This is a genomic window from Micromonospora sp. NBC_01796, assembly GCF_035917455.1.
GTDB lineage: Bacteria > Actinomycetota > Actinomycetes > Mycobacteriales > Micromonosporaceae > Micromonospora_G.
Window position 1 is genome coordinate 686,823 of record NZ_CP109078.1, and the last position, 115,343, is coordinate 802,165.

At 67.9% G+C, this 115,343-nt stretch carries 98 protein-coding genes, 3 tRNA genes and 2 pseudogenes (2 of these 103 cut by a window edge); 55 read left to right on the forward strand and 48 right to left on the reverse strand.

Annotated features, from left to right (window positions below):
* Positions 1 to 138, reverse strand: the beginning of a protein-coding gene (locus OIE47_RS03120) for a ThuA domain-containing protein (protein ID WP_326559958.1). 564 nt of this gene lie to the left of the window's left edge; only the first 138 of its 702 coding nucleotides appear in the window; it begins with the start codon at positions 136 to 138; the stop codon falls past the left edge of the window.
* A 178-nt stretch (positions 139 to 316) separates the two neighbouring features.
* Positions 317 to 883, reverse strand: a complete 567-nt coding sequence (locus tag OIE47_RS03125; RefSeq protein WP_326559959.1) for a TetR family transcriptional regulator — start codon at positions 881 to 883, stop codon at positions 317 to 319.
* A 101-nt stretch (positions 884 to 984) separates the two neighbouring features.
* Between OIE47_RS03125 and OIE47_RS03130 the strand changes: the two genes are divergently transcribed.
* The 3 genes from OIE47_RS03130 (at position 985) to OIE47_RS03140 (ending at position 2,987) form a co-directional block, all read left to right on the forward strand.
* Positions 985 to 1,905: an SDR family oxidoreductase gene (locus OIE47_RS03130; RefSeq protein ID WP_326559960.1), complete on the forward strand. Its 921-nt coding sequence runs from the start codon at positions 985 to 987 to the stop codon at positions 1,903 to 1,905.
* Positions 1,905 to 2,693, forward strand: coding sequence for an SIR2 family NAD-dependent protein deacylase (locus tag OIE47_RS03135; RefSeq protein ID WP_326559961.1), 789 nt, complete (start codon positions 1,905 to 1,907; stop codon positions 2,691 to 2,693). The genes OIE47_RS03130 and OIE47_RS03135 overlap by 1 nt, the downstream gene beginning before the upstream one ends.
* Before the next feature lie 66 nt (positions 2,694 to 2,759).
* Positions 2,760 to 2,987, forward strand: a complete 228-nt coding sequence (locus OIE47_RS03140; RefSeq protein WP_326559962.1) for a hypothetical protein — start codon at positions 2,760 to 2,762, stop codon at positions 2,985 to 2,987.
* A 16-nt stretch (positions 2,988 to 3,003) separates the two neighbouring features.
* Here the strand turns inward: OIE47_RS03140 and OIE47_RS03145 are convergent, their stop codons facing one another.
* A complete protein-coding gene (locus tag OIE47_RS03145; protein WP_326559963.1) occupies positions 3,004 to 3,471 on the reverse strand; it encodes a MarR family winged helix-turn-helix transcriptional regulator in 468 nt (155 codons plus the stop codon).
* A gap of 412 nt (positions 3,472 to 3,883) precedes the next feature.
* Here OIE47_RS03145 and OIE47_RS03150 point away from each other — a divergent pair, with 412 nt between their 5' ends.
* From OIE47_RS03150 to OIE47_RS03160, 3 genes are read left to right on the forward strand one after another with little or no spacing between them, the layout of a single operon-like run.
* Positions 3,884 to 4,486 carry a DUF4956 domain-containing protein gene (locus OIE47_RS03150; protein WP_326559964.1) on the forward strand — a complete coding sequence of 201 codons (603 nt, stop codon included), beginning with the start codon at positions 3,884 to 3,886 and terminating at the stop codon, positions 4,484 to 4,486.
* The gene (locus OIE47_RS03155) at positions 4,483 to 5,313 is read left to right on the forward strand and encodes a polyphosphate polymerase domain-containing protein (RefSeq protein ID WP_326559965.1); all 831 of its coding nucleotides are present in this window, start codon (positions 4,483 to 4,485) and stop codon (positions 5,311 to 5,313) included. Before OIE47_RS03150 ends, OIE47_RS03155 begins: the two co-directional genes overlap by 4 nt.
* Complete coding sequence (locus OIE47_RS03160; RefSeq protein WP_326559966.1) at positions 5,304 to 7,445, forward strand: CotH kinase family protein; 2,142 nt, start codon at positions 5,304 to 5,306, stop codon at positions 7,443 to 7,445. Before OIE47_RS03155 ends, OIE47_RS03160 begins: the two co-directional genes overlap by 10 nt.
* A gap of 108 nt (positions 7,446 to 7,553) precedes the next feature.
* On the opposite strand, the gene OIE47_RS03165 is transcribed toward OIE47_RS03160, so the two are convergent.
* From OIE47_RS03165 to OIE47_RS03185, 5 genes are all read right to left on the reverse strand, one after another.
* Entirely contained in the window at positions 7,554 to 8,303 is a 750-nt protein-coding gene (locus OIE47_RS03165; RefSeq protein WP_326559967.1) for a DUF7003 family protein, read from the reverse strand.
* A 39-nt stretch (positions 8,304 to 8,342) separates the two neighbouring features.
* The gene (locus OIE47_RS03170) at positions 8,343 to 8,852 is read right to left on the reverse strand and encodes a hypothetical protein (protein WP_326559968.1); all 510 of its coding nucleotides are present in this window, start codon (positions 8,850 to 8,852) and stop codon (positions 8,343 to 8,345) included.
* Positions 8,853 to 8,942: 90 nt separating this feature from the next.
* Positions 8,943 to 9,671 carry an HAD family hydrolase gene (locus tag OIE47_RS03175; RefSeq protein WP_326559969.1) on the reverse strand — a complete coding sequence of 243 codons (729 nt, stop codon included), beginning with the start codon at positions 9,669 to 9,671 and terminating at the stop codon, positions 8,943 to 8,945.
* Between the two features lie 11 nt (positions 9,672 to 9,682).
* Complete coding sequence (locus OIE47_RS03180) at positions 9,683 to 11,746, reverse strand: amylo-alpha-1,6-glucosidase (protein ID WP_326559970.1); 2,064 nt, start codon at positions 11,744 to 11,746, stop codon at positions 9,683 to 9,685.
* Positions 11,736 to 12,116 carry an SCP2 sterol-binding domain-containing protein gene (locus tag OIE47_RS03185; RefSeq protein ID WP_326559971.1) on the reverse strand — a complete coding sequence of 127 codons (381 nt, stop codon included), beginning with the start codon at positions 12,114 to 12,116 and terminating at the stop codon, positions 11,736 to 11,738. Before OIE47_RS03185 ends, OIE47_RS03180 begins: the two co-directional genes overlap by 11 nt.
* A gap of 239 nt (positions 12,117 to 12,355) precedes the next feature.
* On the opposite strand from OIE47_RS03185, the gene OIE47_RS03190 reads away from it, so the two are divergent.
* A complete protein-coding gene (locus OIE47_RS03190) occupies positions 12,356 to 13,591 on the forward strand; it encodes a hypothetical protein (RefSeq protein ID WP_326559972.1) in 1,236 nt (411 codons plus the stop codon).
* Positions 13,592 to 13,744: 153 nt separating this feature from the next.
* Positions 13,745 to 14,026 (forward strand): hypothetical protein, encoded by a 282-nt coding sequence (locus OIE47_RS03195; RefSeq protein WP_326559973.1) that lies wholly within the window; start codon positions 13,745 to 13,747, stop codon positions 14,024 to 14,026.
* Positions 14,027 to 14,090: 64 nt separating this feature from the next.
* On the opposite strand, the gene OIE47_RS03200 is transcribed toward OIE47_RS03195, so the two are convergent.
* Positions 14,091 to 15,197: a hypothetical protein gene (locus tag OIE47_RS03200; RefSeq protein ID WP_326559974.1), complete on the reverse strand. Its 1,107-nt coding sequence runs from the start codon at positions 15,195 to 15,197 to the stop codon at positions 14,091 to 14,093.
* Between the two features lie 293 nt (positions 15,198 to 15,490).
* Here OIE47_RS03200 and OIE47_RS03205 point away from each other — a divergent pair, with 293 nt between their 5' ends.
* On the forward strand, positions 15,491 to 17,353 hold the full coding sequence (locus OIE47_RS03205) for a caspase family protein (RefSeq protein WP_326559975.1): 1,863 nt from the start codon (positions 15,491 to 15,493) through the stop codon (positions 17,351 to 17,353).
* 36 nt (positions 17,354 to 17,389) lie between these two features.
* Here the strand turns inward: OIE47_RS03205 and OIE47_RS03210 are convergent, their stop codons facing one another.
* Complete coding sequence (locus tag OIE47_RS03210) at positions 17,390 to 17,851, reverse strand: heme-degrading domain-containing protein (protein WP_326559976.1); 462 nt, start codon at positions 17,849 to 17,851, stop codon at positions 17,390 to 17,392.
* Positions 17,852 to 18,021: 170 nt separating this feature from the next.
* Between OIE47_RS03210 and OIE47_RS03215 the strand changes: the two genes are divergently transcribed.
* From OIE47_RS03215 to OIE47_RS03255, 9 genes are all read left to right on the forward strand, one after another.
* On the forward strand, positions 18,022 to 19,359 hold the full coding sequence (locus OIE47_RS03215; RefSeq protein ID WP_326559977.1) for an FAD-dependent oxidoreductase: 1,338 nt from the start codon (positions 18,022 to 18,024) through the stop codon (positions 19,357 to 19,359).
* 117 nt (positions 19,360 to 19,476) lie between these two features.
* Positions 19,477 to 20,364 (forward strand): (3R)-3-[(carboxymethyl)amino]fatty acid oxygenase/decarboxylase, encoded by an 888-nt coding sequence (scoE, locus tag OIE47_RS03220; RefSeq protein WP_442792044.1) that lies wholly within the window; start codon positions 19,477 to 19,479, stop codon positions 20,362 to 20,364.
* Positions 20,361 to 20,939, forward strand: coding sequence for an FcoT family thioesterase (locus OIE47_RS03225; RefSeq protein ID WP_326559979.1), 579 nt, complete (start codon positions 20,361 to 20,363; stop codon positions 20,937 to 20,939). The genes scoE and OIE47_RS03225 overlap by 4 nt, the downstream gene beginning before the upstream one ends.
* Positions 20,936 to 21,427: an acyl carrier protein gene (locus OIE47_RS03230; RefSeq protein ID WP_326559980.1), complete on the forward strand. Its 492-nt coding sequence runs from the start codon at positions 20,936 to 20,938 to the stop codon at positions 21,425 to 21,427. Before OIE47_RS03225 ends, OIE47_RS03230 begins: the two co-directional genes overlap by 4 nt.
* Positions 21,428 to 21,436: 9 nt before the next feature.
* A complete protein-coding gene (locus tag OIE47_RS03235; protein ID WP_326559981.1) occupies positions 21,437 to 26,848 on the forward strand; it encodes a type I polyketide synthase in 5,412 nt (1,803 codons plus the stop codon).
* Complete coding sequence (locus OIE47_RS03240; RefSeq protein WP_326559982.1) at positions 26,845 to 28,299, forward strand: beta-ketoacyl [acyl carrier protein] synthase domain-containing protein; 1,455 nt, start codon at positions 26,845 to 26,847, stop codon at positions 28,297 to 28,299. The genes OIE47_RS03235 and OIE47_RS03240 overlap by 4 nt, the downstream gene beginning before the upstream one ends.
* 19 nt (positions 28,300 to 28,318) lie before the next feature.
* A complete protein-coding gene (locus OIE47_RS03245; protein WP_326559983.1) occupies positions 28,319 to 29,893 on the forward strand; it encodes a long-chain-fatty-acid--CoA ligase in 1,575 nt (524 codons plus the stop codon).
* 11 nt (positions 29,894 to 29,904) lie between these two features.
* Positions 29,905 to 31,200 carry a cytochrome P450 gene (locus OIE47_RS03250; protein ID WP_326559984.1) on the forward strand — a complete coding sequence of 432 codons (1,296 nt, stop codon included), beginning with the start codon at positions 29,905 to 29,907 and terminating at the stop codon, positions 31,198 to 31,200.
* A gap of 2 nt (positions 31,201 to 31,202) precedes the next feature.
* Positions 31,203 to 31,946 carry an acetoacetate decarboxylase gene (locus tag OIE47_RS03255; RefSeq protein WP_326559985.1) on the forward strand — a complete coding sequence of 248 codons (744 nt, stop codon included), beginning with the start codon at positions 31,203 to 31,205 and terminating at the stop codon, positions 31,944 to 31,946.
* A gap of 5 nt (positions 31,947 to 31,951) precedes the next feature.
* Here the strand turns inward: OIE47_RS03255 and OIE47_RS03260 are convergent, their stop codons facing one another.
* From OIE47_RS03260 to OIE47_RS03285, 6 genes are all read right to left on the reverse strand, one after another.
* On the reverse strand, positions 31,952 to 35,224 hold the full coding sequence (locus OIE47_RS03260; RefSeq protein ID WP_326559986.1) for a hypothetical protein: 3,273 nt from the start codon (positions 35,222 to 35,224) through the stop codon (positions 31,952 to 31,954).
* Positions 35,225 to 35,314: 90 nt separating this feature from the next.
* Positions 35,315 to 35,983, reverse strand: coding sequence for a hypothetical protein (locus tag OIE47_RS03265; RefSeq protein WP_326559987.1), 669 nt, complete (start codon positions 35,981 to 35,983; stop codon positions 35,315 to 35,317).
* Between the two features lie 81 nt (positions 35,984 to 36,064).
* Positions 36,065 to 36,523 carry an SRPBCC family protein gene (locus OIE47_RS03270; RefSeq protein ID WP_326559988.1) on the reverse strand — a complete coding sequence of 153 codons (459 nt, stop codon included), beginning with the start codon at positions 36,521 to 36,523 and terminating at the stop codon, positions 36,065 to 36,067.
* Positions 36,524 to 36,578: 55 nt separating this feature from the next.
* The gene (locus OIE47_RS03275; protein ID WP_326559989.1) at positions 36,579 to 37,070 is read right to left on the reverse strand and encodes a MarR family winged helix-turn-helix transcriptional regulator; all 492 of its coding nucleotides are present in this window, start codon (positions 37,068 to 37,070) and stop codon (positions 36,579 to 36,581) included.
* Between the two features lie 259 nt (positions 37,071 to 37,329).
* On the reverse strand, positions 37,330 to 37,743 hold the full coding sequence (locus tag OIE47_RS03280) for a VOC family protein (protein WP_326559990.1): 414 nt from the start codon (positions 37,741 to 37,743) through the stop codon (positions 37,330 to 37,332).
* Positions 37,740 to 38,102 (reverse strand): DUF1801 domain-containing protein, encoded by a 363-nt coding sequence (locus OIE47_RS03285; RefSeq protein ID WP_326559991.1) that lies wholly within the window; start codon positions 38,100 to 38,102, stop codon positions 37,740 to 37,742. Before OIE47_RS03285 ends, OIE47_RS03280 begins: the two co-directional genes overlap by 4 nt.
* Positions 38,103 to 38,261: 159 nt before the next feature.
* On the opposite strand from OIE47_RS03285, the gene OIE47_RS03290 reads away from it, so the two are divergent.
* Complete coding sequence (locus tag OIE47_RS03290; protein WP_326559992.1) at positions 38,262 to 39,191, forward strand: LysR family transcriptional regulator; 930 nt, start codon at positions 38,262 to 38,264, stop codon at positions 39,189 to 39,191.
* Between the two features lie 26 nt (positions 39,192 to 39,217).
* On the opposite strand, the gene OIE47_RS03295 is transcribed toward OIE47_RS03290, so the two are convergent.
* From OIE47_RS03295 to OIE47_RS03310, 4 genes are all read right to left on the reverse strand, one after another.
* A complete protein-coding gene (locus OIE47_RS03295; RefSeq protein ID WP_326559993.1) occupies positions 39,218 to 41,539 on the reverse strand; it encodes a CATRA conflict system CASPASE/TPR repeat-associated protein in 2,322 nt (773 codons plus the stop codon).
* Positions 41,517 to 41,876: a CATRA system-associated protein gene (locus tag OIE47_RS03300; protein WP_326559994.1), complete on the reverse strand. Its 360-nt coding sequence runs from the start codon at positions 41,874 to 41,876 to the stop codon at positions 41,517 to 41,519. Before OIE47_RS03300 ends, OIE47_RS03295 begins: the two co-directional genes overlap by 23 nt.
* A gap of 200 nt (positions 41,877 to 42,076) precedes the next feature.
* Positions 42,077 to 45,094, reverse strand: coding sequence for a CHAT domain-containing tetratricopeptide repeat protein (locus OIE47_RS03305; RefSeq protein WP_326559995.1), 3,018 nt, complete (start codon positions 45,092 to 45,094; stop codon positions 42,077 to 42,079).
* 273 nt (positions 45,095 to 45,367) lie between these two features.
* Complete coding sequence (locus OIE47_RS03310) at positions 45,368 to 45,850, reverse strand: hypothetical protein (RefSeq protein ID WP_326559996.1); 483 nt, start codon at positions 45,848 to 45,850, stop codon at positions 45,368 to 45,370.
* Between the two features lie 486 nt (positions 45,851 to 46,336).
* Between OIE47_RS03310 and OIE47_RS03315 the strand changes: the two genes are divergently transcribed.
* From OIE47_RS03315 to OIE47_RS03350, 8 genes are all read left to right on the forward strand, one after another.
* Positions 46,337 to 49,015 carry an AAA family ATPase gene (locus tag OIE47_RS03315; protein ID WP_326559997.1) on the forward strand — a complete coding sequence of 893 codons (2,679 nt, stop codon included), beginning with the start codon at positions 46,337 to 46,339 and terminating at the stop codon, positions 49,013 to 49,015.
* A gap of 71 nt (positions 49,016 to 49,086) precedes the next feature.
* Positions 49,087 to 50,658: a helix-turn-helix domain-containing protein gene (locus OIE47_RS03320; RefSeq protein ID WP_326559998.1), complete on the forward strand. Its 1,572-nt coding sequence runs from the start codon at positions 49,087 to 49,089 to the stop codon at positions 50,656 to 50,658.
* Positions 50,659 to 50,768: 110 nt separating this feature from the next.
* The gene (locus OIE47_RS03325) at positions 50,769 to 51,581 is read left to right on the forward strand and encodes an alpha/beta fold hydrolase (RefSeq protein ID WP_326559999.1); all 813 of its coding nucleotides are present in this window, start codon (positions 50,769 to 50,771) and stop codon (positions 51,579 to 51,581) included.
* On the forward strand, positions 51,470 to 52,411 hold the full coding sequence (locus OIE47_RS03330; protein ID WP_442792128.1) for an alpha/beta fold hydrolase: 942 nt from the start codon (positions 51,470 to 51,472) through the stop codon (positions 52,409 to 52,411). The genes OIE47_RS03325 and OIE47_RS03330 overlap by 112 nt, the downstream gene beginning before the upstream one ends.
* A complete protein-coding gene (locus OIE47_RS03335; RefSeq protein WP_326560001.1) occupies positions 52,408 to 53,205 on the forward strand; it encodes an alpha/beta hydrolase in 798 nt (265 codons plus the stop codon). Before OIE47_RS03330 ends, OIE47_RS03335 begins: the two co-directional genes overlap by 4 nt.
* Before the next feature lie 256 nt (positions 53,206 to 53,461).
* The gene (locus OIE47_RS03340; RefSeq protein ID WP_326560002.1) at positions 53,462 to 54,457 is read left to right on the forward strand and encodes a hypothetical protein; all 996 of its coding nucleotides are present in this window, start codon (positions 53,462 to 53,464) and stop codon (positions 54,455 to 54,457) included.
* Positions 54,454 to 56,070: a DUF885 domain-containing protein gene (locus tag OIE47_RS03345; protein ID WP_326560003.1), complete on the forward strand. Its 1,617-nt coding sequence runs from the start codon at positions 54,454 to 54,456 to the stop codon at positions 56,068 to 56,070. The genes OIE47_RS03340 and OIE47_RS03345 overlap by 4 nt, the downstream gene beginning before the upstream one ends.
* 108 nt (positions 56,071 to 56,178) lie before the next feature.
* Entirely contained in the window at positions 56,179 to 57,693 is a 1,515-nt protein-coding gene (locus OIE47_RS03350; RefSeq protein WP_326560004.1) for a hypothetical protein, read from the forward strand.
* 107 nt (positions 57,694 to 57,800) lie between these two features.
* On the opposite strand, the gene OIE47_RS03355 is transcribed toward OIE47_RS03350, so the two are convergent.
* The gene (locus tag OIE47_RS03355; protein WP_326560005.1) at positions 57,801 to 58,730 is read right to left on the reverse strand and encodes a LysR family transcriptional regulator; all 930 of its coding nucleotides are present in this window, start codon (positions 58,728 to 58,730) and stop codon (positions 57,801 to 57,803) included.
* Between the two features lie 83 nt (positions 58,731 to 58,813).
* Here OIE47_RS03355 and OIE47_RS03360 point away from each other — a divergent pair, with 83 nt between their 5' ends.
* The 3 genes from OIE47_RS03360 (at position 58,814) to OIE47_RS03370 (ending at position 61,614) form a co-directional block, all read left to right on the forward strand.
* On the forward strand, positions 58,814 to 59,575 hold the full coding sequence (locus OIE47_RS03360; protein WP_326560006.1) for a sulfite exporter TauE/SafE family protein: 762 nt from the start codon (positions 58,814 to 58,816) through the stop codon (positions 59,573 to 59,575).
* Positions 59,576 to 59,713: 138 nt separating this feature from the next.
* Positions 59,714 to 60,778, forward strand: coding sequence for a hypothetical protein (locus tag OIE47_RS03365; protein WP_326560007.1), 1,065 nt, complete (start codon positions 59,714 to 59,716; stop codon positions 60,776 to 60,778).
* Positions 60,779 to 61,074: 296 nt separating this feature from the next.
* Positions 61,075 to 61,614 (forward strand): nucleoside monophosphate kinase, encoded by a 540-nt coding sequence (locus OIE47_RS03370; protein ID WP_326560008.1) that lies wholly within the window; start codon positions 61,075 to 61,077, stop codon positions 61,612 to 61,614.
* A gap of 103 nt (positions 61,615 to 61,717) precedes the next feature.
* Here OIE47_RS03370 and OIE47_RS03375 read toward each other — a convergent pair whose 3' ends face one another.
* The 5 genes from OIE47_RS03375 to OIE47_RS03395 form a co-directional block, all read right to left on the reverse strand.
* On the reverse strand, positions 61,718 to 62,605 hold the full coding sequence (locus tag OIE47_RS03375; protein WP_326560009.1) for a DUF6959 family protein: 888 nt from the start codon (positions 62,603 to 62,605) through the stop codon (positions 61,718 to 61,720).
* Positions 62,606 to 62,837: 232 nt separating this feature from the next.
* Positions 62,838 to 63,203 (reverse strand): hypothetical protein, encoded by a 366-nt coding sequence (locus tag OIE47_RS03380; protein ID WP_326560010.1) that lies wholly within the window; start codon positions 63,201 to 63,203, stop codon positions 62,838 to 62,840.
* Positions 63,204 to 63,315: 112 nt separating this feature from the next.
* Positions 63,316 to 63,795, reverse strand: coding sequence for a barstar family protein (locus OIE47_RS03385; protein ID WP_326560011.1), 480 nt, complete (start codon positions 63,793 to 63,795; stop codon positions 63,316 to 63,318).
* A gap of 168 nt (positions 63,796 to 63,963) precedes the next feature.
* Positions 63,964 to 65,700 (reverse strand): DUF4419 domain-containing protein, encoded by a 1,737-nt coding sequence (locus tag OIE47_RS03390; RefSeq protein WP_326560012.1) that lies wholly within the window; start codon positions 65,698 to 65,700, stop codon positions 63,964 to 63,966.
* 282 nt (positions 65,701 to 65,982) lie between these two features.
* Complete coding sequence (locus OIE47_RS03395) at positions 65,983 to 66,942, reverse strand: helix-turn-helix transcriptional regulator (protein ID WP_326560013.1); 960 nt, start codon at positions 66,940 to 66,942, stop codon at positions 65,983 to 65,985.
* Positions 66,943 to 67,036: 94 nt separating this feature from the next.
* Here OIE47_RS03395 and OIE47_RS03400 point away from each other — a divergent pair, with 94 nt between their 5' ends.
* Positions 67,037 to 67,606: a DinB family protein gene (locus OIE47_RS03400; RefSeq protein WP_326560014.1), complete on the forward strand. Its 570-nt coding sequence runs from the start codon at positions 67,037 to 67,039 to the stop codon at positions 67,604 to 67,606.
* 416 nt (positions 67,607 to 68,022) lie between these two features.
* Positions 68,023 to 68,690 (forward strand): annotated as a pseudogene (locus OIE47_RS03405) (suppressor of fused domain protein).
* A gap of 152 nt (positions 68,691 to 68,842) precedes the next feature.
* Here OIE47_RS03405 and OIE47_RS03410 read toward each other — a convergent pair.
* The 6 genes from OIE47_RS03410 to OIE47_RS03435 all read right to left on the reverse strand — a co-directional run bounded on the left by OIE47_RS03410 (position 68,843) and on the right by OIE47_RS03435 (position 79,014).
* Positions 68,843 to 69,439 carry an aspartyl/asparaginyl beta-hydroxylase domain-containing protein gene (locus OIE47_RS03410; protein WP_326560016.1) on the reverse strand — a complete coding sequence of 199 codons (597 nt, stop codon included), beginning with the start codon at positions 69,437 to 69,439 and terminating at the stop codon, positions 68,843 to 68,845.
* Positions 69,440 to 69,578: 139 nt separating this feature from the next.
* Positions 69,579 to 70,739, reverse strand: coding sequence for a M20 metallopeptidase family protein (locus tag OIE47_RS03415; protein WP_326560017.1), 1,161 nt, complete (start codon positions 70,737 to 70,739; stop codon positions 69,579 to 69,581).
* Positions 70,740 to 71,486: 747 nt separating this feature from the next.
* Complete coding sequence (locus tag OIE47_RS03420) at positions 71,487 to 71,996, reverse strand: hypothetical protein (RefSeq protein WP_326560018.1); 510 nt, start codon at positions 71,994 to 71,996, stop codon at positions 71,487 to 71,489.
* A gap of 145 nt (positions 71,997 to 72,141) precedes the next feature.
* The gene (locus OIE47_RS03425; RefSeq protein ID WP_326560019.1) at positions 72,142 to 75,048 is read right to left on the reverse strand and encodes an AfsR/SARP family transcriptional regulator; all 2,907 of its coding nucleotides are present in this window, start codon (positions 75,046 to 75,048) and stop codon (positions 72,142 to 72,144) included.
* A gap of 852 nt (positions 75,049 to 75,900) precedes the next feature.
* On the reverse strand, positions 75,901 to 77,112 hold the full coding sequence (locus OIE47_RS03430) for a phospholipase D-like domain-containing protein (RefSeq protein WP_326560020.1): 1,212 nt from the start codon (positions 77,110 to 77,112) through the stop codon (positions 75,901 to 75,903).
* Positions 77,113 to 78,516: 1,404 nt separating this feature from the next.
* Positions 78,517 to 79,014 (reverse strand): hypothetical protein, encoded by a 498-nt coding sequence (locus tag OIE47_RS03435; protein WP_326560021.1) that lies wholly within the window; start codon positions 79,012 to 79,014, stop codon positions 78,517 to 78,519.
* Between the two features lie 505 nt (positions 79,015 to 79,519).
* Here OIE47_RS03435 and OIE47_RS03440 point away from each other — a divergent pair.
* Both OIE47_RS03440 and OIE47_RS03445 read left to right on the forward strand, forming a co-directional pair.
* A complete protein-coding gene (locus OIE47_RS03440; RefSeq protein ID WP_185755210.1) occupies positions 79,520 to 79,822 on the forward strand; it encodes a transposase in 303 nt (100 codons plus the stop codon).
* A complete protein-coding gene (locus tag OIE47_RS03445) occupies positions 79,819 to 80,715 on the forward strand; it encodes an IS3 family transposase (RefSeq protein WP_326556611.1) in 897 nt (298 codons plus the stop codon). The genes OIE47_RS03440 and OIE47_RS03445 overlap by 4 nt, the downstream gene beginning before the upstream one ends.
* A gap of 115 nt (positions 80,716 to 80,830) precedes the next feature.
* Here the strand turns inward: OIE47_RS03445 and OIE47_RS03450 are convergent, their stop codons facing one another.
* The 6 genes from OIE47_RS03450 to OIE47_RS03475 form a co-directional block, all read right to left on the reverse strand.
* Positions 80,831 to 85,288 carry a hypothetical protein gene (locus OIE47_RS03450; protein ID WP_326560022.1) on the reverse strand — a complete coding sequence of 1,486 codons (4,458 nt, stop codon included), beginning with the start codon at positions 85,286 to 85,288 and terminating at the stop codon, positions 80,831 to 80,833.
* A 25-nt stretch (positions 85,289 to 85,313) separates the two neighbouring features.
* On the reverse strand, positions 85,314 to 85,940 hold the full coding sequence (locus OIE47_RS03455) for a hypothetical protein (RefSeq protein WP_326560023.1): 627 nt from the start codon (positions 85,938 to 85,940) through the stop codon (positions 85,314 to 85,316).
* Positions 85,937 to 86,824, reverse strand: coding sequence for a nucleotidyltransferase domain-containing protein (locus OIE47_RS03460; protein WP_326560024.1), 888 nt, complete (start codon positions 86,822 to 86,824; stop codon positions 85,937 to 85,939). Before OIE47_RS03460 ends, OIE47_RS03455 begins: the two co-directional genes overlap by 4 nt.
* Positions 86,825 to 87,546: 722 nt before the next feature.
* Positions 87,547 to 87,762, reverse strand: coding sequence for an Lsr2 dimerization domain-containing protein (locus OIE47_RS03465; protein WP_326560025.1), 216 nt, complete (start codon positions 87,760 to 87,762; stop codon positions 87,547 to 87,549).
* A gap of 107 nt (positions 87,763 to 87,869) precedes the next feature.
* A complete protein-coding gene (locus OIE47_RS03470) occupies positions 87,870 to 88,388 on the reverse strand; it encodes a hypothetical protein (RefSeq protein ID WP_326560026.1) in 519 nt (172 codons plus the stop codon).
* A gap of 41 nt (positions 88,389 to 88,429) precedes the next feature.
* Complete coding sequence (locus tag OIE47_RS03475) at positions 88,430 to 89,833, reverse strand: CHAP domain-containing protein (protein WP_326560027.1); 1,404 nt, start codon at positions 89,831 to 89,833, stop codon at positions 88,430 to 88,432.
* Between the two features lie 615 nt (positions 89,834 to 90,448).
* Between OIE47_RS03475 and OIE47_RS03480 the strand changes: the two genes are divergently transcribed.
* A complete protein-coding gene (locus OIE47_RS03480) occupies positions 90,449 to 90,802 on the forward strand; it encodes a hypothetical protein (protein ID WP_326560028.1) in 354 nt (117 codons plus the stop codon).
* A 55-nt stretch (positions 90,803 to 90,857) separates the two neighbouring features.
* Entirely contained in the window at positions 90,858 to 91,703 is an 846-nt protein-coding gene (locus tag OIE47_RS03485) for a hypothetical protein (protein ID WP_326560029.1), read from the forward strand.
* A 24-nt stretch (positions 91,704 to 91,727) separates the two neighbouring features.
* On the opposite strand, the gene OIE47_RS03490 is transcribed toward OIE47_RS03485, so the two are convergent.
* Positions 91,728 to 91,928, reverse strand: coding sequence for a DUF397 domain-containing protein (locus OIE47_RS03490; protein ID WP_326560030.1), 201 nt, complete (start codon positions 91,926 to 91,928; stop codon positions 91,728 to 91,730).
* 16 nt (positions 91,929 to 91,944) lie between these two features.
* Positions 91,945 to 92,781 (reverse strand): helix-turn-helix domain-containing protein, encoded by an 837-nt coding sequence (locus OIE47_RS03495; RefSeq protein WP_442792045.1) that lies wholly within the window; start codon positions 92,779 to 92,781, stop codon positions 91,945 to 91,947.
* A gap of 443 nt (positions 92,782 to 93,224) precedes the next feature.
* On the opposite strand from OIE47_RS03495, the gene OIE47_RS03500 reads away from it, so the two are divergent.
* From OIE47_RS03500 to OIE47_RS03515, 4 genes are read left to right on the forward strand one after another with little or no spacing between them, the layout of a single operon-like run.
* On the forward strand, positions 93,225 to 93,485 hold the full coding sequence (locus OIE47_RS03500) for a hypothetical protein (RefSeq protein ID WP_326560032.1): 261 nt from the start codon (positions 93,225 to 93,227) through the stop codon (positions 93,483 to 93,485).
* Positions 93,482 to 93,640, forward strand: a complete 159-nt coding sequence (locus OIE47_RS03505; protein ID WP_326560033.1) for a hypothetical protein — start codon at positions 93,482 to 93,484, stop codon at positions 93,638 to 93,640. Before OIE47_RS03500 ends, OIE47_RS03505 begins: the two co-directional genes overlap by 4 nt.
* A gap of 16 nt (positions 93,641 to 93,656) precedes the next feature.
* Positions 93,657 to 93,860, forward strand: a complete 204-nt coding sequence (locus OIE47_RS03510; RefSeq protein ID WP_326560034.1) for a hypothetical protein — start codon at positions 93,657 to 93,659, stop codon at positions 93,858 to 93,860.
* Positions 93,857 to 94,069 carry a hypothetical protein gene (locus tag OIE47_RS03515; RefSeq protein WP_326560035.1) on the forward strand — a complete coding sequence of 71 codons (213 nt, stop codon included), beginning with the start codon at positions 93,857 to 93,859 and terminating at the stop codon, positions 94,067 to 94,069. Before OIE47_RS03510 ends, OIE47_RS03515 begins: the two co-directional genes overlap by 4 nt.
* 370 nt (positions 94,070 to 94,439) lie before the next feature.
* Here the strand turns inward: OIE47_RS03515 and OIE47_RS03520 are convergent, their stop codons facing one another.
* Entirely contained in the window at positions 94,440 to 96,314 is a 1,875-nt protein-coding gene (locus OIE47_RS03520; protein WP_326560036.1) for a hypothetical protein, read from the reverse strand.
* A 139-nt stretch (positions 96,315 to 96,453) separates the two neighbouring features.
* Between OIE47_RS03520 and OIE47_RS03525 the strand changes: the two genes are divergently transcribed.
* From OIE47_RS03525 to OIE47_RS03565, 9 genes are all read left to right on the forward strand, one after another.
* The gene (locus OIE47_RS03525; RefSeq protein ID WP_326560037.1) at positions 96,454 to 96,786 is read left to right on the forward strand and encodes a hypothetical protein; all 333 of its coding nucleotides are present in this window, start codon (positions 96,454 to 96,456) and stop codon (positions 96,784 to 96,786) included.
* Between the two features lie 344 nt (positions 96,787 to 97,130).
* Positions 97,131 to 97,286 (forward strand): hypothetical protein, encoded by a 156-nt coding sequence (locus tag OIE47_RS03530; RefSeq protein ID WP_326560038.1) that lies wholly within the window; start codon positions 97,131 to 97,133, stop codon positions 97,284 to 97,286.
* The gene (locus OIE47_RS03535; RefSeq protein ID WP_326560039.1) at positions 97,283 to 97,588 is read left to right on the forward strand and encodes a hypothetical protein; all 306 of its coding nucleotides are present in this window, start codon (positions 97,283 to 97,285) and stop codon (positions 97,586 to 97,588) included. Before OIE47_RS03530 ends, OIE47_RS03535 begins: the two co-directional genes overlap by 4 nt.
* Positions 97,589 to 98,362: 774 nt before the next feature.
* Entirely contained in the window at positions 98,363 to 98,536 is a 174-nt protein-coding gene (locus OIE47_RS03540; RefSeq protein ID WP_326560040.1) for a hypothetical protein, read from the forward strand.
* Positions 98,533 to 100,728: a type IV secretory system conjugative DNA transfer family protein gene (locus OIE47_RS03545; protein ID WP_326560041.1), complete on the forward strand. Its 2,196-nt coding sequence runs from the start codon at positions 98,533 to 98,535 to the stop codon at positions 100,726 to 100,728. The genes OIE47_RS03540 and OIE47_RS03545 overlap by 4 nt, the downstream gene beginning before the upstream one ends.
* A gap of 59 nt (positions 100,729 to 100,787) precedes the next feature.
* A complete protein-coding gene (locus tag OIE47_RS03550; protein ID WP_326560042.1) occupies positions 100,788 to 101,660 on the forward strand; it encodes a replication-relaxation family protein in 873 nt (290 codons plus the stop codon).
* A gap of 71 nt (positions 101,661 to 101,731) precedes the next feature.
* Entirely contained in the window at positions 101,732 to 102,682 is a 951-nt protein-coding gene (locus OIE47_RS03555; protein ID WP_326560043.1) for a DNA-methyltransferase, read from the forward strand.
* Positions 102,683 to 102,786: 104 nt separating this feature from the next.
* On the forward strand, positions 102,787 to 103,113 hold the full coding sequence (locus tag OIE47_RS03560) for a hypothetical protein (RefSeq protein WP_326560044.1): 327 nt from the start codon (positions 102,787 to 102,789) through the stop codon (positions 103,111 to 103,113).
* Positions 103,114 to 103,222: 109 nt separating this feature from the next.
* On the forward strand, positions 103,223 to 103,594 hold the full coding sequence (locus OIE47_RS03565; protein ID WP_326560045.1) for a hypothetical protein: 372 nt from the start codon (positions 103,223 to 103,225) through the stop codon (positions 103,592 to 103,594).
* Positions 103,595 to 103,623: 29 nt separating this feature from the next.
* Here the strand turns inward: OIE47_RS03565 and OIE47_RS03570 are convergent, their stop codons facing one another.
* Positions 103,624 to 104,049 (reverse strand): hypothetical protein, encoded by a 426-nt coding sequence (locus OIE47_RS03570; RefSeq protein WP_326560046.1) that lies wholly within the window; start codon positions 104,047 to 104,049, stop codon positions 103,624 to 103,626.
* Between the two features lie 341 nt (positions 104,050 to 104,390).
* On the opposite strand from OIE47_RS03570, the pseudogene OIE47_RS37980 reads away from it, so the two are divergent.
* Positions 104,391 to 105,656, forward strand: a pseudogene (locus OIE47_RS37980) (recombinase family protein); the annotation flags it as partial.
* Between the two features lie 583 nt (positions 105,657 to 106,239).
* Here OIE47_RS37980 and OIE47_RS03575 read toward each other — a convergent pair.
* From OIE47_RS03575 to OIE47_RS03595, 5 genes are all read right to left on the reverse strand, one after another.
* Positions 106,240 to 106,314, reverse strand: a tRNA-Val gene (locus OIE47_RS03575).
* A gap of 16 nt (positions 106,315 to 106,330) precedes the next feature.
* Positions 106,331 to 106,401, reverse strand: a tRNA-Cys gene (locus OIE47_RS03580).
* A 34-nt stretch (positions 106,402 to 106,435) separates the two neighbouring features.
* Positions 106,436 to 106,508: transfer RNA gene (locus tag OIE47_RS03585), tRNA-Gly, on the reverse strand.
* Between the two features lie 345 nt (positions 106,509 to 106,853).
* On the reverse strand, positions 106,854 to 107,873 hold the full coding sequence (locus tag OIE47_RS03590; protein WP_326560047.1) for a TAXI family TRAP transporter solute-binding subunit: 1,020 nt from the start codon (positions 107,871 to 107,873) through the stop codon (positions 106,854 to 106,856).
* Entirely contained in the window at positions 107,870 to 110,233 is a 2,364-nt protein-coding gene (locus OIE47_RS03595; RefSeq protein ID WP_326560048.1) for a TRAP transporter permease, read from the reverse strand. Before OIE47_RS03595 ends, OIE47_RS03590 begins: the two co-directional genes overlap by 4 nt.
* A gap of 170 nt (positions 110,234 to 110,403) precedes the next feature.
* Between OIE47_RS03595 and OIE47_RS03600 the strand changes: the two genes are divergently transcribed.
* From OIE47_RS03600 to OIE47_RS03620, 5 genes are all read left to right on the forward strand, one after another.
* Complete coding sequence (locus OIE47_RS03600) at positions 110,404 to 111,009, forward strand: TetR/AcrR family transcriptional regulator (RefSeq protein WP_326560049.1); 606 nt, start codon at positions 110,404 to 110,406, stop codon at positions 111,007 to 111,009.
* A 53-nt stretch (positions 111,010 to 111,062) separates the two neighbouring features.
* Positions 111,063 to 111,644 (forward strand): TIGR03086 family metal-binding protein, encoded by a 582-nt coding sequence (locus tag OIE47_RS03605; protein ID WP_326560050.1) that lies wholly within the window; start codon positions 111,063 to 111,065, stop codon positions 111,642 to 111,644.
* A 227-nt stretch (positions 111,645 to 111,871) separates the two neighbouring features.
* A complete protein-coding gene (locus OIE47_RS03610; protein ID WP_326560051.1) occupies positions 111,872 to 112,837 on the forward strand; it encodes a carbohydrate ABC transporter permease in 966 nt (321 codons plus the stop codon).
* Positions 112,834 to 113,697, forward strand: coding sequence for a carbohydrate ABC transporter permease (locus OIE47_RS03615; RefSeq protein WP_326560052.1), 864 nt, complete (start codon positions 112,834 to 112,836; stop codon positions 113,695 to 113,697). The genes OIE47_RS03610 and OIE47_RS03615 overlap by 4 nt, the downstream gene beginning before the upstream one ends.
* A 4-nt stretch (positions 113,698 to 113,701) precedes the next feature.
* Entirely contained in the window at positions 113,702 to 114,346 is a 645-nt protein-coding gene (locus OIE47_RS03620) for a hypothetical protein (RefSeq protein WP_326560053.1), read from the forward strand.
* A 213-nt stretch (positions 114,347 to 114,559) separates the two neighbouring features.
* Here OIE47_RS03620 and OIE47_RS03625 read toward each other — a convergent pair whose 3' ends face one another.
* On the reverse strand, positions 114,560 to 115,343 hold the 3' portion of the coding sequence (locus OIE47_RS03625; RefSeq protein WP_326560054.1) for a PmoA family protein. 59 nt of this gene lie beyond the right edge of the window; the window shows 784 of its 843 coding nt (coding positions 60-843); its start codon lies beyond the right edge, outside the window — the gene reads right to left on this strand; it ends in the stop codon at positions 114,560 to 114,562.

The following is a 115,343-nucleotide window of genomic DNA, read 5'->3' on the forward strand; positions in this document are numbered from 1 at the left end:
GGCGTAGATCTCGGTCGACCCCTCGACCCGTACGGCGTAACCGCTGCGTTCGAGGAACGGGATGAACAACTCCGTCGCCTCGACCGGCCGGTGACCTTCCCAACCGCCTCGAACCACCAGTGCCCTCGGCTGCGCCACACCCGCTCCCTCCCACGGTCCCTCGCCGCCGGGCCGGCCGCTCCCGCCCCGACAACCTGTCACCGACGCTCATGCCTGTCGATCACCGAAACCGTACTCGGGGTTCCCGACAAAGTCGGTACGCGCCGGCCTCCCGTCCCCGCCCCACCCTGTTCTGAGGTTGAGGACCGGGGCACGGTCAGCGAGCGGTGGTGACCGTCCGGAGGCGGTCGAGCGCCTCGCGCATGGTCTGCGACAGGTCTGCGCCGTGCGGTTCGTTGATCCAGCGCTCGAACGCGACGCGGAGCACGACGATCCCAGCCTCGGCCGCCAGGCTCGCGTCCGGCTCCGGGACATCGCGGCGGCGCAGGCCGTCGGCGAGGGCGGCGGAGAGTGACGCCAACTTGATCAGTTCACGTTCCCGCAGCTCCGCGTGGGCGTTGATGACGGACTGGCGCTTGCGGGAGTGTTCGGGGTGTTGCCCCAGTGCCGTGGCGGCGGCGTCGAGGGCGGCCGAGATGGCCTGCATCGGTGAGGCGGACCCGGGGGCGGCCTCAAGCGCGAGCACGAGCTGTTCCTGCAGGTCGGCCGAGCCGGCGAAGAGTACCTCGCGCTTGTCGGCGAAGTAACGGAAGAACGTCCTCGCGGTGAGCCCGGCCCGCTTGGCGATGTCGGCCACGGTCGTCTGCTCGAAGCCGCGCTCGACGTAGAGCTGCATCGCCGCCTCGCGCAGCCGGCCACTCGCGTCCGCTTCCCATCGCACCACGGGGCCAGTCTAGTCATGTCACTTGGTGACATCATCTGCTATGGTGATGTCACCAAGTGACATCGCTGCCCCTCGCAGCGATCCTGCCCCTGGAGGTTCTCGTGCGCATCTTCGTCACCGGCGCGACCGGGTGGATCGGCTCCGCCGTCATCCCCGAACTGCTCGACGCCGGACATCGGGTTCTCGGCCTCGCACGTACGGACACCGCCGCCGCGTCGGTCACCGCTCTCGGCGCCGAGGTCCAGCGCGGCAACCTGGACGATCTCGACAGCCTGCGCGCCGGTGCGGCCGCGTCCGACGGTGTGATCCACCTCGGCTACAACCACGACTTCTCCCGGATGGAGGCGGCGGCGCGCACCGACCTGGCGGTGATCAACGCGATCGGCGCCGAACTGGAGGGCACCGACCGGCCGTTCGTGGTCGCCTCGGGACTGCTCGGCCTCGTGTCCGGCCGTGCCGCCACCGAGCTGGACCTGCCCGATCCGGGCGCCCACCCACGGATCGCAGGCGTCCAGGCGGCCATGTCGTTCGTCCCGCGTGGGGTGCGCTCCTCGTCGGTACGGTTCGCGCCCACCGTCCACGGGCCCGGCGATCACGGCTTCATCGCCGTCCTGGTCGGCGTCGCCCGCGAGAAGGGTGTCTCGGGCTACATCGACGACGGCACCAACCGATGGCCGGCGGTGCATCGACTCGACGCCGCGAACCTCGTGCGACTCGCGGTCGAAAACGCCCCGGCCGGCTCCGCACTGCACGCCACCGCCGAGGAGGGTGTGCCCACCCGCGCCATCGCCGAGGCGATCGGTCGCGGCCTCGACCTACCCGTGGTCTCCGTTCCCGCCGACAAGGCCGGCGACCACTTCGGCTGGATCGGACGCTTCTTCGGCGCCGACGCCCCGGCGTCGAACTCGGCGACCCGGCGGTTGCTCGGGTGGAACCCCGTACAGGCCGGGCTGATCGCGGACCTCGACGCCGGCCACTACTTCGAAAACCGGACCGAGGTACGGGATGGCACGATCTCCTGATGGAGACCGTTCTGCCGCCGGGCGCCGCCGAGCTGCTCGGCCGGGCGCGTCGGGTTGTCGTCTTCACCGGGGCCGGGATCTCGGCCGAGAGCGGGGTACCGACCTTCCGTGACGACCTCACCGGGCTGTGGGCCCGGTTCGACGCCGAACAACTCGCCACCCCGGAGGCGTTCTTCGCCGATCCGGAACTGGTCTGGGGCTGGTACGAGTGGCGGCGGGCGCGGGTGCGCCGGGCCCAGCCCAATGCCGGACACCTAGCCGTGGCCGCGATCGAGGACCTGATCCCGGGCACCGTCGTCATCACCCAGAACGTCGACGACCTGCACGAACGTGCCGGGTCGCGGGCACCGGTCCACCTGCACGGCAGCCTGTTCGCACCCCGCTGCGTGACCGAGTCCGCCCACCCGGCCGACTTTCCGACCACCACAGGGGAGGAGGTCGCCGACGACGAGGGAGGCCGGATCGCGCCGCCCCGGTGCGTACGCTGCGGAGCGCTCGTCCGTCCCGGCGTGGTGTGGTTCGGGGAGGCGCTGCCCGGGGCGGCGCTCACCGCCGCCGTCGAAGCCGCGTCCGCCTGCGACGTGCTGTTGACGATCGGCACCTCCGGCCTGGTGTACCCGGCCGCCGAGATCCCCCACATCGCGGCCCACTCCGGCGCCACCGTCATGCAGATCAACCCGCAGCCGACGCCGCTGGACGAGATCAGCGCCGTCAACCTGCGCGGGTCCGCGGCCCAGATCCTCCCGACCCTGGTACGGGCCGCCTGGGAGTTCGCCGGGAAGCCATAGCGGCACGGCGGCCCGTCCCGGTGAGCGGTTCGCCGGCTCGGCGAGGATCCGGACATCGTCGCCAGCGTGGCCGCCCGTACGCTGCTCCCGGACGCGTACCTGCGGGCCCGCCGGTCCCAGCTCCACGAGGGCGAGCACCGGTGGGTCTGGCTCGCGCTGCACCGTGCCACCAACCCGGACCCGGTCGCCTCAGCCTCGGAGGCCCTCGAAGCGGCCCGCTATGCCGCCGGCCCGTACGCGCCGGACCTGGTCGCGGACGCCCGTTCCCGGATTGCCCGGTCCGCTCCGGATTGAGAACCCGGATACCGAATCAGCTCGCGGAGCCGTCCGTGTTCCGGATCATCTGCCGGAGGACCTTCAGTGCCGTCACGTAGTCGGCGTCGTCGATGCCCTGGTGGATGCGGTCGCGGATCGCCGGAGCGTGTTTTCCGAGGTCGGTACGGGCCTCCTCGCCCACCTCGGTGATCCACAACCTTTCCTGGCCGTCACGGGTGAGCCAACCCCGCCCCACCAGAACCTCCGCCTCGGCTTCCAGCTCATCCTCGGGCCTGAGGTAGGTGCGCATCGCGAACCGAAGCTCGGCGATCGTCATGCCGTGACCATCGGGCGAGATGTCGTTCCTCGACAGGTTGCGCAGCAGCCAGAACTGGGGCTGGGTGAAGCCGTACTCGGCCTGCCGGGCCCGGGTGAAGGCGATGAGGGCCTGGTAGGCCACACCGGTCCAGTACGCGGCCGGCTGGGCCGCGAGTTCGGTGTCGGAAAGGTGTTGCGCCGCCATGAGTGCCTCCAACAGACATTGCCGGTAGAGGCGAATCTAGAACCTCAACTTCGGTTGAGGTCAAGAAAGGCCGGGTTGGCGATCCTGGTGGATCGGCGACAACCGGTACCCGACTTACCTCCCGAAGGCCGATCCTGAAAAGTTTCGGTCCCCGATCACGGCCGTCCAGCCTCGACCATCCTCATCGAGCAGTGGCAACGCCTCATGATCGGGCTCCAATCAGGACGGCCGGGCTTCCGGTGCAGGTCGAAGCATAGGACATCCATTGACTTCGATCGATGTTTCCCTTACCGTCTCGGAAAAGGTACCGAAAGTTTACCGGAAATTATTGCCTTCGACCGCTACCCGCAGTTCGTCCCCAGGCACGGACGGCACGGGCCGGCCCGGCAGCGATTCGGGAGGAACGTACAAGATGTCGCAGCTCGTCCTGTTCGCGATTGACATCTGCGCGGTGGTGCTGCTCGTCTTCGGGCTCTACTTCCCGCGCCACCGCCGTCGCGACCTCGTCGTCGCGTACCTGGGCGTCAACGTCGGTGTCCTCGCGGTCGCGAGCGCGTTGAGCGCCAGCAACGTCGGCGCCGGACTCGGGCTGGGGCTGGCCCTGTTCGGCGTACTGTCCATCATCCGGCTGCGTTCGACCGAACTCGACCAGCACGAGGTGGCGTACTACTTCTCCGCCCTCGCCCTGGGCATCCTCGGCGCGCTCAGCACCACCTCGGTCTGGCTCAGCGGTGGCCTGATGGCGCTGATCGTCACGACCATGTTCCTGGGCGACCATCGGCGGCTGCTCCGGCACTACCGACACCAGATCATGGTGCTCGACTCGGCCGTCACCGACCACGTCGCGCTCGTCGCCCAACTGGAACAACTGCTCAACGCCCGGGTGCACGTCGCCACCGTCCAGCGGGTCGACCTGGTCAACGAGACCACCGTGGTCGACGTCCGGTACTCGCTTGCCGGTCGCAGCCCGGCGGTCGGCACCGGCGCCCCCGTTGCGGCCGGAGCACGCCGATGAACCCGCTGCCCATCGCGTCGTCGCTGGCGGAGCTGACCCCCATCGGGCTGGCCGAACTGATCGACCGGGCCGCGTTGCAGACCCGGGTGGACCGCAAGTACCTCGTACCGGTGGACGAACTGCCGTACCTGCTGGACCGGCTCGCCCCGTACGCCCGGGTGCTGGACATCGACGGCGAGCGCGCCTTCCGCTACGAGTCGGTCTACTTCGACACCCCGTGGCTGGACAGCTACCACTGCGCGGCGTACCGCCGGCGACGGCGGTTCAAGGTACGGACCCGCACCTACCTCGACTCCGACCAGTGCTGGCTGGAGGTCAAGATCAGTGGAGCGCGGGGAAGCATCACCAAACACCGGCTGCCGTACCGCCCGGAGGACCGGGGCACGGTGGACCCAGGGCGCGGCTTCGTCGACGAGACGCTGACCCGCGAGTCGATCTGCCCCACCGCCCCTGCCGTCCTCGAACCGATGCTGGTCAGCACCTACCACCGGACCACCCTGCTGCTGCCGGACAGCGCGAGCCGGGTCACCATCGACACCGGAATCCGCTGGCACGACGGCCGCGCCACGCTGCAACTGCCCGACCTCGCGGTGGTCGAGACCAAGACCAGATCGGCCGCCTCACCGGTCGACCGTCTGCTGTGGCAGGGCGGGACGAGGCCCGCGCGCATCTCGAAGTACGCCACCGGCCTGGCCGCCCTCCGACTGGACCTGCCGAGCGTGCCGTGGCGACGAACGATGCGCCGCCACTTCCACGGCGCCGCATCGTCGACGGGCCCGACCCCGACCCTCATCCACCATCTCGATCAGGAGGCATCGTGCGTTTGACATCCCGTGGCACCGGCGCCACGGCGGGGACCTTCCGCGTCGCGGGAGTCGCGACAGCCGCCATGCTCGTCGCCGGGCTCCTCGTCTCGTACCCGTCGCCGGCCGACGCCGGACCGGATGCCGGCACCGGCTCCACTGCCGGCAGCCCGTCCCTCGCCCGCGCCGGAGCCGTCGACAACGCCGACACCTCGGCCGCCGACGTGGCAGCGGCCGCAGCAGCGGACGACCTGGTCGGCGACATCACCTTCTCCGTGCCCAGTGGCACCTTCCAGGGAGAGTTGACGGTGTCACTGGGCACCACGGTCAGCGGCGCGCAGATCCGCTACACCACCAACGGACAGTTGCCCACCGCCGCGTCACCGCTCTACCCCGGCACTCCCCTGCGACTCACCCGGACCACCCAGGTACGGGCACAGGCCTTCGTCGGCCAGACCGCGTCGGGTGCGCCCGGCACCGCCGTGTACGTCGCCCGCGCCTCCGCGACCGCGCACGACCTGCCGGTGGTGCTGATCGACTCGTACGGTGCCGGGCGGCCCGATCGGGAGTACTTCGACGCCGCCACCATGATCTTCCAGCCGGGCACCGGTGGCACCACGTCGCTGGCGGCTGCTCCGGCGGTCGCCACCCGGGCCGGATTCCACCTGCGTGGCCAGTCGTCGGCAACGCTCGAGAAGACGCCGTACCGGATCGAGTTCTGGGACAACGACAGTGACGACGCCGACTACCCGGTGCTCGGCATGCCCGCCGACTCCGACTGGGTGCTGCGCGGACCGTTCCCCGACAAGGCGCTGGTACGGGAGGCCCTCGTCTACGACCTCGGCCGGGAGATGGGACTACACGCCCCCCGGTACGCGTTCGCGGAGTTCTACCTCAACACCGATGCCGGCCCGGTGGGAGCCGACGACTACATGGGCGTCTACATGATCGTCGAGACGATCAAGAACTCCAAGGACCGCCTCGACCTCAAGCAGTTGGACGAGGACGACCTGACCCTGCCGAAAATCAGCGGCGGATACATCTGGAAGTTCGAGTGGCTGGCCGCCGAGGAACCGACCCTGCCGTGCACCGGACCGACGACGACCTGCTGGAACTACCTCGAAGTGGCGGACCCGTCGCCGCTGCAACCCGAGCAGCGGGACTGGTTGCGCAACTACCTCCAGGAGTTCCACAACGTCCTCCGCTCACCGAACTTCGCCGATCCGAACACCGGGTACCGGGCGTACATCGACGTCAACTCGTTCGTCGACCACCTGATCATCAACGAGTTCAGCCGGAACATGGACGCGTACTACCGCAGCGCACACTTCTACAAGGACCGGGATTCCAAGATCTTCGCCGGTCCGCTCTGGGACTTCGACCTGACGTTCGGGGTGGGCGGATACCTGAACAACAACCAGGTCTCCGGCTGGCAGTACCAGCAGACCCGGCAGCCGCAGGCCAACGACTGGTTCCCCCAGTTGCTGCGGGATCCCGCCTTCGTCAACCAGGTCAAGGCGCGCTGGCAGGCGCTGCGCCGAGGTCCGCTCTCCGACGCCGCCCTGCAGACCCGGATCAACGCCCTCACCGCGCCGCTCACCAACGGCGCGCAGCGCAACTTCCAGCGCTGGCCCAACCTGACGACGTCGATGATCGGCCCCTTCTTCACCCCGACGTCTCCCACCTGGCAGGGGCAGGTCCAGACGATGCGGGACTGGATGCAACGTCGCGCCGCCTGGCTGGACACGACAGCGGGCTGGGGTGGCCCGGTCAGCACTCCCACGCCCACTCCGACCACACCGACACCCACTCCGACAACGCCAACCCCGACGCCGACAACGCCGCCGCCGGGTGCGGCCGGTTGTGCCGCCACGTACACGGTGGTGAGTCAGTGGTCCGGCGGGTTCCAGGGCGAGGTACGGGTCACCGCCGGCACCTCGGCGATCAGGGGCTGGACCGTCACCTGGACATTCGCCGGCGGTCAGACGATCACCCAGGCGTGGAACGCGACCGTCACGAGCCAGGGGTCGGCGGTCACCGCCAGGAACGTCGACTACAACGGCGCGCTCGCACCCGGCGCAGGCACCACATTCGGGTTCCTCGGGTCGTCCACCGGCACCCCCGGCACCCCCGTTCTGACCTGTACGGCGAGCTGACCACAGGCAGGCGCAGCACAGGGTCGTACCGGCCCACCCGGCACCAGGCCCCGCCCGGTGCCGGGTTCCCGGCTCGCCCGTCGGCGACGGGTTCGGCGGGGTCGTGGACTACATGCGCCCGGACCAGGGCCAGTTGCTCCAGTGTGTGTTCGGTGGGGCGGTCGGCCGGTAGTGGGAGGGGTCGCCGGTGGCGAGCACCTCGGCGATCTGCCGGTAGGTCTCCACATCGCTCGGCCGAGTCTCGAACGGCACCCGGTCCTCGGGCCGCCCGTGCCGAACGAGGTTCTCGAATTGGCGACGTCGCCGTTCCCGGTCCGGACCGGGCGGCCTGACCCGCAGGGTGACGTGATGCCAGTCGTCCAGGCTCAACACCTGCGGCAGGTCCGCCGGGACGAGTCGGCGAAGCTCGGCCTCGTCGCCGAGCAGCAGATCGCGGTGTTCCGGTTCGAGCAGCCGGAACAGCTCCTCCTGAGGGATCGTCGCGGCGGCGTCGACGTGCAACTCCCGACCCCGGACGATGATCGGCACCTGTCGGTACCGCGGCGGCTCCAGCCCCTCGTCGACCGGGTCCCCGTAATCGAACAGGTCCAGGAAGTTCTCGACCCGGCGGAGGTACAGCGCCTCCCAACTCTCGGTCGTGCCGACCAGGCAGTTGCCCAGCGCCTCCATCATGTCCACGACATTGGCTGCTCGGGCGTCATACCCCACGGCCTCGATGACCAGCGCCCAGCGTACGGAGTCGCTGAAGGCGTGCAGCCTGGTCGCGATCTGGTAGCTGCGCGGATTTCCCGGCTCCCGGAACCGGCCCCGCTCGGCGGCCCGGTCGAACACGGCGAGAATCTCTTCGGTCCGCAACACCACGTGCATGGTACGCGGCACGAGCGACGGATGCGCCGTTCAGTCCTCGTAGAGTGGGTAGTCGGCCGGGCTGGGCCTTGTGTCGTCGATGCCGATGAGCTGCAGGTCGGCTCGGGTGAATGTCAGGTCGGCGCGGTCGCCAAGCATCGCCGCCACCAGTGCGTCAAGCAATTCCAGATGGGTCTGGCGCGACTCGGTGACGAGGGTGTCTATCCGCTGGCTGGCTGACATGACGCGTGCGCCGTGTTCACCCGTTTCCTCGACCTTCCGGACCAACAAACCGGCCTCGAGAAACCCGGACCATGGTGTACGAAGCGCCAGCAGAGATTCTGCGGTGGAATAGAACAGCATGAGTAACACGCGGCTGTCGAACGAGCCGGCCCCTTTCGGATGCATACGAAGGCCGAACAGCTCCTGAAGGCCCTCGAGCATTGCCGTGTGGTAGGTCTTCAGCGCGGCGTTGAAGACGGAGGACTCAGGATAGTAGCCACCAAAACTCCGACCCTGGGCACCAAGGTACGCATGGACCAACTCCTGCCGGGTGTACACCGCGCCTCCCATGACTGCGCCTGCCAATGTGGACTCTGCTACGGGCCGGGGACGGTGAAACCATCTGCGACGGATCGGCTCACGATCCGGTCAGCATGATAGCCACTGCACGGCTCCGACCACGTCGAGCAGACTGTGCACTCGGAGAATGCCCTCCGGCGCATCGCCTGCTTCGGTCCGCTGACGGTCGAGCCAGCAGCCACGCAGTCCGGCCCGCGTTGCCGCAATCGCGTCGACGTGCAGATCGTCACCGATGTAGAGGACCTCGGCGGGATCCCACCCCATCTGCCCGCACACCCCAAGGAAGCTCGCGGCCTGCGGCTTCGGGGTTCCGACCTCGTCCGGGGTGAACAGGGGCGGCATCGGGGAAAGCCCGAGGGAGTGCATCTTGGCCAACTGCTGGTGGCGATCACCGTTGCTCAGCACCGCGACACCGGCGGGCGCTCGCCACAGGAATCGCATCGCCTCGGCGACATCGTCGTACCGGACCCACGAGGCTTCGTAGTGGCGCAGGTAGACCGAGAACAGGTCGTCGACCCGGCCGTCACCCAAGGCCTCACCGGCGCTCCCATGGGCGGTCAGCAGGTCGCGAACCCGGGACCGACGTTGCTCCTGGAAGGTCACGGCCTTTTCGAGGTACGCCTTCATGTGCACGTCCTCAAGCTGCTGCCACACCGCGTACGCCTGGTGTCGAGCCTCGGTGTCGAGCGAAGGGAGCCAGTGGGCGCAGGCGGCGAAAAAGGCGTCGCGCGCGGCTCCCCTGTGATCCAGCAGGGTGCCGTCGAGATCCAGCAGCACGGCGCTGATCGGGGTCTTCACGCCGGGGAAGGTTAGTCGTCGGATGTGAGGGTCGGGCGGCCGAGGGCGTCCGCGCTGCCCCATCGCCCGTTGATGCCGAGAAGGGTGACCTGCCCCAGCTCGCTGGGTATCGCGGCCTTGATACCGAGGTGGTCGTCGTACGGTTGCAGGCCGAGAATGGTACGCAGTAACGACAGGATGGCTCCGGCGGACCAACCCTGCGGGCTGGTGGCGGTGGGATAGGGCACCGGGGAGGTGGTGAATTCCCGGTCGTAGCCGGCAAACGCTTCGGGCAGCCGACCGTTGAAGTAGGGTGCGGCTTCGAACATCGATCCGGCGAGCTTCCCCGCCTCGGCCGTGAATCCGTACCGGCGCATTCCATCGGCAATGATCGAGTTGTCGGATGGCCAGACAGCACCGACGTAGTATCCGACCGGGTTGTAGTTGGCCTCCCCTTCGGCGAGGGTACGGACTCCCCAGCCGGAGAAGAGTCGCTGCCCCATGAGGTGCTCGACCAGAAAGTGTGCACGGTCCTGGTCGACGATTCCGCTCCACAGCAGGTGTCCCAGGTTTGAGGTGAGAGCGTCTACCTGCCTGCCGTCGGGCTCGCGGGCGAGTGCGTAGTACCGCCGGTCCGGCAGCCAGAATTCCCGGTTGAACCGTGCCTTCAGCTCTGCGGCCTGTTGCTCCAGTCGGTCGGCGTACGCGGGGTCGTTCCAGAACGTACGGGCGAGCCGGGCGCCGCGCATCTTCGCGTCGTAGACATAGCCCTGCACCTCGCAGGTGGCCCGGGGAAAGCCGGGTAGCCGGCCGTCGGCGTAGCAGATCGCCCGTTCGGATTCCTTCCAGCACTGATTGGGCTGCTGACCCGGCGCCCGCGGTTTCTGGTACCAGAGGTAACCGTCGCCGACCAGGTCGCCCCATTCGTCAATCCAGTTGAGCGCCCGCCGCGCCTCCTTTTCCAGCTGTCGTACCAGGTCCGTGTCACCGGTCCAACGCTCGTACTCGTCGAGCAGGACCACGAAGAGTGGTGTGGCGTCGACCGAGCCGTAGTACCGGGCGTTGGGGCTCTCCTCGAAAGAGGCGGCCTCGTTCCACCTGAGCAGATGGAGTGCCTTCCCGGGTTCCTCCTCCCGGAAGTCGTCGAGCTTGGTCCCCTGGAAAATCGCCAGTACGCGTAGCGTGGCGGCGGCTAGTTCGGGCAGGTATGGCAGGGTTTGGAGGCTGGTGATGATGTTCTGCCGGCCGATCAACGTGTTCAGCCACGGCAGTCCCGCAGACAACTGCTTGCCGCCGTCGAGGCCGGGATTCCGTAGCGCGGCCAGGTCGGCAAGGCTTCGCCGGTAGGCGGTCGCGAGCGGGGTGAAGCCACACCTCAGCCGGGGTGCCCGGGCGAGCCAGCGGTCCAGTTCGCTGCGCATCCCCTCTTTCATCTCACGGACGAGGTGCAATGCGCCGCCGGAGACGTCCTCACCGCTCGGGGCGCGAATGTCGGTCAACACCCAGAACCGGGTCGACCAGCTTCCGTGGGCAGCGACCTGGACGGTGAACGTCATTCCGCCCTGGTCGATCTCGGCCGGTTCGGTGGTGTGGATCAGGGCCGCCCGGTGGAAACCCTCGCGGACGTACCGCAGGTGCAGGTAGCGGTCGCCGATCCGGTGATAGAAACGGCCCTTCCTGCTCAGCCTGGGGTCGCCGGGGACGCCCTGTTGACGGACCTCGTCGACATCGACGAAGTCGCTGGCCGCCTCCAGCCGGACCGTCAGCTCGGCCGGCTCGGCGCTGCTGTTGAGGATGGAAAGTTCCTCTTCGAGACCACCCGCGACCGTCCGGTGCCGGATCGCCGAGAGGGTGCTGTTGACGTAGTGCGTCGGCTCACCGGGTACGAGGAAGAACCGTGCCTCGAAATACTGCAGGTCGTCGACGGAGAGCGGGGTCAACCGCTCCCCGTTGACCGTCACGATCCACCTGGACAGGAACCGGGTATCGAGGAAGTACAGCCCGGCCGGATCACCCGGTGCGGGATCGACGTCTCCGCTCCTGTGGCTGACGATGAAGGTCAGCCCTTCGAGGATGCTGACCTGGTCAGCGTCCACGCTCTTCACCGTCCCCGTCGGTCACGCGCGCGGGCCCGTGGGAGCCGGGCGGACCGGGCAGGAGCCGTTCAAAGTAGATCATCGTGATCGGCGGTCCGCTGTACGTGATCTCGTTGCGCAGCGTCGCGGTGGTCGGATCGCCGCCCGCGACGAGCCGGTCGAAGACATCACCGTCGGCGGAGATCACACAGTCCGCCTCCCGACTGCTGGCCTCGCAGAAGATGTCGCCCTCGTTCAACGTCAGATACCAGTGGGCCGTTCGACCCGGCCTGCCCAGGTCGAGGCGAACGGTCGCCGAGAAGCCACGGGGCAGCAGACAGGCCCGCTGCCGCGCCGGACCCGCGAAGTACTCCGCTGTCCGGTCCTTCACCGGCTTCCCCCTTCCGCCCACCACACCCACGCACCCAGGCGTCCCCAAAGTCAGCCTGACCAACCGTGGGGTGTTATCGCATCACCCCTATCGGATGAGGATCCGCGAGCTGTCCCGCCCGCCTGCGACGCCCGCTGCCCGCTCCCGCCGGCGCCCGGATCCGGATCCCGCTGCCCGCGCGCTCGCGCGTGGTCCGTCAGAACAATGACGCATGGCGGCGACGGACCGGGGGTGCGGTGATGATCGAAGAGCTGGGTGGGGCCGAGCTGCTGGAGTACCGGGAGCTGCTGCCCGCCGGTGCGCGCGGCGAGCCGGACCCGGGTCCGGTCGGCGGGGTGCGGTGTGGTCGACCGCTGCTGTACCCGATTCCGCTGGCTGCCCTGCCCGGACCGCTGCGGCACCGGGCCGAGTCGGGTGGCGACCGCTACCGGGGCGCGCTGTTCGCGTTCGACCTCGATCCGTTGCCGCGCGGGCGACGGTACGTCTCGGCCCGGTTCGAGGTGACCCTCGCCGACCCGGAGTCGATCGCGGTACGGGTCGACGCCGACGGGGACGCGCTGGGTGTGACGTACGAGGGGGATCCTGCGGCGACTGCCGCCGCGTACACGATCGACGCGGCCCGGCAGCGGCCCGGCTGGTTGCGCCGCCTGACGGGCCGGGAGCGGGCACCGCGCGCGTGGGTGACGGGTGTGCAGAGTACGAGGTTCGGCTGGATCTACGACGATCCGGACGGCGACCTGCTGCTGCCCCGCAACTACGGCATGCACGCCGTACTCGCGGTGCCGGAGGGCGCTACCCGGGTGGCCGGCACGATCGGCGTACAGGTCGAGGTTGCCGTCGGCCGCAGACGGACGATCAGCCTGCGGGAGGACCTCGGGTTCGCCGAGCCGGTGAGCCCGACCGTCCCGAGCGGCAGGGCCGCCGTCCGGTTGTGCGTGGCCGCGGATGTGGCCGGCTACAGCCGACGCGGCAACGCGGCCGCCGAGCGCGTCCAGCAGGAGATCGTCGCACTGCTGTCGCGGGTACGGCGGGCCGCCGGCATCCCGGACGGGGCGGTACGTCCCCAGCCGCAGGGCGACGGCCAGTTCACGGTGCTGCCGGTCGGCATAGACGAGTCCGTGGTCATCCCCCGGATGCTCGGTGAGCTGTACCGGGCGTTGCGCGAGCTGAACAGCGCCAACGGCGATCGGCTGCGAATGCGGGTGGCCCTGCATCGTGGGCTGCTCCTGGAGGGGGCGAACGGCTGGGTGGGCACGGCGTCGATCGCGGTGCACCGGATCCTGGACAGCCCGCCGATGCGCGCGGCGCTGACCGCGCATCCGCAGGCCGACTTCGTGCTGGGGGTGCCCGACGTGCTCTACCGCGATGTTGTCGTACCCGCGGCCGAGCCGCCCCTGCCGAACCAGTTCACCGCGATGACGGTGGATCTGCCGGACAAGGGCTTTGTCGAGCACGCCTGGCTCTACGTCGGCTAGTCGGGCCTGCCCGGCCCGGGTCGGCGCATTCGGTGACCCCGTCGGCGGGTCCGTCAGAACGAGGAGGGACCGGTGGAAGGTGGGAGATGCTCGGCAGTCTCGCGGCCGTCCGACGGCTTTGCCACACGCCCGCTACCAGGGCACAATCCCATGATGACGATCACCGAACGCGCAGGTGAGAAGCCTGTGAGCCTCTCGCCGGAGCAGCGTGAGCGGCTGCGGCGGCTGCTGGTCGACGAACTGCGCGCCGCGATCGTCGAGGGCCCTCCCGCGGTGGCACCCGGCACCGATCTGGACGAGCGCCGCCGCGCCCTGGACGGGCTGCGTCAGGGCGACGACGATCCAGCCTGCGGAGACCACGGTCCGCTCGGCGGGGACGACGGTCCGCTCGGCGTCTCCGACGATCCGCTCGATGGTGACAACGTCGGCCCGTAACGCGACCGACCGCCTGATTTGTCGCCGGGCGGCCTCCGCTGTCGGTCGGGTTCACCCGGAGGGGTTACCGGTGCCCGATGATGTCCAGGACGGTGGCCACGATGCGGTCGATCGTGGCGGTGTCGGTCATCGCACCAGACAGGTCGCCCACCGGATCGGCCGTTCCGTGCGGGGCGTGGTCGAGACCCGCGATCGCCACCGACCGGCCGAAGACCGCCTGGATGACGTCGACCACGACCGCCTCCGCCGCCTCGCCGCCGGCCAGCCGGTGGTCGATGACGCGTACGGCCTCCGCGGCGAGCCGCAGCAGCTCGGCGTCGACCTGCTCGTGCGGGTTGGTGAGGAACAGCTCGCGGGCCGGTTCACCGGTCCACACCGGCGCGTGCTTGTGGCCGAGCGGGCGCTCCACGTAGGAGTCGTACCAGGTGGGTCGCCGGCGCATCGCGGCGAGCACGACCTCGACGTCGCGGCCGACCCGCGACGGATCGCTGAGCTGCCAGTCGCCGGTGACCGTGGCCCGCTGCTGGGCCCACGCGTCCAGCGGCCACAGGCCACTGCCGGCGGAGGTCCGTACGCCCACCCACACCAGGATCTCCACGGCGAGGGTGGTCAGCCACCGGTCGTGGTCCAGCGCGACGGCCAGCCAACCGGGTACCCGTGGCCGTTGCAGCGCACCACGCTGGCCACGCTGCCGTCGGTGACCATCCACAGTGGCGGCGTTCAGCCGGCTGGCGATCCAGCCCTCCAGGTCCCGGACCGGTTTACGGGCGTGCGCGAGCAGGTCGTGGACAACCGCCTCGACGTCGTCGTGGAACCGGTCCAGGCACTCGTCCGCCAGCCGGTTCACCCCGAGCGCACAGACGTTGTGGCCCCGGCGCTGCTCGAACCGGCGGGTCAGCCGGGCGAAGACGACCGGCCAGGCGACCTCGTACGCCGCCGCGGTGAGCGCGGCCCGCTCGGCGTCGGCGGCGGTGGCGGCGACCTCGGCGAGACGACCCTCCTTGGTCAGCTTGCGGAGCCGGTCCGCGCTCGGTGAGCGTCTGGCCGACGTGACCGGCAGACCGACGGTGCTGTTGGACAGGTAGGGGTTGGCTTGTGCGCGGGCGGGGTGGCGCGCGGTGCGGAACCGATTGGCGGCCAGGTTTCTCGACGATTCGGCGGAAACACCCACGGACGACTCCCTTCCGAGGTCCCGTGTGGAGGCGGCCCGTAATGAGCGCCAGTCGATCATGCGATAGGTCCGGCGTTCAGATCTCGTCAAAAGACGGGATTCCGACCCTTCATCCGAGAGCGTCAACACGATCGTCGATCTCGTGAGCCGACGGACGCGGACCGCGACGATCCGATCGGGTGAGGGCGGAGCCGCAACACACACCTTCCCACCGGTTACTGACGGACGGCGTCCCGTCCGTCAGCGGCCCGTCCGTCAGAACTCGGTGGGACACCACCGTGGGAGGGAAGGTCATGACGCGCCGAGCACTGTTGATCGGGGCCCAGACGTTCGGGCTCGCGGGGGTCGAGCACGACATCGCGGCGATGGACGAGGCGCTGAGCAGGCGGGGCATGACCGTCGAGCGCTGTGTGGGTCCGGACGCCACCCGCGACGGCATCGTCGCCGCGTACGAGAGGTTGATCGCGGACACCGGTCCCGCGGACGCGGCCCTGGTCTACTACTCCGGACACGGCGGGTACGCGTGGCCGCTGGAGGGCGAGTCGACGAAGGTCGCCCGCAACGATCGGCAGTTCATCGTGCCGACCGACTTCCGCGCCCCGACCGCCGACGACTTCCGTGGCATCACTGCCCTGGAACTGTCCGTCCTGCTCGCCCGCCTCACCGAGCGGACGAGCAACGCCACGGTCATCCTCGACTGCTGTCACTCGGGGCTGATGTCACGCAATCTCGGTGCGGCACACGTCCGGCAGATGCCGGGAGTTGTCCGGGCCGATCTCGACGCGCACCACGAACGCCGGATCCGGGCCGGGCTGCCCGTCCACCTGGTCGACCCGACGGGCAACAAGAACGCCGTACGCCTGGTCGCCTGCGCCACCGACCAGTTCGCGCACGAACTGCCCCGATCCGACGGCCCCGGCCGGTACGGGCTGCTCACCCGCTCGCTGATCCAGGCCCTGGACGAAGCGGACGGGCTCAGGGTGAGCTGGTCCCGGCTCATCATCCGGGTACGGCACCTCGTCCAACTCCACGTACCGCACCAGCGGCCGGACGTCGAGGGACCGTTCGAGCGGGTGTTGTTCGAGACCGAGAACGACGACTCGGCCGGCTGGCTGTTCGTCACCGACACCGGCGACGGGCGGGCGAGCATCGCCGGGGCTGCGCTGCTGGGGGTGCAGACCGGCGACGAGTTCGCGATCATGCCGGGGTCGGCCGCCGGGCCGGCAACCGAAGGGCGCATCGCCTTCGTACGCGTCGACGACGTCGGGCTGACGGTGGCGACCGGCCGGCTGGTGTTCCACGTGCCCGGCACCACCCTGCCGGCGGACGCCCGTGCCTACCGGGTCACGGCGGTCGCGCCCCGCGTTCCGGTCCTGGTCCCCTCTGCCCTGGTGCCCGCCCTCGAGAACAGCGCGTTCGTCCGGGTCGCCGGGCCGGGCGAGGACGCACCGGTCCGGGTGGTGGAGTCGCCGGACGGTGCGCTGGTCGTGCACGACGGGATCGGGCCGCTGCACGAGCCGCGCCAGCCCGGACCCCGGACCGTCGCCCGGGTCCGGGCGGACCTCAACCGGATCGCCCGAGCCACCGTGCTGCGCGGCATCCGGGAGGAGTCGCGCAGCACCTTCAACCCGCCCGTCACCCTGGAGTGGGGACACGTGCGCGCCGGCATGCTGTACCCGTTGACACCGGCGGGCGCCACCGTCCACGCCAGCGACCTGGTCTACTTCCGGATCCGCAACAACGCCCGACGGCAGTTGTACGTGTCTCTGATCGACATCGGGATGGCGTACGCCGTCTCCGTACTCACCGACCTGGACCCGGGCGGCATCCGGCTACCCGGCGGCGAGGAGTACGTCTTCGGCGGCGACGACTGGGGAGATCAGCTCATCGGGAGGGAGGTGAACTGGCCGAAGAACCTCGAACGTGGCTCGCCGCGTCCCGAGACGGTCCTCGTGCTGATCAGCGCCGAGCCGCAGAACGTGAGCCCGCTGCACCAGGCGGGCGTGTGGGCCACCGATCGGGCGGCGCCGGCGTTGACCAATCTACTCGCCCACTTCTGCGGCGGCGCCGACCGGGACTTCACCCGGCCGACGCTGTTCTGCGTACGCTCGTTCGAGTTCACCGTCGATCCGGCCGTTCGTCAGCACGAGCGATGAGGGAGGCGACCAGTTCCCGGCAGGGGCCCAGCCGACTCACCCCCGCTTGGCGTCCAGGAAGAGTCCGAGGGCCTCGACGACGAGGCGGTGGTCGTCGAGTTGGGGCAGGCCCGAGACGGTGACCGTGCCGACCGGGCCGGTGCCCCTGAGGATGATCGGGAAGCATCCGCCGTGCGCGGCGTACCGGGCCGGTTCGAGGTGGGACTGCTCCTCGAAGGTGGTGCCACGGTCACGGAAGCTCTGACCGACGAGGTACGAGCTGTGCCCGAACCGTCGTACGACCCGGATCTTGCGTTCGATCCAGTCGTCGTTGTCGGCGCAGGTGCCGGGCAGCGCGTAGTGGAAGAGCTGCTGGTCACCCAGACGGATGTCGACGGTGATGGAGTGGCCCCGCTCCCTGGCCAGCCCGACCAGGCGAGTTCCCAGGTCCCAGGCGTCGTCATGGTCAAAGCGGTCGAACTGGAGACGTTCTTCCTGCTCCTGAAGCTCCGGCGTCACGGCGTACCGCTCCCTTCCTCGACTGCCCCGCCTCACCCGCCTTGGCTCGACGCTGCCGCCGTGCGGCCCCCGGACGGACGAGAAAGGGCATTTTCAGAGAAGGATCCAGCATCGATCGGTGTCATTGTCAACGGGCCGACTCGTGACACACCGATCGAGGGGACACGCGGATGGGCACGGTGGGTGGGCACGCGGTGGTTCTCGGCGCGAGTATCGGCGGCCTGCTGGCCGCGCGTACGCTCGCCGACTTCTACGAGCACGTGACCGTGGTGGAGCGGGACGAGCTGCCGGCCGACGCCCGCGACCGTCAGGGCATCCCGCAGGGCCGGCACATGCACACGCTGCTCGAACGGGGGGCCAGGACCTTCGAGGACATGTTCCCCGGTCTGGTCGAGGAACTCGCCGCCGCCGGCGCACCCCGGGCGCACCTGCTGCGCGAGGTCCGCCTGGTGCTGTCCGGACACGAACTGGCCAGGGCGGACACCGGCGCCGCCGCGATCCAGATGACCCGGCCACTGCTGGAAACCACGGTACGCACCCGGGTAGCGGCCCTGACCAACGTCAAGATCGTCGACAACCACGACGTGGTGGGTGTGCAGGCCGTCGACGGGCGGGTCGTCGGGGCGCGGATCCGGAACCGGGCCACGGACGGCGTCGAGGAGACCGTCCGGGCGGACCTCGTCGTCGACGCGATGGGCCGGGCGGGTCGGGCCGCGACCTGGCTGGCCGAGCTCGGGTACGAGCCGCCCACCCAGGACCGGATCAAGATTGACATGGCCTACGTCAGCCGTTTCCTGCGGATGCCGCCCGGTGCCCTCGCCCCGGACAGGCAACTGCTCGTCGGGCCGCTGCCCGGCCGCCCGCGCGGCTTCGGTCTGGCCGAACAGGAGGGTGGCCGATGGCTGTTCACCCTGGTCGGAATGGCCGGCGACGTGCCACCGCACCTGGACGAGGAGGCGTACTTCGCCTTCGCCGAGTCGGTGTCACAGCCGGACGTGTACGCGGCGCTGCGTGCCGCCGAGCCGGTCACCGAGTTCGCCACCTTCCGGTTCCCGACCAGCATCCGTCGCCGCTACGAGCGACTTCGCCGGTTCCCGCCGGGACTGCTCGTCTTCGGCGACGCCATCTGCAGCTTCAACCCGGTGTACGGGCAGGGCATGACCGTGGCGGCGCTCGAAGCGACGGCGTTGCGGGAGTGTCTGCAACACGGTGACGACGACCTGGCCCGCCGGTTCTTCCGGTCCGTCGCGAAGGTGATCGACCCGGTCTGGCAGCTCAATGCCGGCGGCGACCTGGCCCTCCCGGAGATCGAGGGTCACCGCCCGCTGGCCACCCGACTGATCAACCGGTACGTCGCCCGGCTGCACCGGGTCGCGGCGCACGACAAGCGGGTGGCGGCCACGTTCTCCCGGGTCGCCGGACTGCTGGACCCGCCGGGGGCGATCCTGGCACCCGGCATTCTGTTGCGAGTGTTCCTGGGTGGACGAAAATCGCGTTCCAGCGGTTGACGCCGCAATGTCGAAGATGCTTCCGCCACCCTCGATTGTGACGATGTGACGGGGACTCGGCTCCCCCGCAAAAGAATCGGAGACCTCGCCCACAAGCGCGGAAAGAAGTGTGCTCCCATGACGATTGTTTCGCAGGCAAATCGCCCGATGGGTTCCTCCATCACGGGGTTCGTACTGGACCAGGCGACCGAGGCGGACTTCGCCGAACTGGGCCAGGCCATCTACCGGGACAAGATTCTGGTGCTGAAGGACCAGCACCTGACGTCGGCCGAGTTCATCGAATTCGGCCGGGCGCTGGGCACGGTCGAGACCTATTACGAGCCGATGTACCACCACCCGGAGTACCCCGAGATTTTCGTCTCCGCCACCAAACCGCCGGAGGGTCCGCAGGTCGGCGTGCCGAAGACGGGACAGTTCTGGCACGCGGACTACTCGTTCATGCCGACGCCGTTCGGCATCACGATGATCTATCCGCAACTGGTGCCGAAGAAAAACCGGGGAACGTACTTCATCGACATGGGTCGGGCGTTCCAGGAACTGCCCGACGACCTCAAGGAGGCGGCCCGTCGTACCCGGGTGGTGCACAGCCCACGGCGCTACTTCAAGATCCGGCCGAGCGACGTCTACCGTCCGATCTCCGAGTTGCAGGACGAGATCGAGCGGAAGACCCCGCCGGCCACCCATCCCACCGTCTTCATCCACCCGGTGACCGGCGAGGAGGTGCTCTACCTCAGCCAGGGCCTCGCCTGTGAACTGCTCGACGAGGACGGTCGCCGGGTCGAGGACGGGCTGCTCGATCGGCTACTTGCGGCCAGCGGGCAGCTCGACACCACGTTCACCCACCCGAACATCCACACCCAGACCTTCACCGAGGGTGACCTGCTCATCTGGGACAACCGCAGCCTGGTGCACCGGGCACTGCACACCACGGCACCGGAACCCGCCGTCTCGCACCGGGTCACCGTGCACGACGCGTACCCGTTCTATTCGGACCTGGCCCGGTGACCGCGGAGGCCGGGACGACCACCAGCGCTGCCAACGGCACCGCGACGGTGGGTTTCCCCGACGACCCGGCGGTCCGGGAACGGGTGCTGCGCCCCTACCGCCCGCACGCGCAGTACCTCAAGTCGGCCCGGGTACGCACCGACGGCGACCGGGTGACGGCCCTGTGCGAGTTCGGCGTCGCGGAGTCCTGGTACATCGACAGCACCGGGCACTTCAACTCGGTCGAGTTCAACATCTGCTACAACCAGGTTGCCTACTACCTCCTGGCCATGTCCGTACGGGAACACCTGCTGCCGGTGTTCGACACCTGGACCATGGCCGACTACTGGCAGCGGCAACTACCCAACGTGCTGATCACCGAACTGCGCAGCAGGTTCCGGCGTGCGATCGATCCGACCCGGTTCACCGGCGAACTCGCGTTCACGAACGCCCAGCTACGGGCCGGGCGCGAGGGCCGGACCCCGTTGCTGATCATCGACACGGAGTGCCGGTTCTGGGACGACCGGGGCGGGCGTTGCGACGGTGAGGTCAGGCTGGTGCTGACCGACCCACCCACGGGTGCGGTCGACGCATGACCACGGCGGAACCCCCCGGGTCACCACCGCCGTTGACCCGGGGCACCGCACGGACGCCCACGGACGCGACACCGGAGCGGACCGACCCACCGCCGGCCGGGACGACGGCCCCGGCGCCGGTCGACGTCGCCGGGATGCCACGGGCACAGCGGCGGCGTGCGGTCGAGGAACTGCTGCTCGCCGAACTCCGGGAGGTCCTGCTCCTGCCCGAGGACGCGGAGGTGCCGCGCCAGGTCGCCTTCTTCGATCTCGGCATGACCTCGCTGCGCGTCACCGAGCTGCGCCAACGGCTGGTCCGGGGGCTCGGCCGCCGGCTGGACCTCGAAACGCTGTTCGAGCACACCACGTTCGACCGCCTGCTCGACCATCTCGCCACCGTCGCCGGTGCCACCGCCGATGCCGGCCCGGGTGACACCGACGCCGACCGGGCCTCGACCGACGTCCCGCCGCCGATGCTGGACGCCGTGTTGAAGCAGCTCTACCGCTGAAGGAGTCCCATGCCGGCCCCGTCCTCCCCGGAGCAGCCGCCGAGCGGCGACGACCTGCTCACCAGGTTGTTACTGGAGAAGTACGAGCCGATCGCGATCGTCGGGATCGGGCTCCGGATGCCGGGCGGGAACGACACCCGGGAGTCCTTCGCGGACTTCCTCCGGGCCGGTTCCGACGGGATCGGCCCGATCCCACCCGACCGGTGGGACGTGGACAACTTCGCCACCACCGAACCGAGCGCACGGGGCAAGATCCGTACCGCCGGTGGTGGCTTCCTCGACGGGGTGGACCAGTTCGACCCGGCCTTCTTCGGGATCTCGCCCAAGGAGGCCGGCTACGTCGATCCGCAGCAACGGTTGGTGCTGGAGACCGCGTGGGCGGCGCTCGAGGACGCCGGACTGGACGCGGACGCGCTGCGGGGCGCCAACGGCGGGGTGTACGTGGGCATCAGCTCGGCCGACTACATGGTGGCCGCCGGTGCCCTGCCCGACGAGGCGATCGACGGCTACCTCGGTGCCGGTACGTCACACAGCGCCGCGGCCGGTCGGCTCTCGTACTTCCTCGGCTGGCAGGGTCCGTGCGCCAGCGTCGACACCGCCTGCTCCTCGTCGCTGGTCGCCCTCGACATGGCCGTACGGGACCTGCGTCAACGGCAGTGCGACATCGCGCTGGCCGGTGGGGTCAACCTGGCCATCCACCCCCAGGCACACATCGTGACCACGCAGGCCAACATGCTGGCGCCGGACGGCCGGTGCAAGACCTTCGACGACAGCGCGGACGGGTACGCACGCAGCGAGGGCAGCGGGATGCTGGCGCTCAAGCGGCTTTCCGACGCCCGCCGGGACGGGGACCGGGTGCTGGCGCTGGTCCGGGGCTGCGCGATCCGGCAGGACGGGGAGAGCGGTGGGCTGACCGTACCGAACGGGGGCGCCCAGCAGCGGGTGATGCGTGCCGCGCTGGCCAACTCGGCCCTGACCCCCGGCGACATCCAGTACGTCGAGGCGCACGGCACCGGTACGGCGGTCGGTGACCCGATCGAGGTGGCCGCCATCGCCTCCGTCTTCGCCGACTCGCACACCCGGCAGGCGCCGCTGCTGGTGGCCTCGGTCAAGACCAACATCGGCCACAGTGAACCGGCGGCCGGGGTCAGCGGTGTGATCAAGACGGTCCTCCAACTCGGCGAGGGTCGCGTCTACCCGCACCTGAACCTGCGTACCCCGTCGACCCGGATCGCCTGGGACGAGATCCCGGTGGCGGTGCCCACCCGGGCGGAGCGGTGGCCGGCGGCCGGCGTGCGACGGGCCATGGTCAACTCCTTCGGCTTCGCCGGCACGATCGCGTCCACCGTGCTCGAGCAGGCCCCCGAGTTCACCGACGTCCGGCCCGGGGACGACCCGCCCGGCACCGGCGATCCCGTCGACCCGGACGTGCACGTGTTCACGCTCTCGGCCAAGACCCGCCGGGCGCTCGGCCTCCAGGTCGAGCGGTACCAGCACCTCCTCGACCAGCGTCCGGACCTCGACCCGGCGCGGTTGTGCCACGCCGCCAACGTCAGCCGCACCCACCTGCCGGTACGGCTGGCCGGGGCGGTGTCCACCCGCGCCGACCTGACGAACCTGCTCGCCCGGCCGGCCGCCGAGCCCCGGCACCTGCGCCAGGTGGCGTTCCTGTTCAGCGGCCAGGGCAGCCAGTACCCCGGCATGGGCCGGGAGCTGTACCGGCGGCACCGGAGTTTCGCCGCGACGGTCGACGAGTGCGATGGGCTCTTCGCGCCGTACCTGGACGGGCGCAGCGTCGCCGCGCTGATGTTCGGCACCGATCCGGACGCCGCCGACCTGCTCGACCAGACCCGGTACACCCAGCCTGCGCTGTTCACCCTGGAGTACGCCCTGGCCGCGATGTGGGCCTCCTGGGGCATCCGACCGGACGTGGTGCTCGGCCACAGCATCGGCGAGGTGGCCGCCGGCGCGGTCGCCGGGATCTTCGCCCTCCCGGACGCGGTACGGCTGGTCGCCACCCGGGCCCGGCTCATGCAGTCGGTGCGTACGCCGGGCGGGATGGTGGCGGTCCGCGCGCCGGCCGAGGAACTCGGCGCCCTGCTCGCCGGGCGGACCGATCTGTCGCTGGCCGCCCACAACGGTCCCGACCAGTGTGTCGTCTCCGGTGCGCTGGACGCCCTCGACGGGTTCGGCGCGCAGCTCGCCGACCGTGGGCTGCGGGTCAAGCGGCTGCCGGTCTCGCACGCGTTCCACTCGCCACTGATGGACGAGGTGCTCGACGAGTTCCGTACCGCCCTGGACGGGATGCGGTTCGCCGAACCGGAGATCACCCTCATCTCCAACCTCGCCGGGGAGGTGGCCACCCCTGAGGCCGTACGGGACCCCGACTACTGGGTACGCCTGATCCGCGAACCGGTGCTCTTCGCCGACGGCGTACGGGCGATCGCGGCCCGTGGGGCGCACGCCATGCTGGAGATCGGACCCGCCCGGACCCTGGTGAACACCGCCCGGACCTGCGTACCGGCGGCGGAGCACCAGTGGCTCGGCTCCCTGGAGCGCGACGACGAACGGGCCCGCGCCAGCCGCGAGACGGTGGCCGCGCTCTACACCTCCGGGTTGCCGGTCTCCTGGTCCGGCTTCCACGACGGCCGGCCCCGACCGCACCTCACCCTGCCCGGCTACCGGTTCGACCGGCGACGGTACTGGATGCCGCCCGCCCGTTCGATCGGGTCGGCGGCCACCGCCCACCCACTGCTCGGTACGGAGCGATCCACGGCCGAGCAGTTGTCCCGGGGCGAGCGGGAGTTCGCCGGTACCGTCGGGCCGGACTCGCCCCGCTATCTCACCGACCACGTGGTCGGCGACCAGGTCGTCTTCCCCGTCGCCGGGTTCATCGAGGTGGTCGTCGCCGGATTGGACGCGGTGCACGGCGAGGTCACCCGACCCGTACGCGACCTGCGTGTGCACGAGCCGCTGCTGCTCGGCGAGGGCGCCTGCACCCTGATCACCCGGATCCGGCCGGGTGCCGACGGGGGCGACGAGATCGAGGTGCTCAGCTCGGCCGACCAGTCCGGCCCGGAACGGCGGCACATCACCGCCACCGCCACCGCGTCCGGCGCCGTCGACACCGAACTGCTCGGTCACGGCACCCGGCTGCGCACCGAGAGCGACTCGGTGACCGGGGCGGAACCGGAGGCGCTGGCCCGGGTCGACACCCTCTACGCCAACCTGGCCGCCAGCGGGCTGCACTACGGTCCCGAGTTCCGGCGGGTACGGTCGCTCACCCCGTACGGCGAGGAGATCGCCGTCGCGGACCTCGCCGGACCCGGTGGGGTTCCGGCGGAACACCTGCCACCGCCGATCCTCGACTCGGCGTTGCAGACGACCCTCCTGGACTGGACGCTGCGTGCGGACAGTGCCGGGCAGGGTCCCGGCCTGCCGGTGCGACTGGGCTCCTTCCAGTTGTTCAGCCGGCCCCGGGGCCGACGGTTGCGCAGCGTCGTCCGGCTGGTGCCGACCGATCCCGCCTCGGGGATCGACGCCGTCGCCACCGTCGTGCTCAGCGACGGTGACCGGGTCGTCTGCGTACTGCACGACCTGGAGTTCCGGCGGATCAACCAGGCGAGCACCGCCCGGCGCCGGCTGTTCCACCGGGCGTCCTGGGTCGAGCGGCCCCTGCCGGCGACCGGTGTCGAGCCGCCGCACGCCGTCCTGGTGCACGCCCGGACCAAACCTGCGGCCCGCACCGGAACCGGAGACACCGGTACGCGGATCAGCTTCGCCGACGATCTCACCGAGTTGCCCGATCTGCTCGCCCAGCGCCCGAGTGACGTGTTCTGGTGCTGGCAGCCGGACGACGCCGACACCTCGGCCGGGTTGGCGCAGCAGTGCCGGCGCCAGTACACCCGGCTGCTGGACCTCGTCCGCCTGCTCGAACAGCACGGGTTCGGACCGGACCAACGGTTGTGGCTGGTCACCAGCGGCGCGCAGTGGCTACCCGGTGACGACCCCGGTGACGAGCGGCGCCTGACCTCGGCCACGGTGTGGGGGTTCGGCGCGGTCCTCGCCAACGAGTACCCGAACTACCGGGTCACCCTGCTCGACCTGCCGCCCGGAACGGCACCCGCCCCGGAGGTGCTGCTCGCCGAGAGCCGGGCCGGCGAGCCGGAGGAGTTGCAGGTCGCGTACCGGGACGGGCGGCGGTACACCCGCCGGATCGAGGTGCACGAGCCCGATGCACGGCAGGTCGGTGCACCGGTCGTGGACCCGGACCACACGTACCTGATCACCGGCGGGATGGGCGGCCTGGGCCTGGCTGCGGCCCGTACGCTGGTCGATCTTGGCGCCCGGCACCTGGCCCTGGTCGGCCGGCGCGTGCCGGACCCGGCCGCGTTGGCCGCGATCCGCACGGACCTGGGGCCGCAGGTGTCGGTCCGGGCCTACGCCGCCGACATCGCCCGGCCCGACGACGTCGAGACCCTGTTCAAGGCGCTGCCCGAGGACGGCCCCCCGCTCGGCGGCCTGGTGCACGCCGCCGGTGTGCTCGCCGACCGGCCGGTCACCGCCCTGCGGTGGGAGGACTTCGAGACGGTCTTCCAGGCCAAGGTGTACGGAAGCTGGCTGCTGCACCAGGCCACCGCCAAACTGCCGGGGCTGCGCTTCTTCGTCGGGTACTCGTCCAGCTCGAGCGTCTTCGGGCAGGCAGGACAGGCGAACTACGCGGCCGGGAACGCCTTCCTGGACGCGCTCATGCACTCGCGGGTCGCGCAGGGACTGCCCGGCGTCGCCGTCGACTGGGGACCGTGGACGGACATCGGCATGGCCGCCGGGCTGAGCGAGCAGCGGCGTGCCTCCTTCACCCAGCAGGGCATCGGGTTCATCCAGCCCAGCGACGGCCACCGTGCGCTCGCCACCCTGCTGACCGGGCCGACACCACCGCAGGTGATCGTCGGCGAGTCGGACTGGACGACGTTCGCCGCCACCAGGCCGCTGCCCAACGCGCTCTACGAACTGGTCGCCCGGCGGGCGGCGCACACCGTACGCACGGTCGACACCGAGGCGCTGCGGGTCCTGCCCGCCGCCGAACGTACCGCGCTCCTGGTCGAACTGGTCCGGGACACGGTCGCCGAGGTCCTGCACTACGACACCAGCGACGAGATCCCGCTCGACACCCGCTTCACCAACCTGGGCCTGGACTCGCTGGCCGCGGTCGAGGTGAAGAACAAACTGGAGTCGGCGCTGCGCATCCCGCTGCCGGTGTCGGTGACCCTGGACCACCCGGCGGCCGACCTGCTCGCCGTGTTCCTCGCCGGGACCGTCGCCGACGACCCGAGCATCGACGCCACGGCCGGTGTCCCATCCGGTACGAACCTCGACGACGCTGACGCGCAGCTTGCCGCGCTGAAGGAACTGGGCGCGTGAAGGCGTACATCGAGTCGCTGGAGGCGCTCACCAGAAGCCAGTTGATTCTGCTGCTGGCGCGGCAGCGGCAGGCCGAGACCGAGGGCCTGGCGGTGGTCGGGGCGAGTTGCCGGCTGCCCGGCGGGATCACCGACCCGGACGGGTTCTGGGCGGTGGTGCGCGAGGGTCGGGCGGTGGCCACGGAGTCGGTCGGGGTGCCGGTGGACAGCCTCGGCCGGCCCCGGTGGAACCTGACCGCCGCCGATGTCGCGCCCCACGCCGACCTGCTGCGCAGCGGCGCCTACCTGGACAGCATCGACCTGTTCGACGCCGCCGGCTCCGGCGTGCCCGAGCAGGAGGCGCGCTACCTGGACCCGCAGCACCGGCTGCTGCTGACCGAGACCGGGCGCGCCGTCGCCGACGCCGGGCTCGGTGACCTGCGTACCCGCCGGGTCGGGGTGTTCATCGCGGTCAGCCCGTCCGAGTACGGCGTGGCCGGGGTCCGCAACGGCGTACCCGACGGCGAACTCTCCGGCTGGATGAGTTCCGGTGTCGCCCCGAGCGCGGCGGCCGGACGGATCGCGCTCGCCCTCGGAGTGAACGGTCCGGCGCTCACCGTCGACACCGCCTGCTCGTCCGCGCTGGCCGCCCTGCACCTCGCCGGGGTGGCGCTGCGACGCGACGAGTGCGACGTGGCGATCGTCGGCGCCGCCCACCTGGTGCTCTCCCCGTTCACCACCGCGGTCTCGGCCCGGGCGGGGATGCTGTCGGCGACCGGTCACTGCCGTCCCTTCACCTCCCGCGCCGACGGCTACGTCCGGGGCGAGGGCGGGGTGGTCCTGGTCCTGGTCCGGGAGCGGGACGCGCACGCCGAGAATCTGGCGCCGTACGCGCTGGTCCGGGGCAGCGCGCTGGGTCAGCATGGCGGGCGGGCGATGCTGGTCGGCTCGTCCGCCACCGGTCAGCAGGGCGCGATCCGGGACTGCCTCGGCGGGGCCGGGGTGGCGCCGGCCGAGGTCGGTTACGTCGAGGCGCACGGCAGCTCCGACCCGATCGCCGACGCCGTCGAGCTGGACGCGCTGGCCACCGCCTACGGCCGGCAGCGGGCCGACGCCCCACCCCTGCTGGTCGGGTCAGGGAAGGCCAACATCGGCTACCTGGAAACGGCGGCCGGCGCGACCGGGCTGCTGCGGGCCATCCTCGCCCTGCACCACGACACCGTGCCCGGCCAGCCGGACTTCGTCGACCCGTCGCCGCGGATCCCGTGGTCACGGCTGGCGGTCAGCGTGCCGACCACCGGCACGTCCTGGCCGGGGGCGGGGCGCAGGCTCGCCGGGGTCAACGCGTACGGGTTCACCGGCACCAGCGCACACGTACTCCTCGAAGCCTCGGCGCGAACACGACCCGATCGCCCCGCACCACCGTCCACCCCGGGTCAGCGGCACTGGCTGGACTCGTACACCTGGCACTGATCGTCCGGAAAGGTATCGCGTGACCACTACCCTCACGTCCCGTACGGGACAGACGTTGCAGGACAGCGTCGGGCGGCACGCCGCGGACCGGCCCGACCACCCGGCGGTGGTCGCCGGCCCGACCGTGATCGGCTACGGCGAGCTGCACCGGCGGGGCGGGCGCACCGCAACCGCGCTGGCCGGCGCCGGGATCGGCCCCGGCTCCCGGGTGGCGCACTTCGGCCGGGACTCCGAGCTGTACTACGAACTGCTGCTCGGGTGCGCCCGGCTCGGTGCGGTGCTGGTGCCGATCGACTGGCGCCTGACCGGACCGGAGGTCGACCACGTGCTGCGCGACTCCGGCAGCGAGCTGGTCTTCGTCGAACCGAGGCTGACCGGGGTGGTCGCCGGGATCGCGGCGGGACTGCCCCGGTTGCGCGCGACGGTGCCACTGGCCGAGACCGAGTACGCGCGGTGGCGGGACACCGACCACCCGGCCCCGGACCCCGGCGCGGTCGCGGCGGACCGGGACACACCGGTGCTACAGGTCTACACCAGCGGTACGACCGGCGCACCGAAGGGCGTGGTCCTCGCCCAACGTACGTTCTTCGCGATCACCGGGCTGCTCGCCGAGCACGGGCTGGACTGGATCGACTGGCGGGTGGACGACCGTAGCCTGGTTGCCCTGCCCGGATTCCACATCGGCGGGATCTGGTGGCTGACCCAGGGGCTGAACGCCGGGATCACCAACGTGGTGCTGCCCGTGTTCGACAGCGAACGCGCGGTCGAACTGATCCGCGAACTGGGCATCACCACGACCTGTCTGGTGCCGGCGATGCTCCGGCTGGTGGTGGACGAGCCCGGGGTCACCCCGGCCGACTTCGGCTCCGTACGCAAGGTGGTCTACGGCGGCTCACCGATCAGCGAGGCCCTGCTGCGGCGCTGCCTGGACATGTTCAACTGCGAGATGGTGCAGATCTACGGGCTCACCGAGACCGGGAACACGGCGGTCTGCCTGCCCCCGGCGGAACACCGCCTGGACGGTACGCGGCTGGCCGCCGCCGGTCGTCCGTACCCGGGTGTCGGGCTGCGGGTGGTCGACGGCGACGGCGCGGACCTGCCGACCGGGGCGATCGGCCAGGTCCTGCTCCGTACCCCGGCGCGGATGGTGGAGTACTGGAACCAGCCGGAGAAGACCGCCGCGACGCTGGTCGACGGGTGGATACACACCGGTGACGCCGGTTACCTGGACGACGAGGGGTACCTCTTCATCCGCGACCGGATCAACGACACGATCATCGTGGGCGGCGAGAACGTCTACCCGGCCGAGGTGGAGAACGCGATCAGCGGGCATCCCGCGGTTGTCGAGGCAGCCGTGGTCGGCGCTCCCGACCCGACCTGGGGCGAACGGATCTGCGCGTTCGTCGTGCTGCGAGCGGGACAGGGTCTCACCGCTCCCGAGCTGACCGCGTTCCTGCGCGAGCGGCTGGCCCAGTTCAAGATCCCGACCAGTGTCGAGTTTGTCGACACCGTACCCAGGACGCCCAGCGGCAAGATCCTCCGGCGAGCCCTGCGGGACCGGCTGTGGGCTGGCCGGCAACGCAAGGTCAACTGAGGGGAAGCATCATGGCGATCACGTACGCGACCCGGGCCGCGCTCAACTTCGGCCGGTACCAGCGACGGACCGAGTACCTCGCGATGCGCGGCGACCACGCGGCGAACCTGCTGCGGGTACGGCAGCCCAGCGATCCCTTCCCGATCTACGAACGGATCCGCGAGCAGGGCGAGGTGTATCGCAGCCGGCTCGGGGTGCTCTGCACCGTCTCCCAGCCGCTCTGCCGATCGGTGACCACGGACGCGCGGTTCGGGGCGCTCCCGCCGGCACCCGGCCGGCCCGACTGGACCGTGGGACGCGACGACCAGACCCGACTGGTGCATCCGATCGAGCGGTCCCTGCTCTCCCTCGACCCGCCGGACCACACCCGACTGCGCCACCTCGTCTCCCCCTGGTTCACCCCCCGGGCGCTGAACGCGAGGGCGCCCCGAATCCGCGCGATCATCGGGCGGCTGCTCGACGGCGTCGCGGACCGAGGCGAGTTCGACCTGGTCAGCCAGGTGTCGAAGTACGTCCCGTTCGAGATCCTCCGGGACATGATGGACATCTCCACCGACGACCGGGACCGGCTGATCTGGTGGGCGGGTGTGCTCGTCAACGCGGTCGACGGTCCGCACACGATGACCGAACGCCGTGCGGTGCACACCGCGTTGGTCGAGATGACGGCGTTCTTCGCCACGCTCGTCGCACAACGTCGACGGGCGCCGGGCGACGACCTGGTCAGCGCGGTGGTCCGGGACGCCGACGACGAGGAGGCCGTCGCCCTGCTCGGCCTGGTCTTCATCGCGGGACAGCCGACCGCGGCCTGCCTGCTGAACAACTGCGTACGCCTGCTGCTCGAACATCCGGAGCAGAAGGAACTGCTGCTGGCCGACCCCGACATCGCGCCGAACGTGGTCGAGGAGTCACTGCGGTACGACCCCTCCGGCCGGCTGATCGTACGGCTGGCCGCCGAGGACTCGACCGTACGCGGGCACGACATCCCGGCCGGCTCGATCCTGATCCACTTCATCGCGGGAGCCAACCGCGACCCCGGTGTCTTCACCGACCCGCACCGGTACGACGTGACCCGGCAGAACAGCCGCGAGCACGTCACCTTCTCCGGCGGCGCGCACCACTGCATCGGGGCAGGTCTGGCCCGGTTGCAGGCGGAGATCATGGTCGGTGAGGTCTTCACCCGCTTTCCCGACCTGCAACTGGCGGGGCGGCCCCGGATGAGCGCGACCCGGGGTCACCGGAGCCCGACCACACTGCCGCTGCGGGTCGGCCGGACCCGGTCCGTGCCGGGCCCGGGCCGGAACGGGTGACGATGCGCGCCGACGAGGTCCGACAGCGTTACACCACCCCGCTCACCGCGCCCGCCTACGCCCCCGCGATCCCCCGGTTCACCAACCGCGAGTACCTCAACATCTACTACCGCACGGACTTCGAAGCGGCCCGCGCGGTCACCCCGGAACCGCTGGTGGTCGAGGACCCGATCGTCCGGTTCGAGCTGATGAACATGGGCGACGTGACGGCGTACGGACCCTACGTCGAGGCGGGTCAGGCGGTGGCGGTGAGCTTCGACGGCGAGCGGGGCGAGTACCTGACCGCCATGTACGTCGACAACTTCCCGGCGATCGCCATCGGCCGGGAGATCAACGCCTATCCCAAGGTCCTCGGCACACCCCGGCTCTACGTGGACCAGGCGGCCCTGGTCGGCACCCTCGACTACGGCTCGTTGCGGGTGGCGACCGCCACCATGGGTTACAAGCACCACGCGTTGGATCCCGACGAGGCCCGAGCCAGCGTCACCGTGCCCACCTACGCGGTGAAGTACGTGGTCGGCTACGACGCCACCAGACGGGTGTGCGAGCTGACCCGTACCCAGATCGAGGACGTCACGGTCATCGAGGCGTGGACCGGCCCAGCCCGGTTGCAACTGTTCGAGCATGTCCTCGCCCCGTTGGCGGACCTGCCCGTACGCGAGATCGTCTCGGCCACGCACATCGTCACCGACCTGAGCCTCGGTCCGGTACGGCCGGTGTACGACTACCTGGCAGAGAGCGGATAGCCCGGTCAGCTCATGTCGAGGGCGTACGCCTCCTCGCGTACGTCGGCGTCGGGGTGCCGGCGCAGCCCGATCAGCAGGTCCCGCCACGGCGCCTTCCAACCGAAGCCGGCCCCGTGCCGGACCAGTGCCACCGCGAACAGCCCGCCGGCAAGGTCGCCACGTTCCGCCAGTCGCGTGACGGTCTCGGCAAGGATCGCCGGGTCGGGCCACTCACGCAGGCCCCGTAGCCGGGCGCCGACGTGTTCGGCGGTACGGGTCGCGAGGACGGGCCGACCCGTACACAGTCCGGCGATCTCGTCCAGGTTGTCCAGCCGGCCCAGGTTGACCAGCAGCCCCGTGGCCGTACCGGCGAAGGCGGGCTGGCCGGCGAGCCACCGCGCCGATTCGACCAGCGCGGCACGGTCGGCGTTGGCCGGCCGGTTCCCGGACCGGACCACCGCGCCGCGTGCGAGGAGTTCGATGCGGCGTCGGGCCGAGCGGTCCGTGGCCGGGTCGCCAGGATGATCGTCATTGGCGTCGCGGTCCACGAGCCGGGCCAGCGCGGCGCCGAGTACCGGGTCGCCGCCGGCCCTCAGCAGGTTGGCGACCTGGAGGTGCACCATCGTCTCGCCGAGGTCGGTGAGCCGGTCCACGATCAGGTCGGTGATCCCGGTGAGCCACGGCGACCATCCCCCGAGCTGGCCGAAGGCCGTACGTCGGACCTCCCGGTCGTCGGCGCGGCAGGCCGCCACGATGAGCGCGCCGTAGCGCGGGCGGTGCCGTTCCGGGATCGTGGACGGGTACACGCCCAGCACCGCGCGCCGCTCCTCCCGGCTGCCGTCGACCGCCGTCCGCACGATGGTCCAGCTCGCCTCGGTCTGCAGCCGCTGCCGCGCGGCGGAGACGATCGCCGCCCGCACGTCGCGGTGCGCGTCCGGATGCGTGTACGCGTCGAGCAGCGTCGCCATCGCCTGCGGTGGCCCGTAGCGTGCCAGCAGCCGGGCCGCCTCCTTCCTGCTCGTGACCTTCGCGGGACCGGTCACCACCCCGCCGAGCAGATCGGCCAGCCGGGACGGCGGGACGTGCCGGGCAGCCCTTCCGGCGGCGTACAGCGCGACCCGCGCCCGGTCGCCGTCGGCGTACCGGAGCAGCACCGGCAGTGCCTCGTCCGGACGGTCGGTCCAGACCAGCGCGCCCAGCGCCGCTTCGGCGATCGCCACCTCCGGGGCGTCGACGTGGCGCAGCACCAGTTCGCGGCCCGCGCCGGGGACACGGGCGGCGGCCCGGATCGCCGCCGCGCGCTGCCAAACCTCCTGCCCGGAGTCGGCGACGATCAGCCCCTGCAGGTCCACGAACCGGGCCTGCTGGCGGGGCAGCCAGCGTTCGGCGTGCTGCGCCCGGCCGGGCACCCATCGCTTTCCCCGTTCCACGAACCGGCCGCGCGGAAGGCGGTCCAGCGCCCGGTCGAGCAGGTCGGTACGGGAGGTGCAGATCGTCCCCCACACCTGGTGGATCGTCACCGCCGTCGCCTCGGTCCTGACCACCTCGGCGACCCGCTCGGAACGCGTACGGGGATCGTCGAGCCACAGCTCGATCGCCGTCCGGGCCACCGAGGGCAGGGTGCGCGGGCCGATCGCCCGACGCAGCAGTTCCTGCAACTGCGGCAGCCGCCAGGCCCGGTTCCCGAACGCGTGGGTGAGCGCGAAGAGGGGACCGTACCGGCCGCGGGCGATGCCGGCCTCGACCCAGCCACGCAGCCGTTCGAAGACCATCGTCTCCTGCCCACGGCGCAGCACCGTGTCGAACCGGCGCAGGACCGGCGCGCTCGCGCCGGTGCTCACCAGGTCGATCGTGAGCAGCGACCACTCGCGCAGCTCCGGTACGGCGACGTGATGCTGCAGGACGTCGGCGGCGAGCGTGCTCAGTGCTGTCGTGGTGGCGACGGAGGCGTCACGGGCGTCGACCGCGTCGGTGGTCAGCGCGGTGAGCCCGGCCGCCGTGTCCGAGGTGAGCAGCGGTGCCACCTTCGCCAACGCGGTGAGCGCGGCGGCGCGTACCGGATCCTGTTCGTTGCGTAGCCGGCCGAGCCGGCGGATCACCTCTGCCACGGCCTGCGGGTCGCGGGAGCGGCGGGCGGCCTCCGCCAGCAGCACGTAGCCGTGCGCCCGCTCGTCGGCCTCACCCGAGCGGAGCGCGACGTTCAGCGCCTCGGACGCCTCCGGCCAGGCGAGGTACGCACTCCAGGTGCGCACCTCGGCCTCCCACTCCCGGGTCTTCGACAGGGCCAGGACCCGGGTCGCCTCGCGGATCCGGATCGCGACCGGCAGCACCTCCATGATCTCGGCAGCCGGTATCAGCGCGGCCGTGTCGGCGTCGGCCACGGCCAGGTCGTACAGCTCGGCACGGCGGCTCGGCGCGACGGCGTCCAGGAGCGCGGCCAGCGCCCGGCTGTTCTCGCGGAGCCGGCCGGCGAGCGGCGCCAGCTCCTCGGTCGGCAGTGTCGCGAGGCGACGCAGCAGGGCCGGTGGCAGCACGGTCCGCCGCAGCCAGGCCGCGCGGCCCGGCGTGGTGAGCAGGCGTACGACGCGACCCGCGTCATGTGCGGCGAGCATTCCGTACGCGGTGAGCGGGCCGGGCATCGACTCCTCGGGTGCGTACCGTTCGAGGAGGTCGAGCACCTGCGCGGGATCACACCGCAGCACCGCACCGGCGGCAGTCGCCCAGATCCTTCCGCGCAACTCGGGCGTGGCCGCAGCCAGCCGCTCGCGCACCCGGTCCAGCAGCGGGTCCGGGTGCCAGCGGACCAGCCGCTCGAGGTTGAGTGCGTGCTCCAGGTCGGGCAGGAGTGCCCGTACCGTATCGGCGCCGCAGGCCGGCAGCAGCGCGGCGGCCTCCTCGTCGCCGACCCGGGCGCGGATCTCGCCGATCAGCGCGTCGGCGACGGCCGGCGCCCGCCTGCGGCGCAGGGCCCGATAGACGCGGCGCCGCTCCACCGCCGGCCGGTCCACGTGACTGCCGACCGGGATCCCGGCCCGCACCGCAGCGATGAGCGCCGCGCTCCTGAGCGACGGATCAGGATCACGCACCGCAGCGGCGATGCCGTCGCCGTCCCGGGTCACCATCGCGGCGACCAGGGCGAGCTGCCGCTCGTAGGACCCTTGCTCGCGCAGGTCGGCGCAGACCCGGGCACGGTCGGGGGCGGTACGCGCCCAGTCCGCGAGGCGGTTCATCCGCCTGCCGTACGGCAGCGGATCGAGCGAGTTCAGCAGGGTACGGGTGGCGGCAAGCACGGCGATCATTGTGCCCGCGTACGCGTCCGGACGAGATCCATTATCGACCCGCTCGGCGACCTCGGACGGTCGACGGGCGACGGGTGCCCTCGGCGGCGTCTACGGCTGGCACTGCTCGGCTCCTCGATCCGAGACCACGCTGGTGGTCTGCCAGACGCCTTGCGCGTTCTGCACCAGTCTCGTGTTGTAGAGCACGTAGTCGTCGCCCGGATCGTCGGCGTTCTTATAGTTGACCTTTCCCGTCTTCCGATCCTTGATGTACGACTTGGTCTCGTCGGAGCAGTAGATGAGTCCGGCGGATCCGTCCTTGTTGAAGCTGACCCTCCGGTCGAAGAATCGGGTGACGCCGACCCAGGTGTGACCCTTGTCCAGGTATCCCTGGACGAAGGTGACGGAGCCTTCCAGGGCCCTGTCAGTGCTGTAGAAACCGATGGCCGGAGTTTGTGATCCCTTGAGAATCGCCTCGTCCATGGAGTTGACCCACTCCGCGTTGTCGGCCAGTACGGCGTCCTTCTTCGGATCACCGGTGTGCTGCCCCTCGAAGACGTTCTCCGTCCCGGCGGGGAGCGTGATCGCCGGCCGTTGGGCCGAGTCGGTCGCCGTAGCCGGGCTCGCGGTGACGCTCGGCGAGACAGTGCCGCCGGGCGTCGCACTGGCCGACGGATCCGCCTTGTCCACCCCGTCCGCGCCGGCTCCGCCGCAGGCGGTCAGCAGCACGACCGCCGACGCGGCGACCGCGACGGCAGCCGGAAATGAAGCACGGGCCATGTTGGAGTCTCCTTTAATCTGTGTGTCGAAACATTAAATTACACGACATGTATTTTGCCAAAAAAAACCCGGTCCAACCCACTAGATCCCTGCGGTACGGCCGCCGGTCGCGCCCGGCGCCGCCTCGAGGATGCGTCGCAACTCCTGCATGTTCTTCTTCATACCCACGCCGAACAGCCGTTCCGCGAGACCTCCGAGGTGCGCGGCGGGCCCGGGCAGCCCCTGTCCGCTGATGCTGCCGTCAAGGGTCAGTCTCGTCCCGGTCGGCAGCGACTCGAACCGGTACCTGTATCGGAACGGCGTCGGACCGTTGATCGAGGCGAACGTGACCTCCTCGTCCTGCCGGTAGGAGGTCATCTCGACGTCGTTGTGGGCGCGCCCACCGGGCAACGACCGTACGAGGTGGAAGTGGGAGCCGTCGGCCGAGGCGGTGACCTGCTCCACCGCCTCGTACCAGCGGGGCATGTTCCGGAAGTCGGCGAGAAACGCGAACACCTCCGAAACGGGGCGGCGGATGTCCAGCGAGATGTGAAAGGTCATTTCCTGCTCCTTCAGTTCTACGGTTCGATCGGGGTCGAATTCGCCCAGCGGGAGATCACTCCCGCGGGTCGCGTACATCCGTCTCTTGTCGGTCGGCTTCCGCGCGCCGGGCGACGGCCTGGCCAGCGGGCAGGTCGCGGACGAAGTCCCACAGGAAGCCGCGAATCTGTCCGAGGTCGCGCTTCTCGGCCGCCGCGTCGATCGACCGGTAAAGGTCGTCCTCGATCTCCGCGACCCGCCGGCACAGGCGGGCGCCCTCCTCGGTGATGGACACCTCGACATGGCGGCGGTCGTGCATCGCCACCTTGCGGTCGACCAGGCCAACGGCGACCAGCCGGTCGACGAGCCGGCTCGGGCTGTTGCCGCTCTCGCAGACGAGCAGCTCACCCAGGCCGTTGAGAGTGAGCGGACCGCGGTCTTCGAGGATCCGGATAACCTCGGCCTGGGACGGGGTGAGGCCGAGTGGCCGCAGCGCCTGTCCGAGCAGGCGATTACCTTCGCGTTGAGCGGCCAGGATCAGGTACCTGAGTTCCTCGGCGGAGCGCACGGTCGACCTCCCGTTCGTTCGATGTTCCCGGTCACGGCAGTTAGATTACACGACATACGTGTCGCGTCAAGCGACGGCCCGATGTCGGCCTTCAGGGCGAGTTGGAGAAGGGTCGTGGCCAGGAACAGCGGCCCGGCGAGCACACCCGCCGCGAGTAGGACGGAGGTAAGGCGGGGCGGCCTTGTACGTGTGCCGGCGGCGGGTTCGGCAGACGCGCCGACGGCGGTGGTGAGGGACACCTGATTCTCCAAAGCTGTCGTTACGGGTTCGGGACTGTCGTCGGTTGCGCGTCCGCCGGATACCAGCGGAGTTCGACGGTGTTGCGGTCCGGGTCCTGGACGTAGAGGGAGAGGCCCTCGCCCCGGGCGCCGTAGCGGCCCACCGGTCCTTCGAGGACGGTGAACACACCGGACGCGATGACGTCGTGCCAGTCCAGCGGGTCGACCACCAGGCAGATGTGGTCAACGTTCGACTCGCCTCGGCGGCGCTGGACCAGATCGATGATGGTGTCCGGGCTGATCCGGACGGAGGGGAAGCCGATCCGCCCGGCCCGCCACTGGTCGACCCGCATGGGTTCGAGGCCGAGCGTCGCGCAGTAGAAGGCGAGTGATCGCTCGACGTCCTCGACGTTGAGGACCAGGTGGTCGAGTTCCCTGACCCGCACGGTGCTCACTTTCCCTCCAGGGCCCGCGCCTGGCGCAGCCAGTCGACGAAGAGCGGCCCGTCGATGTCCCCGGTGGTGGACAGCCGTACCGAGGCCATCTGCCGGGCCCCCGGGATCAGACGGCCGGAGCGATCGGTGACCTCCCGGCCGCGCCACAGCCCGAAGGTGACGTACGAGGTGTAGGCCTTGAGCAGGCAGATCGGCCGTTGTCCCGGGACCTCGCCGAGGCCCCACACCGGGTGGCCGTGCCACATCACCCCGGTCGCGTCGGTCAGCGTCCCGTCGATGACCGGGCGGACCGCCTCGGCCGTCTCCCTCAACGGGGCGTCGAGTCCGGCCAGGAAATCGTTGATGCTTGTCGCCTTCATGATCTTTCCTTCTCGATCTGCGGGGAGCCCCGGTGCGCCATTGCTGCCTGCCTGTCCGGTGGCCCCGGTGACGCCCCTAACGATTCGCGAGACGGCGACCCCGACCAAGCCATGATCGGATTACGATCGTTGAACCGGATTCAACGAAAGAGCGGCAGGATGCTGGAGCGCCACGAGATCGAGACCTTCCTGACGCTCGCCGAGGAGCTGCACTTCGGTCGTACCGCCGAACGCCTGCGAGTGACCACCGGCCGGATCAGCCACGTCATCAGGAAGCTGGAACGGCGGATCGGGGCTCCGCTGTTCGAGCGCACCAGTCGGGTCGTCCGCATCACGCCCATCGGCCGGCAGTTGGCCGACGACCTGGCCCCGCTGGTCGAGCAGATGGACACGGCGCTGCGCCGAGCCGTAGAGGCGGGCCGTGGCGTGACCGGCCAGCTCCGGGTGGCGTTCCTCGGTGAGTACCTGGCACCGGTGCTGCTCAAGGCGGTGAGGTTGTTCACCGCCCGGCACCCCGACTGCGACGTGGACGTACGCGAGGTGCAACTGTCCAGCTCACGGGCCAGCCTGTTGGACGGCTCGATCGACATCCTCGTCGCCTCGTACCCGTTCGACGGCATGGCTCGCGGGCCCGCGCTCATGGTGGAACGGCGCGTCCTGGCCGTCGCCGCGACCCACCCGCTGGCGGATGCCGAATCGGTCTCGCTGGAGGTGCTCGCCGACCATCCGGTGGTCCAGTACCCGGCGATTACGTCGGCGGCGTTCAAGCGGGACCGGACACCCGAGCACACGCCGGATGGCCGCCCCACCATGAAGGGCCCGCACGGCAACACCTTCTCCGAGATGCTGTCACTCGTCGCGATGGGCCGGGGCGTGCTGCCGGTGGGCGAGCAGACCGAGCGCTACTACCCTCGCCCCGACATCGTCTACGTACCGATCCACGACGCCCCGCCCATCGAACGAGGACCGATCTGGCTGGAGGCGAACACGACCACCCGGATCCAGGAGTTCGTCCAGGCCGCGACGGACGCCAACCCGCCGATCCCCCAACCGGCGGTGCCGAACGGTCCGCGCCTGACAACCGGATAGACGCCGCCGTGGTGGTGCGGCGGCCATCAGCGCCGCGGGCCGGCGGGTTCGTCCGGGTCGAACATCCTGGTGTACGCGTCCAGGTCACGGAAGCGCGAGGTGTCCAGCCAGCGCGTACCGTCGGTGTCGACCGCGCACCCGGCGTTGCGCAACCGTTGGGCGATCTTGTGGATGTTCACCAGGTGCTGGTCCGGATCGGCGGTGAACCGGACGACATCGCGGCCGCCCAGGTGGGCAAACGGTCGCAGGTTGCCGATCTCGACCACGAGCGTCCGGTCGCGCCGCAGTGCGAGCGCCATCCCGGCCTCGAACAACACGTTCGGGCGGCTCTGCCCCATGGCCATCCGCTCGTACCGGTCATCGTCCGGATGCCGCAGGTCGGGATGGAGTACGGCGCCGTCGTCCGGGGTGAGGATCACGACGGCAGCCTGATTGTCCGCGAACGCCTGCTCGAACACCTCGCCGAGGAACGGCACCGGCTCCCCGGTCCGGGCGACGATCTCATTCCAGTCGTACGGGCGCAGGTCGAGCTCCCGGAGCAACTCGTACACCGCGCTGGCGGCCTGCCCGTCCCGACCGTGGATGACAAAAACGTTCCGCTCGGTGCGACCCGCCGGGGCAACGGCCGGGCCGGGGTCCTGCGTGGGAGCGGCGGGTACGGCCGCACCGGTCCAGAGCCAGGCGCTGCCCTCGAAGGTCTTGTTCCGGACCTGGCACGGCTGGAACTCGTCGGCGGTCAGCCCGGGATGCCCCTCGCGGACGACGTCGAGGTGGAGCCGGTCCGAGATCGCGGCGACGACGTCCGCCTCGGGATGGTGGACCGCCAGTGCGCGCAGTGGTGCGCTGTCGAGCAGGCGCCCGACCTCGATGACGGTGCCGCCGCTGAACCCGATCGCGCTCGCGGCGATCGGACCGGCGGCGACCGAGAGCCGCATCCGGATCCGGGCCTCGGGATGCGCCGCGTTGTCCCGTACGAGTTCGGCACGCCAACCGTGCAGCAACTCGGGCAGGATCCGGTGCACCTCCAACCCGGCCGGAAGGACAACCAGCATGCCGTCCCCGGCATCCTGTCGGTCGGTGTCGTCCAGCCGCAGGCCGGTCCGCCGGACCACCCGCTCGACCAGTGCCGCCACCCGGGTCTGCACCACCGCCTGCTGCTGCGCGGATCGGCTGCTGTAGCTGATGACGTCGATACCGAAGCCGATCCGGTGGTCGTAGCGCTCGCTGCGGGAGGCCGGCGGATCGGGCACCGGCGGGTTGAGCACCGGTGACCACGACGGTACGGGCGGCGCTGGCGCCGTACCGGTGATGGCCCGGAGCCGCTCGGCTCGCTCACGGGTCGCTTCGAGGTACTCCGCGTCGTCCTGGAGCTGCTCGGTCAGCCAGTCACCGAGCACCGCGTCGGTGGGCATCCGCTCGGTCAGCAGCGCGCCCATGTCGGCGCGTGCGATGTCGACACTCCGCCTCATCCGGCGCAGCCGCTCCAGCACCGCGATGAGTTCGGCCTCGTCGGCGGCGAGCGCGCTCGCCTCGGTGGCCCGGTCGGCACCACCGGAGGAGGTCCGCAGCAACTCGGTCAGCCGGTCCAGCCGCTCGACCACGCGCTCGCGCAGCCGGCGCAGTTCCCGCCCGTCGCCGTACACCCGGGAGTGGTAGCGAAGCTTGGCGGCATGCATGAGGTAACGGGCCAGTGGCGGGAGCGAGGTCTCCCCCTCGTTCCAGGTGAACCGGCTGAGCCGGACGTCCTCGTCCGGACGGGCCAGCACCACGAGTCGCCGGTGCGGATGGTCGCCGCGCGGGGTCGCCTCCCAGACCGCGAAGTCGTTCACGGTTCTGGACTGCGTCCACCAGGCGGCGGCGTCATCGTCCTGGCTGGGCAGGGCTGCGCGGACGTCGACCTTCGCCGGGTCGGCGGCCTTGGCCTGGTAGACGGTCGCCACCCCGAGCAGCGCACCGAGGTCCCGTCCGGCCAGCAGCCGCCACCAGCGGGCGAACTCCGGCCAGGTCGGCGGTGCCGCGGACCCGATACCCCGGCGGGACCGGGGCGGGGCGGTCGGCGACGCCATGGCCAGCGACACGCTGAGCACGTCGTGTTCCTTGCGGACGAGCGCCTGGAAGGAGAGCGGGTCCTGCAGTCCGGCGAGCGCGCCGTCCGGCTCGGCCCGGGGGTCCTCCGGCCACCGGGTGCTCAGCCGGACTCCGGCGATTGCCCGGGTCATGCCGAGGTCGTCCCGGCAGTCGCTCCACAGCCGGCGGAGCTGACTCAGGGCCGTCTCCGCGTACGGTCCGGTCAGTGGTGCGAACAGGTGGGCGATGAACTCCTGCTCAACGGGCTGGTTCGTCGCCATGGTCATCCCTCGTCGGTTCCGCTCCGGCGCGCTGGCTCGAGCGCTCGTCGACGAGCCGGTGCACCAGCTCGTTCTGTCGCTCCAGGGTTTTCGGCTGGATGCCGGTGACGGCGGCACTACCAACCCAGATGATCCGCTCCGGCCCGTTCAGCTCCAGATCCGTGATCGCCTCACGCAGACTGTCGCCGTCACCTGCGGTGAGAGCCTCGTCGACCCGCTCCAGGATCTCCTGGAGCCGTGCCCAGCGTTGCGGGGTCAGCTCCCACAGCACCAGGTCACGCAGCACGTCCAGGGCGTCTTCGACGGTTTCGGCGTCGACGGGCCCGAACCTGTCCACGTGGCGACCGTGGTCACCGGGCCACGGACCCCGGCCGCCCACTAGTCTCCGCCCACTGGCTGCTGTCCGGCTGTCGGCATGGTCGGCTCCGTCCCGCTGATCGGCATGGTCCGTTCCAACTCACTGATCCGCATGGTCCGTTCCGTTCCACTGGTTCGACAGCCGCGATGGCACATACGGGCGGCGGACGCCGTGGTCCGTCAGGGGCCGATGTGTACGTGTGCGGCCCACATCCGGGGCCGGCGGGCGTAGCGTCTGCGCAGCGCCGTTACCGCCCGGTGGACCGCTTCGGCGGGTGGGGTGTCGTGCAGCGACGTGTAGACCGCGTCAGCCATGGTCAGCGCGACCCGGTCGGTGACCGGCCACAGGGTGCCGATCACATGACGGAAGCCGGCGAGGTGGAACGCGGACGACAGGTGGATCACCTCGTCCGGCAGCACGTCGCCGGCCGTCGCCGTCGAGCAGGCCGACAGGTAGGCCAGGTGCGCGTCCTGCCGATTCAGGCCGATCAGCTGCCGTACGGTGAGGTCGCCGCCGGTGAGGGCGAGGTAGCTCTCCGACGGATCGGCCGGGTTGGTGAAGCCATGGCAGATCAGGTGGGCCCACTCGCTGTCGGCGAGGGCTGCCAGTACGCCGTCGACGGTCGCCTCACCGTCGACGAGCACCCGTGCGGTGCCGGCGAAGCTCTCCCACACCTTGGTCGTCTCGGCGGGCGCGGACAGGAAGGCACCGTGGGGCGAGTCCGCGACCGCGACGACAACGGGCGCCCGTACGGCCCGCGGCGGGGTCACGGACTCGCCGGACCGGTACGCACGCAGCGCCGCCGCCGTCGGCAGATAGGAGCTGACCACCTGCTCGTGGACGCTCCTCCCCGGCTGGTCGGCACATCCGGAGGCGTGCAGCGGCAGGGCGACCAGCGGGCCGGTCGGCACCCACCAGACACGTGCGGGACGGTCCGCCCGCAGGGCGAGCCGGTCGATCACCGGACCGGTGACGTGCTGCCAGAGCCATTCCAGGGTCTCGGTGAGCAACCCGTCGTGGGTGCTCGGGTCGGTCGCGGCGGACAGCGCCTCGGCCCGCTCCCGTACGGCCTCGACACCGAGGGTGGGTAGCGGAAGCAGGTCGACTCCGTCGGCGTCGAGCAGCAGCGCGTCGCTGCGGAACCGGGAGACGTTGACGAGGACGATGGTCCCCTGCCCGGGAGCGGGCAGGATGGCCCCGATCTCGGGTGGCTGGAGGAACCCGCCGAGTCCGGGCAGGGCCCGGATCCGGGCGACCGTCTCCTCCCACTCGTCGGCGAGGCGGTGGCGCAGGTCGGTGACCGGATCCGCGCCCCGAGGGTCCTGGATCAGCCGTCCGGTGTTGTCCGCGTCGAGCAGCGCGCCGATCCGGCTGAACCGGTCGGCGAGGTCCGGACGGAGCGTACGGACCCGGGTCAGGTCCTGCCGGGACTGCAGGGACTGGGCCAGCAGCACCGCCCGTCCCTGCTCCAGCAGGGCGACCGCCCGGTACGGGTCGCCGGTCTCGATCGCGGCAGCCGCGGCGTCGCGTACCGCTCCGTTGAACCGGGCGAGTTGGGACTGCCTGCTGGATCGCGCGATCCGCTGTCCGGCGAGCCGGACCACCAGGGAGACCGCCTCCGCGAGGCATTCCAACGCGGCCGGCCAGTTGCCCGCTGCCACGAAGATCTCACCCGCGCCCATCGCGCTCGTCGCCCGTACCGGGGTCGGCGCGGCCCGTACGCCGGCGGCCCGACGGTGCGCCCACGCCGCCTCCAGACGGTCCGACTCGTCGCCGGTGATGCCGAAGCGGACGGCGAGCGCCGCGCCGAGGTTCTTCAGCGCCACCGCGGCCCGCGCCGGGTCGGCCGGCAGCGGGTCGCTCGCGGCTCGCGCGGATGCCACCGTGGCGCTGGCGTCCTCGCCCCGTCCGGAGTGCAGCGCCTTGCGCCGCTGGGCGTTCGCCAGGTTGCCGAGGTACCGGCTGCGCATCGGGTGCGCGGGGCCGGCAGTTGCCACCGCCTCCGTGCAGTACCTGATCGCGGCGTCGATGTCGACGGGGTCGCCGGTGCGCTCGAAGCGCAGGGTGAGGGAGGCGCCGAGGTTGCTGAGCCAGCCCGGCCGGTCGAGGTGTTCCGGACCGGTGGTCGACACGCAGGCCAGCTCGGTGGTGATCGCCGCGTCGAGGTCCGCCAGCGCGCCGGTCCGCTGGAACCGGGTCACCCGTGCGGTGGCCATCGCGGAGAGATGGACCCCGTGGCCGACGTGCCCCGGTGGGCTCGCGGCCACCGCCTCCTCGGTGGCCCGTACCGCCTCGTCGATGTCCTCCAGGTCGCCGAAGTGGTTGAACCGCATGATGAGTGCCTGACCCAGGTTCGAGTGGTGCCCGGCTCGGTCGGCCGAGCCGCCGGCGGCCCGGACCGCGTCCCGGAAGGTCTGTACGGCACGGTCGAGGTCGGCTCGGTCCCCGACGTGACCGAAACGTTGGCCCAGCGCACCGCCGAGGTTCGACAGGTACGCGGCGCGCAGTGCCGTCGGCTGCCGGCCGAGGACGTCCGGCCGCCCGACGACCAGGTCCATCAGGTCGATCGCCCGGTCGAGGTAGGACCGCTCCCCCGTGGCCAGGTACGCGACGCTGTAGGTGTTGGCAAGGTTGGACGGCCACTCGGGTCGTTCTGCCGCACGTGGTGCCTCGCGCAGCGCCGCCTCCCCCGCCTCGATGGCCTCGTCCAGGTGCGCCCGGCTCCCGACCACGAACAGGACCTGCAGGATGACCCCGAGGTTCGACAGCAGTCCGGCCCGCTCGACCGGTGGGAGTTCGCCGGCCAGTGCCCGCCGGGTCACCGATACCGCCTGCTCCAGGTCGGCGGGATCGCCCAGGTGCTCGAAGCGGGTACGCAGGGCGTCCCCCAGATTCGCCAGCGCGTACGGATCTCCGCCGGCCGCCGCACGCGACAGTACGTCGACAGCCTCCTTGATGAACTGCCGGTCGTGCGTCAGCTCGAAGAGGTTGGCCAGCGTCCCGCCCAGCATGTTCAGCACCGAGTCCCGGATCTCGGCCGTCACCCAGGGCATCGTCAGGTCGGCACGGCTCAGCAGTTCTGCCGCTTCCTGCTGCCCGGCGAGATCGAACCGCCGCTCCGGGTCGGTCACGATAGCCATGGCGGCCGAGATCATGGCGAGGAACTCGTCGGGGTCGGCGTACTCGCGGGCGGTCATCTGCGCCTCCGATCAGGGGCGGTACGGGAAGCGCCACACAACGTCGACCTGGCCGTCATCCGAGCCGGCTTACGTCCTCACCAGGCATATGAGACAGCCGACGATGCTCGGACACTTCTTCATCTGATGGGTTGTCGGATCAACGGGTGGTCCAGACGCCGAACTTCCCGCCGGGCCCTGTGGCACGGGGTCCGGATCGGAGGCGGTCGCGCCGCCTCGGCCCGGATACGAAGTAGCCGGGCCCTGAACGGGGCCCGGCCACCCAGAAACGCGTCAGGCGTCGTTGTAGACGTACGACGGAATGACGGTCACGCACACTCCGGCGCAGACTCGGAACGTCAGTCGACTGCCGTGGTAGCCGTAATCGCGTACCGTGCTGTCCTCGTAGTAGTCCTTGTTGCAGGCCGCCCATCCCGAACTTTGGCTGATGCACGTGCCGTCCCGGTACTCTTCCCAGTCGTTGGGCCCCCAGAGCTCGTTCGACCACTCGATGGTTCCCTCGTCCCACCCCGGGCTCAGGTTGATCCACCACCGGTCGCCGTACTTCTGGAAGCAGCCCTGGATCGAACTGGTCGGCGTGCTGCGGCACACCTTCGCCTCGCTACCCGGCGTCGCGCGCTGGGCGAGGTTGACGTCGGGGTCGGGCGGCGGGACCGCGCCCGCCGGGCCGGTGACGGCGAGCGTCACCGCGAACACGCTCGCCAGCGTCAACAGAAGCAGCGTCCACCTGCGCCGAATCACACCTACGGACTCCATGCCGACCTCCTTCGATGCTCCACGCTGATTCCTGCGCCCCACTTTTCCTCCAACCCGTCGCGAAAACCGTGACACCGCACGCCACACGATCGCCTTCCGCGACCGCTCTCATGTCGATTGGCGGATTTGACCCTCTGGAACAGAGACGCCACCGAGCCGTGCATGTGGCCCTCCTCCGGTGACTGGTTCGCCAACGGGATCGGGCGTCGCGGCTCAGCGTAGGAACGCGGTACGGCGGTTCACCACCGTCGATGCATGTCCCGGACAGCGCACGCCTGTCCGGCCTGTTCAAAGGCTTGCCTGATCTTGTCCCAGACAGGCAACGCCCGACGGACGACCCGTGGAGCATTGCCCGCAACCACCATTGCGGACATGATCGGGTACGCAATCAATGGAGCGAGCACCGATTCACCGTCGTCGCCCGGCGCAGGAGCAGGGTCGGGCCTGAGCAGGAGTTCGGGTGGGTGTCGAACGTAGGATGCTTGGGTGATCTTCGGGCGCCGATCGGAACTTGAGGAACTGTCGGCCCTGGTCGGCGGCGCGGCGGCCGGCGAGGGCGGCGCGCTCGTCCTGCACGGCGAGGCCGGAATCGGCAAGTCGGCGCTGCTGGACCACACCGCCCGCGAAGCGGCCGGGCGGGGCATCCGGGTGCTCGGCACCGCCGGTATCCAGGCAGAGGTGCACATTCCGTACGCGGCTCTGCATCGCGTGCTGCGCGGTGCGCCGGACCTGGCCGACGTGGCCCTGACGGTCCTGAGCTCGCCGGGCACGTTGCCGTTCCGCGCGGCGACCATCCTGCTCGACGCGGTCGCCGCCGCCGACGCCCCGACGTTGATCACCGTCGAGGACCTGCAGTGGCTGGACGAGAGCAGCTGGGAGGCACTGGCGTTCGTCGCCCGCAGGCTCGGCGCGGAGCGGGCCGCGATGCTGCTCACCGCGCGCGACGGCGGCGACATCGACCGGAGACTGACCCGCTCGGGCCTGCCGGAGACGCGGTTGCGCCCGTTGGACCACGACGACTCGCGTGCCCTGCTGGACCGGGTGGCTCCGCAGCTCACGCCCACCCTGCGCATACGGGTGCTCGACGTCGCGAAGGGCAATCCGCTGGGGCTGGTGGAGCTGGGCGAGGCGGCTTCCCGCTCCGGCAACGCCGCGCTCCTACCGACCTCGGTGCCGCTGAGCGAGCGGCTGGAGCGGACCTTCTCCGGCCTCGTGGCCGAGCTGCCGGCGGTCACCCGGTCGGTGCTGCTGGTGGCGGCTGTGGACGACGGCGACGACCTGGACGAGGTGCTGAGCGCCTGTCGCCTTTTGGCTACCGGAACGGTCGGGCACGAGGACATCGACCCGGGGGTGGCGACCCGGCTGGTGCAGGTCGACGACCGGTTCCGGTTGCGGTTCCGGCATCCGCTGCTGCGTTCCGCGCTCTACCAGTCGGCCACCGCCGGGCAACGCCGACGGGTACACGCCGCGCTGGCCGAGGTGCTGTCCGGCGATCCCGAGCGCAGCGTCTGGCATCGGGCCGCGGCGGCGAGCGGGCCGGACGAGGAACTGGCCCGGCAGCTGACCGAGGTCGCCACGCGGGCCCAGCACCGGCAGGCTCCCGGTATCGCGTTGGCCGCTTTCGAGCAGGCCGCCCGACTCAGTGAGAATCCCGCCGCACGCGGCCACCGGCTGCTGGCCGCGGTGGACATGGCGTCCGAGCAGGGGGACGCCCCGGCGACCGGTCGCCTGCTGGCGGAAATTCGCCCGCATGAGCTTTCCCCGGGCGACCGGGTCGCGTACGAACTGCTGCTCGAGGCGAACCACGCCACGCACTGGTCCGGCGCCGAGCGGCTCATGCGCTTCGCGGAGGCGATCGAGGGGCTGGCCACGGTCGATGATGCCGGCAAGGCAGTACGGCTGCTGGACGCCATCGCCCTGCGTACCCTCTATTCCGACCCGGACCCGGACGCCGTCGCGCGCCTGGTCGCGGCGATCGACCGGGTGATGGCGGTATCGGACAACCCACAGCTGACCGCCTCCCTGGCGATGATCGCGCCGGTCATCCGCGGCCGGGAGTCCCGCCAGCGGTTGCGGGAGATCCTCCTACGGGGTGGCACCGATCCGTACGCCACGCACCAGCTCGGGCTGGGCGCCGGCGCGATCGGCGACTGCCCGATGGCGTGCGACTTCCACGCCATCGCCGAGGTCGGCCTGCGGGCGCAGGGCCGCCTCGGTGTGCTCTACCGGGCCCAGATCTCCCGTGCGATGCTCGCGACGTACCTCGGTGACGCGCAGACCGCGATGGCGCTGTTGCCGGAGGCTGAGGCGCTGGTGCTGGAGATCGGAACGCCGAACTGGGTGCCGACCGCATGGGCGGCCGCCGGAGCGGCGCACGCGCTGCGGGGCGAGCTGGCCGCCGCCGAGGAGCGGGCCGCCGCAGCGGAGGCCATGCTGCTGTCGTACGGGCGCAACCCCCTGCTCGCCGGGGTGCGGCAGGTCCGCGGGATGGCCGCGTTCGCCGGTGGGCGGGCCGAGGAGGCGTTCGGAGAGTTCCGCCGGATCTTCGACCCCTCGGACGACTCGTACCACCCGCAGACCGGGTATTCGCTGGTGGGATACGTTTTCGAGGCGGCGGCCGGATGCGGCGCCACCGGGGAGCTGCGGCGGCTGGTCGACGAGCTGACACCGGTCGCGGAGGTGAGCCACTCCCCCGCGTTGCTGATCGGTCTGGGGTACGCGCACGCGATGCTGGCCGACACCGCCGAGGCGTACGAGAAGGCGGTCGGCGAGGAGCTGGACGGGTGGCCGTTCGAGCTGGCGCGCCGTCAGCACGCGTACGGCGTCTGGCTGCGCCGGCGGCGACGTCCGGCCGAGTCCCGGCCGTTGCTGCGTGCCGCCGCGGCGACGTTCGACGCCCTCGGCGCGACCGCCTGGGCCGAGCGGTCCCGGGCCGAGCTGCGCGCCTCCGGTGAATCGCTGCGCCGGCCCACCGAGACCGCCGCCGTCCTGACGCCGCAGGAGACGCAGATAGCGCGGCTGGCAGCCGAGGGGCACAGCAACCGCGAGATCGCCGAGCGGCTGTTCCTGTCGCCCCGCACGGTCACCACCCACCTGTCCCGGATCTACCCGAAGCTGGGCATCCGGTCGCGCTCGGAGCTGTCCCGGGCACTGCGGATTACATAGTTCTACGTACGCGAGCACCCCCCGCCCGTCCGTAGCGTCGGTTTCGAGGACGACGGACAAGGAGGGGCCGGATGCCGCTGGGACAACGGCTTCGCGAGCTGCGGCGCGCCGCCGGCATGACCATGGAGCAGCTGGCGGAGGCGTCCGGGGTCAGTACCCGGGCGATCAGCGACGTGGAACGGGGGCAGATCCGGGCGCCGCAGCCGCGTACGCTCGCCGCCCTCTCCACCGCCCTCGGCGTGATCGACGAGGAGCACCGCCGGTTGGAGGACGCCGCCCGCGCGTTGCGGATGCACACCGCCGCCGCGCGGACGCACCTGTGCGAGCCGCCCCGAGCCGTCACCGACTTCGTGGGCCGGGAACCGGAGCTGGAGGTGGTGCGCCGGCACGCCGCAGCGGACACACGGGGCGGCCCGATGCCGGTCGTGCTGGTGCACGGGCAGGCGGGACTCGGGAAGACCGCCTTCGTCGTACGGGCCGCCGAGCTGCTCCGGGACAGCTTCCCCGGCGGGTGTCTCTACCTGGACCTGCGCGGTGTCGACCCGGTGCCGCCGTCGGCCGGCGAGGTCGCGGCGCAACTGCTGCGGGCGCTGCGGGTGAACCCGCGCAGGATCGCCGACTCGGACGAGGATCGGTGCAGCCAGCTACGCGCGACGCTGCGCGACCGGCGGTGCCTGCTGGTGCTGGACAACGCGGCCGACGAGACACAGGTACGCCCGCTGCTGCCGGGCGCGGGCGCCAATTTTGTCCTGCTGACCAGCCGGCGCGTGCTCGGTGGGCTGGAGGGTGTGCTGCGGCTGGGCCTGTCCCCGCTGGCCCCGAGCGAGTCCGCCGCGCTGCTGATCGCGATCGCCGGGCAGGCCGGGCAACCAGCGGCCGCCGCCGACGTGGAGGCGGTGTCGCGACTCTGCGGGCATCTGCCGTTGGCGTTGCGGATCGCCGGCACCCGGCTGGCCAACCGTTCCGGGTGGACGATCCGGCACCTGGTGGAACGGCTCGCCGTCGCCGACCGGCGGCTGGCCGCCCTGCGCGTCGGCGACCTCAGCGTGGCGGCCGCGTTCGCGCTGTCGCACGCGCAGCTCTCCGGGGCGGGACGGACCCTGTTCCGGCGGCTGGCGCACGTGCCGGATGTCGACTTCGCCGCCCCGATCGCGGCCGTGCTGGCCGACTGCGACCCGTACGACGCCGCGGACCTGCTGGACGAGCTGGTGGAGCTGGGCCTGCTGCAGCCCGTGAGCGCCGACCGATACCGGTTCCACGACCTGCTGCGGCTGTTCGCGGACGAGCGGCTACGGGCCGAGGAACCGGCCGGCACGCGGGCGGCCACCCGTACCCGGATGGCGCGTTGGCTGCTGGAGACGACCATCGTGGCGGGCCGCTGGTTCGAGCCCGCCTACGGCTCGCTGCCGGACGGCTGGGACGGTCCGGTTCCGCTCGCCACGCTGGAGGAGGCGGGCGAGTGGCTGCGTACCGAGGCGGGGAACTGGCTCGGTGCGCTGCGGATCGTGGCCGAGGCCGGCGAACACCGGCTGGTCGTGGACGTCGCCGAGGCGCTGCGCTGGTTCTCCGACACGATGGCCCTCTGGCCCCACTGGCACGAGGTGTACGGGCTGTCCCGCGCCGCCGCCGCCCGACTGGTGTGAAGACCACCGGAAGTTCTGCAGGTCGTCCTGCCTGGTCCGGCGCGTACGGCGTTGGTTGCATCTTCAGTACGGCCACATCAGGCCGTACGGATGAAAGGTCTTTCCTGCCGATGTCTCTTCCCGTTTCCCGGCGGACCGTGCTGGCCGGCGCCGGCGCCGCCGCCGTGAGCGCCGCGGTCGCTGTCGGCGGCTCGCCCGCCATGGCGACCGGCACAGGGCCGAAGCCCACGATCGTGCTGGTACACGGCGCGTTCGCCGACGCCACCGGCTGGTCCGAGGTGATCAACCGGTTGACCCGCGACGGCTACACCGCGATCGCCGCGCCGAACCCGCTGCGCGGCGTGGCCTCCGACTCCGCCTACCTGGCCGCCTTCCTCGCCACCCTGACCGGCCCGATCGTGCTGGCCGCCCACTCCTACGGCGGCGTGGTGATCACCAACGCCGCGACCGGCAACCCGAACGTCAGGGCGCTGGTCTACGTGGCCGCGTTCGCACCGGAGGCCGGCGACACCGTGTACGGCCTGCAGACCCGCTTCCCTGGCACCCAACTCGACGAGGCCGCACTGGACTTCCGCCCCTACGCGCTGCCGAACGGCGCGCACGGCGTCGACGGGTACGTGAAGCGGTCCGCGTTCCGCCACGTCTTCGCCGGTGACCTGTCGCCGTCCGCCGCCGACCTGCTCTGGGCCACCCAGCGCCCCGGCGACACCACCACCATCGAGGAGCCGTCCGGCGCCCCGGCCTGGAAGACGATCCCGTCGTACTACCTCGTCGCCCGCGACGACAACCTGATCCCGGCCGCCGCGCAGCGATTCATGGCCAGGCGCGCCCGCGCACACACCGTCGAGGTCAGGGCCTCGCACGTCGCCATGATCTCCCAGCCCCGTACGACCGCCGACCTGATCGGAAAGGCCGCCCGATGAGCTTCGTGACCACCTCCGACGGGACCCGGATCTTCTACAAGGACTGGGGCACGGGACGCCCCGTCGTGCTCAGCCACGGCTGGCCGCTGAACTCCGACAGTTGGGAGGCGCAGCAACTGTTCCTGGCCGAGAACGGCTTCCGGGTCATCGCGCACGACCGGCGCGGCCACGGCCGGTCGACCCAGACCTGGCACGGCAACGAGATGGACACGTACGCCGACGATCTGGCCGCCCTGATCGAGCAGCTGGACCTGCGCGAGGTGACCCTGGTCGGCTTCTCCACCGGCGGGGGCGAGATCACCCGGTACATCGGCCGGCACGGCACCTCCCGGGTGGCGCAGGCGGTGCTGGTCTCGGCGGTGCCACCGCTGATGGTCCGCCGCGACGACAACCCGGACGGCGTGCCGATCGAGGTGTTCGACGGCCTCCGGGCGGGGTCGTTGGCGGACCGTTCACAGCTCTACCGGGACCTCGCCGACGGGCCGTTCTTCGGCCACAACCGCGACGGTGTGGAGGTCTCTGAGGGGATCCGGCGGGCGTTCTGGCTGCAGTCGATGGCGTCCGGACACCGCAACGCGTACGAGTCGATCGCCGCCTTCTCGGCCACCGACTTCCGTGGCGACCTGGCGACGTTCGACGTGCCGACCCTCGTCGTCCACGGAGACGACGACCAGGTCGTCCCGTTGGCGGTCGGCGGCCGGGCCTCGGCTGCTCTGGTCAAGGGCGCGGAGCTGATCGTCTACCCGGGTGCGCCCCACGGCATCACCGACACCCACAAGGAGCAGCTCGGCAACGACCTGCTCACCTTCCTGAAGGGGTACGAGGCATGAGCACGATCGTCCTGATCCACGGGCTCTGGGTCACTCCTCGAAGCTGGGAGCAGTGGATCCCGTACTACCAGGCCAAGGGACACACGGTGTTGGCGCCCGCGTACCCGGGATTCGAGGTCGAGGTGGAGGCGCTGCGTGCGGACCCGACGCCGATCGCCGAGCTGACCGTTCCGGAGACGCTTGCGCACCTCGAGAAAATCATCACGGGGCTGCCGGAGAAGCCGATCCTGATCGGCCACTCGTTCGGCGGCGCGCTGACTCAGCTACTGCTCGACCGGGGGCACGGCGCGGCCGGCGTGGTGATCGACTCGGCGCCACCGGAGGGCATCCGGGTCACCCCGCCGTCGCAGCTCAAGTCGCTCTTCCCGATCTTGAACAACCCGGCAAAGCGGCACCAGGCCGCCGGGTTCACCCCCGAGCAGTTCCACTACGCGTTCACCAACACGCTGCCCGAGGACGCGGCCCGCGCCGCCTACGACCGGTACGCCATCCCGGCTCCGGGCAGCTGGGTCTGGGCCTACGGCCTGATCGCCAACTTCAAGCCCGGCAAACAGGAGACCTGGGTCAACTTCCACAACAGCGAGCGTGCGCCGCTGCTGTTCGTCGCCGGCGGTAAGGACCACATCATGCCGCCGTCGGTGAACAGGTCCAACGCCGACCACTACCGGGCGCCGGGGACGGTCACCGACTACCACGAGTTCCCGGAGCGGTCGCACTGGACCTGCGCCGAGCCGGGCTGGGAGACGGTGGCCGACTACGCCCTCGACTGGGCACTGCGGCACGCCCGGCAGTAGCCGGGGCCGGATACCGACATCCGCACGTTTCCGGTGGCCGGCAGGGCAGGACACCGGCCACCGGGAACGACCGTCAGCTTGTTGGTCCGGCTCCGTCCAGGAAGGACATACGCAAAGGCGTACCGTACGATCTTCAGCGCTGCCGGAGATGCGCGACGACCGCATCCTGGCCCAGTGCCACCGCCGCTCCGAGCGTCCGCTGTCATTCGCGTCAACCTGGGCAGCACCCCCGAACACGCACTCGATGAAGGAACCCATGCTGCTGTTCCGAAGCGCCAGCGACCCCCGGTTCGGCCCCGACCCCTCCTTTGACGCGGCGCTCGACGATCACGAACTCGCCGCGGCGCGCGACGCGGCGGCGGCAGGTGACTGGCAACCCGCCCGGGAAGTGGTCAGGGCCGCCCACGGTGACTGGGAACGCCGGGTGCACCGGGTCGAGGTGCTCGGCGAGTTCGCTGCCGAGGATCCCGACTGGCTACGGGCATGGCTGGCAGCCGAGCCCTCGGGCGCCGAAGCCGCAGTCGTCCACGCCAAAGCGGAAGTCTGTCGGGCCTGGAACGCCCGAGGAGGTGCCTGGGCGAGTCAGACCTCCGCTGACGCGTTTCGCGCCTTCGCTCGCATCCTGAACGACGCCGAGCAGGCGATCGACCGCGCCGTCCACGTCGCCGTCGACGACCCGTCGCCGTGGATCACGTACCTCTGGCTCACGATCGGCCGAGGCGAGCCCTGGGCACTGTTCGAACAGCGGTGGACCGAGTTGGTTGCCCGTGACCCGCACAACTACCTGGCCCACGAGGCGAGATTCCAGCACAGCTGCCTGAAATGGGCTGGTAGCCACGAGCTGATGTACGACTTCTGCTACCGCGCTGCCGCCGCCGCGCCGCCCGGCTCACCACTGGCTGTCCTGCCGCTGCAGGCGCATTTCGAGTGGGAACTCAAGGAAACCGCACTCAACCCGACCGCGGGCGCCCTGAAGGCCACCGCGATGTGGGCCGGTGAGCAGGTCCGCAGGGACATCGACACCGCAGTGCACCAGTGGCTCGCCCCCGGCCAGCCGAGCCACGCCCTCGCGCTGAAAGCCCGGTCGGTCCTCGCCAGGGCGATGACGAAGGCCCGGCGTCACGCCGAGGCCGCCGAACACTTCACGGCAATCGGACCGTACGTCAGCGAGTACCCCTGGTACTACGAGAACCGTGGGGCCGAGAGAGCCTTCCTGGAGGCTCGCAAGCAGGCCGTCCGAGCCGCGCGTTGACACGGGGCCTCCACGCACTCGAGGACTTCGCCAGCCGACTCCTGCGCGATGTGGCCCGCCTCGACCCTTGCGCGGCGGTCGAGGTCGGCGAGCAGGAGGTCGACGGACTCACCGACTACAGCCCGGACGGCCATCAGGCGCGCGCCGATCTCGCCGCCCGCGCCCTGGGCGAGCTCGAGAACCTGCCCGCGACGAGCCCGCTGCACGCTCACCTCGCCGAACGGTTGCGCACCCGTATCGCCTTCCACGATGCCGGGGAGGACCTGCGCGAACTGCATGCGGCGGCCACCGGCCCGCTTCAGCTCATCCGCCAGTCCGTCGAGGCCGCGGTGCCCGGCCGCGACGCCGGGGGCGCGGCCTACGAGGATGGCTGGGCCCGTGTCGGCGCGCGCCAGGCCGCGATCCCCGCAACCCTGGACGGGTACGCCCGCAGCCTCCTGCTCGCCGCCGAGCGCGGTCACCTGCCGACCCGGCGCCAAGTGGAGCTCGTGACCCAGCGCTGTCGCAATTGGATCGACGATGACATCGCCCTGGTGGAGCGCTACGGCGATGGGCGGCAGCGGGCGTCGTTGCAGGCAGCGGCGCAGGGCGCGCGGGCGGCGTACCAGAGACTGGCCGCGCTGCTGACCGCGGACCTGGCCCCGAGGGCGCGCGGCGAGGAGGCTTTCGGGCCGCAGCGGTACGCACTCTGGGTGCGGACCTTCCTCGCTTCCGAGCCGGATCTGCGCGAACTCTACGACTGGGGCTGGGACGAGTTCACCGCGATCGAGGCGGAACTGGTCGCGGAGGCGAAGGCCCTGGGCGGGACCGTGCCCGCGGTGCTCGACCGGCTCGACAGCCCCGACGCGCCGGGCACCCTGCACAGCCGGGCCGAGTTCGGTGGGTGGCTGCAGGAGCTGCTGGAGGCCACCACCGAGCAACTGCACGGCGTGCACTTCGACATCCCCGAGCCGCTGCGGCGCATCGAGTCCCGGGTGACCGTGTCGGGCGGCACCGCCTACACCGGGCCGTCGCAGGACCTGACCCGGCCGGGCCGCGTCGGGTGGTTCCTCCCCGAGGACCAGACGAGCTTTCCCACCTGGTACGCCTACAGCACCGCGTACCACGAGGGGGTTCCCGGCCACCATCTCCAGATGGGCTACGAGGCCTGCCGGGGCGGCCTCGGGCAGCGGCTGAGCCTGCTCGGCGGGCTCTCCGGCTGCCGAGAGGGCTGGGCCCTGTACGCCGAGCGGTTCATGGACGAGCTGGGGCTCTACCAGCAGCCGGGTGCACGACTGGGTTACCTGTTCATGCAGTTGCTGCGGGCGGCGCGGGTCGTGCTCGACATCGGCCTGCACCTGCGGCTGCCGGTGCCGTCCGGTGGCGGCGCGTCGTGGACCCCGGATGCCGCCCTGCGTCTGCTGCGCAACCGCTGCCATCAAGGGCCGTACGCGTCCGTGGAGCTGGCGCGTTATCTGGGCAGGCCGGGGCAGGCGCTGGCCTACAAGGTAGGTGAGCGGGTGTGGCTGGACGGCCGCTCATCCTTTCGCGGCGACCGGCGAGCGTTCCACCGTCGGGCGCTGGAACTCGGCTCACTGGGACTGGACCAGTTGCGGGGGGCGCTGACCGGGTGACCGCAGGTCACTCGTCCGTGGTGGTGGAGCAGGCCGGGCATCCTGCCCTGTTGCGATGCCCGGACACAATCGTGGTCGCTGTCGTGTCTGGGGGAAGGCGGGCGGTCCATGGAATCGGGAACCCCGAGGGCTGCCACCGTCGCGGTGGTCACCTTCGTCATCGGCGCCCTCATGACCGTGTGGGGCATCGAAGGCTATCTCGCCCACCACGGGGGAATCAGCGGACAGGTCCGGGTCAGCACGTGCGACGAGGTTGACCCGAACGAGTGGGCCTGCGACGGGACCTTCGTTTCCGACGACGGCACTGTCCGGATCACAGGCATCGACATCATGCCGATCTACGTGGGATCCCACCCTGGTGAGGCTACGGAGCGGGCGGCGGTGAGCGGCCGAGGCGGAACCATCGCCTGGTTGGAGTCCGAGCGGTTCCCCACACCGCTCGTGGTCGGCCTCGCCATGCTCGCGGTCTTCGTGGCCGCGGTGGTCGTGCTGCTGCGCATCCACAACGAAGCACGCAAGGTGGCTCGTGCACAGGCGTCCGCCCTGGCTGAGACGGCCGCTCGGCTGTCCCTGGCGCCGGTGGTGGCGATGCCGGTGATCCGGGCGGCGGACATGGACTACCGGCTGCGTACGGCCACGTCAGCGGCCGGGCCACCCCGCCCGAACCGGACCTTGTGGAAGGTGGTTGTCGTCGGCTGGCTGCTACCGCTCGCCGCACTGGCCGTCGCGATGTCGGAGTACGACCGCTACAACGCCACGCAGGAGAGCCGGCTCAGCCACACCGGGGACGGCGTCGTGACCCGGGCGCCCTCGGAAGGCGACCCCCGTATCGGCGTCACGGTGACGGCCCCCGACGGACGCACCGCGACGGTACGTGTGACCCCCACCGACCCCGCCGCGTACCCGGAGGGCACCCGGGTGCCGTTCCGGTACGACCCGCAGGATCCGGGGTTCGCGCTGCCGGTCGACGAGAGCCGCTTCGAGGTCCTGTGGGTGATCGAACGCGACTCCTGGAGCCAGTTCGTGTTCCTGCTCGGCATCGCCCTCGGCGTGGTGTGGACCTGGCGGCTGTGCCGCTGGGCGACCGGCGCCCGGCGGCGGCCCGAGCCGGCCATCGCCCGTGCCCGGGTCGCCGCGCCCGTGGTCTGGCGCAGGTCCGGCCCCTGGGGGCTCTGGCTGGAGATCATGGATGGTCAGGGCGAACGACGGCATCAGCGGATCCTCTGGGACCGCCGCCTCGTCGAGATGGTGACGGGCGGGCCGGCCGGACTCGAGTTCCCGATCGAGCTGCGCCGCTGCCTCGGCTTCCGGCGGATGTACCTGGTCGACGTCCCCGGCGTGGGCCGCCTCTGGCCCGGCAGCACCGCCCGGCGGACACCGCCCTTCACCTCCGAGTTCGGCCCGTTCGACCCCACCGCCGCCCGGCCGGGAGGGTCCCTCACCCGCCTCGTCCTCGTCGTCGTGCTGCCGGTCGCGCTGGTCGCCGCCACCGCCTGGTACTTCGCCGACCCGACAATGGCCGTGCTGGCCGCGACCCTTTTCGTGTCGCTCTCCGTGTGGAACGGCGCCATTCCTGGCCGGGGCCTCTATTCGACCCGCCCCCGGACGAACGCGCAGACCTGACCGGTGGAGGTGAACAGGGCGGCTCCCGGTCGGGTTCGACTCGCCCCCGGACCCGCGCTCCCGCTGGCTCGACTCCCCGACCGGCCGGCCTGCTGGCTCGCGGGCCGTCAGAGCCGGAGGTTCTGCTGGCCGTACGCGGCCGTCGCTCCGGGCCGGGCCGCGTGACGCAGGTGTTCGGCGAGCGCTGCGGCGGCCAGGGAGGCAGGCCGGGCCCGTGAGCCCCAGCCCAGCAGGTGGTGGCGGCGGGCCCAGGGGTCCTGGAGGTCGCAGACATCGAGCGGCTGGCCCGGGTCGACAGCGCGACGCGGTACGACGGCCAGTCCCACACCAGCGGCCACCAGGGCGATCAGGATGTTGAGGTTGGCGACGCTGGTCCGGTACCGGGGAACCGGAACCTCGGGGCCGACGTGCTTCTCGATCCAGCGTCGCAGCGAGGACTCGGCGTCCAGCCCGACGAGAGGGTGTTCGGCGACCTCACGGTAGGTCAACGCCGTTCGTCCCGCGAGAATCCCGTCGGCCTGGCCGATCACCACGAGAGAGTCGTCCCCGAGGGGTTCGGTCTCCAGTCCCTGGCCGAGCCCCTCGTCGTCGAGGACGATCCCCAGGTCCGCATCGCCGTCGGCGAGCATCCGCACGATCTGCGGGGTACGGCGCTCGGAAACGGTGACGTCGACGTCGGGGTGCTCGCGGAGGAACGAGATCAGGGCCTGCGGCACGAGTCGGTGCATGGCGGAGCCCCCGGCGAGCAGGACCAGCGGAGCGGTCGGAGACCGGCTGTAGCTCGCGACGGCGCTGTCCAGCCGGGCCGTCCCGGTGAGAATCTCACGGGCGTGGCGGGCCAGGGTGGCCCCCGCCGGGGTGGGCCGTACCCCCCGCCGTCCGCGGACCAGCAGCGCCACTTTCGCCTGGTGCTCCAGGGAGCGCACCCGGGCGCTGGCCGAGGGCAGGCTCAGGTGCATCCGGCGGGCGCCCGCCGTGATGGAACCTTCCGCCACGATGTGCAGGAAGAGCCGCAGGTCGTCCAGGTCGTACCGCACCCGACCCAGCCTATGCCCCAGCCATAGGCTGAGTACGGCTACCGCGCATTGTGGGCGAGTGCTCGGGCGACGATGCTCGACGGGTGCCGGAGATCATGATCGTACTGCTGGCCGGGCTGGCCGCCGGAGCGTTGAACGCCGTCGGCGGTGGCGGCACCTTCGTGGCACTGCCCGCCCTGGTCGCGGTCGGCCTGCCACCGGTCACCGCGAACGCGGCGGCGACCGTCGCTCTCGTACCCGGCTCGGTGGCCAGCGCCTGGGTGTACCGGCGCGAGCTCACCCCGTTGGGCGCCACCTCCACGACGGCGCTCACCGCGACGAGCATGCTCGGCGGCGGGCTCGGGGCCGTCCTGCTGCTGGCGCTGCCGGGGGCGTCGTTCGACGCCGCGTTGCCGTGGCTGCTCGCGTTCGGCACGGTGGTGCTCGCGTTCGGGCGCACCATCTCCCGTGCCCTGAGTGCCGCACTGCGCCGGTCGGTCACCCTGCGCCCACCCGCCGTACTGATCGGTCAGTTTCTCCTCGCGGTCTACGGCGGATACTTCGGTGGGGCCGTAGGCATACTCATGCTGGCGCTCTGGACCATCGGGCTCGGTCTGGACACCGCGATCAGCAACCCGATGCGGATCACCCAGGTCGCCGCCGTCTACCTCACCGCGACCGCGCTCTTCCTGTTCGCCTCGGACGTCCTGACCACCCCGCTTCCCCTCCTCACCATGCTGGTCGGCGCGGTGGCCGGCGGCTTCGCCGGTGCCCACCTCGCACGCCGCCTCCCCGCGCCGCTGTTGCGTGGTGTCGTGCTGACCACCGCCGCGACGATGACCGTCCTCTACTTCCTGCGCGACTGATCGTCGAAACGGAGTTGAAGGTAACTGCGTGCTGGAGGAACCGTGGGACTGACACAAGCGGGCTGTCCGTGTGGCTACACCGATCAACGGCAGAATCACGGCGACGACTCCCCTGGGGTGGAGGGCTAAGATCGCCGGGTGCTGTTCAAGATGGACCTCGGCAAACGGGTCGACGACCTGGTCCGCGCAGCGGACGGCCGCGATGAGAAGCGGTTCTTCGCGGCCACGCGGGGCATAGCGGATGCCACGCCGAAGGCGCGCCCTGACGAGGTCGACGCGGCCCTGGCCAGGTTGACTCCGGTGCTCAACGGGATCCCGTTCGGGATAGGCGGCGACCTGGCCCAGATTGCCGGCAGCATGGCGGACTACGCCACCGATCCGGCGGTGGTCGTGCCGACGCTCGTCGGGCGGGCTGCCGACGCGATGGAACAGGCGGCACGCTTCGCCGAGTTGTACGGTGCGGTGTTCGAGGACCTACCCGACGCCGACGATCCGGAGCAGATCGGCCCGACGATCGACCGGTTCGTCGAGACTGCGCCCAACCGGGGGATGTCGCAGCGGGACGCCGAGCACCTGGTGCAGGCGTGGTTCTCGGGCGGCATGTGGGTTCAGCCGGTGCTGTACCTGTCGCAGCGCAAGGACGTACGTGCCGTGCTGCCCGAGCGAACGCGGCTCACCGCCGCCATCCACGCGATGGATGGGCACATCGGCACGGCGCATTGGTTGTACGGGCTGCTGCTGGTCCTGGACGACGAACCGCTGATCGTGCTGCATCCCGAGTCCGGACGCGGCTATCAGGTGACGATAAGCGGCATCGGTGACAACTTCCAGCTGCACACGCTCCTGGCCGCCGCCCTGATCGGCGACGAGTCGCAGGGCCTGCTGCCCGGTCAACGACCAAGCGCCGCGGAGGTCGCGGCGGCCTCGGACGGCGAGGACCTGACACCCGCGGGTGGCATCCGGGGCAACTTCAACCTGGTCGACGCCTACGGAGAATGGATCTGGAACGAAGGCCGTCCCGCAGACATCCCGAAGCTGGAAGGTAAGCGAATTGTGGTCCTCGAACCGCCGCCGTACCCGCGGCGGTGGAACGCCGGCCGGGCATACCCTCTCATGCCCCCGATGGTGACCGTGGATGGCATGCTGCCAGCCGATGAGGCTGCGCATTGGCTCGGTCTGGTCAAACCTTCGCAACGCGGGTAGGTCCTCGCACGGGTTCCGGTCTGACTGCGCCATAGAACTCCTCAGCATCGGCTGGCCGGCCCCCGCAGAGTCAACGCCCACCAACTGAGCTGCCGATATGTTCCATCTCGAAATGATCGAGGCTGATGTCCGCTACTACCGCTGATCGGGAGGGCGGCGGAGGAGGCGTTGGATGTTGTGCTTGGGAGGCAGGGACAGGTTCGGCCTCGCATCCGAGGTAGGACCAGCGCATCTGCTTGGAGTGCGTAGACGGGCGGTCGACGGGCTGGGCTTCCCGGATTTTGGACGGTGAGAGCGTGCGACGCAAGATCGCTGTCCTACCGGAGCCCGGCGTAATCGACGCCTGGGCTGCCGCGATGCTGTGCAGCGAGGCCCTGGCGCTGCGGGCGTACAACGTAGGGGATCTTTGCCGAGCCGCAGTTCAGAACCGGACGGCATGGGGTGAACGTTTCGCCAGGCACATGCTTGCCGGCGAGTTGGTACCAGACGAGGTGATGGCTGAGTTCGTCGCGGACACGCTGGCCCGGTCGCCAGGCCGCTGGACGCTGTTCGGTTACCCACGCACGATCCGTCAAGCCGAACTGCTGACCGAACACGGCCACGCACCAGACACCGTCATCCAGCTGATCCTCGACGAGGACCGCATCGACCAGGACCGGCGGCTGGCCGCACGACGCGAACAGCTCCCACAGATTCTCGCCGAGTACCGGCAGCGCACGGCTCCCGTAAGTGCCCTTTACCTCGCTTCTGACGCGCTGCACGTGCTACAGAAGTCTGCATCGATCGAAGACCTCGCGGCCGACATGCAGACAATCGTGGTCGGCACCGAGAAGTAGGATGGCGGACCACTGCCCGCGATACCCGGTTCGAGCACCCGACCACCAGCCCCCGGCTCGGCCGGTCGGCATGCACCGCGGCCGGCCCGGCCGGTGCAGCACCTCAACGGATATCGACGAAATCCCCCCGCGCCATAAGCGCTACGACCGCTTCGATGGCTTCCTGGGTCAGCGTCTGCACGACGACTGAAGCCCCCTCGACAAAATGGCCGGACTCCGCCACGGCATCCCGCACCTCCTGGCCGAGCCGGGTCGGGTCGTAGAAGGTGACTGCCCTCTCACCACCGGACCACCGGACGGTCACCTCGATCCACCCCTTGGCTTCGGTCATCGCCCAGTCGTACCCGTCCATACCCTCGGGATAGATGACCTGCACCCCAGACGGCAGAGCAGAACCGTCGCTCGCGGCTTCAGCGGACACCAACCGGCCGGAGCTATGTCGACGCAGCGTCCGTAGGACATCCTGCGGGTCACGTCCTGACACACCGGCCAGGGCCGTTACCGCGTCCGCAGCCAGGGCGGTGAGGTGCAACGCTGCCGCCTGCGCATCCTCCCTGATCGCGGCATCGGTGACGTTGTGAACATCGGCGTCCTCGTCCGCGAGGTACGCAGCCACGCCCTCCAGGGCAGCTCTTCGCAGCCTGGCACTACCTCGTCGCTCGCCCCCTCGCGTCGATCCGGTATCCGGTACGCCAGCACCACCTCGGCCGCCATCCGTCCCCATGTACGGCAGCCGGATACCGCGCGCTTCGAGCACCGACTCGTAGAAGCGCAGGATCTGGGCCATCTCCTCGACGGCTAGGTCCAGATCCTCCAACGCTTCACGGCCGCCCGCGGCCTGCCGCAACCGGCCGGCGACGTCGTCGAACTGCTGCAGCAACGCGAAGAGGGTGTCCCCCTGCACGTGGATACCCGGGAACGCGCGCCCTTCCAACTGAGTCACCGCGATGCTCGTCTCACGCGCGAGCACACGCGCCTGCTCGTCGCCCATCAGACGATAATCGCACCACACGGCCGTCGTTTGTATCGCAGGCGTGGCGTGCCATTCCTGTACGACTACCGTGGGAACGCTTGTCGGCCGGGCAGCAGCCGTACCGAGCCGTCGGCGGCGAACACCCACGTCCGGGTCGCGCAGAACGGGTCGTCGAGCCGTGCCAGCAGTCGGCCGTGCATGTCGTGCGCGACTTACAGGAACATGCGCGGCGACGGCTGCACGAGAGTCGTCACCTGAATCCGCCCGGTGCGTCCACGACGGATTTCAAGGTGCTGGCGCCGGTACTGCCCTGGACCGTGAACGAGACCGGGGTCAGATTGCGTACGCCGGGCGCGTCCGTGACGGGGCCGCGGGGCTGGCCCTCCTCGGCGATCCCCAGCCCTCGCAGTAGCAGCCCCGCTGGATGACCCCGCTGTCGGGAACGCCGGGACAGCCGCCGCCCGATGCCGTTCGAGATCAGGTTGCCGTACCGGCCGACCCCCATCTCGATGGCGCTGCTGCACGATACTCGCGCGACGCGCTGGAACCCGACGGCATAGTCCCCGATCGCCCACATGCCGTCGAGGCCGGGGTCCTCGGCGTGCACGATCGTCATGACCGCGTGCGGACAGTTGCGGGCGCTACCCGGCCGTGATCAAAATCCTCGGCCACTCCCGAACGAGCAGGCGGTGTTGAAGTTGCTGAGGGCGACGCCTCAGGCGTCGTCACTACGACGGCTCCGTGACCATCAACACCGTGACCGAAAAAACGGGATGGCCCTGCGTGTACCTCGGCTCGGCCAAGTCGGCAGCGGTCTGCACCAGCACGCTGGCCGCCGTATCGGCGTCCACGGGCGCGGCGGCCGTCATCTCCGCCGCGTCGGTCCACACCACCAGGACCCGGTCAACGTCGAGAATCACCAGGCCGCCGAATATCGAGTCCGCCAACGCGTCCCAGCTGTAGTTACTCGCCAGGGGCGGATCGAGTGGCAGCGTCGCCCGAACGGCGTCGAAGAAGGCGTCCCTCCCGCCACCTGCCCCGGTCGACAATGAATAAACCCGCATCCCCTGCATGCGAGCGGACGCCGTGGCGGCCTCGATCTCCGAGGCCGCCACGGCCATCACACCTGGACGAAATTCCACACCCTCACCTGATTCGAACGAATGCCGGCGCCCGGCGTCCCCGTAGTGGATCCGGGTGTAGTACACCTCACGGGTGTACCACCGCTGCTCCCGATCTGCTGCTCCCCTACATGTCGAACAAGCCAACAGACCACCCCACTCATCACACCTCCGAGTCGAGCGGGGTCACGACGAGAGGCAGGAACGCCGCCGTCCCTCGGTGTGCCCGTGATGTGTGAGTGTTCTTAGCGGCGTTCAGGAAGCCGACGGCTCGCTTCGCCCGAGGTCGGCGAGAAGTTCCTTCTCAAGGGCGCGGAGGTACGCGGCGTGTTCGAAGTCCTGCCCGTCGATCGCGGCTTCCTTCGCACCCCGGATCTGGGCAATCCGCTCGTGGATGTCGAGATCGGGTGATGGTGGCTGGTGTGGTTGCCGATCCAGCCGCCGCGCTGGGGCCGGCCGGTGGATCGGTTGGGGCGGGGTCCGGGCCGCCCGCAGCGACGTCTCGTTACGGCTGTCGAGGCGATCGAGGCGATCAACTTCCAGATGACTGATGTCGCCGCCGGTGTCGAGGGCGGCGGCGAGCAGCATGCTGAACGAGGTCCCGTAGACCGGAACATCGGCGGGCTGATCACGCAGGACCAGGCGCGGGCCGGACGGGCCGGGGTTGCTGATCTCCTCGACGCGGCAAGTGAGCCAGTGCATGGTCTGGGTGGTGTGGTCGACAGCCGCGCCGATGCTGCGGCCGTCAGCCAAGTCGATGACCGTGATGATGGACCAGCGGTCGGGACCGCGGAACAGTAGGCCGTGCTCGGCGATGGGCCGCAGTCGCCACACGCCATCGAACAGGCTCGCCGCTCCGATGGCGCGGTAGAGCGCGGCGAGGTCGGCGGACGCGAAGAACAGGTGCTCGTCTCCGGGCGGGGTGGCGTGATGGTCGCGGATGATCCGGTCGATGACATCGTCGATCTGTGGCACCGCCGGCGACAGATGCCAACCGGCGACCGGCCGTAGCGCCCCGTCGCTGTCCTGGGCGACGGCGACCAGCCCGGCATGCAGGACAACCGTGTAGTTGTCCCGGTCGACCATATCGTTGATGTTGACGATCACTCGGGAAAGCGTTGCCGGCACCACGTCGCTCCGCACCCCCGGACCGTCGTATCCCATCCGGCCGGAGGAGGTCAGCTCGCGCGGCTCCCCGATCGGCAGGTCCAACAACGGATTCGGCCGGTCGACGCCACCGTCACGACGTAGGTACGGGTACAGCCGCGCAACCCAACCAGTGATCACGTCGCCGCCGTAAGCGTCGGCCGGGTTGTAGATGCGCTGCCAGAACTCGGTATCCGGGTCACCTGCCGCAGCCCGTACGAATTGATCGGCAATCGTCACCAACGAGCGACACCAGCTTTCCAGCCCGAACCCGGCCAATCCATCCACTCGTTTCCGGATCTTCCGCCAGTCCTCCACCGTGCCCGTCAAGGTGACCGAGGGAATGCCGCAGACGCAGGTCAACCACAGCGAGAAGTACGGCGAGAACACGTCCAGCAGCACAATCTGTCCAACGACGCGCTCGATGTCGGTACTGGTGGAGAAGTCGCAGGCGAACAACTCGGCGTCCGTAACCTCGGCGGCGAGCTGACGGCCGAACGACCCCACCAGCTCGTACCAGGAATTGGGATCGGTGGGCATCGGTCCGTCATGGACCACCTCGAGCCGTCTACCAGGCTCTGCCATCAACCGCGACCGCAGTTCCTCCGCGTGGAGCCGCACGTGTTGGGCGACACCCTGCGAAATCGTCAACCACACCACGTCCGGGGACAGCACAAGCGGGCGGTGCTCGGCGAACGCCCGGCCGACCGCGCTCAACAACGGATGCACACCGTCCGGCGCAATGACCGGGAGCGCCGGGTCACCACCGATCGTCAACGCGTCCGGGAACAGCTCACCAAGAGGCCGAGTCGGCAACGGCTCCACCGTACGGGCGACGTCGTCCACTGGAAAGCACACCATGACCACGACCGTAGCCCGCGACGCCATCCCGGAAGTACCCCGACGATGTGCCCATCACCGATCGTCTCCTACGCCTATCCGACGTCGCCCCAACTACCACAATCTGAGGCCGCACTACCCGGCTGGCCAACCGCCGACGTCGCAACCCACCTCGACATGCCAACGGACCACCCGCGCCGCCTGTCAGTCACACCTCCGAGAGGACCGGATCTCCCGATGCCAGAGTGGGGCTGTCGTACCGCGAAAGCGTCGATCATGGGGAGCGGATCAAGCCCTGGCCCGGTTGAAGCGGGTGCCCCAGTGGTGGATCTGCTCCAGTAGTTCGGGTGGGTTGAGGACGCGGAAGTCTGCGCCCAGCACGCCCAGTGCCATGGTCGGCCAGTCGAGGGAGTCGGTGGTCATTCGTACCCGGCAGTGCTCGGCGTCGAGCTCCTCGACTGTGCTCCACCGGCCGATGCGCTCGCGCACGGTTGCGGCCGGGGCGTCGACCAAGACCTCCACCTGGTAGGGGCGGGCCTGGTTGTCCAGGCTGGTGCGGACGAACTCGGCGGCGTCGGCGGCGGGAAGGGCGCGGGGCCGGAACCGGGAGCCGGTGCCGTGTGCCGCGGTGAGGCGGTCGACCCGGAAGCTGCGCCAGTCGTGGCGGGCGAGGTCGTAGGCGACCAGGTACCAGCGGCGACCGAGGGAGACCAGTCGGTGCGGTTCGACGTGCCGGTTGGTGTGGTGGTCATCGGCGGCGGTGTAGGAGAAGCGGAGGTGTTCGCTGTCTCGGCAGGCCAGCGCAACCGCGGTGAGCACGCCCGGGTCGACGCCTGGGCTGGCGGCGCCGTTCCAGCCGGCGGGCAGTGTCATCGCACCCAGCGCCTCGACCTGGCGCCGCAGCCGGGGCGGCATCACCTGCACCACCTTGGCCAGCACCCGTACCGAGGACTCGGCGAGGCCCTCCACCGCGCTCTGCGCGGCGGCCTGCAGGCCCACGGCCAGGGCGACCGCCTCCTCGTCGTCGACCACCAGCGGCGGTAGTACCGCGCCCGCGGTGAGCTGGTAGCCGCCGTCCACGCCCCGCTGCGCCTCGACCGGATAGCCCAGCTCGCGCAGCCGGTCGATGTCCCGGCGCAGGGTGCGGACCGAGATTCCCAGTCGCTCGGCCAGTTGGGTGCCCGGCCAGTACCGGTGGCTCTGCAGCAGGGACAGCAGTCGCAGCGTCCGGGTGCTGGTGTTCGCCATGTCTCCGATTCTCCTGCAATTCAGGTCAGGAAGTGTCCGCAGTGCGGCCTAGCGTGGATCCTGACCGACGAACAGGACAAGCAAGGCGGAGACCATGAGCGAGACCACGATCGTCAACGAATCGGCCACCCGCGAGCTGGCCGACGCGCCGGCCGCCGTTGGCGAGCGCGCGGACCTGTTGGCGATGCTGGCCCACCAGCGGCACTTCCTGCGCTTCACCACCCGCGACCTCACCGACGAGCAGGCCGGGCAGCGAACCACCGCCAGCGAACTGAGCCTGGGCGGCCTGATCAAGCACGTCACCGCAGTCGAGCGCACCTGGGCGGACTTCATCCTGGACGGGCCGTCGGTGATGGGCGACTTCACCACCATGACCGAGGCCGACTGGGTCCGACGTACCGATGAGTTCCGGCTGCTACCCGGCGAGACACTGGCCGGTGTGCTCTCCGACTACGCCGAGGCGGCCCGCCGGACCGACGGACTGGTCGCCACGCTGGACGACCTGGACGCCACCCAGCCGCTGCCGAAGGCCCCGTGGTTCGAGCCCGGCGCACGGTGGTCGACCCGCCGGGTGCTGATGCACATCGTCGCCGAGACCGCCCAGCACGCCGGCCACGCCGACATCATCCGCGAGTCCCTGGACGGCGCCAGAAGCATGGGTTAACCAGCGGAATGGTCGGGGGTGTATCGCGCGGCGCCCCCCCATACCATCCGTACACCAACGCCCGGCGCCGGCACAAACGACACACCCTCGCAACTGCGATCGACTGACTCTGACGCAATGTCACGAAGGCTTAATCGAGCCACCACAGGGTCGCGTCATCGTCCGGGCACTGCGAGCGACGCTGGCGCAACATTACCGTGAGGGTCCAGACAACCAGGAACGAGCGGGCCGGTGAGCTTGTGCAGGATCGTCACTGGCTACGACGAAGACGCGCCGCCGGGACCGGCAGCCTTTATCACGTGCTCGACAGCATCGGCTCGCCCGACAGCGCGACCGCCACAGTCGAGCCGGTCGAGGTGATCGCTCGCGCCGACGCGTCCTTCACCCTCCGGTACCAGGCATGTTCTGATCTTTCAATGACCTCCGAAGCTCCCGGGTGGGGCGCTATCGACGCCCGGCTCGCCGAGCTGTATCCCGATGTCGAGCCGAAGCACTACGGCACGCTGCACCGTTTCGCGCTGGGTGGACCAGAGCCACTCGACGACGTGAGCTTCTATCATCGGGTCGAGCCGGTTCCGCACTGGCACATCATCGGCTACGGCATGAGCGAGCTGTACGCCAAGGAAACCGACAACCCCGACGAGTCGGGCTGGGGCTTCGAGCTCACCATCCGGATCACCCGCGACACCAGTGACACCGCACCACCGACATGGGCGGCAAACCTGCTGCAGAACCTCGCCCGGTACGTGATCTCCAGCGGCACCTGGTTCGAACCCGGCCACCACATCAACGCCAACGGCCCCATCCGGCAGGACCACGACACGGCGCTTACGGCCCTAACCTTCGTCGAGGACCCGGAACTCGGGACAATCCCACCCCGCACGGACGAGTGCAGTTCCTGCAGGTGGTCGGCCTGACCACCGACGAATACACGCAAGCTCGACAGCGGGGCACCAACGGCCTACTGACCATGCTTGCCGAACGACAGCCGCTACTGGTCACCGACCTGCAACGGCCCTCAGTGGTAGACGACCAAACAGCGCGGACCCCAAGCGGGGCCGGACGCGGCAGCGACGGTTCCTAGACCGGGCTACCTCTGGTCGTCGTCCTCGACGGGGCCGAGGGCCATCATCCGCAACTGCTCCCACCAATCGCAGCCGGACAACGCGGCGCACCACAACGAGACGCAGCACAGGCCCACATCGCGAGGCACCCGGCCCGTCGCACCTCGCTTCGCTACCGCTGGAACTCATTCCTGCGGCGCATATCGGCCGCAACCGCCGGAGGAAGTTCGTCAAGCTCGTCCATGGTCCGTCCCGGGCGGAGAAAGTCGAACAGCAGCACCGTTCGGGTGCCGTCGCCGTAGTTCCACGCCTCGTGATCGACCGTGTCGTCGAACACGAACAACCCGCCTTCCTGCCAGGGCCGGATCTGCGAGCCCACCCGCAACGCGCAGTCACCGTCCGGCACGACGAGGCCGAGATGGGCACGATAGACGGTCGTGACCCAGCCCTCGTGGGGCTTGATGTGAGTACCCGGGACCATGCGGGAGAAGCCGGCAGTTGTCAGGCCGGGAACCCGGTGCAGCGCCTCGGCTGTGCGCGGACAGGCGGCCAGCGCTGCGTCAATACGCGTGCCGAATGCCACGAGGCCGTACACGCTCCAACCCGTGCCGTACATCTCGCGCTGCACCCACGGCTCGAACGAATCGTCGCCCAACGCCAGACACTCGGCCCGGATATCGGACCACGCACCACGAAGGTCCTCAAGGAATGGAAACGGCGACTCATCTACGAACAACGCATAACCCCCGATATCCCGAGTCTGAAACACTCACCCGTCCCCCGGGGCCAGCAGGCATACCTCCCCGCGTAGGCCCGTGTAGGGGATGTTCGCACAAACGGCGCCGATCACTGCCCCCAAGGCCTCGGGAAGTGGCGTTCTGGCAGCCGGCCGCGCTGCCGTGGGTCGGCTACCGGGTACGCCGGGCGAGCCAACCCGCCATCGCGCGGACGCCGTACCCGATGGCCCGTTCGTCTGGGTCGAAGGCGCCGAAATGCGGATAACTGGTTTCGATGGAGGCGCCGGGCGCGCGGACGCCGAGGAAGGTGTACGTGCCGGGTAGCCGGTCCAGGAACAGCGCGAAGTCCTCACCGCTGAACGGGATCGCGGCGTGCAACGTCCGTACCCGGTCGCGACCGGCTGTCTGTTGCAGGTACCGCTTCACGGCCTGGCCTTCCCGCTCGGGACAGACCATCGCGGGAAACGGGTCGTTCGGGAAGGTTACCGACGCCTGACCATCGGAGCCTGCGAGTCGGCGGACGTCCTCGCGGATGGCGACGTACCGGTCCTCCGGCCAGCATCGGTACGACAACCGCACCTCGGCTCGGCCTTCGGCTTCGGAGACCTGGGCCTGCATGAAGACGAAATTGGCCAATGGCCCGTCAGGTGTCTGGACGTCGGCCACGAGCCGTTCGAGGTCCTCGGAGGTCGCAGGGCGGGAAACGGTGGTGAGTGCGCTGATCTCGGCGGCGAGCCGTCGCGCCCGCGCCGTCGCATCGCGCCCCACGAGCGTGATGACGCCGCGGTCCTGGCCAGGAAGTCCGAGCCCGGGCGTGACCACGAACTGGCCGACAGGGAAAGGACCGCAGTGCAGGGCATGGATCTCCGCTGGACGGACTCGGGCGAACACGCCGTCGTCGAGCATCGCGGCGGCACCGGCGAGCGACTCCTCAGCGGGTTGGAAGACGAACACCACCGTGCCCGCGAGCCGGTTGCGCAGACGCGCCAGAACCCCCGCGACACCCACGCCCACGGCCGTGTGCATGTCGTGCCCACACAGGTGAGCCGCTTGCACGCCACCCCCCACCTGATCGCTCGGCGGTACCGCGTCCATGTCCGACCGGTAAGCGACCGTCCGGCCACGACGAGCGCCGCTGAGAACTCCCACCACCCCATGGCCCCCCACACCCGTGGTGACGTCGAGGCCGGCCTCGCGAAGTCGCTGGGCCACCACCTCGGCGGTCCGCCGCTCCTGACCCGGCGTCTCCGGGTGCCGGTGGATGTCACGGCGCAACTCGATCAGGTCACGGTCCAGCCGAGACGCCACCGCATCCACCGCATCCTCGCTCACCAGCCCAGCGGCCGAGCCGTTGCCGGCGTACGCCGCGTGGGCCGAAGCCAGCCCGGCTCCCGCGACACCGACGGCAGCGCCACGAAGCACAGCGCGTCGGCTCACGACGCGACCTTCCGAACCTGACATGTGTTCCTCCAACAAGAGTGCGACTAGCTCGAGCTTGTCCTGCTCGGCGTTGGAACGCACTGACGCTGGCCCCCATCTTGACCATGCGGTCACCCCTACCGAGATGTCCACAGTGGCGTCCGAGCGGCCTACGGAATGCGCGTGGCCCGGCTGCTCCGACCGCCGCCCGGCCCACGGTCAGTACCGCGGCGGGCAGCAACGAGGCTGTGCACAACAGCCAATGCTCTCCGCTGGATCACCACCGCCACGAGCAGCAGGTGCGGGAACGAGTCCACGACCAGGTTGCCCGGGAAAGCCCAACATCGCGGGCGGTTCCCTGAGAATGGCCGATCAGGTCCCGATCCGGTCGGCCCGCGATCGCGGCCGTAGTGGGGTGGGTACGCACGACAGCGGCCATGCACACTGTCAACGTAGGTCTCGACACCTCGCCTCGCGATCGGTATCCGCTCACGCCGCCGACCGTTCACGGCGGCACACAGCCACCATCACACACCGTAGCGCCCTCTGCCGTCGCTCAACATTCTGATCCGTCGAGATAGGTGTGCGTACCCTCTGGGTAACGGGCGGATCCAGGAGTGGGGTGCTCCGGTGTCGCGGCGGTAAAGACCCACAGAGCCGTCATTCGGCCTCGAAGCCACCGCGTTCCCGGGCAAGGGCGAGCCACTCCAGCCAACTGACCCACTTCGAGTCGACTTGCAGGGAAGCGCGTTGTTCCGCCGGAACCTGCGCGTAAGCCGCCAATGCCTCGTCGATCTCGCGTGTGGTCACCAGCCAGCGATCGTTTGACCGGAGCTTGAAGGCGGGGATGCCAGTCATGCCCGGGACGGTCTGGGACCGCCAGCGGAGGTCTGCCGCTGCTCGGTCCTGCCGCGCCTGTTCGTCGCCGGGAATGCCGGCCTGGATCGTCTCGGTTTTAGGCTTGGCCTCGTAGCCCATCCCAGTAAGCTGCATGATCTCGTTGATGCCATGGAACTGGCGGTACGGGAACTCCGAGGGCCCACGGCTGCAGAGCCGGTAGAGGTTTTCCTCGCAGTCGGGGTCATGAGCACAGGGTCGGCCCGAATCTTGGCAAGAGTCGAGCTGATAACGAGCTGCGGCGACGTCGGCCAGTTCCAGATCGATGCCCATTCCCTGAGGGTCTTGCACCATCCGCTCAGGGGCAAATCATTTTCCGAGACCGGCGACAACCGGCTCCGGTAACGAGCTACTCAGCCGGCCGAGCAGTGACGCTCAGTGTCATTAAAGGGTCGGCAACGCCACGAGGGTCGGGTTGCTACCTGGTCAGCCTCGCTCGGGCGTCCTCGGCGTCGGGGTGGTCGAGCGCGTCGAGAATCGCCAGTGCCTCCTGCCAGGCGAGCCGCGCGTCGGTCCCCCGCCCGCCGGCCTCGTGACAGTCGCCGATATGAAGGAGGATTATCGCCTCCGGGTACCGATGGCCGAGTTCACGCAGCATGGCCAACGAGCGTTGATGGCAGGCGCTGGCCTCGTCTTCGTGCCCGAGCTTGTGGTGGGCCTGGCCCAGGCTGTCCCAGGTGTACGCCTGACCGGACCGGTTGCCGACCTCCTCGAACAGTGCCAACGCCTGCGTGCAGCTGACCAGTGCCTGGTCGTAATCGCCGGCGAGGTAGTGGTTCCAGCCGATGTCGTTGAGCGCCGCCGCCTCACGGTCACGGTCGTTCCCAGCCCGGAACAGCGCCAGCGCGCGGTTGACCTCGGCCAACGCCGCGGCATAGCGGCCGAGGTTGGTAAACACGGCGGCAAGACCGAGGTGGATTCCTCCCTGGCGGACGGGGTCGGGGTCGGGGCCCAGGTCGATGGCTCGCTGATAGAGCTGGATCGCCCCGTCATGGTCACCCATCTGGTTCAGGGCGCCGCCGAGGCACGAGAAGGCGGCCCGCAGGGCAGCCGGGTCGCCGAGACGCCCAGCGGCTCGAACAGCCGTCTCCTGCAGGCTCACCCAGAGCCGGGTGAGGCCCCGCCGCCGCAGGTAGTTCTCGAGGATCGCCGCGAACGCGATGGTGTGACGGTCGAGTTCGGCGGCTTCGACCTGTCTCGCGACGGCGATGAGGTTGGCCACCTCCGCATCGAACCAGGCCAGCGCCCGCTGCTCGTCGGCCGGCTCGACGACGGACACGCCCGGCCCGGCCGGCGGTGGTTCGACCGGCGAGTGTTTGGGCTTGCCGAACTGCCGGTTCGCCGTATCGGCGCTGTGCACATGGTGGTCGATAAGGCGTCGGCTGGCGCAGCGACGGTCGTCGGCGGTGTCGAGGCGCTCGGCGAGGTCGGCGGCGTAGGCACGGAGCAGGTCGTGGAACGCGAACCGGCCCGGCCGATGCTCGCTGATGAGGTTCGCCCCGGCAAGCTCGGCCAGCAGTGGCCGGACCTGGGAGACCGGTAGCCCACAGGCACTGGCGGCGGCTGGCACGGTCAAATCAGGTCCCGGGTGCAGGCCGAGCCGCCGGAACAGAGTCGCCGTGGGTTCGCGCAACGCGGCGTACGAGCAGCCGAACACGGACCGCACATCGCTGGCCGCGTCGGTCCCGCCGAGGGCGTCGAGCGGTGTCTGGGCCTCCCGCATCTCCTCGACCAGCCCGGCCAGTGGAAGCTCGGGGCGTACCGCCGCCCTGGCCGCGGTGACCGCGAGCGCGAGCGGGAGGCGTGCGCACCGGGTGATGATCTCCGTAGCGGCGTCCGGCTCCGCCGAGAGTCGCGCAGGTCCGAGCCGGCGGGTCAGGAGGTCGTAAGCCTCGTCCGGGTCGAGCACATCGATGGCAATCGGCTCGGCGCCGTCCAGGGCGACCAGACCGGTGAGCTGGTCGCGGCTGGTCACCAAGACGAAGCTGCCCGAGGCGCTCGGCAACAGCGGCCGGACCTGGCTGGCATCCCGAGCATTGTCGAGGACGATCAGCACCCGCCGGCCGGCCAGCTCGCGGCGGTACTGGCCGACGAGGCCTTCCGTTGTCGCGGACAGACTCTGCGCGGGCACGCCCAGGGCAGTCAGGAACCCACGCAGGACCTCGTCGGGCCGCGCCACCGCTCCGGTGGGATCGAAGCCCCGGAGATTGGCGTAGAGCTGGCCGTCCGGGAATCTCTCCGCCGCCGAATGAGACCAGTGCACCGCCAGGGAGGTCTTGCCCACGCCCGCCGTTCCCACAATGGTCGCCACCGCTGCCGAGGCGCCCGTCACGTCGGAGAGCAGCCCATCCAACTGCTTGAGCGGAAGGGCCCGACCCACGAACCGGCTCACATCGGTCGGCAGCTGACGTGGTACCCCGGCGGGTCGGACCCGGGCTGCCACGACGTTCGGCGCCACGGGCTCCATGAGGTCGGGGCCGGAGGACTGCAGCAGGACGTCGGATTCCTCGCGCGTTTCCTCGCCCGGCCCGACCGGACCTGCCTGCCGCGCCGGTGTGGGGTCGCCCCCACGCTCCGTGCCGGCAATGCTCGGCGTCGTCGGCGTCTGGGTCAGTACCCGTCGGTGCGCGGCCTGCAGCGGCGCACTAGGGTCGATACCGAGCTCCTCGGCGAGGCGGTCACGAACCGCGTGGAACGCCGACAGTGCCTCCGCCTGCCGTCCAGCGGCGCCCAGGGCGGTGATGAGGCTGGCCTGTACGGGCTCGTGGAACAGTGCCATCGACGCGGCCAACTGAAGCGGCAGGATCACCCGCTCGGGTTGGCGCAACGACACGGCCAGTTCGGTGGCCGCCGTGCATACGGTGTGAAACTCGTCATCGAGGGCCGCCAGTACCGGAGCCGCCGAGCCATCGGCAAACCCGGCCCCTGGATGCCCCTTCCAGAGACCGAGCGCCTCGACATAACAGTCGAGCGCCAGGTCACGAGCCTGCCGGGCGAGAGCGGCGCGGGCGGCATCGACGAGTTCCCGGAACGACACGAGGTCCAGCACGTCGGGACCGGCGGTGAACACGTACGCGTTACCGTGGCGGTGCAGGTACCTTCCGGATGACCGGGCGGGCACCGCGGGCTCGAGCAACCGCCGCAGTGCCCCGATGTACTTGTGGATCACGTTGAGCGCACTGGCGGGGGCGTCTTCTGCCCAGATCAGGTCGATCAGGTCTCCCGTGCTGACCGGCTGGCCCACGCGAGCCACAAGCAGGGCCAACACGTGCGCCTGTTGTCTGGGGCCGGCGTTCAGCTCGACGCCGCCGCGCCAGAGCCGCAACGAACCAAGGATCTGTACGCGCAGCGAGCCGGCTTCGGCCCGTGGGTCATCGTTGTCATCCCGGACGGGATGCGCTGGCTCAGCCACGTCTGTCGCCTCCCGGATGACCTACACACATTGTCCGCTTGCGACCTTGTCTGGCCGGAACACCGAGTCTACTGATCCAGGAATGGTCGAAGGAACGGATGAGCGGCGCGATCATCAGCATCCCGCTCGACAGGAATACCCGTCCGCCGACGTGGCGTCACCGACGCGCAGGCATGGTCATCCACTCCGGCATGTACCGACCCCGGAATTCCGGGCACACTTCCTGTACCGCTCGGAGAGTCGGCCACAGCTACAAACCCCAGCTCAGACCCCCACGCGAGTCTTGGCACCCTACAGCCACACGATCGTTCGTCCACCGGTACCGCACGGTGCGCCTCCTGCGACAGCGACGCCGGGCACCTCGCGTACGAGGTGCCCGGCGCGTGGCTGCCGAGGAATCCGTGGGTCCCGATCACGATTTCTCACGGGTCGCCCTCTGCCGTTCCGGGTTCGCCATTGGGCGTGAATTTGTCCGGTGCCTCAACCGGGCGTCTCGGCCAAGTGCTTCCGGCGACGGTTGCTGTGGAGGACGTGTTTGGTCGCCCGAGCACCGAGCTGCTCTTTGCGGGAGCGGGGAGCCCCGGGTTTGGTTGACTCGCGGGGTTGAGTGGTTCGAGCCGCTCCGGCGCAGGTACACCGGGCGCGGCGAGGGCGACCGCAAGCGGTGATCTTTTCCTGATTCCGGGCGCTTGTCCCGTGCTGGGCTGCGCGGTACGGAGCGGTGCCGGCTACGCGTCGACACCGCTCTGTCATCCTCGTCCCGTACTAGCCGCCGGCGACCGCGCCGACCTCCCACAGCCGTGCGAAGTTGGCGGCGTACGCGTCGACGATGCTGCGATGGGAAAGCTCGACGGTCGCCTCGTCGTTGCGTTGCAACGACGTGGCGTTGAAATTGTGGCTGCCGGTCAAAACCCAGCCCCGGCCCGAGCCGGGACCAGCCGGGTCGCTGACCACGATGTACTTGGAGTGGATGCGGCCGGCGGGAGTCGACCCGTCGAGCACCCGGCGCTCGATGCCGGCGGCGTCGAGCGCGGCGGTGACCGCATCCTCGGCCAGACCATGCACGACGCGCACCTGGCAACCCGCAGCCTTCAGCCTGGCGAGCTCGTCGACGATCGCGAGCCGGGTGCCGTCCCATTCGGACTGGCCAATCTCCACCCTGGTGCGGCCCTTGGTCTTGCAGCTCACCTGGTCGAGCCGCGCAGCGATCGGGTCCCGGTCGGCAACCGGATAGAACTGAGCGGTGACCTTGCCGCCCGGCATTTCGCTGGTAATCGTGGTGTCGTAGTCGGGGTTCTGTACCTCGGCGGCAAGGTCGTCGAAGTACTTCCCGTACCCGGCGAAAAGCGTACCGTTACCGGGCAGCACGACGAGGTTGTTCCAGTAGCTGGTGGAGTTGACGTCGGTAATGTTGTTCGAGGCCTGCACGACAACGTCGCGCTTGCCACCGGTCTTGGAGAAGAGCGCGAACTTGTTGTGCATGCCCTTGGTGCCCTGGCAGGACGTGGTGTTGCCTTCCGGGCTCAGGTGGCTGCAGACGTGCACCCATGAGGTGACCGATGCGTCGGTACCGAGGGTGCGGATCAGCTCCGCGGCGGCGGGGTTGTTGATCTGATAGCCGTCCATCACCATGCGTACCTCGACGCCTCGGCGGTAGGCGTCGAGCAGCACCGCCGCGTAGTCGGCGCCGGCATCGCCCGAGACGACGAACTCGGCGATCTCGATCGAGGACCCCACCGCGGCTTTCTTGATCAGTGAGCAGATACGTTCCACGACGGCGGTCGGAGTGCCCGCGACGGGGTCGTTGAAGACGACGCTGGTCGTGACCGGTACCTTGCCGGCGTTACGGCAGGCGCTGCGGGCGGGCTCGTCGAGGGCGGCCTGGGCGGTGGGGACGGCCGCCAGCTGCGTACACAAGGCGACCAGGGCGCTGATACCAGCGAGCGCGAGGGGGCGAAGGGAACGGACTCGGTGCATCTAGTGGCTCCTACGCTGGCAATTCGCGCGCAAACACAAAAGCGCGCGGTGCCAATTGAACGGTACATTGATTGTCGCGAGCCGCCCCCAAAGTCGACAGTCGTTTTAGCCACAGTCGACGAGACGCTAGCTCGCCGCGCAATTCTAGATTTAGACCGGCCGTCGCGTCGACAACCAGAGTGTTAAGCCCACACATCCGTCAGAACCCGAACACGGAAACAACGTGTTACTTGGCATCCGCCGCCGCCCCGGTCACCTGAGAAGCACCGTACCGGGGACGGCTACGAACGCCCACTCGCAGAACCCCGATCGCTTGCCACGACCTCGACAACGGACACGCCCGGGTCACCCGCCCCACCAGACCTGCCGTTCCCGGACGTCAACCAGGTCTGGCTGATCGAACGCCACGTCACCGCCAGCAGCGGAAAACGACCCGCAGCCCGCAAGTCGGCACCGCCGGCCGCGCCCCCGACGAGGCCAACCCCGCCGGACTGGCCGCCCACAACCGCAGCACACCTGCTACCGCGAAGACCAACGCCGTGGTGCGCACGTCTGGGTAGAACTCGACGACGGCGTGAAGCAGGCAGTCAAGCCGTACTGGGAACAGTTCATCAAGCTCAAATGCGAGTACGACGTGGACGTCAGGCGCGCACAGTACGTAGATAGACTGAGCCGGCAATGGCTGACAATCCTCGAAAACTCGTCGACAATCCCGTCGCCGGTGGCGCGGGCAAGATGACCAACGAAAGTCTCGCCGCCCTCGTACGCGATCTCATCGCCGAATAAAGCGCGAGCGCGCAGCGACTGGAAGACCTCCTCGGTGAGCGTCTGCGCAACGGCGACGCTTACGAGCAGGCCATGTCGTTCGACCTCCTGGCCGAGCGATTGAGCCCCCACGGACCAAAATCCGCGAAAACACCGACTCCCGGCCAGAACGGCGCATCCCAGGTTGATGTCCATCGACCACCATCGTCGAGCGACCGACGGCGGAACGGATCGAAGATCCTCCTGGTACGGAGACCGGGCACAGTTGGTCGGTTGGCCAGGACGGCGGCGTGCGTAACGTTGTTACGGTCCTCGCCCGCACGCGCTAGTGCCGCTCGAAAGTAGCGCGAGGCCTCTCATCGCCTCAAGCGATCCTGGCCCCGCCTGTCGGAGGCGCCACTCGATCGACCCAGCCGGGGCCACCCACAGCGGTAGGTGATCATGCGCTCGCAGCGTAAGTGCCCGCAACCAGAACGGCTCGTTACCGGGGTTCCGGTAACGAGCCGTTGACCTGCTGGTGGAGCTGATGGAGGCCCTTGCACACCCCTGTTGGGAGGCCAAGCGCCTGCTCGTCATGTCCACGAAATGGACATGACATCACAAAGAGGCACGTCGAGTCCTAGCCTGCACGAAGGATCTTCAAGCCACGGGCGCCAAGTGTTCGAGGTTGCGCCAGTCCTTTGCCGCCCACTCCATCAGTTGACGCACGCGCTCTTTGCCCTCGTTCACGACCACATCGATGAAGCAGTCGCACTTCGCCAGGTTCCGACCGTTGACCACGCAGACCGCGATGCCCGCGATCTGCATCCCTCTCGCCACCGCCACAAGTTGCTGATCCCATGGCAGCGGTATCCGCTTGGCCACCTCCTTGCCGAAGTCCCTGGCCACGCGAGGCGTACCGAGCAACTCCAGGAGAAGACCGACCAGATCCCCGATCCGGCCATGGAGCCAGTCCTTGCCATCCAGGGCGGCACGAGCCAGGCGAGCGAGCCCCTTGCAGTTCCTCCCGGACCAGTCATCCGTCAGCCGCGACCAGACCCGGTCCCCTGCGTATCCGGCCGCCCGTACTACGGCAGCATCGGCCGCCCCTACCGCAACCGTGGCCTGGACGTAGCTGACCGCCTCGGCGATTAGCACCTCTCGCGCTGCAGGCGAAGGCCTCACACGCGATTGAGCCGACGCACTGAACTGGCTCGACGTGGCTGTACTTCGACGAGTCTTGGGAGGCGTCGTCGCCCTGGCCTTCTTCGGTGGATGCTTTGCATACTCCGACAAACGCCCCCGCAACGGAACCTCTGGCCGACCGAGGTGCTGCGGGCATCTCTGGCCTGGCCGACTCACTGGGCGCTGGCATGCGCGGCCATCCTCATCACGTGGTCCCCTGCACTTAACCTTCTGCTTTCGCGGCCGCTGCGCCATGCCTGAACGTAAACAGACCAGCACGGAGCATGACAGTGGTAAATCATGTCGGATCTAGGACATGAAGCCGACAGCTATCGCCGGTGGTTTGGTTTGCACATGACCGATGAGGTGCACCTGATCCAGGGTCTTGCGAACCCAGACTGGGCCTGCCCCGTTTTGACGGACATCCGAGATCAGGGGACCTGGGGTCTCCGGGAGGATGTCCAGCATCATGGAGAGCATGGGAAAGAAGCGGCCGCGGCCTCGGCGTTCGTTCACGCCGGAGTTCAAGGCCGAGATCGTCGAGTTGTGTCAGCGTGGTGACCGCACGCTCCGGCAGGTCAGCCAGGACTTCGACCTGACCGAGACGGCAGTGCGTGAGTGGGTCAAGCAGGCCGAACTCGACACCGGCGTCCGCGCCGATGGGCTGACCACCGACGAACGGGCCGAACTCGCACAGCTGCGCAAAGAGAACCGCAGGCTGCGCGAAGACGTCGATGTGCTCAAACGGGCAACGGCTTTCTTCGCGAAGGAGACCCGGTGAACGTCTTCCCGTTCATCGCCGCGGAGCAGGCCGGCAAGCACAACGTTAAACGTGCCTGCGAACTGCTCGAGGTCTCCCGATCCGCCTACTACCAGCAGAAAACCGGCACCCAGTCGCAGCGCGAGCGGGTCGATGCCCGGCTCACCGACAAGATCACCGTGCTGCACGAACGGTCCAAGGGCACCTACGGGGCGCCGCGGATCCACGCTGACCTCACCGAACAGGGGCTACGGCACGGCCGCAAACGCGTCGCCCGGCTGATGCGCATCGCCGGACTCGCCGGCAAGAGCCCACGCCGCTGGCGCACGACCACAATCCCGGATCCGGCCGCCGGGCTCCGACCTGACCTGGTCGGCCGCGATTTCCGTGTTGATCCTGGCGTAATCGATACCCGCTGGTGCGGCGACATCACCTACATCAACACGTGGCAGGGCTGGCTCTACCTGGCCACTGTCATCGATCTCGCATCACGCCGGGTCGTCGGCTGGGCCGTGGCCGACAACCTCAAGACCGACCTGGTCGACGCCGCCCTCGCCGACGCTGTCGCACGCCGCCGACCCGAGCCCGGGCTGGTGTTTCATTCCGACCGTGGCACGCAATACGTCAGCGCCCAGCACACCCGCCTGGCACACCGTCACGACATCCGCCTGTCCGTCGGCCGGCGCGGACAGTGCTGGGACAACGCAGTCGCCGAGTCGTTCTTCGCCACCATCAAAACCGAACTCCTGCACCGCCAGGCCTGGCCCACCCACCAAGCCGCCCGCCAGGCCATATTCGAATACATCGAGGGCTGGTACAACACCCGCCGCCGACACTCAACCCTCGGCTACCTCAGCCCTGCGGCCTTCGAGACCACCAGCTCACAACCGCTACCGATCGACCGAGCCGCCTAACTAAGATCAACACAACGACCCTGTCCGTCGAAACGGGTCAAGCCCAAGACTGGGAGGCGCGACGGTTGCTTGACGCGACCGACAGGCACGGGATGGGGACAGTAGACAGCCGAGCCTAATGCTCTGCTGCCTCCACAAGCTCAGCCACACCGTAGGCGTTGAGCGCTAGCATCTGATCAATAAGATCAAGAGTTTCCCGTCTCTGAACTTGTGAAGTCGCCTGCGCATACGCTCTAAACACGAGCTGCCCGACCTCCCGTGCATCCCCAGCCGCACTCGTTGCGAAATCACTCACATCCGAGCCATGAACCTCAATGAAACGCCGAGCACAGGCAATTACGAGTGAATCGACACGATCTGGAGCACGCTCAAGCGTTATGAGCAACTGTGGAACGGCTTCCGAATAGGCATCCGAGGAGATGAGACCAGATAAGACTCGCAAGAATGGGCGTAGCCGCTCGTCGCGAAGAACACCAGCAACCTCTGCTACTGCCTTACGAACGCCTTCATCACCGTCGTTCATCAATCGGACAAGGACATCTTCTGCTAGAGCCGTATTAGTAGCGACTGGGAGTAGATGAGCACATACTGATGCAGCACCTCTTCGAGCCGCAGCGTCTTTGCTGCCCACAACAGATCGAAGCTGCTCCTCCTGACCCCACTCGATGCCAGCGTAAGCTGCCAAGGCACCACCACACTGCCGCACTTCGGCGTCCTCGGCTTGCAGCATCCGTGGCGCAAGCGACATTACGAGAATGGGATCCCCATTACCAATGTACCTAATGAGTCGCGTAACGGTCCCAACCGCGAGCAACCTATCGTCACCCTGCAGCAGTAACTCGAAAGCCTCAACTGCTTCAGGTCGTGCGTGTCGCAGACAACTCGCGATCACGTGGGCAACACACGACCGAACGGCTACAGATGAATCCTGTGCCATTCGGTTCAGGACGGGCACCACCAGCGCCGTGCGGATCCCATCTGAATCGTAGACGAGGAGATCTCCCAAGGTGAGAGCAAGGCTACCTCTCGCCGTGTTCATACCTTCCGAAAAGATCACTCCGTCAAACGTCTCTTGCTCCCTCATTTCATGCTGGGGCCACCGTGCCTCGCCAGGATCCTCCGAGCTCAAAATCCGTTCGACGATCATTGAGATAATGTCGGTCGGAATATCACTCCTGAGGTAGTTACGACGAAGCGGCCACCCGAGCCATCGATCGTTCTCGCGAAACTGAAGTGACGCTATGTGACGCATCACTTCAAAAATCGGCGCTGGATCAGGTAGGGGCTCAGCTTCGCCCAGACCCATCAATATCGCCTCAGTGTAGTCAGGCTTAATCTCGCTTCCGAGACGGAGCGTCAGCCCAGCAAATCGCGCGGCATCCTTCGACACCTCGCCCTGCAAGACGCGCGACAACTCCCGGGAGCCGCCCCGAAACGCCCTAAAGTCCTCCCTGTCTGTGTTATGCCTCGCCATCGCGCGTAACCAGTCGTCGTCAGACATGCGCTCCGCCGCCTCGGGCGCGATAGGCGACTGCACCGACCGCATTTCGATTGGTTCCGGAGCATCGGGCTGATCCATATTGGTAAGGCGCCTGAGCTCGCCTAGTCGTCGGCGAGCTACAGAGGATAACCTAGATTCATCCATCGCAGATAGCAGACAGAACATATACCATCCAGGGTTCCTTCTCTCCCAGGGAAAGCGGAGTTCAAGGATTGCCTGTTCCAGACGATCAAACAGCTCTGCCGACAGGTGGTGACCTATGGCTTCAATGAGCTGACGGGTCGTCCAAACACCATTTGACATGTAGCCGCTCAGGAATCGAGCAGGGTTTTGCAGGAGGATACTCCCCGCCCAATTAGCACAGCTCTCGGCGGCCGGGCCCCTGAGGGCTTCGTATAATAGCCATTGGGCCGCGTCGTGCTGGTCTGTCGCCAGCTTCTCTAGCAGTGGCCGAGCGGCCTCCGTATCCTGACCGGCGAAGTCACGAAGAGCGCTAGCCGCACTAAAAAGCAGGGCATCCTCAAGCTCGTGGAAGTTCTCATGAGGAATGCGTAGACCAAAGTGGGCGTCCGCGTAAAGGTGGTCCTGCCACTCTCGCTCCGTCAGGCGCATCACGGTTAGCAGGTACGGTAGGAGCAACTCACAGAAGATTCGCGGAGCACCCTCCGCTGCCTGCGTCGTTAGCCTGATTATGGCGTCGTCGTGATCAAGAAGGGATTTGACCTTTCCGGAGTCATCAATATCCAAGGCATTTGGCCGCAAGGCAAGATGGGCGACAAGTAGCTCGACTGCCCAGATTGGTTGGTGTTTCGCTAAATCATATGTAAACATCCACAAGTTGTGACCGTAGTCGCGAATCTCGCCACTTCGTATGGCATCCGTCAACAGTTCAAATAACGGTCGACTCTCGTGCACTCTCGCGAATCGAACGGTCCATAAAAGCCAGTTAGCGTAGTTCCGGGAGCGCCCAGCATGCGGCTTGAGAAGTTCCGCCATCCGATCGGGCCGCTCCTTGATCCCACCAAGCGCGACGTGCAATGCATGGTTGTGATAGCGTTCATCACGGCCCGCAAGCCATTCTTCAAACATCCCATCGCTATCGAGACGATCGAACCAGGCAAGCGTACGTAGCGAAAGCCACACCCGATCCTCGAATAGCGAGTGCGCATCGAGCACGCCACTTACCATATCCCACTCCGCACTTGACGGATCGGGCAATGAGCTAAGAATACCGAGAACGACATCCTTTATGTGGAATCGGACGTTCTGATGAGAGAGCAAGTCTCTCACTTCTTCGATAAACCGCTCCGGCTCCGACGCCCGGAGGTGACTAAGAATCTGGCGGACTTGAGAACGTCGAAATAGTTCCTGCTCGCTTGAGAGCAGGAACTCAACAATGCTCTGCTCCTGGCTGAGCCAGCCACGGGTGAAGACATAGCCAAAGAACGCCTCGTGAAAGAACGCGATTTGCTGGCCATCCCTGGTAAGGACATGTTCCGACACCAGCACACTAGCGTCAACAAGCAAATCATTCTGGTCGAGGACTGAGACGTTGACCGATAGGCGTTGCTGCGAACTCATGGCACTCGCCACGGTCTGCGCAACCTGCGCGAAACGGGTACCGTCACGTCGCTGCGAACAGTCGATCACTTTGCGGTCCCAGAAAGCATCGAACAGATTGTTCGGAGTCCGGAATGTCAGCGCTCCGGCCTGATCGGCGATACCCTGCAACAGGACGAGATGCAGCGGTGACGTGAGCAGCTTCACTTGTCGTTCTTCAAGTGCGGCTGGATCGATGCCCATTTCGCGGACCGCATCTGCTACTTGCGACTCGGACAGCTTTCCTAGCTCTACTCGCGCAGAGCGTTCATCCTTAACTAGGTCGCGTATGCGGTGATCGTTCTCGACGTCGAACTTTCGGCAGGCGAGCACAACTCGCATTTTCGGGAACGCAGAGGCTTCCCTTATCGTGTTCGCAACAGCGTCAAAGCTCAGCGGCATACGCCCAGAGGCGAGGCTGACAGCGTCGAGCTGATCTATCACGAGCACAGATGGATGCTCACCCGCAACAATCGAGAGCGCCGTCACCGGAGAGACCGTCAGTCCAAGTCTCTCACCGAGCTCGGCGGTTGATGAGAATGCCCCAAGCCGATCGAGCCGAAACCCCAGAACCGCCACCTCCTTGGCATTCAACTCTCCAGCCATCTCATGAAGGACGGCACTCTTGCCGTCACCTGCGTCGCCAGTTAACAGTACTAGCCGATCTTCCCCCTCCAGCAATTCAACCAGCTTCGTTGCCTCGCTTCGCGCGATGACCGGCTTAATAAGCCCGAGCTGGATCCCAGCTATCCATCCTGCCGTAATGGCGGTGGCATGTTCGACTATTGTCGTCGTCCGTATTTGTTGCGCACGACGAAGGCCGTAGTCGACCAAGTTCGCCTCAATGAATGCGACGTCGAGCCGGACTCCAAGGTTCTGCTGAACGAGATCACCGAGGCCAACTGCAGCGAGTCTGCCCGCCGCGCCTTCGAGAAATAAGCCGGCGAGCGCCGCGTTCATGTCATTGATATTTCGCTCATCCGGCCACTCTATCCAAAGTCCACGAAGCACGCTCCAGGCAGCCTCTGGCGAACCGAGTAATTTGGTCGACGCCAGTTCATCGAATGTGGGCTTCAGGGCTCCCGTCAGCCAGTAGTCAATGAAGTTCTTCAGATCGGCTGATCGGCGCGCTCGATCTGTCAGCTCCTGAACGGGCCGCGACGGGATCGTCGAGACGAAGTGGAACTGCCTACCGGCTTCAACATGTAACCGGGCATTCTGCAGAACTCCCTTGCCGTGAAGAGATCTTGGGGTCCAGCTGTTGACGTTCTCGTCCTGCCGTTTGAGCTGATGAACCTCAACGACACTGCCACGACGAAAGGTGAACTCAGCACCCTGAGCGAGTTCATCAATGTCTTCGACGGTGATGGAGTCGGCTTCGCCAAGCAGTACGCGCAGGACATGTTGTACTGTCCAGGCCCCCTCAAAACGATTACCAAACTTGTCGGCTTCACCGCCTGGACGCGGGCTCATTGCTTATCATCCCCCCGGTAGCTAGTCATGCGCGATCCTCAAAGTATCCAGCAGCTTCTGCGTAGTCATCAGCGAGCTCGCGACTCCGTTCCCGGAATTCAAGTTCGCCCTTGCTGTCGCGGTCAGTCCAGTACCGCCCCTTCAGGCGTCTTGCTGGATTGCCAGAAATATCAAACACTGCCGAGCCGTGATGAATACGACTACGGTGCTCGACACGCATATCTGGCTTATTCAAGTACAGATATGTCAACAAAAATGACCCATCGACTTCGGAGATGCTAGCCAACGCCGAGGTAGACCTCGACGCATCAGTCATCAGCTTCACGACGACCAGCGAGCCGGTCTGCTGTACGACTAGGTAGACGGTCTTCGGTTCTGGCCTCATGCCGGTACTCGGCTCGACCCAGAACGAAGTCAAAGTGCCTTGCCAAGTCCCCCTTATATTCCTCGGCACTCCGGGAACCCGCTGAACAAGGGGGAGCCGCCAAAGCCAGAAGTCCCACAGATTGAAGAGGACGGTGCTGGCCAGAACCGCAATAGAGAAAAACTTGAGCACAGCTAGATCCGGCCGACCATCTTGCACCCAGGTCCCAATCACAAAAACAACGACGACCACCGCGACAATAACGCGGATAGCAATCGTTCGCTTCATGAAGCAAGCCCCAGGTAATTCCAGGCAGCCTTCACAAAGTCGCGGCCATCCTGACGGTTCCATGCCTGATCGCGATGGAACAGGTATTTGTGCCCGTTCACCTCACGCCACCGCTTGGAGCCCTCGGCCGGCTCCGCACCCTCAAGCTCGCTCCAGATATGAACAATGACGCCGTGGACGGTCTTGGCCCAGGTTGGCTCAAGAAAGACACTGTCAGGACAATTATACACAAGGCATTCAACAAAAAAAGACGGAACCTCGCGGTGCTCGCCACTAAGAACCATGGCGTTCTCGACTCGCTTCATAATCCGAACGGCCTTTTTGTAGTAGCCGTTGGTGCGATTGTTCTTGGTGCGCCCGTTGGTGAGTTGCTGAACGGGGTAATTGACGAGGCCAGTTCCGTCCTTCTTGAAGACCTTTGTGCCCTCTCTGTACTCACCCGACGAGAAGTAGTAGCGATAGTCAAAGCACGGAACTACATCGGCGTCGACGCGTGCGCTATTTGAGCTTATGCGGAAGGCGGTTGAGCCAGATGAGTCAATTTGACCTGGGAACTTTTTCTTCAAAGCAGCTTCCAGTTCAGCGCGCAGGTTCGTCGGCGTCCAGATTCCCTTATATGGGGATCCCGCGGGATGCGCTCCCTTCGTTGCCTCCTCCCAATAGACAACCTCGCCGCATTGGACGGCAATATCTACGTCACTGTCTGCTTTGACGTTGGTATTGTTGGCGTAGGAACCCTTGGCATAAACAATAATATCGTAGCCGCTGAATGCCGAGTGCCCCTTCACAGCCTCACGGATCATACGTTCGGTCCGCTCCTGCTTGTCCTGCTCGGTGGTACTGGACGGTCCGGTCCAACTGATCAGACGCTCCTCTAGGCTCATCGACACACCCCTGACATCTCGCCGCTTGCAGATGATGTGACGGCCAAGACGACCAATGAGGAAGAGGTATTTTTCATATAAGGATCTCGAATGGCCAAATTATAGCACTTTTGTCCGATTCCGGGAACTGTATTCCAATTACCCAGACGTGGGTCGCAACGCAATGTTCCCCCCATCACTCCCGGCGTCACTGCTTCGTGGCGTCGACCGAGCCCTCGCATCGCCAAGATCAAATTTCGGTTCAGCAGGTTCATCAGGCGATGGGCGACCCTAGATAGGACGAAAGCGCAAAAGCAAGTTACTTACGGGTTCGGCGTGGCGGGCAGCTTGTTTCATTCTGACATTGTCGGATTTAGCCACCCTAGAAAGATCCATCCCGAGTCAATGCCTGGCGAGCAACACAAGTGGACGCGTCGTGGGTTCAGGATGAGGGCCGCCGATATGGCCGTAGCTTCCACCCTCGACGGGGGCTACAGGAGGAGGTGTGCCGTGTCCGAGCTACGTCCAACGTCGTCCACTGTTACTGATACCACGAACGCCTCCCAAGCGGTCGGTGCGAACACCAGCACCAGACCGGAGGCGTCCCTGTGCCGTTCAGTGAGAGCACAGGCTGGCCTCTCAACAAACTAGCCACTCGCCGAAGCCGACCACCGGCCTAAAGATCCGACAACAAGCCCCCGCCGCCCTGTACTCGGCAGGGAAACGGGGGCGTCGTGAACGACTCAGACGGCTTCAGGCTGGGCTATCGCCTCGGCGTAGGGAATGACCTGTGACCTTTCGATGTACGGTGCGAGCAGCTCCCGCAGGGCCTGTTCACCTTCCTTGGTGAGGTCGAGCCGGTAAAAGTCGTACTGGATGGAGAACGTGACCGGCCCACCTTTGCCAGCCGGGATGTCCTTGCCGGTGATGTCGTCCGTGAGCACGATGCGTGCTGACATGCTGGTTACCTCCTGCTGGTCGACGCGCAGAAGCTAACAGCACAAGACTTACATGTCAGGCCGAATGTAAGGAATCGGACTACTTGCCCTCCCGGGAAGGGTCTGCCCTAGCACGCCGGCAGGTTGCGCTCGCCGCGACTACTGGCATTCACCCAAACCTCTGAAAGGAAACCAGACCTGCCGTCTCGCCAGACTATCTTGTACCACAGCCTCGAACTCGACAGATCCGGATTCGCATCATCGACTGCGGACTCCCTGTTTCCGTTGGTTACCTCGTCGCCGATTTGCCAACAGACGGCAGTGACGTAATCACCGCTGCGCAGATCAGTATCGGGTAGAGCACAGCCGTTGTCCTTGCAGAACGACACGGTTCGAGTAGACAAATACGCCGGAGAATCCTCACGCATTGAGTTACCGCTGGTGACACGATTATCGATCAACAGCTGCACACCCGGGCCGGTGGGCCCAGGGGCCGGCTCGGGCGCGGCTGACACCGACGCTGACAGCTGTGGCGCCGGCTTGTCGTTAAACGGGAACCACTTCACTTCGTGAGCAAGCATCAGCAAGCCAATACCTGCTCCCACGACGCCGACGGCCGCCTGCACCACCGTCGATATCGTGATCATAGAACTATTGGTGGTACCGGTACGACTCTCAGTAGTTCCCGTCATGTCACGTGCTTCACAATCGTCGCGGTGGGGTCGCTGAAAACCCCAAACCGGTCACTGACGGTGGCGTAGAAGGAGTGCTCCCCAGGACTGATGCCGCTGAACTGCTTGGACGAACGCGTGCCGCACTGTGCGGTGAACGCCTCGCGTCCGTCGATGAAGAAGTGGCAGGTCACCGGATCACGTCCGCTCTGCCAACCAACATCGAATGCGACGCCCACGCGCCCGCCGCCGTGAGGTACGACGACGAGGTTCGCGGCAATCGGCTTGGGCGCGGGTGGCGGTGGTGGTGGCTGCGGCGGTTCCGGCTGCCGTGGCGGCTGCGGCTGCGGCGGTTGCGGCTGCTGGGCTGGCGTAGTCGGAGGCTGCGCCGGCGGCTTCGTAGTGGCTGGCCGTTGCGGCGCCGCCGTGATGGTGAAGAAGGCATCGACATGGCGGCCGGTGCTCAAGTCCACAGCACGGGTTCCGTAGGTATCGGGTGGATCTCCCTTGCACGGCCACCGCCAGGGGAACGATCCGTCCGGACGTGCGATCGCCGTTGTCTTCAGGTTCGCGTACTGCCGGCCATCCGAGTGCCAGGCGGCGATGCTCACCTCACCGCCGGGCGTAAAGCCCGACGACACACCCACCAGCTCGCCACCGTCGGGCGTGCAGGAGCCATTGATCTTCAGCTTCACGTCCTCGGCCGGCGCTGGCTGAGGGGTCGATGCCGGCGGCTGTTGGTTGCCAGTGTTCTTTGCCGCATGCACGTAACCGGAGATCGTGATGCCGGCCTTCGAGACGGCACCGGTCACCGGGTCGTACGCGTACGTGGCCCTGCCCGCGACGCTGTTGTTCTGCTCGACAGCATGCAGCGTCCTGCCCTCGATGCGATCTACAACTGCCACGTGCCCGTACTTCCCGTTGCTGTGCACCACCACGTCTCCGGGCACCGGCTTGTAGCCGGACCCGTTGGCATGGCCAGTCAGGCCGGCGTAATCACCGCGCTGCGCATGGACGTAGAGCCACTTCGCGGCATCGTTTGCCTCCGCGCCCAACCAAAGCCGGGGAAACCACCCACGAGCTGCGTAGAGTCGATTCACAAGCTCGAAACACTGCCAACCGTATCCAAATGCCGGAGGATTGGCATTCAGGTTGAACACAGCCTTGTTATCAAATGCGCAGCTCGTGCCCTTGGTTTGGAACTCCCCGTTCGAGTGCACGTCAACACCCTGTCCACCAAGCCAACTGGTGCCCGCAACCGTGACGTGCCCACAGGCATACGGATTGGCCGCAGCGTTCGCCCTCGGCCACATGTCCAGTTGCCACGTCAACGCGGACGCAACGATCATGCCGGACAGAAAGACGCCAACGATCATGACAAGGCGACTGCGACCAGGCACACGCATCAGCCCATCCTCCATCAGCTCTGGTGTCCCCCTAAGGGACGCCCACAGTAGCGCAGGGGTTGTGTGTGCCAAGTGAATTTAGGTGCGCGTGTTAGCGATCATGGAATCGCTCTAACCTGGTATGCCGGATTTGCCTATGCCGATCATGAGCACCCGACTGAACGATGAGCCGATCAAGTGATGAGCGGCCAGCCTATCGGCCTAACCTCCTCGACCAACAAACACCGACAAGCCCTCGCCGCACACAGTCGATCATCATTGCTTACATGATCACTGATGCCGAGCGAACCCAGACGCACCGAGCATGCGTGAATCCGAAACTGCCTCGGATTCACGGACTTTGCCGACGTCGCGAACAGGTCCCAGTCAAGCGAACATGAGGCACGCGACGTGCCTGTACCACTTCCAGTCAAGCTGTTTATATCCCCAGAACCAGAGCTGTCACGAATAGTGATGTAATTGTTAATTGACTTATGTTATGATCATCTTCAAGGGCATGGGAGCGGTGGCTTCTAACATGCTGGCAGGTACGTCTTACCTGCCACTCAAAAACAATCATCGAAGGTACCCCCCCCCCCCCCCCCCGCTAATTCTCAGGGGGCTGGGCGGTTCGACCGTGGCCACGTTTTTATGAACGCAGTCTCCTGCGACGTGCCGATTGGCGGGCGGTCAGAAAATATCAACATCAACTCAGGAAGTCTTACCATGACGAAAGGATCACTTTCCGCATCCCAACCACATCAATTCAAACCGCTCGTTCTCGGGTCAACCATCGTGCCGCCGCGCAAGATGACCAAGCTCGCAGTCGGCCCATTCCCAGCGACGGAGCCACTGCCCGAACTGGAGGTCGATGTCGAACAGGGCGGCCACGAAGCCTTGGCGTACATGTCATCCCGGCACCACGACCCGGAGGGTCAATCCGTGATCTTTTTATTCGAGAACTACGGAGACAAAGGGTGCCTGGTTGTCGTGAAAACCGCATAGCCTCACGAAGTGTTCATGATGGCATTTGCCCGCATGCCGACGGATACTTCATTCTGTGCAACCACCCTCGAAGCGGCACACCACGAAGGCCGGCGATGAACGACTGGCCCGCCTGGTGATGCAGACAGCCCTTGATGTGCCGGTCGCCGTGTATGACGACCAGTCAAGGGACAGCATGTACGACCTGCGGGTCCTGTACCCAGACGGCAGGGTAGCCGCGGTCGAGGTGGTTTCCACCCGCAGCAGCAAGGCCGTGAAACTTGAGCTTGCGGCCCAGCGGCTCGGCCACATACCGAAGCCGGAGTTGTCCCGCAGCTGGCAACTGCTGGTCGTGCCCGAGACTCAGCTCAAAAAACTCGCGGCCGCCGCAACGGCCCATCTTGTCGAACTTGAACACGCAGGCGTCGAGCGGTGCACGCGGCGATCTCAGCTGCCGCCGGCGCTCCAGGCGCTCGGGGTGGCGTCCGTCAGGTCATTCCCACCGACGGAGCAGCGTCCTCCAGGCTTCCGTCTGAACCCTCTGCCAACAGGGGCCTGGGAGCACTCCGCTGACGACGCCGTGCGGGAATGCGTCGAGTTCCTGCACGCAACACCTGACGTACTGGGGAAGTTGCTGGCGTCAGGTGCGCCTGAACGGCACGCAGTCGTCATCGTGACGGTCGACTGGCTGGAGGCGTTCGCCGCACTCCGTCACGGGTCGACGCCCACCGCAGCCCCGGATCTACCCGAGGGGGTTGAATGTCTGTGGATGATTGCACTCAAAGCACTCCCAATCCGGGCAATCTATTGGCTCGGCGACGGGGTGTGGCGTGATGTGCTCCTGGATCAGGAGCACATCAACAGGGCGAACCACCGGCAGGGGCGGCGAGCCCTCTATCAAGATCGACAGAGGGCTCGCTGACGGATGAGGCCGGATGGGACGACCTTACGGGGCGATCGCGCCGTCCTTGATGCTTCCGGTGAAGGCGGCCCAGGCGGTCGGGCTGAAGGTCAGCGTCGGGCCGCTTGGATCTTTTGAGTCGCGCACGTCGATGGCAACGCTGCGGTCGCGTACCTCGGTGCACTGCCCGTTCGATGATGATCTGCTCGACTTCCGCCAAGCTGCGTGAGTGGGGATAGATCCCATATCAGTTCCTCCTTGCCTACTGCATTTTGTTGGCTACCTCGCGGATGAGTCGAGCGGAATCCACGGGGTTCAGTGCGGCGGCGCGGAGGTGCTCGAAGATCACCGTGAAGCGCCGGACATCGGCGTCACGCTCCAGGAACAGCTCGCCGGCCATGCTGTCGATGTAGACCAAATCGGGGTCGGCGGTCTCCGGGAAGTCCATGATGGCGAACGAGCCCGGCATGCCCGGGTGGGCGCCGACGCCGAACGGTACGACCTGCACCACGATGTGCGGCTGTTTCGAGGCGTTGGCCAGGGCAGCCAGCTGCTCGACCATAACCTTCGTGCCGCCTACCAGCCGGTGAAGCACTGCTTCGTCCATGATCGCCCACAGGTTCAGCGGGCCGTCTTTCTGGAGCGACGCCTGGCGCTTGAGTCGCGCTTCAACCCGCCGTTCGACGTACCCGTCGTCAGCGATCGGAACTGCCCCGGCAATGACGGCGCGGGCGTAGTCCTCGGTCTGAAGTAACCCCGGAACGAACAGACACTCGTAGTTGCGCAGGCCGAGCGCCTCGGCCTCGAAGCTGATGTAGGCCGTGTACTCATCCGGCAGCTCCGACTCAAACGCCTGCAACCAACCGAGCTGGGCGGCCTGCTTCGACAGGTCGATCAGTTCGTTGCGGGTGTCTTCGTCGGTTACGCCGTATTTATCGAGGAGCGCGACGAGTGTCCGTCGCTGCGGGCGAACCTTGGCCGTCTCGATCCGGTACAGGGTGGCCGAGTTGATCCCGGTCTGCTCGCTCACTTCCTCGCGCGTCATGGCCGAGGCGGTGCGCAGGCTGCGGAGTTCGGCGGCAAGCCGTCGCAGGCGCACGGTGGGCGGTTGTCTCCGAGCTGACAAGTCCATGATCCCTTCGCTCCGTCCGTAATCAGAGTGTCCCTGTCGTGCAAGTACCACGACAAGGCAGGGTGGGCGAGTGATGATCGGGCAGATGCATACCTTGCATAATCCGATATGCAGTAGCACGATGGGCACAGCATGTCACATCCCACCCGAGGTGCGGCATGGGCCATGACCTCGTGTTTAACCGCTCAAACATGAGGAGTTGGCCACTCCCAGGTGGGGGCTCCGGCCTCAGCTGGCGGCAACCGGCCGCCGGAGCCCCCTTGAGAAGGAGGTCAGCGTGGAGATCATCGGCACCGTCGTCGGATGCGTACTTCTGGGGTTCTTGGCGGGGCTGTTCAGCTTCCGGGTCAAGAGCCGGTGGTGCCCCACCTGCGGCCGTACGACAAGCAGCTCCGTCTACAAGGCCACTCATGGCCGGTCTTGACCCCAAGCCGGGCGATGCCCTGCTCATCAGCGGAGAAGCCAACCCGGACTTCGACGGTGACGGCCAAATTTTCCTGCGTGTCATCCGTGCCGAGGCAACTCAACCCGGGCGGCTCTGGCTCTACGGGTACGAAATCAACTCGCGCGGCACCGCCAGCAGGAAGCGGCAGGTGCATGTGCGACGTGACGGGTTGCGCGAGGCCGAGATTTGGATGCTGCGTCCGGTACCTCGAAGGGGTCTCCGATGAACGACCCGCGGGCGTACGCATCTCCCACGCCCATGAACGTCAGGATCGACGGCGAGCACTACAAGGGGCGTATCTCGCCGTTGATCAAGCAGGCGCTGCGTGACTGGCAAACCGCCCAAGCGAAGACGCGGTACACCGATGCCGCCAACTCCTAAGCCGGGGGACACCGTGATGGTTGGCGAAGAAGCCAGCGTCCAGTTTGCAGGCGACAACAAGATTATTTTCCGAGTGACGGCCGTCAGCGATGAGCTCACCTACGAGGGCTGGGGCTGGATTACCGGCTACGTCCTCGACAGCAAGGGCGAGGCCAAAGACCGCCGCGAGATCTTCGTCGTGATCGACGGGCTGAAGTTCCCCCGTGGCCGGAAGTTATGAGCGGCCTCGTCAAGGTGACGGTCAACCTCACCCCGCGTGCCGTCGAAGCTCTCGACGCTGCCACCGCTCGTACCCGTGACACGAAGACCGACACGATCAACCGCGCCTTGCCGGTCTACAACCTCGTGCTCGAACTGTTGGAGCGCGGCGGCGGGTGCATCACCCTCGTGCAGCCTGACGGCTCCGTAGACCGGATCCACGTTGTCTAGGGGCTGGGCTGTTGACACGCCGGCGTGGTTGCTGTCGTGGGATGTCGAACGCCCACCAACCGACCCGCCTGCCGGATGCGTCAACACGGCAGGTTGGTTCGAGGGCTACCGCACATACGCGGTTCACCAGCCCGACCGCCTGGGCCACTGCCGTGCCTGCTTCTACGTATGGCCGTGTCGGCAGTACGAAGACGCGGTGTGCGCGCTTGTCGAGGCATGCTGTGAGGGCCAGATGTTCATCCCTAGCACCGCAACGAAAGATGCGACATCGGACTATCACTGCCCATGACAAACGAGGAAGTCATCATTTGGCAGGCGTTGCGTCCGACTCACCTCTGGATAGTCGGGCCAGGCATAAAGCGTACCGGCGCTAACCCTCGGATGCCCTTGCTTCCAGAGATCGATAGGTGCAGGTCGCGACACCACCTCGATCTGATCCACCAATGGCCGTTCCGACCCCCAGGGAAATCTCCCCGTCCGACCGCTCACTCCGCATTGCTTCTCGATCGTTGATGAAATATATGAGTTTGTCGTCAGTACCGAACACTGCGAGTTTGGTCGAATTTGAGTAATCCCGATCAAGGCGAACAAGAGGAGATCGGTTTATATCTAGCCGAACTTCACCTTCAATACTGGTGGGTGTCAACTGGATCGCATCTCGATGCTCACCCGACTTTGTGATCTCAAGGAGTTCGGGCCTATATGCCAGCAAATCAAACTTGTAACTCTTTGCCCTGAGTGCGTCAACCCCGAACATCGGATCGGGACGTTCAACAATCCTCAGGCGCTCGGCCCGGAGGTGAAGGAACAAATTTTCATTGGCGACAGACGCTCGTAATCCGCAGGCCGTGAGGGAATCTCGATTTCTGCTATCAAAGACGACCTCAAAGTAAAACTCTCCGCTTCCTACCTTGAAGCCTCCGTATTCAGTAAGCGCAACTCCGGCGGCGGAACGCGCAACGATTCTCAATGAATCCTGCCCGGCCTCGCACGTTCGGTTGCCCGGAGCATTGCCTACCGACTCAGCCATGCAGTAATTCTCATCGAAACCATCGGCCACAAGTGGCCATGATGACGACTGAGCCAGGATGTCTCTTCGGTACTGACCATCCATCCACTTGGCGCCGAATGTATGGCGGTCCCCATCCGGCATCGCAAGGATATGGGGCGTCTTTTTGTCGATCCTGTCTGCTTGGAACACGTAAGTCGCCGCGAGGACAAATGCCGTTATGTTAAACGCCTGAACAAAGAGAGATAGTGCTTTCCTGCCCGTAATCTCTTTTCGGCGCAACCGCCGCACGGCGAGGGCAAGCGCGCATCCTCCGACCACAATCAGAAACGCGACACCCGAATAATGCGCGAAGCTCAGTTTTAGTCGCAACGTCTCCATTGTTGTCGACGGGAAGGATGCCGCAAGGACAAGGCAGAAGATATTGAGGGCGAAGACTGTACAAAAAAGGAGTGCCCGATGGGCAGTGCGATCACCGGTTTGTTCGAAGCGAACTTTCGCCACAGATACTCGGTGTCTAAGTCTCGACCAAATAAACCACAGGGGTCTCCCGTCGGCTCTCCGCTCTTCTCGCAATCCCCCATGGCCGGAAGAGTTAACGACAGAAACACCTCCATGCCCCGCAATCTCAGGTGCCTGCCGAACAATTACTGCATCCTTCGGATCAGTCAATCCGAATCGCTTGCGTAGAGCGGTGATCTTTTCGTCATATTCGAGATACTCGTGAAGTGCGTCAAGCATGGCGGCCGCCAAAATTGGCTCCGGCTCACCGCCCTTCCAGCGAGACCTTCTGTATACGGTCCTCTCGCTTGGGGTATCGCGCAGCCATAAGCTCGCTCGAAGCTGTCGTCCAGAAACTGTATCGCCAAGCTTGATTGCATTCTCTGCAATATGGTCGCGGGAACGCACCTTGCCCAGGTACCTGGTCGTTGCGTCTTCACTCGGCACAAGTAGCTCAGCGAAGGCCGCCCTATTGAAAAGTACGGTGTCGCCCAGAGAGCCGCTCTCGAATGCATGAAGTGCTTCTATTCTCGTCGCGTCAGCGACGGACCGAAGTACATGCTCAAGGGCTCGAGGAAGAGTCGCATCGAGCGACGACCCCGCGCCATATAGGGACTCGCGCACCACATCGAGCAGCGCCGGGCATCGCTGCTCAAGCAATATCGGTGACAGCTTTTTCCCGATCAAGGCAACCAAGTCCGCGATCTGCTCACCACGAACCTCAGTAAGAGTCATCCCGAGTACCCCCAAACGAATCCGCCCAGAGATTACTTGATTACTGCGGGTTATTCCAATGAGCGTGTCCGATATTGACTTTTTATACATTTAGTCCATAATAGCCTCTGCAAGATCAAATTGCTGAGAGGGATTTGCAATGAAGCACATAGAGTTCATTGGAGATGGGTTCCTGGAGTTCATTGAAAGAAGCGGCCATGAGGAAGATACTTTTTCCAATATGGTCGAGTACTGGGCGGAGTACGGCAATGCGGTTGAACTCACCGGAGGCGACTTCGCTCTGTGGATGCAGTCGATCATCTACCTGAGAGAAAGCCCCAAAGTCGCGCAACAGCTTCAGCGAAACGACCTGAAGTTTTCCTTCGAAGAAGGCGTGCCCGACTGCCTCAACCCACTCATCTGGAACTACTACGTCTCACAACAAGGCCGCACTGGCGACCGAGGCGCCGAACGCTCGCAAGATGGATCTTGACCACTCGCCCACCCCAACCGGGGTGGGCTCGTCATTTTGTGCGCTTGTCCAAGTACTGTCCAAACCTTGTCCAGGCCCTGCTCAGGGGCTATACGGCTGGACAATGTTCAGCCAAGGCTTTTCTTCTCTTGCGTGGAGCGAGGACTGGTTCCTAGTTTCGTACTGAGCACATCCCAAGCACGATTGGAAGGAGCCACATGTCCAACCACATCCGCCGAGATGTGTCCTCGGCTGTTGCCAGACGGCGTACGTCGCCGGCTACAACACGGGCAGTCGGTAGGGCTGTCGAACAGGTTGCAGGTAACGCAGTTGTTCACGCGGCCGAGGTCGAGGCCGGTGCTTACGTGGCCCACGTCGGCATGCGCTACGCCGAGTCCCTGACGCACCAGGAGTTGCGGGCGGCCGAGATGTATCCGGAGCGGGCGTACAGGTTCAAGGCCATCGCGGACAGCTTCACAGCGCTGGTCGTCAACGAGCTGCAGGAGATGGGCTACGAATGAGGAGCATCGTGGAGGTGGTGGTGGCGTACGCGTTCGTCGGTGTGCTGGTCGGGTTCGGTGCGCTGTTGTACTGGCTCATCGCTGACCGCCCGACGGAACGGGAGCGAGCGCTTGAGGCGAAGATCGACGCCTTGACGCGCGCGAACCGCTTGGGCGCGTCGTACTTCAACGCCCAGGCCGAGATGCGTGAGGAAATGGCGCGCTCAGGTAGGGCCTCGGTGCGCTCAGCCTCGGTCGGGTCGGCTTCGGTTGGCCGGGCGCGGGTTGGAAGCGCGGACTTCATCGAGGGCGAGTGGCGCTGAGCCGGGAGCAAGGCTCGAGCTGGCGTGCGAGGCTGCTCGGTTCGGTACTCATCCTGCTCGGCACGGCACTGGCTGCTCGCGTTGTGTGGGAGTTGCTTCGCCCATTGCTCGCAGCGTTGGTCGTCATGCTCGTTTTGTTGTTCATCTACTGGCTGGTCTTCGCCCGGCGGCGGTAACGCGCCATCAGTTTCGTCGTGAGCCGCATAGGTGGATTCGCGGGCTTCGTATTACACCCAGGAAGGGAGTCACAGTGCCTCTATGCCCAGAAATGGCCGTAAAGAAATCATCGGCAAGCGTGAGGACATCGCTCGGCGACTGCGAGAGGAAGCGCTCCGCGAACTGAGGAACGAGCTTCGGCACGAGTGGCGGGAGAGAATCCGCAAGCTGCAGCGCGATAAGTAGGAAGATGACGGCCGTGTCCAAACCGCCTTCGGCGTTGGCCGTGGCTTGGATGCGGCCGTCATTCCCCTGCACAAGTTTTGGCATGCTCCTCGTGGTCAGGAGCTGCCGGTCGGTGATGCGGAAATTACTTAACTATCTTGACCAAATCTGGTGATTCCCGCATATATGAGAGCGGGCGGGAACTGGGCTGCCGGGCAGTATCGGGTCAATCGGACGACATGATGACTGCCCTGCAGCAAGTGAGCCGGAGTAACCGGTCATTGGCTATTTAATCAGACTATGGCTGCGCGGATCAATGCGTACGTCCTGTTCGTGATGCCCAATGACCTCCACGGCTTCGGTCCGCCTCCCTAATTGGAAGGAGGAAAAGCAGTGAGTGATATCAACAACAGGCCGGTCGCTGTGACCGGCTATGAGGAGAGGAGACACGTAGCGATCAGGAAGCTTGCGCGGGTCTGTATCGAGCTGGCGCGGTTGCGGCAGCGCAAGCGGTCGCCCGACGAGAAGCCCGGAAAGCCGGAGCCCAGGATGGAGGGCTCGGCATGAGTCGGCTGACCTGGTTTTCGCTAAGCCTGCCCCGCGACATGGAACTGCCGGACGTCACGGCGGTGCTGCGCCCACTGGCCGCCCGGCCGCGTATCGGCATCACCGGCGCGGTGGCGCTGGCCGTCATCGAGGTCTGGAGCATCGGCGGACGGGTGTCGTGGCGTCTGGGGCTGGACTTTCGGATAGCGCAGAGCCTTTCGCAGCAGATGGCGGCCCACCTGCCCCGGCTCGGAATGCGCCAGGAGCACGAGACAGAACGGCCGGCGCTTTCGATGGCCGCCGAGGTGCGGATGCACGGCTTGGCAAGTCCTCTCCGGCTGGAGACCGCCGGGGCGGTGGCGTCGGGGATGCTCGCCGTTCTTGGTGGCCTGGCCGCCTCGGAGACCGGTGTCGTGCAGTGGCTCATCGGGCCCGGCCGCACTCGACCGTACCCACCGGCCCCACTCGATTTCGCAGAGGTCCTCGGGCTGCACGCGGCGCAGTCGCCCGATGGAACGGCCCTCAGATTGTGGCGACAGAAGGTCACGGAACCCCTGTTCGGGTGCCGGGGCAGAATCGCGGCGGATGGTCCGACGCGGACCCGCGCCGCCGCCATTGTGCGGAGCTTGGGCAATGCCCTTGCCCTCGCCGACACCGCCCACGCCGGACTCCGCAGGGGCCGGGCCAGCGCCCGGTACGCCCGCAGGGTCACCAACGCCGGCCGTACCCCGCTGACCTGGAGTTGCCTTCTCTCGGCGGCCGAGCTGGCGACGGTGATCGGCTGGCCGCTCAAGGAGACACCGAGCGAGGAGCTGGCGCTTACCGGCGGGCACATCAACGAGGCGCCGCAGCGACTTCTCGTCGAGGACGGCAAGGAAGCAGGCGAGCCACGGCGAGTGCTCGGAGAAAGTTTGCACGCGGCCCAGCGCGGCCAGCTGGTGACCATGCCGGTCAACACGGCTCTGCACCACGTGCAGGTCGCTGGACCGACCGGATCAGGCAAGTCAACGCTGTTGGCCTCGATGATCCTCGCTGACATCGCGGCTGGCCGGTCGGTGCTGGTGGTCGAGCCGCGCGGCGACCTGGTGAACGACGTGCTGGCGCGTGTGCTGCACGACCGGCGTGATCGGGTAGTGGTCATCGATCCGGCGAGCAGCGATCGTGCTGTTGGCGTGAACGTCCTGGCGGGCGACCGGGCGGATGCCGAACGCCAGGCCGACGAAGTGGTACATCTGCTTGCCGAACTGCACGGCGGGAACCTCGGCCCTCGTAGTACGGATGTACTGCTCCACGCGCTCATCACCGCCGCCCGACTGCCGGACGGCACCTTGTGCGACGTGCCCGCCCTACTGGCCAATCCGGCGTTTCGCCGCCAGGCGCTCGCACAGGTCACCGATCCTCTGGTGCTTGGCCCTTGGTGGGCTGGATTCGAGGCGCTGTCGGAGCCCGAGCGTGGCCGCTACATCGCCCCGCTCCTGAACAAGCTCCGCCCGATCATCAGCAGGTCTCATCTGCGCCGGATGTTCAGCCAGTCCGCACCGAAGTTCGGTATGGACGAGCTGTTCACCACGCCCGGCACGGTGGCCCTGGTGAACCTCAGCCGCGGGCTCATCGGCACACCGGCCGCGAACATGCTGGGAGCCTTGATACTCAGTCAGACATGGACGGCGATCCAGCGGCGGGCCTCACTCCCGCCGGAGAAGCGGCAACCGGTCTCCGTCGTCGTGGATGAGTTTCAGGACTTTCTTCGTCTTCCGGGTGGCGTTGACTTCGGCGATGCCTTGGCGCAGTCCCGGGGCCTGGGTGTGTCGTGGACGCTGGCTCACCAGCACTTGGACCAGCTCAGCTCCACTCAGCAGGCCGGGGTGCTGGCCAATGCCCGCTCACGGATCGTCTTCCGCCCCTCGCCCGGGGACGCCAAGCCGCTGGCTGCTGCCCTGGGCGGCGAGGTGACGGCCGACGACCTACTCAGCCTGCGGGCGTACCAGGCCTGCGTAGCGCTGCACCTCGACGGGCAGCCGACTCGCCCCTTCTCGATCACCACCCGGCCGCTGCCGTCCTGGACCAGCGACCCGGCCAAGCTCCGCCAGGCCAGCGCCTACCGCTTCGGGGTCGACGGCGAGGAACTCGACAAAGCCCTGACCGAACGCCGGCAGGGCGCCCACGGCAGCACCGACGCCCCGGTCGGCTTCAAGCGGAGGGCAGCGAAATGACCATGCCTTCAGACGCACTGCCCCCTACCGGCCGCCTTGCCTCTCGCGTCGTGCCAGCCATGCCTCTGACGTGCGAAAATGGTGTCGTCGCACCAACGACTGTCGAGCCGTTACCGGCTCGACCCCGAAGTCCACGGGCACGGCTGCTGAGGGAGCGGCTCAGCGACCGCGACCTGGCCGTACTGCAATCGCTGGCCATGCTCCGCCTACTGAACGGCGACCAGGTGCAGCGGCTGCACGTCGCCGAAGGCTCGCCCGCTACCAAGGCACGACGGGCACGCACGCTCCTGCAGCGCTTGGCCGAACTCAAGCTGGTCGTCCGGCTCGGGCGACGGGTCGGCGGCGTGCGGGCGGGCAGCGCCGGGTACGTCTACGGACTGAGCGGCCACGGGCAGGCGGTGCTTGCCACCGATGGCCCCATGGGCGGCCGCCGTCGGCGGGTATGGGAGACAAGTCCCAGCTTCGTAGGTCACATCCTCGACAACAGTGAGGTGTACGTCCGGCTGGTGGAGGCCGAGCGCGACGGACTACTGGAGATGCTCGACTTTCAGGCCGAACCCGCAGCTTGGCGGCACTTTCCCGGCCCAAGCGGACAGAGAGTCATCCTCAAGCCCGATGCCTTCGTGCGATTGGGTGTGGGCGAGGTCGAGTCCAGCGCCTTCCTCGAGGTCGACCGCGGCACCGAAAGCGTGCCGACACTCCTCCGCAAGTGCCGTACCTACGCGGGCTACTGGCACAGTGGCATCGAGCAGGCCGCGCACAGCGTCTTCCCCCGCGTGCTGTGGCTGGCAAGCGGCGCACGCAGCATGGAGCGCATCACCAAGGCACTCATCCAGATGCCCCGCGAGGCGCAGCACCTGTTCCATATGACGTTTCTGGACAGTGCGGTACCAATCCTCACCGCAACGGCCCTGGGAGGCCGTAGTGCGTGAGCGGGCCCGGACGAACCCGACTTCCCCTCGGGCAGATCGTCATCGGGGACGCGCGCCGGCGGCTGGCCGAGTTGCCGGACGGGAGTATCGACACGTGCATCACCAGCCCGCCCTACTGGAACCTCCGGGACTACGGCCACCCTGAGCAGCTTGGTCTTGAGCCAGACGTCGACGCCTGGGTACGCAACCTGCTCAGCATCTGCCGCGAGATCGCCAGAGTTCTCAGGCCCGGCGGCTCACTCTGGCTGAACGTTGCAGACTCGTACTCGATCCACCACCGCCAGGGCGCGCCGAAGAAGGGCCTGCTACTTGCCCCGCAGCGGCTCGCCCTGGCCTTACTGGGCGACGGCTGGCTCGTCCGCAATCAGGTGATCTGGAGCAAGACCAACCCGATGCCGTCCAGCGTGGGCGACCGGCTGAGCTGTACCTACGAGGTGATGTTCCTGCTGGTGCGATCGCCACACTACTTCTTCGACCTTGACGCGATCCGGCAGCCGCTCACCACCACGGCGAAGACGCGCCCGAACGCTGCGGTCTACCGCTACCTGCCCGACGACGCCATCCCGCCCGACGTCGGATTCGACGACGACCAAGGGCTCAACCGGCTCAAGGCCGAAGGACGGGCCGGGCACCCGCTCGGTAAGAACCCCGGCGACGTATGGTCGCTGCCGACAGCGGGATACCGGGGCGCGCACTTCGCCACCTTCCCGCTCGCCCTGGCCGAACGGCCGCTGCTGGCCACCTGCCCCGAAAAGGTCTGCGCAGCATGTGACACGCCGTGGACGCGGGAGCGGGTCGACCGAAGCCTTGCCACACCCGCTCTCGGGATCTTGCGGCCCGACTGTGAATGCAACACCGACAGCAGGCCCGGCGTGGTGCTCGACCCGTTCATGGGCGCGGGGACGGTCGCCATCGCAGCCGAGCAGTACGGACGGAGCTGGATCGGCATCGAGCTGAATCCCACCTTCGCCGCGCTGGCGCGGGAGCGGCTCGCCGCATGGCGGGAGCGACAGCACCCATGACGGCGTGCCCGCGCCCCGCCGCACTCCCCGGTGCCGTGCGGCTGTTGTCGCCACCCCCACGAGGTGGCCAGCCGCACCAACACCGAGGAGGGGAGTTCCGAAAGATGGAACCCGGAAACGGCAAGACGGGCATCAAGACGCTCGGCCTGAAGCTGCCGGACGAACTGCACGCGCAGTTCGCACTGGTGGCGCAGCTCGACGGACTGTCCTTGACCGATGCCATGCGGCGGTCGGTCGAGCTGTACGTCGAACACAACCAGGCACAGCCGGACTTCGCCGCGCGAGCCGCTGCCGTGCTTGAGGAGATCGAGCGGGAGGCAGCTGCCCGGCGCGGCGCGATCGAGGCGCTGTTTGGGAACACCGGCACACAGCCGGTCGAGACGAAGGCCACGAGCAAGCGACGGAGCAGCGAGGCCAGCGTGCAGGCGTGAGGGTTTCGTCGTGACGCAGGGGGTGGAGGATCAGCGGCGCTGATCCTCCACCCAAGAACTGCTAATAGGTAAAGCTTGATGAATTATAAAAATAGGTCATTATTATTAAATGATGGACGAAGAATTACCACCCGCCTTCGAGGAACGTTATGAACGGATCATCGATGGCGAGGAGAGATTAGATACAGTTGCGAAGTTGAAAGACTTTTGGCTGTTTGCTGTGGAGCAGGGCTGGAAGCATCGGGAACTGAGGGAGGCGATAGCAAGAGCGACCTTTCACGCGGTCGAAAGGGATAGTTACGGCTCGCTCCTGGTGTATCTCACCGATCCGCAGCTTAAGGATGTTCATATCGAGTGGGACACTATGGTGGTTATCGGGAAGTCGCCTTACCCAGAGAAGGAGACAGACGATCAGTACTCGGACAGACTGTGGGCGATTCTTGAGTTTGAGGTGGGCAAGGTGGAGGTGCCGGCGAAATGAACTCATATCGAGGGCACCACGTCGACCAACTACACCAACCGTTCACCATTGCCTTCAGTCCGCCAAAAGTCGATCTGCCCGTTCCGAATGACGATATGACCGTGGCCAGGGCCGTCAGGGGAACCGGCTCCGCCATAGAAAACCTCTACGCGGTTCGGATCGTCGTTCTGATAGTAGCGAATAAGCGCCTGCCGTCCGCCGAGTATGGTGGCATGCGTCCATAGGGTGTCACGCTGAACGTTATGCCCACGAGCACGTTGATCGGCGATCCGTGCATCGACCTCTCGTTGCTTCTCGGCAACGATATTCAAGATAATCGCCTGCGCCCCGAGGAGCCTTTCCTGTTCCTTGCGACTACGCCGTCGCTCGTTGAACTCCCGCTGCGTCGCCGCACTGTCCCCCGGATTCCTCAGGCCAGCGGCTAACGCATCCCTCATATTGTCCATAAAGCCCATCGCTTGCAGTTCCTCCCCTTTGGTCGTGTGACTGCATCGCCTTGGCGAGCAGTCGCCGTTTTGGAAGTAACTGATGACGGTGCCGCAGGGTTACGGGGCAAGCCGAATGATGGCGGTTTGGGTGTTTACGCAAAACGTCTGAGCAGTCGCCACGCTCACCCCATCCCACGACCATGCTGCGAAAACTACAGCTCAAAATAGGATCTTGGTCTGCCAAGATATAGGGAGATATGAATGAATCAAAAGGATCGAAAGAATATGCGCCCGGATCGGCAAGGGCATATCCTTCCTGGCCCCACGACGCGCGGGGGCGCGATGGAATGACGAATTGGGAGGAAGGTATGCCCACCGAATTGCCGGTGTACACGAACGAAGATCAGGGAACGGATCAAGATCGGGATGGGAGGACAGACGCAAGCGTACGGCAGATCGCTTACCAGCGACAGCAGTCAGCGAATCGACAACAGATCATTCGAGGGCTACGTGGCAAGGAAAGCAGTCCGCCGGCAACACCTGGCGCCGTAGCTGCAGCCAGCCAGGTCCCGCCGCACGGGAGCCGGAACAAAATATCAACTGCCAGCGACACGAACGAAGCATTTATCTACGCCCGGGTGAGCACCCGCGACCAAGCCCGCACAGGTGGCGGCGAAGAGGGATACTCGATTCCCCACCAGCGAGAAGCCTGCGAGACCAAGGCCCGATCGCTGGGTGCGGCTATCGCCGGGGTATATATCGATGCAGGGGAAAGCGCAAAGTCAGTACATAGGCCACAGCTTCAAGAGATGCTCAAGGATCTCAAGAAACGCCGGGTCCGCTATCTCATCGTTCACAAGATCGACCGGCTGGCCAGGAACCGCGAAGACGATATGGCGATTCGCCTAATGCTCGCCCGCGCTGGCGTCGAGCTGGTTTCCTGCACCGAGAACATTTCAAACAGTGCGCACGGCCGATTCCTACACAACATCATGGCAGATACGGCCGAGTTCTATCGCGAGAACCTCGCCGAGGAAGTCATGAAAGGCCTCGTTCGCAAGGCACAGGAAGGCGGCACTCCATTCCGTGCGCCACTGGGCTACCTGAACGTACGTGAGTTTGTTGACGGGCTCGGCATCTCCCGGGTCATCCTCGATGCCGAGCGGGCACCCATCGTGCGCTGGTGTCTGGAGCAGTACGCGAGCGGCGAATGGACCGTGAACGAGCTTGTAGTCGCAGCCCGCAGTCGAGGACTAACCTCGCGCCCGACACGCGTCAGGCCATCCGAACCGATCAACCCCACAACCATGCACAACCTTCTACGCAATCCCTACTATATGGGGGTTATTGCCTACAACGGCTTCCACTACGAAGGAAAGCATGAGGCGCTCGTCAGCCCGGAGACATGGCTGCGAATCCAGGACATACTGGCTGCCCACCGCCATGCCGGCGAAAAAGACCGTAAATGGCCTCATTACCTACGCGGCTCGATTTTCTGCGGAGCCTGTGGCGGCCGCCTCGTCTTCAGCCGCCATCGCGGTAACGGCGGGCTCTACGAGTACTACCACTGCGTCAAGAAGAAGCTGAAGGCCAACAACTGCCGGCGTGGTGGCATCCGCCTCCACGCCGTCGAGGACGGGATCGCCCGCTTCTACCAGACCTTCCAGCTACCGCCGGAGCGGATCGCTGAGCTTCGAGACGCGGTACTCGACGAGTTCCAGACTCAGCGCAACGACGCCCAGGAGAACGCCGAACGTGCCAAGAAGCGCCTGGCACGGCTCAGGGACGAACGGTCGAAGCTCATGCAGGCCCACTACGCTGGCGCCGTTCCGGTTGATCTTCTCAAGACCGAGATGGAGCGGCTGACGCGCGCCCTCGCCGAGGCGGAGACGGAGATCACCAGAGCGACGGCCAGCCTATCCGATGTCACACAGACGCTGCACGACGCCTTGACGGTGGCGGGGCACTGCCAGCAGCACTACGTCGCCGCTCCCCCTGCCATCAGGCGTCAGATCAACCAGGGCTTCTTCAAGAAGCTCTACCTAGGCCAGGACGGGGCGGTCGAACGGTACGAGCTCACAGAGCCGTTCCAGCAGCTGCTCGGCGCCGAGTGGGCCGAGACGCCAACAGCCGTAGCACCAGCGAACACACTTGATCAACAAAAACACACCATGCCGGACAATGATCTTGTCCGGCATGGTGTGCATCAACCATACCTGGTGGGCGATACTGGGTTTGAACCAGTGACCTCTTCCGTGTCAAGGAAGCGCGCTCCCACTGCGCCAATCGCCCTCGCATATCCTTGCCGAGGTGGAGACGGGATTTGAACCCGTGTACACGGCTTTGCAGGCCGTTGCCTCGCCTCTCGGCCACTCCACCGAGGTTGCCCCCGACGTGCGTGGCGGCATCTCCGAGCGGACGACGGGACTCGAACCCGCGACCCTCACCTTGGCAAGGTGATGCGCTACCAACTGCGCTACGTCCGCTTGTCTCCGGTGTTTCCTGGTGACGGATGAGAACTTTAGCCGAGCGCGCGAACATGTGCCAAATCGGGGGTGGCCGTGGCGGGTCGGCCCGCCCCTCGTTGCGCCGTTCCCGCAGGTGAGGGCCGTACGAAACGGGCAGGGGCGGTGTGCCGGGACAGGTACGAACCACACTCCGTAAGGCATCCTAGGAACCTGGTTTGGATGGAAGGTCGTACGGATGGTGGATGGGTGGGGGTCTGAAAGGAGGCATGCGACGGGTGTTGGTCTGGGCGGATCGGGGGATTTCCGCCAGCATGTCCGGGTGTCCCGGGTCCGGGACGGGCGGACCCGGGACGACGAGCCGGGCTACTTCGGGGCGTTGAGGTCGTCCAGCGCCTTGTCGGCGCCCCGGTGCAGCGGCACCGGGGTGGTCTTGCGGGCGGTCTCCAGGCTGATCTCCCTGGCCGCCGCGTTGGCCTGTTCGAGCTGCGGCTTGCGGTCGAACAGCGCCTTGGTCAGTACGCAGACCAGGTTCGCGTCGAGGTCGTTCTTCACCAGCAGCAGGTTGGGCACCACGATGGTCCGTACGGGGGCGGGGGTGCCGTAGGTGGCGGCCGGGATGGAGCCTTCCTCGTACACCGGGTTGATCTTTTTCATCTCGGACAGCAACGGGGTGATGTCCAGGAAGGCGACCTGGTCCCTGGAGGTGGTGAACAGGTCCGTGATGCCGGGGGTGGGGAGTCCACCGGACCAGAAGAAGGCGTCGATCGAGCCGTCCTTGACCCCGTCGACGGTCTTGGTCAGGTCGAGCCGCTGGGCCTGGATGTCCTGGGCCGGATCGAGGCCGGCCGCCTCCAGCAGCCGGTTGGCGATCACCTCGGTGCCCGACTTCGGGGAGCCGGTGGAGATCCGCTTGCCCTTCATGCCCTCGACCGAGGTGATCCCCGAGCCGGTACGCACGACCACCTGGGTGTAGTTGGTGTAGATCCGGGAGAGCGCCTGCACCGGCTGTGCCTGGCCCTCGAAGCTCCCCGTCCCCTGGACCGCGTCGGCGGCGGTGTCGGCCAGTGAGAACGCCACCGCGTAGCTCCCGGCCACCAACTGCTGGATGTTCTGCACCGAGGCACCGGTCTCGGCCGCGGTGGCCTTGACCTTGCCGTCGGTGGCGGTGGTGATCTGCTCGGCGTAGGCGTTGCCGAGCGCGAAGTAGACACCGGTGGAGTTTCCGGTGGCGATGCCGATCCGGGTGTCTGCGGCGACCTCGCAGCTCACCTCTCCGCCGGCGTCGGTGGTGGCCCCGTCCTGCCGGCCGCCACAGCCGACCAGGCCGGCCAGTCCGAGGCCGACCGTCGCGATTCCCGCGACGACCCTCGTGGCACGGTTCATGAACTCTCCTTCTTCCGGGGTGATCGGTCCGGTGGAGGGGCCGACCGGGCCGTTGACCTGATCTCGCCGGCTTCCTCGACCGGATCGGCCGCCCCGGCCTCCCCCGCCTTACCGGCTCCCCCCACCGAACCGCCCGACCGGCGTGCAGCCACCGGCCCCGTTCCCCCCGCCGATCCCACCGCCTCCGTTCCCGGATCCACCGCCGACGACGACCCCGCAACCACCGCCACCGAGCCCTGCCCCGCATCTGCTGTCCGCCGGTCGGCGCGGCGGCGGGCCACCGCCAGGGCGGCGGCACCGGCGAGCAGCGCGGCACCGGCCCCGATCGAGACCGGGTGCAGGTAGAGCAGGAGCAGTCCGGCCAGCCCGGCGAGGATCCGGCCGGCGGTGCCGACCGGGCCGATGCCGAGCAGCCAACCGCCGCTCGCCGCGGCCACCGCGGCGATGCCGAGGCAGGCGACCGCGGCGGTCCAGAGCACACCGAGCACCGGTCCCCGACCGAGCAGGTATTCACCCGGCCCGGTCAGGACGAAGGCGATCGGGGCGAGGAAGGCCGGTAGCGCGTACTTCAGTGCCTGCCACATGGTGGGCACGGTCCGGCCGCCGGTGATCGCGGCGGCGCCGACGGCGGCGAGTGCGGTGGGTGGGGTGACCTCGGAGAGCACCGAGTAGTAGAAGACGAACATCGCCGCCGCGGGGGCCGGTACGCCGAGCGCCAGCAGGGCCGGCCCGATGATCACCCAGCCGATGATGAACGAGGCGGTGACCGGTACGGCGAGTCCGAGCAGGGCGAGCGCGACGGCGGCGAAGACGACGGTGAGTGCGAGCACCACCGCGGGCCGGTCGGCCAGGGTCTCCGCGGCGCGGACGAGCAGACCGGCGAACTGTGCGCCGAGTCCGGTCTTGGTGGTGGTGGCGGTGATGATGCCGGCGGCGCCGCAGACCGCGACGACCGGGAGGACTCCGCGTACGCCGGTGACGAGGGCGGTGAACAGGCGGTCGGGGGTGAGCCATCCTCGCCGGTCGAGGAAGGAGAGCGCGAACGCCAGTGCGGTCGCGTACACCACCGAGCGGGTGGCGCTGACCCCGACCGCGAGCAGCACCACGATCACGATCAGGGAGGAGAAGTGGTAGCCGAACCGGAGCAGGAGCCGGCCCGGCGAGCCGGCGACGACCTCGACCACCCGTACCCCGAACCGGCGGGCGTCGATCTCGACGGCGAGCAGGATGCCGAGGTAGTAGAGCAGGGTCGGGATCATCGCCCAGCCGAGCACGGTCAGGTAGGACACGCCCAGGTACTCGGCGACGATGAAGGCGGCTGCGCCGAGGGTGGGTGGGGAGAGGATGGCACCGACACCGGCGGCGGCGAGCATGCCGCCGGCCTGTTCGGGCGGGTAGCCGGCGCGGCGCAGGATGGGCCAGCTCACCGCCCCGACGCTGACGGCGGTGGCCGTACCGGATCCGGAGACCGTGCCGAGCAGGAAGCCGGCGGCGACGGCGGTGCGACCGGCGGCGCTGCGCGACCGGCGGAAGGCGGAGACCGACAGGTCGACGAAGAACCGGCCGGCGCCGGAGAGGTCGAGTACGGCGCCGTAGATGGTGAACAGCACGATGTAGGTGGCGGCTACGTCGAGCGGGGTGCCGTAGAAGCCGCTGCCGGAGTTGTAGAGGGCGTCGACGATCTGGGCGAAGTCGAGTCCGGCGTGGGCGATCGCCCAGTGCTGGGGCAGCAGGCCGCCGTAGTAGCCGTAGCCGAGGAAGAGCAGGCAGACCACGGGCAGCACCCAGCCGGTGGTGCGCCGGCAGGCCTCGATCAGCAGGGCCAGGAGCAGGGCGCCGAGCAGCACGTCGGTCGGTGCGAGCAGCCCCTGCCGGTCGAGGAAGGCGTCGTAACCGCCGCCGGCCCCGGCGATCGGGACGGGCAGCACCGGGTAGAGGCAGACCAGCAGGGCCAGTCCGGCCAGCAGCCAGTCGCCGACCGTTGGCCCGGCGCCCGTGGGCGGTTCCGGCCGGTCGGCCGGGTCGCCGGGCGGCGCCGGTCCGCGCCGGGTCAGCCGTGTCGGCCACCGCAGGCCGGACCGGTAGGCGAGGAAAACCAACGGGAGTACGCCCGCGAGGAAGATGATCAGGTAGTACTGGCTGCCCTGCGACAGTGGCCGGAACACCTGGGCCAGGACGAGCAGCGCGACGGTGAACGCGGCCACGGCGACCACGGTGGCGGCCGGACCGGTCAGTTCCCTGGCCGGGCGTTCCTCGTCGTCGTAGACCACCGTCGCGGGTTGCTCCACCATCGACGGTCGTGCGGATTCGTCCCGCTTGTTGTCGGCCGTTGGTGGGACGGGGGCCTGACCCTCGGGCATGTGCGGACCCTACTACGAGCCACCGATGAACTCCGATACCTTCACCCGATAGAGATCAATGCCTACCGCTGGGTACGGGACTGAGCTGGCGATCCCACACGGGGTCACGAGCCAAAGACCGTCAGTATTGGTGACTTACCGTATTCACATCGATAGGTTAACGTAGCCGCGTGACGAGACGCGCGGCCGAGATCCGCCTAGATGCGCTGCTGCGTACCGCCTGTGCGGTGATCAAGGAGCGCGGGTTGGCGAACACCCGTACCGCCGACGTGGCCCAGGCCGCCGGGGTGAGCCAGGCACTCGTGTTCTACCACTTCGCCACGAAGGAGCGGCTGCTCGCGCAGGCGTTCGCGTACGCGGCGGAGCAGGATCTGGCCCGACTCGACGCGGTGGTCCGGTCCTCGGCCGGCCCGCTGGAGAAGCTCCGGAAGATCCTCAAACTGTACGCACCGACCGGCCGGTCGAAGTCGTGGGGAATGTGGATCGACGGCTGGTCGGAGTCCCTGCGTACGCCCGAGTTGGAGAAGGTGTCCCGGCGGCTGGACCTGCGCTGGCGGGAGGACCTCGCCGACATCATCGCGGCCGGCGTGGACGAGGGCGTGTTCGTCTGTGACGATCCGGGCGGCGCCGCCTGGCGGATCAACGCGCTGATCGACGGGCTCGCGGTGCAGTCGGCGGTGCACGACCGGGTGATCTCCCGCCGCCTGCTCTCCGAGTGGGTCCACCTGGCCACCGCACGCGAGCTCGGCCTGTCCCCCGAACAGCTGGACGGCTGACCGCCGGACGGAAAGACCGGCCGCCGGACGGAAGACGGAGCAGAATCGGGTCCATGGATCTGCTGCAGACGTACCGGCGCAGCCTGGACGAGTTCACCGACCGGGTCGCCCAGGTCGGGTACGACCAGTGGGCCCTGCCCACCCCGTGCGGCGACTGGGACGTACGCGCGCTGGTGAACCATGTGGTCGTCGAGGACCGGTGGACCGTCCCGCTGCTGGCCGGTGCGACCATCGAGCAGGTCGGCGACCAGTTCGACGGTGACCTGCTCGGCGACGACCCGGCCGGCACCGCGCAGGACGCCGCGGCCGCGGCCGAGCGGGGCGCGAGCGAGCCCGGAGCGCTCGACCGTACGGTGCACCTCTCGTTCGGGGACACCCCGGCGAGCGAGTACCTGCACCAGCTCCTGGCCGAGCACCTGGTGCACGGCTGGGACCTGGCGGTGGCGATCGGGGTCGAGCCGAAGCTGGACGCCGAGGCGGTACGCGAGTGCGCCCGCTGGTTCACCGAGCGGACCGGGATGTACCGGCAGGGTGGCCTGGTCGCCTCGGCGGTGCACGTGCCGGAGAATGCCAGCGAGCAGGACCGGCTGGTGGCGGCGTTCGGGCGGGATCCGGACTGGGCTCCGGGCGACTGAGACGACCGGGACGTCGGCGGGATTTTTCGGGCCCTGAATGAAACGATTCATCCCGTCGACCTCCTGGCCAGCGGAGTTCGATGAATGTTTCACGGCCGTGTCCATTTCGTTGACAGGACCTCCGACCGCCGGTACGTTCCCCGTCATTGAATGGTTTCACGCGCGCCGCCACGGGAGTGCGCCGCCCCTGCGGCGCAGGCGTCACGAGCCGATCGGATTGCTACGCCATGACGACTGACACACTGCGCCGGCCGCCCCCCGGGCCCGCCGATCCGACCGCCAAGGCGGGGCGCAACCGCCCGCGCTACCGGCGCCACCGGCCCGGCATCGCGTACCTTTTCCTCTCCCCCTGGGTCTGCGGCGCGCTGCTGCTCACCCTCGGGCCGATGCTCGCCTCGCTCTACCTGTCGTTCACCGACTACGACCTGTTCACCAGCCCGAACTGGGTCGGCCTGGAGAACTACAAGCGGCTGTTCACCGACGACGCCCGGTTCCTCGCCTCGGCCAAGGTCACCGCGACGTACGTGCTGATCTCCGTACCGTTGAAGCTGGCCGCCGCCCTGGCGGTGGCGATGCTGCTCAACAACGCGCGGCGCGGACAGGGGTTCTACCGGTCCGCGTTCTACGCCCCCTCGCTGCTCGGCACCGGGGTGGCGATCGCGCTGGCCTGGCGGGCCCTGTTCACCGACAACGGCGTGGTCGACTCGCTCACCGGCCGGGTCGGCTGGGACACCGGCGGCTGGATCAACGAACCGGACTACGCGATCTACGTGCTGATCATCCTGGCGATCTGGCAGTTCGGCGCCCCGATGGTGATCTTCCTGGCCGGGCTCAAGCAGGTCCCGCAGGAACTGTACGACGCCGCCGCGGTGGACGGTTCCGGCCGCTGGCGCACGTTCCGTTCGGTGACCCTCCCGATGCTCTCCCCGATCATCCTGTTCAACCTGGTGCTGGAGACCATCCACGCGTTCCAGGCGTTCACCCCCGCGTTCATCGTCAGCGGCGGGCGGGGCGGGCCGAGCAACTCCACCCTGTTCTACACGCTCTACCTCTACGAGCGCGGGTTCTCCCAGTTCCGGATGGGCTACGCCTCCGCGATGGCCTGGATCCTGCTGATCACCGTCGCCGTCATCACCGCGCTCTTCTTCGGCACCTCCCGCCGCTGGGTCTTCTACGCCGGGGAGAACAAATGACCACCTACCCGCAGTCCCGCACCACCGGCAGTCGGCTGCGCGGGCTCGGCTGGCACGCGTTGATCATCGCCATGCTGTTGCTGCTGCTCTACCCGATCGTGTGGCTGCTCACCGCGTCGGTGAAACCGACCGACGAGATCCTGTCCAGCCTGGACCTGTTCCCGACCCGGTTCGTCCCGGAGAACTACTCCACCGCGCTGGACGGCATCGCCGGGATCAGCGTGTGGCGGTTCTTCGGCAACTCGCTGATCGTCGCGGTCGGCGCGGTCCTGGGCAACCTGATCTCCTGCTCGCTGGCCGCGTACGCCTTCGCCCGGCTGCGGTTCAAGCTGCGCGGGCCGCTGTTCGCGCTCACCCTGCTGACCATCATGCTGCCGTACCACGTGGTGCTGATCCCGCAGTACACGATCTTCCAGAAGCTCGACCTGGTGGGCACCTTCGTCCCGCTGATCCTGCCGAAGCTGCTGGCCACCGACGCGTTTTTCATCTTCCTCATGGTGCAGTTCATCCGTGGCCTGCCCCGGGAACTCGACGACGCCGCCGAGATCGACGGCTGCGGCCCGGTGCTGACCTTCCGGTACGTCATCCTGCCGCTGCTCAAGCCGGCCCTGGTCACCACGACGATCTTCACGTTCATCTGGACCTGGAACGACTTCTTCAGTCAACTGGTCTACCTGAACGATCCGGAGACGTACACGCTGCCGCTGGCGTTGCGGCTGTTCATCGACCAGACCAGCGAGTCGGCGTTCGGCCCGATGTTCGCCATGTCGGTCCTGAGCATCGTGCCGGTGGTGCTGTTCTTCCTGGCCTTCCAGCGTTACCTGGTGGAGGGCATCGCCACCTCCGGGCTGAAGGGCTGAGCCGATGACCGGACCCGAGGACGACACCCGTCGCACCCCGGCACCGCAGCGGTTCGGTGGGTTCGCCGCCGGACTGGCCCGGCTCTCCGAGGTGCTGGTCCTCGGTCTGCTCACCCTCGTCGCCGCACTGCCGCTGGTGACCGCCTACGTGGCGGTCACCGCGGCGGTGACCGTACTGCGCGATCGCGCCGACGACGGTGCGGGCGTCACCGTACGGGGCTACCTGCGAGCACTGCGCGCCACGGCGGGCAGCGGCTGGTGGCCGTACCTCGTGCCGGTCGCCCTCGCCGCGGTGCTCACGCTCGACGCGGCCGCGGTCGGCGCCGGACTGCCCGGCGGCCGGATCATCGGCCCGGCGCTCCTGCTCGCCACCGCCCTGCTCGCCGCGACAGCACTGCGCGCTGCGGTCGCCTGGCACCCGCACACCGGTTGGCCAGCGGCAGCCGCATCGGCCGTCGACCGCACCCGATCCGACCCGACCGGCACCGCCCTGCTGCTGCTCGCCCTGATCGCCGTGGCCCTCACCGCCTCGATGGGACCGATCCTCTGGCCCCTGCTACCCGGCCTACCGGCACTGGCCGCCGTGGCGGTAGACCGCCGCCGCCCCACCGGAACCCTCGCCACCACCGCCAGGACCGGCACGGACTAGGAACCCGCGTGACCAGCCAGGGTTCGGGCCCGCCGTGACCGGCGAGGGGATCAAGCGTGACGGCCCTCGCCGGGCACGGCGGGCCCGAACCCCCCAGGCAGACCCAGGCCCGAACCCCAGGCCCCAAGACCCGCCGGTCCAATGCTGTACCGACGGTGCACCCCGGCCGGACCCGCGCCTTCCTCGGTGCGACGGGTCCGGCCGGGCTCCGCCTCAGCTCAGTCCGGCGAGCTGATCGCGGCCGAGCGCCCCGTCGACCACCGCGACCCGGTGCCGTCGACTGATCCGCTGCCCGGCCGGGATCGTCAGCGTCTGCCGGTAGGCCAACGCGATGTTGACCCCCGGATAGCCGTAGGCGCGGGTGAACCACACGTCACCCTCGCCCAACCCGGAGAAGACCAGGGTGTACGGGGCACCGCCGGCACCCTCGCCGACCAGGGCGAGCCACGGTTCGGTGGTCCCGTTGACCTGGTCCTCGCCCTCGCCGGTGGCGGTGAGGACCCGTACCGTGCCGAGCGCCGCCCGCCAGAAGAACCCGCCGTACCCGGCCCCGTCGGGGCGGCCGTTGGTGGCCGGGCTGCCCAGGGTGACGTCCCGGTCCGCGGGTGCGGTCAGGCTGTACGCGAAGTCGAGCAGCCAGGCGTCGTCACGGCCCGCGATCGCCCCGGCGGACACGGTCCGGTCCTCGGTGAGCAGCAGCCCCCCGTCGGTGCCGAGCCAACGCAGGCGCTGGCCGAAGCCGTTGTCCGCCTGCCGCCCCCAGCTCTCCGGCACGATCCGTCCGTGGTCGTCGAGCCAGGTGTAACCCTGGTCGCGGACGTAGGTCCTGCCGCCCCAGAGGTTGTAGCCGTCGACGTCCTGGATACCGACGGAGACGCCGAGGTGGTGCGGATGGTCCTCGGGCAGGATGTCGGTGACCACCACCCCGCCGAGCGTCCGTACGGGATGCAGGTACGGCCGGGGCGACAGTCGCGGGTCGAGGTCGGGCGTGGGGACG

Bases quoted from the DNA above. Each gene is read 5' to 3' on its own strand.
- OIE47_RS03490 (WP_326560030.1), bottom strand. From the start codon at position 91,928: ATGGGATCTATCCCCACTCACGCAGCTTGGCGGAAGTCGAGCAGATCA.
- OIE47_RS03230 (WP_326559980.1), top strand. From the start codon at position 20,936: ATGACCACGGCGGAACCCCCCGGGTCACCACCGCCGTTGACCCGGGGC.
- OIE47_RS03535 (WP_326560039.1), top strand. From the start codon at position 97,283: ATGAGGAGCATCGTGGAGGTGGTGGTGGCGTACGCGTTCGTCGGTGTG.
- OIE47_RS03265 (WP_326559987.1), bottom strand. From the start codon at position 35,983: ATGGCCCGTGCTTCATTTCCGGCTGCCGTCGCGGTCGCCGCGTCGGCG.
- OIE47_RS03255 (WP_326559985.1), top strand. From the start codon at position 31,203: ATGCGCGCCGACGAGGTCCGACAGCGTTACACCACCCCGCTCACCGCG.
- OIE47_RS03550 (WP_326560042.1), top strand. From the start codon at position 100,788: ATGCCTCTGACGTGCGAAAATGGTGTCGTCGCACCAACGACTGTCGAG.
- OIE47_RS03325 (WP_326559999.1), top strand. From the start codon at position 50,769: ATGTCTCTTCCCGTTTCCCGGCGGACCGTGCTGGCCGGCGCCGGCGCC.
- OIE47_RS03195 (WP_326559973.1), top strand. From the start codon at position 13,745: ATGACGATCACCGAACGCGCAGGTGAGAAGCCTGTGAGCCTCTCGCCG.
- OIE47_RS03515 (WP_326560035.1), top strand. From the start codon at position 93,857: ATGAGCGGCCTCGTCAAGGTGACGGTCAACCTCACCCCGCGTGCCGTC.
- OIE47_RS03270 (WP_326559988.1), bottom strand. From the start codon at position 36,523: ATGACCTTTCACATCTCGCTGGACATCCGCCGCCCCGTTTCGGAGGTG.
- OIE47_RS03560 (WP_326560044.1), top strand. From the start codon at position 102,787: ATGGAACCCGGAAACGGCAAGACGGGCATCAAGACGCTCGGCCTGAAG.
- OIE47_RS03235 (WP_326559981.1), top strand. From the start codon at position 21,437: ATGCCGGCCCCGTCCTCCCCGGAGCAGCCGCCGAGCGGCGACGACCTG.
- OIE47_RS03505 (WP_326560033.1), top strand. From the start codon at position 93,482: ATGAACGACCCGCGGGCGTACGCATCTCCCACGCCCATGAACGTCAGG.
- OIE47_RS03135 (WP_326559961.1), top strand. From the start codon at position 1,905: ATGGAGACCGTTCTGCCGCCGGGCGCCGCCGAGCTGCTCGGCCGGGCG.
- OIE47_RS03500 (WP_326560032.1), top strand. From the start codon at position 93,225: ATGGCCGGTCTTGACCCCAAGCCGGGCGATGCCCTGCTCATCAGCGGA.
- OIE47_RS03455 (WP_326560023.1), bottom strand. From the start codon at position 85,940: ATGAAGCGAACGATTGCTATCCGCGTTATTGTCGCGGTGGTCGTCGTT.
- OIE47_RS03610 (WP_326560051.1), top strand. From the start codon at position 111,872: ATGACGACTGACACACTGCGCCGGCCGCCCCCCGGGCCCGCCGATCCG.
- OIE47_RS03440 (WP_185755210.1), top strand. From the start codon at position 79,520: ATGGGAAAGAAGCGGCCGCGGCCTCGGCGTTCGTTCACGCCGGAGTTC.
- OIE47_RS03525 (WP_326560037.1), top strand. From the start codon at position 96,454: ATGAAGCACATAGAGTTCATTGGAGATGGGTTCCTGGAGTTCATTGAA.
- OIE47_RS03320 (WP_326559998.1), top strand. From the start codon at position 49,087: ATGCCGCTGGGACAACGGCTTCGCGAGCTGCGGCGCGCCGCCGGCATG.
- OIE47_RS03450 (WP_326560022.1), bottom strand. From the start codon at position 85,288: ATGAGCCCGCGTCCAGGCGGTGAAGCCGACAAGTTTGGTAATCGTTTT.
- OIE47_RS03420 (WP_326560018.1), bottom strand. From the start codon at position 71,996: ATGGGCATCGATCTGGAACTGGCCGACGTCGCCGCAGCTCGTTATCAG.
- OIE47_RS03395 (WP_326560013.1), bottom strand. From the start codon at position 66,942: ATGGCGAACACCAGCACCCGGACGCTGCGACTGCTGTCCCTGCTGCAG.
- OIE47_RS03335 (WP_326560001.1), top strand. From the start codon at position 52,408: ATGAGCACGATCGTCCTGATCCACGGGCTCTGGGTCACTCCTCGAAGC.
- OIE47_RS03400 (WP_326560014.1), top strand. From the start codon at position 67,037: ATGAGCGAGACCACGATCGTCAACGAATCGGCCACCCGCGAGCTGGCC.
- OIE47_RS03380 (WP_326560010.1), bottom strand. From the start codon at position 63,203: ATGACGATCGTGCACGCCGAGGACCCCGGCCTCGACGGCATGTGGGCG.
- OIE47_RS03260 (WP_326559986.1), bottom strand. From the start codon at position 35,224: ATGATCGCCGTGCTTGCCGCCACCCGTACCCTGCTGAACTCGCTCGAT.
- OIE47_RS03545 (WP_326560041.1), top strand. From the start codon at position 98,533: ATGAGTCGGCTGACCTGGTTTTCGCTAAGCCTGCCCCGCGACATGGAA.
- OIE47_RS03290 (WP_326559992.1), top strand. From the start codon at position 38,262: ATGCTGGAGCGCCACGAGATCGAGACCTTCCTGACGCTCGCCGAGGAG.
- OIE47_RS03430 (WP_326560020.1), bottom strand. From the start codon at position 77,112: ATGCACCGAGTCCGTTCCCTTCGCCCCCTCGCGCTCGCTGGTATCAGC.
- OIE47_RS03595 (WP_326560048.1), bottom strand. From the start codon at position 110,233: ATGCCCGAGGGTCAGGCCCCCGTCCCACCAACGGCCGACAACAAGCGG.
- OIE47_RS03520 (WP_326560036.1), bottom strand. From the start codon at position 96,314: ATGACTCTTACTGAGGTTCGTGGTGAGCAGATCGCGGACTTGGTTGCC.
- OIE47_RS03285 (WP_326559991.1), bottom strand. From the start codon at position 38,102: ATGAAGGCGACAAGCATCAACGATTTCCTGGCCGGACTCGACGCCCCG.
- OIE47_RS03250 (WP_326559984.1), top strand. From the start codon at position 29,905: ATGGCGATCACGTACGCGACCCGGGCCGCGCTCAACTTCGGCCGGTAC.
- OIE47_RS03350 (WP_326560004.1), top strand. From the start codon at position 56,179: ATGGAATCGGGAACCCCGAGGGCTGCCACCGTCGCGGTGGTCACCTTC.
- OIE47_RS03190 (WP_326559972.1), top strand. From the start codon at position 12,356: ATGATCGAAGAGCTGGGTGGGGCCGAGCTGCTGGAGTACCGGGAGCTG.
- OIE47_RS03605 (WP_326560050.1), top strand. From the start codon at position 111,063: ATGGATCTGCTGCAGACGTACCGGCGCAGCCTGGACGAGTTCACCGAC.
- OIE47_RS03215 (WP_326559977.1), top strand. From the start codon at position 18,022: ATGGGCACGGTGGGTGGGCACGCGGTGGTTCTCGGCGCGAGTATCGGC.
- OIE47_RS03205 (WP_326559975.1), top strand. From the start codon at position 15,491: ATGACGCGCCGAGCACTGTTGATCGGGGCCCAGACGTTCGGGCTCGCG.
- OIE47_RS03565 (WP_326560045.1), top strand. From the start codon at position 103,223: ATGATGGACGAAGAATTACCACCCGCCTTCGAGGAACGTTATGAACGG.
- OIE47_RS03620 (WP_326560053.1), top strand. From the start codon at position 113,702: ATGACCGGACCCGAGGACGACACCCGTCGCACCCCGGCACCGCAGCGG.
- OIE47_RS03465 (WP_326560025.1), bottom strand. From the start codon at position 87,762: ATGTCAGCACGCATCGTGCTCACGGACGACATCACCGGCAAGGACATC.
- OIE47_RS03305 (WP_326559995.1), bottom strand. From the start codon at position 45,094: ATGACCGCCCGCGAGTACGCCGACCCCGACGAGTTCCTCGCCATGATC.
- OIE47_RS03590 (WP_326560047.1), bottom strand. From the start codon at position 107,873: ATGAACCGTGCCACGAGGGTCGTCGCGGGAATCGCGACGGTCGGCCTC.
- scoE (WP_442792044.1), top strand. From the start codon at position 19,477: ATGACGATTGTTTCGCAGGCAAATCGCCCGATGGGTTCCTCCATCACG.
- OIE47_RS03145 (WP_326559963.1), bottom strand. From the start codon at position 3,471: ATGGCGGCGCAACACCTTTCCGACACCGAACTCGCGGCCCAGCCGGCC.
- OIE47_RS03475 (WP_326560027.1), bottom strand. From the start codon at position 89,833: ATGGAGGATGGGCTGATGCGTGTGCCTGGTCGCAGTCGCCTTGTCATG.
- OIE47_RS03460 (WP_326560024.1), bottom strand. From the start codon at position 86,824: ATGAGCCTAGAGGAGCGTCTGATCAGTTGGACCGGACCGTCCAGTACC.
- OIE47_RS03150 (WP_326559964.1), top strand. From the start codon at position 3,884: ATGTCGCAGCTCGTCCTGTTCGCGATTGACATCTGCGCGGTGGTGCTG.
- OIE47_RS03570 (WP_326560046.1), bottom strand. From the start codon at position 104,049: ATGGGCTTTATGGACAATATGAGGGATGCGTTAGCCGCTGGCCTGAGG.
- OIE47_RS03615 (WP_326560052.1), top strand. From the start codon at position 112,834: ATGACCACCTACCCGCAGTCCCGCACCACCGGCAGTCGGCTGCGCGGG.
- OIE47_RS03155 (WP_326559965.1), top strand. From the start codon at position 4,483: ATGAACCCGCTGCCCATCGCGTCGTCGCTGGCGGAGCTGACCCCCATC.
- OIE47_RS03480 (WP_326560028.1), top strand. From the start codon at position 90,449: ATGAACGCAGTCTCCTGCGACGTGCCGATTGGCGGGCGGTCAGAAAAT.
- OIE47_RS03510 (WP_326560034.1), top strand. From the start codon at position 93,657: ATGGTTGGCGAAGAAGCCAGCGTCCAGTTTGCAGGCGACAACAAGATT.
- OIE47_RS03295 (WP_326559993.1), bottom strand. From the start codon at position 41,539: ATGGCGACGAACCAGCCCGTTGAGCAGGAGTTCATCGCCCACCTGTTC.
- OIE47_RS03375 (WP_326560009.1), bottom strand. From the start codon at position 62,605: ATGGGCGACGAGCAGGCGCGTGTGCTCGCGCGTGAGACGAGCATCGCG.
- OIE47_RS03340 (WP_326560002.1), top strand. From the start codon at position 53,462: ATGCTGCTGTTCCGAAGCGCCAGCGACCCCCGGTTCGGCCCCGACCCC.
- OIE47_RS03310 (WP_326559996.1), bottom strand. From the start codon at position 45,850: ATGGAGTCCGTAGGTGTGATTCGGCGCAGGTGGACGCTGCTTCTGTTG.
- OIE47_RS03470 (WP_326560026.1), bottom strand. From the start codon at position 88,388: ATGATCACGATATCGACGGTGGTGCAGGCGGCCGTCGGCGTCGTGGGA.